This is a genomic window from Nocardia sp. XZ_19_231 (assembly GCF_015355705.1).
Lineage (GTDB): Bacteria > Actinomycetota > Actinomycetes > Mycobacteriales > Mycobacteriaceae > Nocardia > Nocardia salmonicida.
Genome location: NZ_JACUZI010000003.1, coordinates 741,207 through 856,549, shown reverse-complemented (window position 1 = coordinate 856,549; position 115,343 = coordinate 741,207). Strand labels below are relative to the sequence as shown.

Annotated in this window: 96 protein-coding genes and 4 tRNA genes (2 of these 100 cut by a window edge); 61 read left to right on the top strand and 39 right to left on the bottom strand. The window is 67.0% G+C overall.

What is annotated here, in order from left to right; all coding sequences use genetic code 11:
- Positions 1 to 53 carry the start of a 1,4-dihydroxy-2-naphthoyl-CoA synthase gene (locus IBJ82_RS17045; RefSeq protein WP_194826848.1) on the bottom strand. It extends 841 nt beyond the left edge of the window, so the window shows 53 of its 894 coding nt (coding positions 1–53); its start codon is at positions 51 to 53; its stop codon lies beyond the left edge, outside the window.
- A 141-nt stretch (positions 54 to 194) separates the two neighbouring features.
- On the opposite strand from IBJ82_RS17045, the gene IBJ82_RS17040 reads away from it, so the two are divergent.
- The 3 genes from IBJ82_RS17040 to menD all read left to right on the top strand — a co-directional run bounded on the left by IBJ82_RS17040 (position 195) and on the right by menD (position 3,171).
- Positions 195 to 641 carry a hypothetical protein gene (locus tag IBJ82_RS17040; protein ID WP_194826847.1) on the top strand — a complete coding sequence of 149 codons (447 nt, stop codon included), beginning with the start codon at positions 195 to 197 and terminating at the stop codon, positions 639 to 641.
- Positions 642 to 1,010: 369 nt separating this feature from the next.
- Positions 1,011 to 1,271 (top strand): hypothetical protein, encoded by a 261-nt coding sequence (locus IBJ82_RS17035; RefSeq protein ID WP_194826846.1) that lies wholly within the window; start codon positions 1,011 to 1,013, stop codon positions 1,269 to 1,271.
- A gap of 268 nt (positions 1,272 to 1,539) precedes the next feature.
- On the top strand, positions 1,540 to 3,171 hold the full coding sequence (menD, locus tag IBJ82_RS17030) for a 2-succinyl-5-enolpyruvyl-6-hydroxy-3-cyclohexene-1-carboxylic-acid synthase (RefSeq protein ID WP_194826845.1): 1,632 nt from the start codon (positions 1,540 to 1,542) through the stop codon (positions 3,169 to 3,171).
- Here menD and IBJ82_RS17025 read toward each other — a convergent pair.
- Positions 3,168 to 3,401, bottom strand: a complete 234-nt coding sequence (locus IBJ82_RS17025; RefSeq protein WP_194826844.1) for a hypothetical protein — start codon at positions 3,399 to 3,401, stop codon at positions 3,168 to 3,170. The genes menD and IBJ82_RS17025 overlap by 4 nt on opposite strands.
- 180 nt (positions 3,402 to 3,581) lie before the next feature.
- Here IBJ82_RS17025 and IBJ82_RS17020 point away from each other — a divergent pair, with 180 nt between their 5' ends.
- Positions 3,582 to 4,172: a TIGR03086 family metal-binding protein gene (locus IBJ82_RS17020; RefSeq protein ID WP_194826843.1), complete on the top strand. Its 591-nt coding sequence runs from the start codon at positions 3,582 to 3,584 to the stop codon at positions 4,170 to 4,172.
- A gap of 48 nt (positions 4,173 to 4,220) precedes the next feature.
- Here the strand turns inward: IBJ82_RS17020 and IBJ82_RS17015 are convergent, their stop codons facing one another.
- Positions 4,221 to 4,853: a TetR/AcrR family transcriptional regulator gene (locus tag IBJ82_RS17015; protein ID WP_194826842.1), complete on the bottom strand. Its 633-nt coding sequence runs from the start codon at positions 4,851 to 4,853 to the stop codon at positions 4,221 to 4,223.
- Positions 4,854 to 4,935: 82 nt separating this feature from the next.
- On the opposite strand from IBJ82_RS17015, the gene IBJ82_RS17010 reads away from it, so the two are divergent.
- A complete protein-coding gene (locus IBJ82_RS17010) occupies positions 4,936 to 5,979 on the top strand; it encodes an aldo/keto reductase (protein ID WP_194826841.1) in 1,044 nt (347 codons plus the stop codon).
- Here the strand turns inward: IBJ82_RS17010 and IBJ82_RS17005 are convergent, their stop codons facing one another.
- The 4 genes from IBJ82_RS17005 to IBJ82_RS16990 all read right to left on the bottom strand — a co-directional run bounded on the left by IBJ82_RS17005 (position 5,980) and on the right by IBJ82_RS16990 (position 12,858).
- Positions 5,980 to 10,239 (bottom strand): bifunctional nitrate reductase/sulfite reductase flavoprotein subunit alpha, encoded by a 4,260-nt coding sequence (locus IBJ82_RS17005; protein ID WP_194826840.1) that lies wholly within the window; start codon positions 10,237 to 10,239, stop codon positions 5,980 to 5,982.
- Between the two features lie 198 nt (positions 10,240 to 10,437).
- On the bottom strand, positions 10,438 to 11,151 hold the full coding sequence (locus tag IBJ82_RS17000; RefSeq protein WP_194826839.1) for a demethylmenaquinone methyltransferase: 714 nt from the start codon (positions 11,149 to 11,151) through the stop codon (positions 10,438 to 10,440).
- A 51-nt stretch (positions 11,152 to 11,202) separates the two neighbouring features.
- On the bottom strand, positions 11,203 to 12,345 hold the full coding sequence (locus tag IBJ82_RS16995) for a glycosyltransferase family 4 protein (protein WP_370585345.1): 1,143 nt from the start codon (positions 12,343 to 12,345) through the stop codon (positions 11,203 to 11,205).
- Between the two features lie 72 nt (positions 12,346 to 12,417).
- Positions 12,418 to 12,858 carry a DUF3592 domain-containing protein gene (locus tag IBJ82_RS16990; RefSeq protein ID WP_370585344.1) on the bottom strand — a complete coding sequence of 147 codons (441 nt, stop codon included), beginning with the start codon at positions 12,856 to 12,858 and terminating at the stop codon, positions 12,418 to 12,420.
- 113 nt (positions 12,859 to 12,971) lie between these two features.
- Here IBJ82_RS16990 and IBJ82_RS16985 point away from each other — a divergent pair, with 113 nt between their 5' ends.
- Positions 12,972 to 13,469: a DUF2505 domain-containing protein gene (locus IBJ82_RS16985; RefSeq protein WP_194826837.1), complete on the top strand. Its 498-nt coding sequence runs from the start codon at positions 12,972 to 12,974 to the stop codon at positions 13,467 to 13,469.
- A gap of 42 nt (positions 13,470 to 13,511) precedes the next feature.
- On the opposite strand, the gene IBJ82_RS16980 is transcribed toward IBJ82_RS16985, so the two are convergent.
- From IBJ82_RS16980 to IBJ82_RS16970, 3 genes are read right to left on the bottom strand one after another with little or no spacing between them, the layout of a single operon-like run.
- Positions 13,512 to 13,928, bottom strand: a complete 417-nt coding sequence (locus tag IBJ82_RS16980; RefSeq protein WP_056814369.1) for a VOC family protein — start codon at positions 13,926 to 13,928, stop codon at positions 13,512 to 13,514.
- A gap of 9 nt (positions 13,929 to 13,937) precedes the next feature.
- Entirely contained in the window at positions 13,938 to 14,399 is a 462-nt protein-coding gene (locus IBJ82_RS16975) for a helix-turn-helix transcriptional regulator (RefSeq protein WP_370585343.1), read from the bottom strand.
- Between the two features lie 28 nt (positions 14,400 to 14,427).
- Positions 14,428 to 15,693, bottom strand: a complete 1,266-nt coding sequence (locus IBJ82_RS16970) for a geranylgeranyl reductase family protein (RefSeq protein ID WP_194826836.1) — start codon at positions 15,691 to 15,693, stop codon at positions 14,428 to 14,430.
- A 145-nt stretch (positions 15,694 to 15,838) separates the two neighbouring features.
- On the opposite strand from IBJ82_RS16970, the gene IBJ82_RS16965 reads away from it, so the two are divergent.
- Positions 15,839 to 16,861 (top strand): polyprenyl synthetase family protein, encoded by a 1,023-nt coding sequence (locus tag IBJ82_RS16965; protein WP_228537163.1) that lies wholly within the window; start codon positions 15,839 to 15,841, stop codon positions 16,859 to 16,861.
- Between the two features lie 61 nt (positions 16,862 to 16,922).
- Positions 16,923 to 17,789: a zinc metalloprotease HtpX gene (gene htpX, locus IBJ82_RS16960; RefSeq protein ID WP_194826835.1), complete on the top strand. Its 867-nt coding sequence runs from the start codon at positions 16,923 to 16,925 to the stop codon at positions 17,787 to 17,789.
- A gap of 119 nt (positions 17,790 to 17,908) precedes the next feature.
- Here htpX and IBJ82_RS16955 read toward each other — a convergent pair whose 3' ends face one another.
- Positions 17,909 to 18,400, bottom strand: a complete 492-nt coding sequence (locus IBJ82_RS16955; protein ID WP_056814350.1) for a YajQ family cyclic di-GMP-binding protein — start codon at positions 18,398 to 18,400, stop codon at positions 17,909 to 17,911.
- Between the two features lie 175 nt (positions 18,401 to 18,575).
- On the opposite strand from IBJ82_RS16955, the gene IBJ82_RS16950 reads away from it, so the two are divergent.
- The 10 genes from IBJ82_RS16950 (at position 18,576) to rplA (ending at position 23,599) form a co-directional block, all read left to right on the top strand.
- Positions 18,576 to 18,658: transfer RNA gene (locus IBJ82_RS16950), tRNA-Tyr, on the top strand.
- Positions 18,659 to 18,898: 240 nt separating this feature from the next.
- Positions 18,899 to 18,971 (top strand) — tRNA-Thr (locus tag IBJ82_RS16945).
- Between the two features lie 59 nt (positions 18,972 to 19,030).
- Positions 19,031 to 19,106, top strand: a tRNA-Met gene (locus IBJ82_RS16940).
- A gap of 36 nt (positions 19,107 to 19,142) precedes the next feature.
- Entirely contained in the window at positions 19,143 to 19,313 is a 171-nt protein-coding gene (gene rpmG / locus IBJ82_RS16935; RefSeq protein ID WP_056814348.1) for a 50S ribosomal protein L33, read from the top strand.
- 163 nt (positions 19,314 to 19,476) lie between these two features.
- A complete protein-coding gene (locus IBJ82_RS16930) occupies positions 19,477 to 20,547 on the top strand; it encodes a fused (3R)-hydroxyacyl-ACP dehydratase subunits HadA/HadB (RefSeq protein ID WP_370585369.1) in 1,071 nt (356 codons plus the stop codon).
- A 194-nt stretch (positions 20,548 to 20,741) separates the two neighbouring features.
- Positions 20,742 to 20,814 (top strand) — tRNA-Trp (locus tag IBJ82_RS16925).
- Between the two features lie 31 nt (positions 20,815 to 20,845).
- Positions 20,846 to 21,217: a preprotein translocase subunit SecE gene (gene secE, locus IBJ82_RS16920; protein WP_194826833.1), complete on the top strand. Its 372-nt coding sequence runs from the start codon at positions 20,846 to 20,848 to the stop codon at positions 21,215 to 21,217.
- A gap of 117 nt (positions 21,218 to 21,334) precedes the next feature.
- Positions 21,335 to 22,156, top strand: coding sequence for a transcription termination/antitermination protein NusG (gene nusG / locus IBJ82_RS16915; RefSeq protein ID WP_194827198.1), 822 nt, complete (start codon positions 21,335 to 21,337; stop codon positions 22,154 to 22,156).
- Positions 22,157 to 22,372: 216 nt separating this feature from the next.
- Positions 22,373 to 22,807: a 50S ribosomal protein L11 gene (gene rplK, locus IBJ82_RS16910; RefSeq protein WP_056814343.1), complete on the top strand. Its 435-nt coding sequence runs from the start codon at positions 22,373 to 22,375 to the stop codon at positions 22,805 to 22,807.
- Positions 22,808 to 22,885: 78 nt separating this feature from the next.
- The gene (gene rplA, locus IBJ82_RS16905) at positions 22,886 to 23,599 is read left to right on the top strand and encodes a 50S ribosomal protein L1 (RefSeq protein WP_194826832.1); all 714 of its coding nucleotides are present in this window, start codon (positions 22,886 to 22,888) and stop codon (positions 23,597 to 23,599) included.
- 74 nt (positions 23,600 to 23,673) lie between these two features.
- Here the strand turns inward: rplA and IBJ82_RS16900 are convergent, their stop codons facing one another.
- Positions 23,674 to 25,284 (bottom strand): MFS transporter, encoded by a 1,611-nt coding sequence (locus tag IBJ82_RS16900; RefSeq protein ID WP_194826831.1) that lies wholly within the window; start codon positions 25,282 to 25,284, stop codon positions 23,674 to 23,676.
- 416 nt (positions 25,285 to 25,700) lie between these two features.
- Between IBJ82_RS16900 and rplJ the strand changes: the two genes are divergently transcribed.
- The 5 genes from rplJ to IBJ82_RS16875 all read left to right on the top strand — a co-directional run bounded on the left by rplJ (position 25,701) and on the right by IBJ82_RS16875 (position 36,138).
- Complete coding sequence (gene rplJ / locus IBJ82_RS16895; protein WP_062988862.1) at positions 25,701 to 26,264, top strand: 50S ribosomal protein L10; 564 nt, start codon at positions 25,701 to 25,703, stop codon at positions 26,262 to 26,264.
- Positions 26,265 to 26,326: 62 nt separating this feature from the next.
- Positions 26,327 to 26,710: a 50S ribosomal protein L7/L12 gene (gene rplL, locus IBJ82_RS16890; RefSeq protein WP_194826830.1), complete on the top strand. Its 384-nt coding sequence runs from the start codon at positions 26,327 to 26,329 to the stop codon at positions 26,708 to 26,710.
- A gap of 231 nt (positions 26,711 to 26,941) precedes the next feature.
- Complete coding sequence (locus tag IBJ82_RS16885) at positions 26,942 to 28,021, top strand: ABC transporter ATP-binding protein (protein WP_228537162.1); 1,080 nt, start codon at positions 26,942 to 26,944, stop codon at positions 28,019 to 28,021.
- Positions 28,022 to 28,578: 557 nt separating this feature from the next.
- Positions 28,579 to 32,079, top strand: coding sequence for a DNA-directed RNA polymerase subunit beta (locus tag IBJ82_RS16880; RefSeq protein ID WP_194826829.1), 3,501 nt, complete (start codon positions 28,579 to 28,581; stop codon positions 32,077 to 32,079).
- A gap of 105 nt (positions 32,080 to 32,184) precedes the next feature.
- Positions 32,185 to 36,138, top strand: a complete 3,954-nt coding sequence (locus IBJ82_RS16875; RefSeq protein WP_194826828.1) for a DNA-directed RNA polymerase subunit beta' — start codon at positions 32,185 to 32,187, stop codon at positions 36,136 to 36,138.
- 185 nt (positions 36,139 to 36,323) lie between these two features.
- Here the strand turns inward: IBJ82_RS16875 and IBJ82_RS16870 are convergent, their stop codons facing one another.
- A complete protein-coding gene (locus IBJ82_RS16870; RefSeq protein ID WP_194826827.1) occupies positions 36,324 to 37,163 on the bottom strand; it encodes a formate/nitrite transporter family protein in 840 nt (279 codons plus the stop codon).
- A 159-nt stretch (positions 37,164 to 37,322) separates the two neighbouring features.
- Between IBJ82_RS16870 and cynS the strand changes: the two genes are divergently transcribed.
- Positions 37,323 to 37,772, top strand: a complete 450-nt coding sequence (gene cynS, locus IBJ82_RS16865; RefSeq protein WP_194826826.1) for a cyanase — start codon at positions 37,323 to 37,325, stop codon at positions 37,770 to 37,772.
- 18 nt (positions 37,773 to 37,790) lie between these two features.
- Here the strand turns inward: cynS and IBJ82_RS16860 are convergent, their stop codons facing one another.
- On the bottom strand, positions 37,791 to 38,792 hold the full coding sequence (locus tag IBJ82_RS16860; protein ID WP_194826825.1) for a DMT family transporter: 1,002 nt from the start codon (positions 38,790 to 38,792) through the stop codon (positions 37,791 to 37,793).
- Positions 38,793 to 38,830: 38 nt separating this feature from the next.
- On the opposite strand from IBJ82_RS16860, the gene IBJ82_RS16855 reads away from it, so the two are divergent.
- Positions 38,831 to 39,361, top strand: coding sequence for a CGNR zinc finger domain-containing protein (locus IBJ82_RS16855; protein ID WP_194826824.1), 531 nt, complete (start codon positions 38,831 to 38,833; stop codon positions 39,359 to 39,361).
- Between the two features lie 10 nt (positions 39,362 to 39,371).
- Here the strand turns inward: IBJ82_RS16855 and IBJ82_RS16850 are convergent, their stop codons facing one another.
- The 3 genes from IBJ82_RS16850 to IBJ82_RS16840 form a co-directional block, all read right to left on the bottom strand.
- Entirely contained in the window at positions 39,372 to 40,061 is a 690-nt protein-coding gene (locus tag IBJ82_RS16850; protein ID WP_194826823.1) for a hypothetical protein, read from the bottom strand.
- 97 nt (positions 40,062 to 40,158) lie between these two features.
- Positions 40,159 to 40,728 carry a TetR family transcriptional regulator gene (locus IBJ82_RS16845; protein ID WP_228537160.1) on the bottom strand — a complete coding sequence of 190 codons (570 nt, stop codon included), beginning with the start codon at positions 40,726 to 40,728 and terminating at the stop codon, positions 40,159 to 40,161.
- Positions 40,725 to 41,234 carry a hypothetical protein gene (locus IBJ82_RS16840; protein WP_194826822.1) on the bottom strand — a complete coding sequence of 170 codons (510 nt, stop codon included), beginning with the start codon at positions 41,232 to 41,234 and terminating at the stop codon, positions 40,725 to 40,727. The genes IBJ82_RS16845 and IBJ82_RS16840 overlap by 4 nt, the downstream gene beginning before the upstream one ends.
- A gap of 85 nt (positions 41,235 to 41,319) precedes the next feature.
- Here IBJ82_RS16840 and IBJ82_RS16835 point away from each other — a divergent pair, with 85 nt between their 5' ends.
- On the top strand, positions 41,320 to 41,712 hold the full coding sequence (locus IBJ82_RS16835; RefSeq protein WP_194826821.1) for a PPOX class F420-dependent oxidoreductase: 393 nt from the start codon (positions 41,320 to 41,322) through the stop codon (positions 41,710 to 41,712).
- 206 nt (positions 41,713 to 41,918) lie between these two features.
- Here the strand turns inward: IBJ82_RS16835 and IBJ82_RS16830 are convergent, their stop codons facing one another.
- Positions 41,919 to 43,175 (bottom strand): FAD-dependent oxidoreductase, encoded by a 1,257-nt coding sequence (locus IBJ82_RS16830; RefSeq protein ID WP_194826820.1) that lies wholly within the window; start codon positions 43,173 to 43,175, stop codon positions 41,919 to 41,921.
- A gap of 124 nt (positions 43,176 to 43,299) precedes the next feature.
- Between IBJ82_RS16830 and IBJ82_RS16825 the strand changes: the two genes are divergently transcribed.
- Both IBJ82_RS16825 and IBJ82_RS16820 read left to right on the top strand, forming a co-directional pair.
- A complete protein-coding gene (locus IBJ82_RS16825; protein WP_194826819.1) occupies positions 43,300 to 43,632 on the top strand; it encodes a metalloregulator ArsR/SmtB family transcription factor in 333 nt (110 codons plus the stop codon).
- Positions 43,629 to 44,117 (top strand): SRPBCC family protein, encoded by a 489-nt coding sequence (locus tag IBJ82_RS16820; RefSeq protein WP_194826818.1) that lies wholly within the window; start codon positions 43,629 to 43,631, stop codon positions 44,115 to 44,117. The genes IBJ82_RS16825 and IBJ82_RS16820 overlap by 4 nt, the downstream gene beginning before the upstream one ends.
- 130 nt (positions 44,118 to 44,247) lie before the next feature.
- On the opposite strand, the gene IBJ82_RS16815 is transcribed toward IBJ82_RS16820, so the two are convergent.
- From IBJ82_RS16815 to IBJ82_RS16795, 5 genes are all read right to left on the bottom strand, one after another.
- On the bottom strand, positions 44,248 to 45,237 hold the full coding sequence (locus tag IBJ82_RS16815; RefSeq protein ID WP_194826817.1) for a pirin family protein: 990 nt from the start codon (positions 45,235 to 45,237) through the stop codon (positions 44,248 to 44,250).
- A complete protein-coding gene (locus tag IBJ82_RS16810) occupies positions 45,234 to 45,551 on the bottom strand; it encodes a GNAT family N-acetyltransferase (protein WP_194826816.1) in 318 nt (105 codons plus the stop codon). Before IBJ82_RS16810 ends, IBJ82_RS16815 begins: the two co-directional genes overlap by 4 nt.
- A gap of 10 nt (positions 45,552 to 45,561) precedes the next feature.
- On the bottom strand, positions 45,562 to 46,578 hold the full coding sequence (locus IBJ82_RS16805) for an aldo/keto reductase (RefSeq protein WP_194826815.1): 1,017 nt from the start codon (positions 46,576 to 46,578) through the stop codon (positions 45,562 to 45,564).
- On the bottom strand, positions 46,575 to 47,039 hold the full coding sequence (locus tag IBJ82_RS16800; RefSeq protein WP_194826814.1) for a MerR family transcriptional regulator: 465 nt from the start codon (positions 47,037 to 47,039) through the stop codon (positions 46,575 to 46,577). The genes IBJ82_RS16805 and IBJ82_RS16800 overlap by 4 nt, the downstream gene beginning before the upstream one ends.
- An 87-nt stretch (positions 47,040 to 47,126) precedes the next feature.
- Positions 47,127 to 47,495: a VOC family protein gene (locus IBJ82_RS16795; protein ID WP_056814268.1), complete on the bottom strand. Its 369-nt coding sequence runs from the start codon at positions 47,493 to 47,495 to the stop codon at positions 47,127 to 47,129.
- 105 nt (positions 47,496 to 47,600) lie between these two features.
- Between IBJ82_RS16795 and IBJ82_RS16790 the strand changes: the two genes are divergently transcribed.
- Entirely contained in the window at positions 47,601 to 47,804 is a 204-nt protein-coding gene (locus tag IBJ82_RS16790) for a hypothetical protein (protein ID WP_062988972.1), read from the top strand.
- A gap of 16 nt (positions 47,805 to 47,820) precedes the next feature.
- Here IBJ82_RS16790 and IBJ82_RS16785 read toward each other — a convergent pair whose 3' ends face one another.
- Complete coding sequence (locus IBJ82_RS16785; RefSeq protein ID WP_194826813.1) at positions 47,821 to 48,312, bottom strand: histidine phosphatase family protein; 492 nt, start codon at positions 48,310 to 48,312, stop codon at positions 47,821 to 47,823.
- A gap of 155 nt (positions 48,313 to 48,467) precedes the next feature.
- On the opposite strand from IBJ82_RS16785, the gene IBJ82_RS16780 reads away from it, so the two are divergent.
- Positions 48,468 to 50,135: an FAD-dependent oxidoreductase gene (locus tag IBJ82_RS16780; protein WP_194826812.1), complete on the top strand. Its 1,668-nt coding sequence runs from the start codon at positions 48,468 to 48,470 to the stop codon at positions 50,133 to 50,135.
- A 183-nt stretch (positions 50,136 to 50,318) separates the two neighbouring features.
- Here IBJ82_RS16780 and IBJ82_RS16775 read toward each other — a convergent pair whose 3' ends face one another.
- On the bottom strand, positions 50,319 to 51,089 hold the full coding sequence (locus IBJ82_RS16775) for an acyl-ACP thioesterase domain-containing protein (protein ID WP_194826811.1): 771 nt from the start codon (positions 51,087 to 51,089) through the stop codon (positions 50,319 to 50,321).
- A 187-nt stretch (positions 51,090 to 51,276) separates the two neighbouring features.
- Between IBJ82_RS16775 and IBJ82_RS16770 the strand changes: the two genes are divergently transcribed.
- The 9 genes from IBJ82_RS16770 to IBJ82_RS16730 all read left to right on the top strand — a co-directional run bounded on the left by IBJ82_RS16770 (position 51,277) and on the right by IBJ82_RS16730 (position 61,441).
- Entirely contained in the window at positions 51,277 to 53,175 is a 1,899-nt protein-coding gene (locus IBJ82_RS16770) for a serine/threonine-protein kinase (RefSeq protein ID WP_194826810.1), read from the top strand.
- Positions 53,176 to 53,229: 54 nt separating this feature from the next.
- A complete protein-coding gene (locus IBJ82_RS16765) occupies positions 53,230 to 54,204 on the top strand; it encodes an NADPH:quinone oxidoreductase family protein (protein ID WP_194826809.1) in 975 nt (324 codons plus the stop codon).
- An 86-nt stretch (positions 54,205 to 54,290) separates the two neighbouring features.
- Positions 54,291 to 55,403: a winged helix DNA-binding domain-containing protein gene (locus IBJ82_RS16760; protein WP_194826808.1), complete on the top strand. Its 1,113-nt coding sequence runs from the start codon at positions 54,291 to 54,293 to the stop codon at positions 55,401 to 55,403.
- A 127-nt stretch (positions 55,404 to 55,530) separates the two neighbouring features.
- Positions 55,531 to 56,844, top strand: coding sequence for an amidohydrolase family protein (locus IBJ82_RS16755; RefSeq protein WP_194826807.1), 1,314 nt, complete (start codon positions 55,531 to 55,533; stop codon positions 56,842 to 56,844).
- 112 nt (positions 56,845 to 56,956) lie between these two features.
- Positions 56,957 to 57,742: an ABC transporter ATP-binding protein gene (locus IBJ82_RS16750; RefSeq protein WP_194827195.1), complete on the top strand. Its 786-nt coding sequence runs from the start codon at positions 56,957 to 56,959 to the stop codon at positions 57,740 to 57,742.
- Entirely contained in the window at positions 57,742 to 58,584 is an 843-nt protein-coding gene (locus IBJ82_RS16745) for an ABC transporter permease (protein WP_194826806.1), read from the top strand. Before IBJ82_RS16750 ends, IBJ82_RS16745 begins: the two co-directional genes overlap by 1 nt.
- 15 nt (positions 58,585 to 58,599) lie before the next feature.
- Positions 58,600 to 59,769: a nitrate ABC transporter substrate-binding protein gene (locus IBJ82_RS16740; RefSeq protein ID WP_194826805.1), complete on the top strand. Its 1,170-nt coding sequence runs from the start codon at positions 58,600 to 58,602 to the stop codon at positions 59,767 to 59,769.
- Positions 59,770 to 59,780: 11 nt separating this feature from the next.
- Complete coding sequence (locus IBJ82_RS16735; RefSeq protein ID WP_194826804.1) at positions 59,781 to 60,773, top strand: isopenicillin N synthase family oxygenase; 993 nt, start codon at positions 59,781 to 59,783, stop codon at positions 60,771 to 60,773.
- Positions 60,774 to 60,802: 29 nt separating this feature from the next.
- Complete coding sequence (locus IBJ82_RS16730) at positions 60,803 to 61,441, top strand: GntR family transcriptional regulator (protein ID WP_062988910.1); 639 nt, start codon at positions 60,803 to 60,805, stop codon at positions 61,439 to 61,441.
- A gap of 32 nt (positions 61,442 to 61,473) precedes the next feature.
- Here the strand turns inward: IBJ82_RS16730 and IBJ82_RS16725 are convergent, their stop codons facing one another.
- Entirely contained in the window at positions 61,474 to 61,989 is a 516-nt protein-coding gene (locus IBJ82_RS16725) for an Lrp/AsnC family transcriptional regulator (RefSeq protein WP_194826803.1), read from the bottom strand.
- A gap of 132 nt (positions 61,990 to 62,121) precedes the next feature.
- Here IBJ82_RS16725 and hppD point away from each other — a divergent pair, with 132 nt between their 5' ends.
- From hppD to tuf, 7 genes are all read left to right on the top strand, one after another.
- Positions 62,122 to 63,264: a 4-hydroxyphenylpyruvate dioxygenase gene (gene hppD / locus IBJ82_RS16720; RefSeq protein ID WP_194826802.1), complete on the top strand. Its 1,143-nt coding sequence runs from the start codon at positions 62,122 to 62,124 to the stop codon at positions 63,262 to 63,264.
- Between the two features lie 31 nt (positions 63,265 to 63,295).
- Positions 63,296 to 63,823, top strand: coding sequence for a DUF3558 domain-containing protein (locus IBJ82_RS16715; protein ID WP_194826801.1), 528 nt, complete (start codon positions 63,296 to 63,298; stop codon positions 63,821 to 63,823).
- On the top strand, positions 63,820 to 64,365 hold the full coding sequence (locus tag IBJ82_RS16710) for a DUF3558 domain-containing protein (RefSeq protein ID WP_370585342.1): 546 nt from the start codon (positions 63,820 to 63,822) through the stop codon (positions 64,363 to 64,365). The genes IBJ82_RS16715 and IBJ82_RS16710 overlap by 4 nt, the downstream gene beginning before the upstream one ends.
- 272 nt (positions 64,366 to 64,637) lie before the next feature.
- The gene (rpsL, locus tag IBJ82_RS16705) at positions 64,638 to 65,012 is read left to right on the top strand and encodes a 30S ribosomal protein S12 (protein WP_194826800.1); all 375 of its coding nucleotides are present in this window, start codon (positions 64,638 to 64,640) and stop codon (positions 65,010 to 65,012) included.
- Position 65,013: 1 nt separating this feature from the next.
- Complete coding sequence (gene rpsG, locus IBJ82_RS16700; protein WP_056814216.1) at positions 65,014 to 65,484, top strand: 30S ribosomal protein S7; 471 nt, start codon at positions 65,014 to 65,016, stop codon at positions 65,482 to 65,484.
- Positions 65,485 to 65,517: 33 nt separating this feature from the next.
- Entirely contained in the window at positions 65,518 to 67,620 is a 2,103-nt protein-coding gene (gene fusA, locus IBJ82_RS16695) for an elongation factor G (RefSeq protein WP_194826799.1), read from the top strand.
- 134 nt (positions 67,621 to 67,754) lie between these two features.
- Positions 67,755 to 68,945 carry an elongation factor Tu gene (tuf, locus tag IBJ82_RS16690; RefSeq protein WP_194826798.1) on the top strand — a complete coding sequence of 397 codons (1,191 nt, stop codon included), beginning with the start codon at positions 67,755 to 67,757 and terminating at the stop codon, positions 68,943 to 68,945.
- 105 nt (positions 68,946 to 69,050) lie between these two features.
- On the opposite strand, the gene IBJ82_RS16685 is transcribed toward tuf, so the two are convergent.
- Positions 69,051 to 69,398, bottom strand: coding sequence for a nitroreductase/quinone reductase family protein (locus tag IBJ82_RS16685; protein ID WP_194826797.1), 348 nt, complete (start codon positions 69,396 to 69,398; stop codon positions 69,051 to 69,053).
- A gap of 125 nt (positions 69,399 to 69,523) precedes the next feature.
- Here IBJ82_RS16685 and IBJ82_RS16680 point away from each other — a divergent pair, with 125 nt between their 5' ends.
- Positions 69,524 to 70,342 (top strand): alpha/beta fold hydrolase, encoded by an 819-nt coding sequence (locus tag IBJ82_RS16680; protein WP_194826796.1) that lies wholly within the window; start codon positions 69,524 to 69,526, stop codon positions 70,340 to 70,342.
- 1 nt (position 70,343) lies between these two features.
- On the opposite strand, the gene IBJ82_RS16675 is transcribed toward IBJ82_RS16680, so the two are convergent.
- Complete coding sequence (locus tag IBJ82_RS16675) at positions 70,344 to 70,775, bottom strand: PPOX class F420-dependent oxidoreductase (RefSeq protein WP_056814202.1); 432 nt, start codon at positions 70,773 to 70,775, stop codon at positions 70,344 to 70,346.
- Between the two features lie 270 nt (positions 70,776 to 71,045).
- On the opposite strand from IBJ82_RS16675, the gene fusA (IBJ82_RS16670) reads away from it, so the two are divergent.
- Entirely contained in the window at positions 71,046 to 73,124 is a 2,079-nt protein-coding gene (fusA, locus tag IBJ82_RS16670; RefSeq protein WP_194826795.1) for an elongation factor G, read from the top strand.
- 45 nt (positions 73,125 to 73,169) lie between these two features.
- Here the strand turns inward: fusA (IBJ82_RS16670) and IBJ82_RS16665 are convergent, their stop codons facing one another.
- On the bottom strand, positions 73,170 to 74,072 hold the full coding sequence (locus IBJ82_RS16665) for a helix-turn-helix transcriptional regulator (RefSeq protein ID WP_194826794.1): 903 nt from the start codon (positions 74,070 to 74,072) through the stop codon (positions 73,170 to 73,172).
- 103 nt (positions 74,073 to 74,175) lie between these two features.
- Between IBJ82_RS16665 and IBJ82_RS16660 the strand changes: the two genes are divergently transcribed.
- Positions 74,176 to 75,726, top strand: a complete 1,551-nt coding sequence (locus tag IBJ82_RS16660; protein WP_194826793.1) for an MFS transporter — start codon at positions 74,176 to 74,178, stop codon at positions 75,724 to 75,726.
- Here IBJ82_RS16660 and IBJ82_RS16655 read toward each other — a convergent pair.
- A complete protein-coding gene (locus IBJ82_RS16655) occupies positions 75,652 to 76,269 on the bottom strand; it encodes a TetR/AcrR family transcriptional regulator (protein ID WP_056814194.1) in 618 nt (205 codons plus the stop codon). The two genes, IBJ82_RS16660 and IBJ82_RS16655, sit on opposite strands and share 75 nt — an antisense overlap.
- Entirely contained in the window at positions 76,269 to 76,625 is a 357-nt protein-coding gene (locus tag IBJ82_RS16650; RefSeq protein ID WP_194826792.1) for an SPW repeat protein, read from the bottom strand. The genes IBJ82_RS16655 and IBJ82_RS16650 overlap by 1 nt, the downstream gene beginning before the upstream one ends.
- A gap of 218 nt (positions 76,626 to 76,843) precedes the next feature.
- Between IBJ82_RS16650 and IBJ82_RS16645 the strand changes: the two genes are divergently transcribed.
- The 3 genes from IBJ82_RS16645 to IBJ82_RS16635 all read left to right on the top strand — a co-directional run bounded on the left by IBJ82_RS16645 (position 76,844) and on the right by IBJ82_RS16635 (position 79,686).
- Complete coding sequence (locus IBJ82_RS16645; protein ID WP_194826791.1) at positions 76,844 to 78,043, top strand: NAD(P)/FAD-dependent oxidoreductase; 1,200 nt, start codon at positions 76,844 to 76,846, stop codon at positions 78,041 to 78,043.
- A gap of 82 nt (positions 78,044 to 78,125) precedes the next feature.
- Positions 78,126 to 78,890, top strand: coding sequence for an aspartate/glutamate racemase family protein (locus tag IBJ82_RS16640; protein ID WP_194826790.1), 765 nt, complete (start codon positions 78,126 to 78,128; stop codon positions 78,888 to 78,890).
- 55 nt (positions 78,891 to 78,945) lie between these two features.
- Positions 78,946 to 79,686 (top strand): DNA alkylation repair protein, encoded by a 741-nt coding sequence (locus tag IBJ82_RS16635; RefSeq protein ID WP_194826789.1) that lies wholly within the window; start codon positions 78,946 to 78,948, stop codon positions 79,684 to 79,686.
- On the opposite strand, the gene IBJ82_RS16630 is transcribed toward IBJ82_RS16635, so the two are convergent.
- Both IBJ82_RS16630 and mftR2 read right to left on the bottom strand, forming a co-directional pair.
- Positions 79,683 to 80,738, bottom strand: a complete 1,056-nt coding sequence (locus tag IBJ82_RS16630) for a ferredoxin--NADP reductase (RefSeq protein ID WP_194826788.1) — start codon at positions 80,736 to 80,738, stop codon at positions 79,683 to 79,685. The genes IBJ82_RS16635 and IBJ82_RS16630 overlap by 4 nt on opposite strands.
- A gap of 37 nt (positions 80,739 to 80,775) precedes the next feature.
- Positions 80,776 to 81,408, bottom strand: coding sequence for a mycofactocin system transcriptional regulator MftR2 (gene mftR2, locus IBJ82_RS16625; RefSeq protein WP_194826787.1), 633 nt, complete (start codon positions 81,406 to 81,408; stop codon positions 80,776 to 80,778).
- Between the two features lie 184 nt (positions 81,409 to 81,592).
- Here mftR2 and mftA point away from each other — a divergent pair, with 184 nt between their 5' ends.
- The 9 genes from mftA (at position 81,593) to IBJ82_RS16580 (ending at position 109,100) form a co-directional block, all read left to right on the top strand.
- A complete protein-coding gene (mftA, locus tag IBJ82_RS16620; RefSeq protein ID WP_101468422.1) occupies positions 81,593 to 81,697 on the top strand; it encodes a mycofactocin precursor MftA in 105 nt (34 codons plus the stop codon).
- Between the two features lie 2 nt (positions 81,698 to 81,699).
- Positions 81,700 to 83,175: a mycofactocin radical SAM maturase gene (gene mftC, locus IBJ82_RS16615; RefSeq protein ID WP_194827193.1), complete on the top strand. Its 1,476-nt coding sequence runs from the start codon at positions 81,700 to 81,702 to the stop codon at positions 83,173 to 83,175.
- A 205-nt stretch (positions 83,176 to 83,380) separates the two neighbouring features.
- Positions 83,381 to 84,778, top strand: a complete 1,398-nt coding sequence (mftF, locus tag IBJ82_RS16610) for a mycofactocin biosynthesis glycosyltransferase MftF (protein WP_062987066.1) — start codon at positions 83,381 to 83,383, stop codon at positions 84,776 to 84,778.
- 10 nt (positions 84,779 to 84,788) lie between these two features.
- Positions 84,789 to 86,171, top strand: a complete 1,383-nt coding sequence (mftG, locus tag IBJ82_RS16605; RefSeq protein WP_194826786.1) for a mycofactocin system GMC family oxidoreductase MftG — start codon at positions 84,789 to 84,791, stop codon at positions 86,169 to 86,171.
- A gap of 105 nt (positions 86,172 to 86,276) precedes the next feature.
- Entirely contained in the window at positions 86,277 to 87,641 is a 1,365-nt protein-coding gene (locus IBJ82_RS16600; RefSeq protein WP_194826785.1) for a GAF domain-containing protein, read from the top strand.
- A gap of 422 nt (positions 87,642 to 88,063) precedes the next feature.
- Positions 88,064 to 106,072 carry a non-ribosomal peptide synthase/polyketide synthase gene (locus IBJ82_RS16595; RefSeq protein ID WP_370585341.1) on the top strand — a complete coding sequence of 6,003 codons (18,009 nt, stop codon included), beginning with the start codon at positions 88,064 to 88,066 and terminating at the stop codon, positions 106,070 to 106,072.
- Entirely contained in the window at positions 106,072 to 108,198 is a 2,127-nt protein-coding gene (locus IBJ82_RS16590; protein ID WP_194826784.1) for an AMP-binding protein, read from the top strand. The genes IBJ82_RS16595 and IBJ82_RS16590 overlap by 1 nt, the downstream gene beginning before the upstream one ends.
- Positions 108,195 to 108,410 carry an MbtH family protein gene (locus IBJ82_RS16585; protein ID WP_056814159.1) on the top strand — a complete coding sequence of 72 codons (216 nt, stop codon included), beginning with the start codon at positions 108,195 to 108,197 and terminating at the stop codon, positions 108,408 to 108,410. Before IBJ82_RS16590 ends, IBJ82_RS16585 begins: the two co-directional genes overlap by 4 nt.
- 69 nt (positions 108,411 to 108,479) lie before the next feature.
- A complete protein-coding gene (locus IBJ82_RS16580) occupies positions 108,480 to 109,100 on the top strand; it encodes a hypothetical protein (RefSeq protein ID WP_194826783.1) in 621 nt (206 codons plus the stop codon).
- Between the two features lie 13 nt (positions 109,101 to 109,113).
- Here the strand turns inward: IBJ82_RS16580 and IBJ82_RS16575 are convergent, their stop codons facing one another.
- From IBJ82_RS16575 to IBJ82_RS16550, 6 genes are all read right to left on the bottom strand, one after another.
- Positions 109,114 to 110,532, bottom strand: a complete 1,419-nt coding sequence (locus tag IBJ82_RS16575) for a DUF1254 domain-containing protein (RefSeq protein WP_194826782.1) — start codon at positions 110,530 to 110,532, stop codon at positions 109,114 to 109,116.
- 82 nt (positions 110,533 to 110,614) lie between these two features.
- On the bottom strand, positions 110,615 to 111,829 hold the full coding sequence (locus tag IBJ82_RS16570; protein ID WP_194826781.1) for a TetR/AcrR family transcriptional regulator: 1,215 nt from the start codon (positions 111,827 to 111,829) through the stop codon (positions 110,615 to 110,617).
- 12 nt (positions 111,830 to 111,841) lie between these two features.
- On the bottom strand, positions 111,842 to 113,785 hold the full coding sequence (locus IBJ82_RS16565) for an acetoacetate--CoA ligase (RefSeq protein ID WP_194826780.1): 1,944 nt from the start codon (positions 113,783 to 113,785) through the stop codon (positions 111,842 to 111,844).
- Between the two features lie 56 nt (positions 113,786 to 113,841).
- Positions 113,842 to 114,657, bottom strand: coding sequence for a CoA ester lyase (locus IBJ82_RS16560; protein WP_194826779.1), 816 nt, complete (start codon positions 114,655 to 114,657; stop codon positions 113,842 to 113,844).
- Positions 114,658 to 114,697: 40 nt separating this feature from the next.
- Positions 114,698 to 115,180, bottom strand: a complete 483-nt coding sequence (locus tag IBJ82_RS16555) for a MaoC family dehydratase (protein ID WP_194826778.1) — start codon at positions 115,178 to 115,180, stop codon at positions 114,698 to 114,700.
- Positions 115,177 to 115,343 carry the 3' end of an acyl-CoA dehydrogenase family protein gene (locus IBJ82_RS16550; RefSeq protein ID WP_194826777.1) on the bottom strand. It continues 994 nt past the right edge of the window, so the window shows 167 of its 1,161 coding nt (coding positions 995–1,161); its start codon lies off the right edge, out of view — the gene reads right to left on this strand; its stop codon occupies positions 115,177 to 115,179. The genes IBJ82_RS16555 and IBJ82_RS16550 overlap by 4 nt, the downstream gene beginning before the upstream one ends.

Here is a 115,343-nt window from a genome sequence, read left to right as displayed (position 1 = left end):
GTCAGGTCCTCGAACCCGGGGACGGGCTGCCACAGCTTCGGATCGAAAGTCACGACCACGATTATTGCCCTACTGTCCGACCGCGCGGTACAAGGTCGTAACACCGCAGCTCGAGCGGTCGGCGCGTGCTCTGAGCACCCGATGCGTATAGTTGCGCCTGCTCGTACATCGAACCGATCCGGAGGAACCTGAAAGTGGTTGCAGCACTGTCTGAATCCCTGCTCGACGACGCCAAGCGTCCGGCTTTCCTTGCTGACGCCGTCGAGGTGCTCGACGCCGAGGTCTCGGACAAAGGTGGTGCGTCCGGCCTGGCCGTGAAGGGTGGCTACGCGGCGGTCAAGAAGATCAGCCCGACCATCGTTCCCGACGGCCTCGCGTCGCTGGCGCCGAAACTGCTCGATCAGCTCCAGCCGTACTGGGCCGAATTCACCACCACCGGCACCGGCACCTTCGCCGATCTGCTGGCCGCGAAGTCCGATCAGGTAGCCGAGTCGCTGCTGGCCGTCACCGACGCCCGCGCCGAATCGTCCACCCGGCCCGCACTGAAGAAGGTGTACTCGTCGATGCGTGGTTCTGCCAAGAAGCACGTCATCGAGGCACTGCCGCGCGTTGGCGATCTGGTGCAGAAGCACGCAGGCTGAGCGCTCCAGCGGGGGTAGCCCCCGCTGTGATCGTGTGAACGAGGGGCCGGTGCGAGTTCGGGTAACCGAACCGCACCGGCCTTTTCGCGTTCGCGGGTGACCACCCTCACGTAACGGGGGTATGCGGTGGCCTCGGACACATCGATTCCCGGTCGGCGGTAAATTCCGTGACAGCCGGTGTGAGCAATATTACCGCCACGGTGAACGCCAGGATAATTGCGGGTTGCCACGAATTCGACGAGAGCGCGCCAGTCATCGGCGCGATTGACAACCACCCTGCCTTATCGGATACGTTGCCAATCAAGCGATCCGGAAATCGAATTGCTTTCAGATGACTGTATTGCAAAGGTCGAAAGGAAGTTTGCTCACATGATCTCTCGTAAGACCCTCGCCGCCACCGGTGCTGCCGCTGCCGCCGCTGTCATGTTCTTCGGTCCCGCCGTCGCGAGTGCCGACGCCACCGGTTCCGCCGATGCAGCCACGGGCTCGGCTGACGTGCTGACCGGCTCTTCCGCTGGTTCGGGTGTGCTGGAGTCGGGCAGCGCCGCGGTCGACAGCGCTACCTCCGCCGTCCTCAACATCATCGAGTCCGTCACGGGCATCCAGGATCTCACCGCGCCCGCGGAGTGAGCTGAATATTCGTTCGACCAACCATTTGTCGGGTTGGCGGAAATTCCGGCGGCGGGCAGGTAGCCCGCCGTCGGATTTCTTTCTTCCGTTGTTCTCTTTGCGATTTCATGAATATCGATTGCCTCGGTATATGAATATCGGTTCATCCCATCCTGGCATCCCGGTAATTGATCGCAGGGCCGAATACTGGTGCGCTGCTCGCACTCGGTGACGCAGGCAACGCGGGCCGGGGGCAGACGAGTGCGCGCCGGTCTGACAGGCTGTGATTGTGAATCCGTCTACTGCGCAGGCACGAGTGGTCGTCGACGAGCTCGTCCGCGGCGGCGTCGGTGAAGTGGTGCTGTGCCCCGGATCGCGCAACGCGCCACTGGCCTTCGCGCTGCAGGCCGCGGACGCGGCCGGGGAGCTTCGGCTGCATATGCGCGTCGACGAGCGCACCGCGGGATTTCTGGCGATCGGTCTCGCGGTGTCCTCGGGGCGACCGGTTCCGGTCGTGATGACCTCCGGCACCGCGGTGGCGAACCTGGGTCCAGCGGTGCTCGAGGCCAACTACGCGCGGGTGCCGCTGATCGTCGTCAGCGCGAACCGGCCCTACGAGATGCTCGGCACCGGCGCCAATCAGACGGTGGAGCAGCTCGGCTTGTTCGGTTCGCAGGTGCGCGCCACGATCAGCCTCGGGCTGGCCGAAGCCGAGGCGGGAGAGTCGGCCTACCCGCGACAGAACAGCGTGTGGCGCTCGTCGGTATGCCGGGTGCTCGCCGCCGCGCGCGGAACCCGTTCCGGCAACGCGGGTCCGGTGCAGTTCGACATCCCGCTGCGTGAACCGCTGGTCCCCGAGCTGTCCGACGATCCGCTGCCCGTCGGTCGCGAGGGTGAACGGCCGTGGACGACAACCCAATACGCCACCCTCGACGTGCCGCTCGATATCGACCTGACGCCCGACACCGTCGTCATCTCCGGCCACGGCGCGCGGCTGTTGCCCGAACTCGCGGCGCTGCCGACGGTGGCCGAGCCGACCGCGCCGATGCACGGCCCCGCCCTGCACCCGCTCGCGCTGTCGCTGCTGAAGCCGACCCAGGCGATCATCACCGGACGTCCGACCCTGCACCGGCAGGTCTCACGGGTGCTCGCCGATCCGGACGTCACCGTGTTCGCGCTCACCACCGGTCCGCGCTGGCCCGACGTCTCCGGCAATGTCGTCGGCACCGGCACCCGCGCGGTGACCACCGGCACACCCGATCCCGCCTGGTTGACGCGCTGCTCGGAACTGAACCAGCAGGCCGAGTCGGTGGTGCGGGCCGAGTTGGCCGCGCATCCGAAGGCGACCGGTCTGCACGTGGCGGCCGTGGTCATGGACGGCTTGCGAGAAGGCGATCAACTGCTGCTCGGCGCGTCGAACCCGGTGCGCGACGCCGCCCTGGTCTCGTATCCGCGCCCGGGCATCCGAGTGCTGTCCAACCGCGGTGTCGCCGGTATCGACGGCACGGTCTCCGGTGCCGTCGGTGCCGCCTTGGCGCATCCCGGCCGCACCGTGGCGCTGATGGGTGACCTCACTTTTCTCCACGATGCGTCCGGCCTGCTGATCGGGCGCGGCGAACCGCGCCCGGACAATCTCACGATCGTTGTCGCCAACGACGACGGCGGCGGCATCTTCGAGCTGCTCGAACAGGGCGATCCGCAGTACGCGGGTGTGTTCGAGCGGGTATTCGGCACGCCCCACGGCATGGATCTGGCCGCCCTGTGCGCCGCCTACCGCATCCCGCACCGTCAGGTCGATCCCGCCGAATTGGCCGTGGAACTGGCCGCCGACACGCACGGCCTGCGGGTGCTCGAGGTCGCGACCGAGCGTTCCAGCCTGCGTGAACTGCACGCGGGCCTGCGGGCCAAGATCGCCGGTTAGGTGCCGGTGAACCCCTCGTCGGCCTCGTCGAAGGGGACGGGGATGGTCTGTTCGATCACGTCCGCCGGGTTCGCGGTGTCGGCCTCGCGGACGATATCGGCCGCCATCTCGTCGGCGTCGGAGTAGGCCGGATCGTCGGGGTCGTCATCGCGGAAGGCGGACTGTTCCTGCTCGATGCGATCGGCCTCGGGGACCTCGTCCAGTGGGCGAGCGGGTTCGTCATCGATCATCGGTGCTCCTCGTTCGTCGGCCTGCTCGATCGGTTGAGCCTCGGACGTGATGTGCGCTGATCGGTCCTGCGCTGTCCAGGGTGCGCCGATCCGGTGCGCGCGGCAAGCCGCACCGATGACTTCGGGGCGATGGGTTCGTCTGCATGTGTGCAGCCACGACGTCATCGACGAGGAGTACTCATGGAACCGCAGTTCGATTTCGAACCCGCCGCTCGGTCGCTCGCCGCGGTCGTCGACGGCATCACCGACGACCAGCTCGCCGACCCGACGCCGTGTGCCGAGTCGACGGTGCGCGACCTGCTCGCCCACGTGGTCGGGCTCACCGAGGCTTTCCGACAGGCCGCGACCAAGGAATCGGTCGGCCGGTCCGCGCCGCCGCCTGCCGGTTCCGACAGCCCGCTGCCCGATGACTGGCGCACCCGCATCGCCGCGCAGCTCGAGACGCTGACGTCGGTGTGGCGGGTGGCGCAGGCGTGGGACGGTGATACCGAAGCCGGTGGGGTCGAGCTGCCCGCCTCGGTGATGGCGATCGTCGCGCTCGACGAGATCACCATCCACGCGTGGGATCTCGCCGTCGCGACGGGGCAGGAGTTGACCGTTACCCCCGTGGACCTGGCGATCCTGCACGAGTTCCTGCGCGAAACCGACCCCGCGGGCACACCCGGCTTGTTCGGCCCGGTCGTCGAGATCCCGGCCGACGCACCGGCATTCGATCGACTGCTCGGCCTCACCGGCCGTGATCCCGCGTGGCGCTCCGCCGTCGCATCGTGAACCGGACGCCCGATACTGAACCTGCTCTGTGGGGAAACTTGTCGGTAGTCAGGCGCTGACGTCGTCGGGTGTGATGACGAACGTTCCCGCGGCGGTGGCGATGGTGGCGGCTCTGGCGGATCGGTCGGCGATGTCGTCGTCGATGGGATCGCCGCTGGCCAGTAATCGGTAGTAGAGCGGCGCGGAGACGGCGGAGAGCACGGCGCGCGGGTCGGTGCCCGCGGGTGCTTCGCCACGGAGGACGGCGGCTTCCACACACGGCGCCCACTCGTTGAGCCGGGTGTCGTAGAAGGCGTGCAGCGCGGCGGCGGTGGCATCGTCGCAGGTGGCGGCCGCGATAACGGCGCGGAAGAGGTTGCTCTGGCGGCCGTCGGCGAGGGTTTTCGCGACCAGGCGGGCGTTGGCTGTCAGGTCGTCGAGCAGTGAGCCGGTATCGGCGCGCGGCAACGACTGCTCTGCCATATCGACGAGCAGGTCGGCGACCAAGCCCGCGGGGGTGCGCCAGCGCCGGTAGACGGTGGTTTTGCCGACCCCGGCGCCGGTGGCGACCTCGGTCAGATCGAGATGCGCGAATCCGCGGTCCGCGAGCAGGTCGCCGGCCACTTCCAGGACGGACTCGCGCACGCGAGCAGTGCGTCCACCAGGCCGAACAGAGCCCGGCCAAGCGATGTCGTGATCCATAACGGAACTCCTGTTTCATTTAGCGCGAATCGGGTGTACTGTCGATTCTGTTAACGAAACAATAGACCCTTTAGGAGCTCTCATGGAATACCGGCGGCTCGGCGCATCTGGTCTTCTCGTTCCGGCACTCGGCTTCGGCGCAGGCACCTTCGGCGGTCGCGGTGCGCTGTTCAGCGCATGGGGCGATACCGATGCCGCGCAGGCCAGGCGCTTGATCGACATCAGCCTGGAGGCCGGTGTCACCCTGTTCGACACGGCCGATGTGTATTCCGACGGCGCGTCGGAGGAAGTGCTCGGCGCGGCGATCAAGGGCAGGCGCGAGCAGGTGCTGCTGTCGACGAAATCGGCGCTGCCCACCGGTCCGGGCCCGCACGAGGCGGGTTCGAGCCGCGCCAGGCTGATCCGTGCCGTCGACGCCTCGCTGCGCCGCCTCGGCACCGATTACCTCGATCTGTTCCAGCTGCACGCCTTCGATGCGGGCACCCCGCTGGCGGAAACCCTCACGGCCCTCAACGATCTCGTGCGGGCGGGCAAGATCCGCTACCTCGGCGTCTCCAACTTCGCCGGCTGGGAGTTGATGAAAACGCTCGCCACTGCGGAGGCGCTCGGCCTGGAAAAGCCGGTGGCGCACCAGGTCTACTACTCGCTGGTGGGTCGCGATTACGAATGGGAACTGATGCCGCTCGGTGCCGACCAGGGCGTCGGCTCCATCATCTGGAGCCCGCTCGGCTGGGGCAGGCTCACCGGCAAAGTTCGTCGTGGACAACCGCTTCCGGCAGGCAGTCGACTGCACGAGACGGCCCAGGCTGGCCCGCCCGTCGACGATGAACGACTCTACGACGTCGTCGATGTGCTCGATCGCATCGCCGCTGAAACAGGTCGCAGCGTCCCGCAGATCTCTCTGAACTGGCTGCTCACCCGGCCCACCGTCGCCTCCGTGTTGATCGGCGCCCGCAACGAGGAACAGTTACGTCAGAACCTCGGTGCGGTCGGCTGGCAGCTCGATCCCGAACACCTGGCCGCCCTCGACGCCGCGAGCGCGACCACGCCGCCGTACCCCTACTACCCGTACCACCGGCTGCCCGACTTCACCCGGCTCAACCCGCCCGCGATCCGCGCGGCCTGATCAGTACACGTCGCGCACGTACCGCTTCTCGGCCACGAGCTGCTTCTTGAAGGCCAGCGCACCCGCCTCGTCCAACTTTCCGTGGATCTGGGCGATCCGCAGCAAGGTGTCGTCGACATCCTTGGCCATCCGGGCGGCGTCACCGCAGACGTAGAAGTGGCCGCCGTCGCGCAGCCACGACCACAGCTCGGCGCCGTGCTCGATCATCCGATGCTGGACATAGACCCGCTCGCGCTGATCGCGAGAGAAGGCCAGGTCCAGGCGGGTGAGGAAGCCGGAGCGGAACATGTCCTCGAGCTCGGCGCGGTAGTAGAAGTTCTGGGCGGCGTGCTGGTCGCCGAAGAACAACCAGTTGCGGCCGGTCGCGCCGATGGCCCGCCGCTCGTGCAGGAATCCGCGGAAAGGAGCGATACCGGTACCCGGCCCCACCATGATCATCGGGGCATTCGGATCCAGCGGCGGACGGAAATGCGGTGCCCGCTGCAGAAAGATCGGGATCTCGGTGGTCCCCCGGTCAGCCAGGAACGTCGAGCACACCCCACCGCGCCGCGCCGAGGTGCCCACCGGATCGCCGTAGCGGACCACGCCTACTGTCAGCTGCACCTCGTCTGGGGTCGTCAATGGGCTCGAGGAGATCGAATACTGGCGGGGTTGCAGCTTTTTCAGAGCTCCCAGCCAGTCGACGAGATCGGTCCGTACCGGGAAGTCGCGCAGCACATCGACGGCCTGGCGGTCCCACAGGTAAGAGGCGAGCTCATTGCGGTTGTCGCGGCGCAACAGCTTGGACAGCTGCGGGTGTGGGTTGCGCTCGCCGATGAAGCCGAGCAGATCCTGACTCACCTTGGTGATGTCGTAGTGCGTGCGCAGGGCATCGGTGAGCGTGAGTTCGCGGTCGTCGACTTCGATCGTGCGCCGACCATCGAGCCCGGTGCAGGCGAGCCATTCGTCGACCAGGTCGGGGCAGTTGGCGGGCAGCACGCCCAGCGAATCGCCCACTTCGTACCCGGCATCGAGGTCGTGGAGGTCGAAACCGAAGCGCCGCACCTCTTTCGGCGAACCGGGCGCGCTCAGGATCTCATTGCGCATCAGGGTGGCGCGGACCGGGGACTGGCGGGTGAACGGAGCGGCGGTGGTGCGCTGCGTCCGGGAGGGAGCCGGCGCGAGCTGCCGGTCGAGCACGGTCGTGCCGCCGCGCCCAGCTGGTGACGGCATCATGTGGGACGAATTCGCTTGGGGAGCAACACCGTTGGTGCCGTGTGAATCTCGGCTAATCGACGCACCAACGAGCGAACCGTCGCGACCTCGTGGAGTGCCGCCGGTCGGACCGCCGTCGTCGGGTGAACCACTGATGATCGCGACCAGGACGTCATCGAGCCACTGATCGGCGACGTCGGCGAAATCGGGTTCGCTGTCCACCCTCGGCAGGAGTCGCTTCGCGCCACGTTCGGCGAACAGCGTGTCGAGCTTGCGACCATGGCCACAGAAATCGTCGTAGGAGGAGTCGCCGAGCGCGAACACCGCGTAGCGAACGCCGTTGAGGCGAATGATGCTGTCTTCGAGCCTGGTCCAGAAGTCGGCGCCGTTGTCCGGCGGCCCACCGTCACCGAACGTGCTGGTGATGATGAGGACGTCACCGGTGATCGAGGTCAGCTCGCACGAATCCATATCGAGCAACGACGGCGTGAGGTCGGCTTCCGAGAGGCGGGCCGCGACGGTGGCGGCCAGTTCTTCGGCATTGCCGGTCTGGGAGGCCCACAGCACGGTGACCGGGTGGGGGGCAGGGCTGTCGATCGCTTCGGCGGCAGCGCCGACATTGCGGGAGTACATGCCGGCCAGCAGACCGTCGACCCACAGGCGTGACTGTGTCGACAACGGTGCGCTCACCGGCAGCACCGGCTGCCCGGTCACCGGTAGCGACTGCAGGGCGGCGAGGTAACCGCCGAGGTAGATGCGCTCGGTCTCGCTGAGCGTGGGCGAGGTACCGGCGTCGAGGCCGAGAATCCCGGCCAGTGGATGCGTGGCCGGTTGGGCGGGCAGCTGTGCGGGCTGGGCGGGCGCGTGCTCGGGAGTGGCGGCGGGGCCGACCCGGCGCAGCGACACCGCGCACGCCTTGAACTCCGGCTGCAACGAGGTCGGATCCACCGCGTCATTGGTCACCGCGTTGATCGTCAGATATTCGCCCTGTTCGTCATTCCAGTGGAAGGGAGCAAAACAATCACCAGGTCGCACCCGGTCGCTGATGCGCACCGGCAGCACAGCCCGGCCCCGGCGCGACGCGATCTCGAGCTGATCTCCCGCCTTCAGATCGAGTCGCTCGGCATCGGTGGGATGCACTTCGACGAACGGTCCCCCTGTCAGCTTGGTCAGCTTGGTCACCTTGCCCGTCTTGGTCATCGTGTGCCACTGATGTTGCAGCCGACCGGTATTCAGCAGGAACGGGTAGTCGTCGTCGGGCAGCTCGGCGGCGGGCAGATGCGGACGAGGGAAGAACACCGCGCGCCTGCTCGGGGTGGCGAACGCGAGCCGCGGGGTGGTGCCGTCGGCCGCCACGTGCAACGGCTGATGGGTGCCGTCGTTGACATAGCGGATCGGGTTGCGCGGTGTGTCGGCGTCCTTGCACGGCCACTGCATCGGGCCTTGCGCCAGACGCTCGTAGCTCATACCGCTCAGGTCGTAGCCGGTGGCCGGATTGGTGAACTGCCGCAGCTCGGCGAACACCTGGGCACTGGAGGTGAAGTCGAAGCCGGGGAAACCCATGGCCGTGGCGACCTGGGCGATCAGCAGCCAGTCCGGTCTCGCGTCGCCGATCGGGTCGACCGACTGTTGCAGCAGGGTGACGTTGCGCTCCGAATTCACCATCACCGCATCGGCTTCGGCCCACAGCGCGGCGGGCAGCAACAGATCGGCGTAGGCATTGGTCGCGGTCTCGGCGTAGGCATCCTGCACGACGACCAACTCGGCCGCTTCGAGACCCGCGATCACGGTTTTGCGATTGGCCACGGTGGCAACGGGATTGGTACAGATGATCCACGCGGCCTTGATCTCGCCGTCGGCCAGTCCGCGGAACATGTCGATGGTGCCGGGGCCCGACTCGGTACGCAGGGTGCCCTCGGGCAGGTCCCAGGCGGTTTCGACGAAGGTGCGGTCGGCGGGGGAGAGCAGGCTGCGCTGGCCCGGCAGGCCGGGGCCCATGTAGCCCATCTCGCGGCCACCCATGGCGTTGGGCTGGCCGGTGAGCGAGAAGGGTCCACTGCCCGGCCTGCAGATGGTGCCGGTCGCCAGGTGCAGGTTGACCAGGGCGTTGGTGTTCCAGGTGCCGTGCGTGGACTGATTGAGCCCCATCGTCCACAGCGACATCCACTCGCCCGCCTCGGCGATCATCGTGGCCGCGGTGCGGATATCGGCCTCGGCCAGGCCGGTCAACTCGGCGACGCGGGCCGGGGGATAGTCGGCGAGGAACTCGGGCATCGCCTCCCAGCCCTCGGTGTGCTCGGCGATGAACGCGGTGTCGATCGCGCCGTCGGCGACCAGCAGGTGCAGCAGTCCGTTGAGCAGGGCGAGGTCGGTACCCGGTGCGATCTGCAGGAACAGGTCCGCGCGGGCGGCGGTATCGGTGCGGCGTGGGTCGACCACGATCAGCTTGGCGCCTGCCTTGAGTCGGTCGGCCATGCGCAGATACAGGATCGGGTGGCAGTCGGCCATGTTCGCGCCGGTGACCAGGAACAGGTCGGCGTGTTCGAAATCGTCGTAGGAACCGGGCGGACCGTCCGCGCCGAGCGACTGCTTGTAGCCGGTGCCCGCGCTGGCCATGCACAGGCGCGAGTTGGCTTCGATGTGCTGTGTCCGCAGGTAGCCCTTGGCCAGTTTGGTGGCCAGGTACTGGGCTTCCAGCGACATCTGTCCGGAGACGTAGAGGGCGATCGCGTCGGGGCCGTGCTCGTCGAGGATCGCGCGCAAGCGGGTGGCGGTTTCGTGCACAGCCTCGTCGACCGGCAGCGGAACCGGGACCTGGCCGCGTTCGGGGCGCCGGTAGGCGGTGTCCATCCGGCCGGGCGCGGCCATCATCTCCGCGTGGGTGGCGCCCTTGGTGCACAGTCTGCCCGCGTTCGCCGGATGCAGCTTGTCGCCGCTGACCTTCGCGATCAACCGCGCGCCAGACTGATCAGTCTTTGTCTGGACGTTTATGCCGCAGCCGACGCCGCAATACGAGCACTGTGTACGCACAGTGTCCGTGCCGCGGCCGTCCGCTTGCCCTGTCATGACTCGATCATCCGCATCGGTCGTTGCGCTCGATTTACCGAACGTTATGTCCAGGTGACAATCGACCTCACAAGTCAAAATCCCGACTGTGAGGAACTGGCCCGGATATCACCCCTGATCAGGGCGCATTCCGGGCAGCGGGCAGGTAATCGCGCACGAACCGGGGTGACGGGACTCACCCCGGTTGTCGAGGGCGTTTCAGCTCAATTTGTAGCCGCGGTGCAGTGCCACCACGCCACCGGTGAGGTCACGCCACTGCACCGAGTCCCAGCCGGCGTCCGAGATCCGGCGGGCCAGCCTGCGCTGGTTCGGCCACGCGCGGATCGACTCGGCCAAATACACGTACGCGTCCGGGTTGGAACTCACCGCGCGCGCCACCCGAGGCAGCGCCCTCATCAGGTACTCCATGTACACGGTGCGGAACGGCCCGAACACCGGCGTGGAGAACTCGCAGACCACCACCCGTCCGCCCGGTTTGGTCACCCGCAGCATCTCGCGCAGCGCCACGTCGATGTCGGCGACATTGCGCAGCCCGAACGAGATGGTCACCGCGTCGAACGAATCGTCGGCGAACGGCAGGGCCATCGCATCGCCCGCCACCATCGGGACCTGCCGGAACCGACCCGCCGAGAGCATGCCCTGGGAGAAGTCGGCGGCCACGCACCAGGCGCCGGACTTGCCGAGCTCCACCGTCGAGACGCCCGTGCCCGCGGCCAGGTCGAGGACCCGCTCGCCGGGCCGCAGCCCGAGAGCACGTCGCGTCGCCCACCGCCAGTACCGATCCTGGCCACCGGAGATGACCGTGTTGGTGAGGTCGTAGCGCTTCGCCACACCGTCGAACATCGACGCGACCTCGTGGGGTTGCTTGTCCAGCGAAGCCCGAATCGGTTCTCGCTGCTCTGTTGTCGCCACGAACCGAGCTTAGAGTTTTTTCGCCGCGATAGCGCGGGTGGGTTTCACCACTCAGGCCGAGCGTGGCAATCGCTCGCGCGTCCCGGTGACATCGGCGTAGTGGCCCATCAGCTCGGTGCAGACCGCGGGCCAGGTGCGGTGCAGCACCGACTTGCGGGCCGCCGCCGCGAACAACCCGCGCTGCCCGGCATCACGCAGGGCGGACACCGCGCTCGGCAGCAATTCCGTAAACCGGTCGACCGGCAGCAGGTATCCGTTGCGGCAAGGGGAGATGAGGTCACGTGGCCCACCGGCGTCGGGCCCGATCACCGGCACGCCAGCGGACAGCGCTTCCTGCACGCCCTGGCAGAACGTCTCGTACTCGCCGGGATGCACCATCACGTCCAGGCTGGCGTAGTGCGTCGCCAGCTCGCTGCCACCCAGCTCGCCGGTGAACACCGCGTCCGGCATCAACCTGCGCAGTCGTGCCCGTTCCGGTCCGTCGCCCACCACGACGAGCTGGATCGACGGATCACCGGCCAGCGCGGACAGCCGCTCCACGTGCTTTTCCGGCGCGAGCCTGCCCACGAACCCCACGACGAGCCGCTCACTCGACCCCAGCCAGCTCGCCCGCAACTCGGCACTGCGCGCGGCCGGGTTGAAGCGGGCGATATCCACGCCACGGCCCCACCGATGCACTCGCGGGATGCCGTGCTCGGCGAGGTCGTGCGCGGCCGCCGACGACGGCGCCAGCGTGCGGGTAGCGCCCTCGTGAATCCGGCGCGTCCATGCCCACGCGGCCCGCGCGGCCAACCCGAGCCCGTAGCTCTTGGCGAACCCGGCCACATCGGTCTGATACACCGCGACGGTCGGCAGGTCCAACCGCGTCGCCGCGGCGAGCCCGCCTGCGCCGAGCAGGAACGGCGAGGCCAGGTGCACCACATCGGGATCGAAATCGGCGATCGCCGCGGTGATTCCCGGTTGCGGCAGACCCACCGGCAGGGAACTCACCTTCGGCACCATCATCGCGGGCACGCGGTGCACCGGGAAGCGGCCGTGAAAACGTGGTGCCGGTGGGGCGCCGCGCAGGGTATCGGGCGCCACGATCATCGCGTCGTGCCCGTGCTGGTCCAGGTGGTCCAACACCCGAAGCACGGAGTTGACGACGCCGTTCATGTTCGGCAGGAAAGACTCCGAGACGATGGCTACGCGCACTCTCTCAGGGTGACCGCCACACCGCGCGACACACCCACACCGACGTGAAGCCGGGACGAACAGCAAGCGAAGTTACAACTCGCGCTGCCTGCGGCGCACGATCCACAGCACCGGAAGCGCCATCGCCCACGCCACGAAGATCACCGACGCCGCCGGGATGATCGCCACCCGCGCATCGCGCCCGGCCACCCGGACCATGTCGGGATCGCGCGTGCTGTACTCCACGTTGATCCGTTGACCAGCGGTCAGGTTCGTCGGATACAGGATGCCGACCTTCGGATTGTGGGTCACGCTGTCGGGCGTCACGTAGGTCACCGCCGAGCGCAACCGGCCCGCGGAGAGCACTTCGCCGGAGGTCACGCCGCGATGGCGCTCGATCTCGAAATCGTTGCGCCAGGCCGCGAGTACCAGCAAAACCATCAGCACGCTGATCACGGCAGCCGCACCGACCACCCACGCCCGAACCCGTCGCAGGCGCTTGTTCCGCCGCTGCGACAGGCTGGTTTCCGACACCCGCCACACAGTACCGGCTGTCATCCCGGCGGCTGGTGCCGCTCCGGAACGAGGCGGCCGAGAACCACGGACTGCCGCAGCCGGGCACAGCGAATACGCCTAGCATTTCCGGCATGTCCCGCAAATTCAGCTTCACCGTGCCCTATACCGTCCCGGTCGAAGAGCTTCACCGGGCACTTGTCGACGATGCTGTCTGGCAGGCGCGTTTCGCCGCCGCCGAGACCGCGACCATCGAACTATCCCATCCCGACGGCCCCGACTCGATCACCATCCATATGACCGAAACGCCAGGTAAGGACAAGGTTCCCGCCCTCGTGCGCAAGGTGCTCAAGAGCGATCTCGTGCTGGTGCGCACCGACAACTGGCAGCCGCTGCACGGCGAGATCGCCAAGGGCAGTTTCACCGGCAACACCAGCGGCATCAGCACCGAGATGTCGGGCACCTACGAACTGCGCCCCACCGCCGAAGGCAGCGAAATCGAGGTCGTCGGCACCGTGAAGGTCAAGGTTCCCCTGGTCGGCGGCGCCATCGAGCCCTTGGCCGAGCAGTTGCACCAGCGCGTCCTGCACAGCGAACGCAAGTTCATCGAGAGCTGGTTCGCCAAGCTCTGAGCCGGTGCGACGGGTGCCGCTCCGGCGAGCGGCACCCTCGCCTCAGCCGCGATTCTCGACCAGAACCAGCCAGTTGCCCGAGTTGTCGCGGATGATCGCCTCGGTGCCGTACGGGCGTTCGGACGGGGGCTGGATGAACTCGACCCCTTTGGCCGTGAGTTCTTCGTAGGTCTTCTGACAGTCGGCGGTGCGCAGCCCGAGGGCGCCGTGGGTGCCGTCGGCCAGCGCCCGCCGGATCGCGTCGGCGAGGTCGTCGGTGAGCGGCGGCCCCGGCACCATCAGCGTCACCTCGAGCTCGCGATGATCGGGGTGGGCGATGGTGACCCAGCGGAACCCGTTGTCGCCCATGCTCACATCCGCGGATTCGACGAAGCCGAGCTTGTCGATGTACCACTGCTTGGCGGCATCCTGATCGGTGACGTACACGGTGACCAGGGAAACGTTCGTGATCGTTGTCATGGTTGCAGGCTATGGCCGCGCGATGTCATCCGGCTTCTCCGAAATTGCGGTGTCGCGGCGGACGCGGTCGGAGAGCCCGTGCATGAAGACGTAGCAGCCCGGAATGTGCGGCGCCCCGTCGGCGAATTTCGCCTGATACTCGCTCGGCGTGACCCCGACGAGCTGACGGAACTTGGCGCTGAACGAGCCGAGGCTCGAATAGCCGACCAGCATGCACACCTCGGTGACGGTCAGGTTGGTCGACCGCAACAGATCCTGCGCCCGCTCGATCCGCCGCTCGGCCAGATACACCGCCGGTGTGCGCCCGTACACAGCGGCGAACGCGCGCAGGAAGTGAAACTTGGAAACACCCGCGGCGCAGGCGAGTTCGTCCAGGTCGAGCGGTTCTGCGTACTGCCGGTCGACCAGGTCACGAGCCTTGCGCAGGTGCGGCAGCAGGGCGAGCACCGGACGACGCGCAGCCCCGCTCACGACTGCTCCGCTCGCCCGCGCTCGGTCATCAGCTGAACGGCGGGAGTTCGTCGGCGCGAAGCGACGCTCGTCCCGCCGCACGCCAGGCGCGGGCGGTGAGGTCGAGGTCCTCGTCGGTCACCAGATTGCCCATCACGCGAACCGCCGTGCGCTGCAGATACTTCGAGCGCATCACCGGCGGCCCACCGAGCGGGACCATCCTCGGCTGGGTGGCCAGGCCCGCGAGCCTGCGCGCCACCGAGAAGGTGCGTCCGTAGTGGTCACGCAGCAACTGCGGCCACGCCCGGCTCAGATCGGCCTCGTCGAGCAGGTCGGCGAGCATGTGCCCGCCTTCCAAGCCGTAGTCGATGCCTTCGCCGTTGAGGGGGTTCACGCAGCCGGCGGCGTCACCGACCAGTACCCAGTTCGGGCCCGCCACGTTCGAGACCGCACCGCCCATCGGCAACAGCGCCGAGGCCACCGCGCGCAGTTCGCCCTCGAGTTCCCATTCCTCGCGGCGTAGCCGGGTGTAGTGCTCGAGCAGCGGCTTGAGCGCGACGTGCGAGGGCCGCGCCTCGGTGGCCAGCGAGCCGACGCCGATGTTCACCTCGCCGTTGCCGAGCGGGAAGATCCAGCCGTAGCCGGGAACCAGTTCGTCGGCGGCGTTGCGCAGTTCCAGGTGCGAGGAAATCCACTGGTCGTCGCTACGGCCGGACTTGATGTAGGCGCGGGCCGCCGTGCCGTAGGCGTAGCGGCGATGCCAGGTGCGGCCCAACTGCTTTCCGATGGGGGAGCGCACGCCGTCGGCCACCACCAGCACCCGGCAGCGCACCGTGTGGGTGTTCTCGCCGATACGCACCGTCACCCCGGTGACCTGTTCGCCTTCGCGCAGGACCTCGGTGACCTTCGCGCCGTCGACCATCCGCGCACCGGATTTGATCGCGGTCTCGCGCAGCTTGTCGTCGAGTTCGGTTCGTGGAACGGCACTTCCGTAGGTCGGGAACGACCCGCCCGGCCACGGCAGCAGCGATTCCTTGCCGAAACCCGCCATCCGCAGGCCGTGGTTCACCGTGTGCGCGCGCAACCATTCGCCCAGACCCAGATGCTCCAGTTCGGCGGTGGCGCGCGGCGTCAGCCCGTCGCCGCAGGTCTTGTCGCGCGGGAAAACCGCCGAATCGAGCAGCAGTACATCGCGTCCGGCGCGCGCGGCCCAGGCCGCCGACGCGGAACCGGCGGGCCCTGCCCCGACCACCAGTACCTCGACGGTGGCAGGCAGGGGAGCGCGGTCGACAGGGGTGAGATCCGGTGAACCCATGGCTCAATACTGGCACTGTCGGCCGCTGTGCGAGAGTGTCGGGTACACCGGGAAATGTCACTGTGTGACGGGGTTCATCGGCCATAGTGCCGGAACACGCTAGGTTGCTACCCGTCGGGGTCGGACGCATCGCTGGGAGAAGATAATGAGCACATCGGCTGTGAGCGACGAGAGCACCGTGGTTGCCGGGGTAGATCTTGTCGATCCCGAACTCGCCCTCATCGTGCGCGACGGACTGGCCGCGGTCGAGAAACTGCTCGTCGACGAACTCTCCGACGGCGCGGAATTCCTGCAGGAAGCCGCCCTGCACCTGGCCAGGGCAGGCGGCAAGCGGTTCCGGCCGCTGTTCACCGTGCTCACCGGCCAGCTCGGCCCCAATCCCACCGATCCGGCGCTGGTCACCGCGGGCACGGTCGTGGAACTGGTGCACCTCGCGACGCTCTATCACGACGACGTCATGGACGAGGCGTCTCAGCGCCGCGGTGCGGAGAGCGTCAACTCGCGGTGGGGTAACAGCATCGCGATCCTGGCAGGCGACTACCTGTTCGCCCACGCCTCGCGCCTGACTTCCACCCTCGGCCCCGACGCGGTGCGCATCATCGCCGAGACCTTCGCCGAGCTGGTCACCGGCCAGATGCGGGAAACGATGGGCGCCAAGCAGACCCAGGATCCCGTCGAGCACTACCTGCGCGTGGTGTGGGAGAAGACCGGCTCGCTCATCGCCGCCGCGGGCCGCTTCGGCGGCACTTTCTCCGGTGCGGGCCTGGAGCATGTCGAACGCCTGGCCCGCCTCGGCGACGCCGTCGGCACCGCCTTCCAGATCTCCGACGACATCATCGACATCTCGTCCTCGGCCGAGCAGTCGGGCAAGACGCCGGGCACCGACCTGCGCGAAGGCGTGCACACCCTGCCGGTGCTCTACGCCCTGCGCGAGAACAGCGCCGACGGCGACCGCCTGCGCACCCTGCTGGCCCGCCCACTGGAAACCGATGCCGAGGTCGACGAGGCATTGGAACTGCTGCGCCGCTCACCCGGCATGGCGCTGGCGAAGGAAAAGCTCGCTGAATACGCCGACCTCGCCGACACCGAACTCGCGGCCCTGCCGGCAGGTCCCGCCAACGACGCCCTCACCCGCCTGGTCCGCTACACCATCGAACGCGTGGGCTGAGACGGAAGATCGACGCGCCTTCTACCCGGAACTTTCGGCCCGCGATTCGCGTTGCTCATTCATGCCCAATGGGATCAAAACCTTCGGTTTGATGGTTGGGATGTCGGCGCTGATCGTCGCCATCGGGGCGATGTTCCGCAGCCCGACGATCCTCATCATCTCGATCGTGTTGGCCGTCGGCATGAACGCCTACGCCTACTTCAACAGCGACAAGCTGGCGTTGAAGGCGATGCACGCGCAACCGGTGAGCGAACTCGAGGCGCCGGTCATGTACCGGATCGTGCGTGAACTCGCCACGACGGCGCGCCAGCCGATGCCCCGGCTCTACATCAGCCCGACCAGCGCCCCCAACGCGTTCGCGACCGGCCGCAATCCGCGGCACGCCGCGGTCTGCTGCACCAGCGGCATTCTGCAACTGCTCGATGGACGGGAACTGCGGGCGGTGCTCGGGCACGAGCTGTCTCACGTCTACAACCGCGACATCCTGATCTCGTCGGTGGCGGGCGCGATGGCCTCGGTCATCACCGGCTTGGCGAACATGGCGTTCTTCGCGAGCTCGTTCGGCAGCAGAGACGGAAACGGCCCGAACATCATCGCTGTGCTGCTGGTCTCGTTGCTCGGCCCGATCGCGGCGGGCCTGATCAGGATGGCGGTCTCGCGATCGCGGGAGTACCAGGCCGATCAGTCCGGGGCCGAACTCACCGGCGACCCGCTGGCCCTGGCCTCGGCCCTGCGCAAGATCGAACGCGGTGTGCAGGCGGCCCCGCTTCCGCCGGACCCGAAGATCACCAGCGAATCGCACTTGATGATCGCCAACCCGTTCCGCACGGGCGACCGCGTCGCCCGCTGGTACTCCACCCACCCCCCGATGGACGAACGAATCAAGCGCCTCGAAGACCTGGCCAGGGGCGATACACATCAGCACTGACCGCCACGGTTCGCGGCCCGCCTCGCGGTCGAGGGCCGAGACGGAACGCCGCAGGCGCAGTATCGGTCCTCGACCGCGAGGCACACGGGGGCCGCGAACCCGCGGCACCAGCCGCTGAGTTATCGGTAGTTGACGAACTGCAGGGCGATGCCGAAATCCTCGCCCTTGAGCAGCGAGATCACTTCCTGCAGATCGTCACGCTTCTTGCTGCTCACCCGCAGCTCCTCGCCTTGGATCTGCGCTTTCACGCCCTTGGGGCCCTCGTCGCGGATCTTCTTCGAGATCTTCTTGGCCTTCTCGGTGTCGATGCCCTGCACCAGGGTGCCGGTGATCTTGAACACCTTGCCCGAGGGCTGCGCCTCGCCGGCGTCGAACGCCTTGAGCGAGATATCGCGACGGATCAGCTTCTCCTTGAAGACGTCGAGCGCCGCCTGCACCCGCTCCTCGGCATTGGCGGTCAGCACGATGGCTTCCTCGCCCGACCACGCGATGGACGCATCGGTGCCTTTGAAGTCATAGCGCGAGTTCAGCTCCTTCTCCGCCTGATGCAGAGCGTTGTCGACCTCCTGGCGATCGACCTTGCTCACGACGTCGAATGACGAATCAGCCACACTGCGCTCCTGTCCTGTGAAGGTCCGGCGAACTCCGGCCGGGGTTCTACCGGCCACCGAGACAGTTGTACCCGCATAGGCGGCCAACCTGTGCTCGCAGGGGGTCTGTGCAGGCGTTTTGATAGTCCGGGTGGGTACGTTGTAAGCTGCTCAGCGCACCGGAAACGGCGCACACGGCAGATTGCCCGAGCGGCCAATGGGAGCGGACTGTAAATCCGTCGGCTTATGCCTACGTAGGTTCGAATCCTACATCTGCCACCTCGAACCCCGTCGATCATGAAGATCGGCGGGGTTCTTTGGTTCTAGGGGTCGCCCCAGCGCGCAGTCGAGGTAGCCTCGATAGGTACCTCGTGCCGGACCGGTTCCGATGCCGTGAAAACGGGCCTTGAGCTGCCGATTTGGTGGTGTCGGGTGCGAGTGTGTAATCTCGTTCAGGACGCCGGAGCACGGGGTCACGCTGATCGGCTTGCCGATACAGACTCTGTGCCACGTTGTCATGCCCCCTTAGCTCAGTCGGTAGAGCGTTTCCATGGTAAGGAAAAGGTCAACGGTTCGATTCCGTTAGGGGGCTCGCCGGATTGCCGGTGGTGAGCGGCTAACCGCGGCATCATCGGGATATTAGTCCGCCGTGGCGGTGTAGCTCAGTTGGTAGAGCAAACGACTCATAATCGTTGTGTCGCCGGTTCAAGTCCGGCCATCGCTACCAATTTCAACTCAGCCCAGACCGGAAAGAAGGCAAATCGTGGCCGCGAAGTCCACCGATGTCCGGCCAAAGATCACCTTGGCCTGCGACGAGTGCAAGCACCGCAACTACATCACCAAGAAGAACCGGCGTAACGACCCGGATCGCCTCGAGCTCAAGAAGTTCTGCCCGAACTGCGGAACCCACCGGGCGCACCGCGAGTCGCGCTAGTTTTCAACAGCATCTGCCAAAGGCCGGACGAGAGTCCGGCCTTTGTGCTTTTCCCGGTAAGTTCATGCGAAGTTCGGGGCCGATACACTACTCGGACAGGTCACGTTTTACACCGGTCGACTTCGGTGCTGTCTTACAGGTGAGTAAGGTCCACGTTGTGACAGTGAACACCGGAACTCCCGAAGCGGTCCCTGCCGCAGCCGCCGAATTCGACCCCGCCGCCCACGCGGCGTCGATGGTCGGCCACCACTATCGCGTCGACGACTACTACGAGGTCGGCCGCGAGAAGGTGCGCGAATACGCCCGCGCGGTGCAGGACTACCACCCGGTGCACTGGGAAGAGGACATCGCGCGCGAGTACGGCCACCAGGGCCTGGTCGCCCCGCTCACCTTCATCTCCCTGGTCGGCATCCTCGCCCAGCGCAAACTGTTCGAACAGATCGTGACCGGGTACGACCTGAGTCAGATCATGCAGACCGACCAGATCCTGGAGTTCCACCGCCCGATCCGGGTCGGCGACCAGTTGACCTGTGATGTGTATCTGCATTCTTTCCGCCAGGCTTTCGGCGGCGACATCATCGTGACCAAGAACATCGTCACCGCCCAGGACGACGAGTTGGTGCTCACCACTTACACCACTCTGATCGGCCGCAGCGGCGGTGACATCGACCCACGGATGTCGGACGCGGTGCGCAACGTGCTCATGCACGGCCTCGGCGAAGAGGAACCCGCCCACCATGCACCGTCCGAGATTTCCGTCGGGAGCACCCTCGACCCGATCACCAAGCAGCCGGAGCCGACGGTCAGCGTGCACGCCCTGTCCTTCGACAGCGTGTCGGTCGGTGACGAGCTGCCGGCGCGCGTGGCCCGACTCACCCGTGGCGACCTCGTCAACTACGCCGGCGTGTCCGGCGACGCCAACCCGATCCACTGGAGCGACGAGGTCGTGAAGCTCGTCGGCCTGGACAACGTGGTCGCGCACGGGATGCTCACGATGGGTCTCGGCGGCGGTTTCGTCACCTCGTGGCTGGGCGATCCCGGTGCGGTGAAGGAATACAACGTCCGCTTCACGAGCCCGGTCTACGTCGGTTCCGACGTCCCGGCCGAGGTCGAATACACCGGCAAGGTGAAATCGGTCGACCCGCAGACCCGCACCGCCGTGGTCGCCATCACGGCGAAGTCGGCGGGCAAAAAGATCTTCGGTCGCGCCACGGCAACCGTTCAGCTGTCCTGACCTGGTCGAGTGTCCCGGATTGGCGATAACCGCGCGCGGTGACGTATAGTCGGGTCTCTGGGGTCATGAGGTGCTGCGCGCTGATCTTCCCGAGGGGTTATCTCCTCATGGAAGCGGCGCGCGTGTTGTGTGACACTGGGGACAACCGAATATCGAATGTGGTTGGGCACTACAGCTCAGGCTGGTCCAACCGAAGGGGCGTAGCTCAATTGGCAGAGCAGCGGTCTCCAAAACCGCAGGTTGCAGGTTCAAGTCCTGTCGCCCCTGCCCTGAATGCCAGCGACGAGAGAGGATCGACGTGAGCGACGAGCGGGATACTCGCGGCGAAGACGGCGAGGACACCGCCGCTGCCACTCGACCGAGTGGCAAGCGGTCTGCTCGTCGTGTGCGCGCGTCGGATGCTCCGGCAGACAACGGATCGGTGGCCACGCTCGATCGGCCGTCGGCTTCGCGTAAGGCAGACAAGTCTGCCGGCACGGGCAACCCGTTCAAGCGGCTGCTCAAGTTCCTGCGAGAGGTCATCGCGGAACTGCGCAAGGTTATCTGGCCCAACCGGAAGCAGATGGTCACCTATACGGCCGTCGTTCTGGTGTTCGTGGTCTTCATGGTCGCGTTCATCTACGGGATCGACATCGCGTTCATCAAGAGTGTCGACTGGCTGTTCGGCTGATCGCCGACACCCGCGCCGGCCGCCGATCCCGGGCCCGAACGACGTAGTGCGCTCACCGACGCGCAGCTGGCCCGGTCCATCAGGATGTACGTGACGACACAGGAAGCGAGTGCCTCAGTGAGCACCCCGGAGAACGACACCAACGACGAGTTCCCGGTTGACGACACTGTCGTGGCGGAAACCGCCACCGACGAGGTCGAGGCCGCCGAGCTCGCCGATACCGACGAAGCCGCTGCCGAAGAGGCTGTCGTCGACGAAGCCGTGATCGACGAAGTCGCCACCGAGGACGACCCCGAGGCCGACCCGATCGAGTCGATGAAGACCAAGCTGCGCCGCGTGCCCGGCGACTGGTACGTCGTGCACTCCTACGCGGGCTACGAGAACAAGGTCAAGACCAACCTCGAGACCCGTGTGCAGAACCTCGGCCTCGAGGACTACATCTTCCAGGTCGAGGTTCCGACCGAAGAGGTCACCGAGATCAAGAACGGCCAGAAGAAGAACGTCAACCGCAAGGTGCTGCCGGGCTACATCCTGGTCCGGATGGAACTGAACAACGAGTCGTGGGGCGCGGTCCGCAACACCCCCGGCGTCACCGGTTTCGTCGGCATGACCGGCGGTGGCCCCGGCGCCAAGCCGACCCCGCTGACCATCAACGAGGTCGTGAAGTTCCTGGTCCCGGCCGGTGCGCAGGCGCAGAAGAAGGCCGCCGCGGCCGCCGCCGGTGGTTCGGATGCCGGTAGCTCGGCTTCGGGCAAGCCCACCATCGAGGTCGACTTCGAGGTCGGCGAGTCGGTCACCGTCATGGACGGCCCGTTCGCGACGCTGCCCGCGTCGATCTCCGAGGTCAACGCCGAGCAGCAGAAGCTGAAGGTGCTGGTGTCGATCTTCGGTCGCGAGACCCCGGTCGAGCTGAACTTCACCCAGGTTTCCAAGATCTGAGTTTTCACCGCTTTCGCAAACGGCACCGCTCACCGGCGGTGCCGTTTCGCGTTTGTGCTGGTCGCCACCCGATTGCTGGGTCGCGAGTCAAGTCGAGTAGAGTGTGATGGTTCGTGTTCTGACTTCCCCGCAGTACCTGTCGGGGCCTAGTCGTGCGCGGATACGAGGCTTACGGCAACCGTAAGGAACCGAACCCCAGAAAGCCAAGGAAGAAAGATGCCCCCCAAGAAGAAGAAGCTCGCCGGGATCATCAAGCTGCAGATCCAGGCCGGCGCAGCCAACCCGGCACCGCCGGTCGGCCCCGCGCTCGGTCAGCACGGCGTCAACATCATGGAGTTCTGCAAGGCGTACAACGCCGCGACCGAGTCGCAGCGTGGCAACGTCATTCCGGTCGAGATCTCGGTGTACGAGGACCGGTCGTTCGACTTCAAGCTGAAGACCCCGCCTGCCGCTCGTCTGCTGCTCAAGGCCGCCGGTGTGCAGAAGGGCTCCGCTGAGCCGCACAAGACCAAGGTCGCCAAGGTCACCATGGACCAGGTCCGGGAGATCGCCAAGACCAAGGCCGAGGATCTCAACGCCACTGACATCGATCAGGCCGCGAAGATCATCGCCGGTACCGCGCGTTCGATGGGTATCACCGTCGAAGGCTGAGCGAATCTCGCTCCATGTGGGAGGGCCGGCCAGGCCCGACAACCACATCTGAACTCGAAACACTAAGGACAGAAAATCATGGCAAAACGAAGCAAGGCGTACCTCGCCGCTGCTGAGAAGGTCGATCGCGACGCCCTGTACTCCCCGCTGGCCGCCACGCGCCTGGCAAAGGAGACCGCGACCACCAAGACCGACGCGACCGTCGAGGTCGCCGTCCGTCTCGGCGTGGATCCCCGCAAGGCCGACCAGATGGTCCGTGGCACCGTCAACCTGCCGCACGGCACCGGTAAGACTGCCCGCGTCATCGTGTTCGCCGCGGGCGAGAAGGCTTCCGAGGCCGAGGCCGCAGGCGCCGACGCCGTGGGCGCCGAGGACCTGATCGAGCGGATCCAGGGCGGCTGGCTCGACTTCGACGCCGCGATCGCCACCCCGGATCAGATGGCCAAGGTCGGCCGCATCGCGCGTGTCCTCGGCCCGCGTGGTCTGATGCCGAACCCGAAGACGGGCACCGTCACCAACGATGTGACCAAGGCCGTCAACGAGATCAAGGGCGGCAAGATCAACTTCCGCGTCGACAAGCAGGCCAACCTGCACTTCGTCATCGGCAAGGCGTCGTTCGACGACTCCAAGCTGGTGGAGAACTACGGCGCCGCGCTGGACGAGATCCTGCGTGTGAAGCCGTCGACCGCCAAGGGTCGCTACGTCAAGAAGATCACGGTTTCGACGAACACCGGACCGGGCATCCCGGTGGACCCGAACCGCACCCGCAACCTCCTCGACGAGGATGCGTGAGCTTCGGCTGACCGCTAGCTCCTAGAGCAACCACGAGGGTGGGAACGCACTGCGTTCCCACCCTCGCGGCGTTGTCAGGACTGTTCGGGAGTCTTGTCCCGCCAGCCGAGCAGCACCGATTCACCGCTCTGCGGCTTCCACGGCAGGAAGACGGCCACGATCACCGCGCACACCAGCACCGCGCCGGTGGCGACCAGCGAGGCCGCATGTGCGCCCTGCAGCGTCGCGGCCTTCATGGCGACGATCAAGTTCTCGCGTTGAGTCTCGAAGAACGGCGCGAGCTCGCGTTTACGCAGTTCCAGCACGCTGAGTGGACTGGCCTTGACCAGGCTCTTCTCGTTGTCGTTCATGATGCCCATCGGGATCGCGTCGATTCGGGCGCCGATCCGGCTGGTGTAGTACGAGGCTACGATCGACCCGAGCACCGCGACGCCGAGGGTGCCGCCGATCTCGCGGGTCGTGTCGTTGACGGCCGAGCCCGCGCCCGCCTCGTCCAGTGGCAGCGAGGACATGATCGATTCGGTGGCCGGTCCCTGCACGATGCCGAGACCCAACGCCATCAACACCATCGAGGGCAGCACGCCGATCAGGTAGCTACTGTCGACGGTCACCTGTCCGCCCAGGTAGAGACCCGCGCCGATGAGCAGCAGGCCGATCACCAGTACCGCGGTGGTGCCGACCCGTTGCGCGAGCAGCGTCGCGACCGGTGCGCCGATCGCGACCGAGAAGGCGAACGGCAGTGAGGCGATACCGAATTCGAGTGGGGTGTATTCGCGCACGCCCTGGAAATACTGGGTGATCAGGAACAGGAACCCGAACATCGAGAAGTAGCCGATCGCGATAGCCAAGGCGGGCAACGAGAATCGGCGATTGCGGAACAGTCGCATGTTGAGAATCGGTGCGGCGGTACGCAATTCCCACGTGACGAAGCCGGCGAGCATAGTGGCGCCGAGGGTGGCGGTGCCGAGCGTGGTGAGGGAGAGCCAGCCGTTGTGCGGCGCCTCGATGATCGCCCACACCACCAGCGTGATGCCCGCGATCGAGAGGCCGATGCCGACCAGGTCGATCTTGCCGACCTGCGCCGCGCGCGATTCCGGCACCCAGATCAGGGTCGCGATCAGGGCGATCAGTGCCACCGGCACGTTGATCCAGAACACCGAATGCCAGCTGAAGTGTTCGAGCAGCCAGCCGCCGGAGATGGGCCCGATCGCGATGGCGAAGCCCGCCATCGCTGTCCAGGCCGCGATGGCGAGTGCGCGTTCGCGCCGGTCGGTGAAGATGTTGATGATCAGGGCGAGGGTGGCGGGGAAGACGGCCGCGGCGAAGATGCCCATCGCGGCGCGGGCGGCGATGACCTGGGTCATCGAATCGGCGAGCGCGCCGCCGACCGACATCACCGCGATGCCGACGAGGCCGACGATCATGATGCGACGGCGCCCGTAGCGGTCGCCGAGGTTGCCCGCGGCGAGTAGTAGTCCGGCGAAGGTCAGGGTGTAGGCGTCGACGATCCATTGCAGACCGGAGACGCCGGTGGCGAGTTGGACGCCGATGGACGGCAGCGCCACGTTGACGATGGTGTTGTCGAGTACGACCAGCAGTTCTGCCAGGCAGATGACGGCTAGCGCGATGAATCGCTGCGGGCGTCGGCCCAGCAGCACTGGTGGAGCGACTATGGAGGTTGCCATAGCATTGGAGTGAACCAGGTTACTGTCACCGTGCGTAACACCTTTCCCCTGGGATTCCGGCCACATTCGACCACCAAATGTGATCTGGGGCACATAAATTCGGCCCGAGTGGAGGGTTTTCGACCCGTTTTGGCAGATAGGGGTAGGTGCAGGTACAGTGGTCAACGGTCATGCGGGATGTGCATACATCCTCGAAGACCACACCCATTCGTTCTACCGAAGACCGTTGGTCGTTGACGCCGAATTTCACGGTGTCGATCGAAGGTCCGGCGACATTGCCGGCGACCCACGCAGGGAGAGCTGAGGCCGAAGTTATTTTGCGCCCCGGTACGCCTTGCGTCCGGGGCGTTCGTTTTGTCGCCGGCCCCTGATTCGGTAGTGCACCAACGAAACCGACATCAGAGAGGAGGCGAAGTATGGCGAAACCTGAAAAGGTCACCGCTGTCGCGGAGATCGCGGAGCAGTTCAAGAACTCCACGGCCACTGTTGTCACGGAATACCGTGGCCTGTCGGTCGGCAAGCTCACCGAGCTGCGTCGTGCGCTCGGCGCCGACGCCACGTACTCCGTCGCCAAGAACACCCTGGTCAAGATCGCTGCCGGCGAAGCCGGTGTGGCGGGTCTCGACGAGCTGTTCGTCGGCCCGACCGCTATCACCTTCATCCAGGGTGAGCCGGTCGATGCCGCCAAGGCGCTCAAGCAGTTCGCCAAGGACAACAAGTCCCTGGTCATCAAGGGCGGATACATGGACGGCCGCGCGCTGTCCGTGTCCGAGGTCGAGCGCATCGCTGACCTCGATTCGCGCGAGGTGCTGCTGGCCAAGCTGGCCGGTGCGTTCAAGGCCAAGCCTTCGCAGGCTGCCGCCCTGTTCGCCGCTCCCGCTTCGCAGGTCGCCCGGCTCGCCCAGGCGCTGCTCGAGAAGCGCACGAGTGCCGAAGGCGCTCCTGCTGCCGAAGAAGCACCCGCGGCTGACGCCGAATAAGACATCTATTACCCGCCTCGGGGTGCGTATGCGCTGCGAGGTACACCACGAAAGGAACCACCATGGCAAAGCTGAGCACCGAAGAACTGATTGGCGCCTTCAAGGAGCTGACCCTGCTCGAGCTCGCTGAGTTCGTCAAGGTCTTCGAAGAGACCTTCGACGTCACCGCCGCTGCCCCCGTCGCCGTCGCGGCCGCCGGTGGCGCTGCTCCGGCCGAGGCTGCCGAAGAGCAGGACGAGTTCGACGTCATCCTCGAGGGTGCCGGCGACAAGAAGATCCAGGTCATCAAGGTGGTCCGTGAGATCGTCTCGGGCCTGGGCCTGAAGGAAGCCAAGGACCTGGTCGAGGGCGCCCCGAAGCCGATCCTGGAGAAGGTCGCCAAGGATGCCGCCGAGGCCGCCAAGGCGAAGCTCGAAGAGGCCGGCGCCAAGGTTTCCGTCAAGTAATTCGGAACCAGTGCTGTTGTGAACGGGCGGTCCTTCGCGGGCCGCCCGTTTGCTATTTGTCCGGACATGCGAAAGTGATCCGGGTCGTAGGAGCCGCGCCAGGTTACTCTGCAGTCATGTAGGGGTGTGCCCCGTCTCACTGATGGGTTACAGTGACCGGACCCACAGAGTCGTAGCGCACCGCCGTGATGTGAGCGCGCGGGAACGCCGGTGGGGTGCTCGCAGGGATCAATGGAGGTAGCAGTGGGCGTCGAGGTCAGGACCGAGGGTGTAACCAAATCCTTCGGTTCACAGCGAATTTGGCAGGACGTGTCGATCACGCTCCCTTCGGGTGAGGTCAGTGCGTTGCTCGGACCTTCAGGTACGGGTAAGTCGGTGTTCCTGAAGTCGCTCATCGGTCTGCTGCGACCCGAGCGCGGGTCCATCTTCATCGATGGCACCGATATCATGACCTGCTCCAACAAGGAGCTCTACGAGATCCGTAAACTGTTCGGCGTCCTTTTCCAGGACGGCGCGCTGTTCGGCTCGATGAATTTGTACGACAACATCGCCTTCCCGCTTCGTGAGCACACGAAGAAGTCGGAATCCGAGATCCGCCGTGTCGTCATGGAGAAGCTCGAGCTGACCGGTCTGCTCGGCGCCGAGGGCAAGCTCCCCGGTGAGATCTCCGGTGGTATGCGCAAGCGCGCCGGTCTGGCCCGCGCGCTGGTCCTCGACCCGCAGATCATCCTCGTCGACGAGCCCGACTCGGGTCTTGACCCGGTGCGTACCTCGTACCTGGCGCAGCTGCTGCTCAACATCAACGCGCAGATCGACGCCACGATCCTGATCGTGACCCACAACATCAACCTGGCCCGTACCGTGCCGGACAACATCGGCATGCTCTTCCGCCGCAACCTGGTGATGTTCGGCCCCCGCGAGGTGCTGCTCACCAGCGAGGAGCCGGTGGTCAAGCAGTTCCTCAACGGCCGCATGATCGGTCCGATCGGCATGTCGGAGGAGAAGGACGAGGCACAGATGGCGCGCGAGCAGGCGCTCGTCGACGCCGGTCACCACCACGGTGGCGCCGAGGAGATCGACGGCATCATCCCGCAGATGAAGGCCGAGCCCGGTATGCCCGCCCGCCAGGCCGTGTTCCGTCGGCAGGCGCGCGTGCGCGAGATCATCCACACCCTGCCGCACGCGGCGCAGGTGGCGATCCGCGAGTCGCTGGATTCCTCCGATGACACTCAGGTGATGGCGGCCTACGGCGGCAGCGACCAGCCCACCGAAACGTTCAAGACCGTTCCGCACGGCCAGGTCAACAGCTGAGCGACTTTTACGGCCTGAATGAGCCCCGACCCTACGGTCGGGGCTCATTTGCGTTACAGGCCGGAAAACAGCTGCTGACCGGCCGTCCTGCAGGTTGGCGCGCACGGCGTGTCGCGGGTAAAATAGCCGCGGTTCGAGGCCGGGGAAGTCCAGCGGCCCAGGCGATCTCACTTCGCGAACAGACCGTCCCGCGGCACTTGACGAGGCGCGCGGGAACCGTCACCCTATCTACAGCAGTACAAGCTGTTAAGGGGCACCAGCGGCCAGCTGATAGTTGGCCCGGCGCCGAGGGAACCCGACGCGGCCAGCGTTCCGGGGCTTCGGCGCGTTATCCGTGCGAGCGGTCACACGGATGGTATGTTGACACTCCCTTGTCTAGGGGTGTAAGTTTGGACGTTGCGCTGGCTGCCTCCTGTCCACACCTTGATTCGCACTCGAAAGTTCCACCCTTCCGGTGTTACTTCCGCTGCTGCTTGTTCTGGTTTCGTTCGGGCTGTAACCAGCGGAATTCGTAGCAGACAAGCGACGGTCGCGGACCACCACGCGACGCGCGTGAGGTGCTGGAAGGACGCATCTTGGCAGTCTCCACCCAGACCAAGGCTGGTATCCCCGGAGCCCCGTTGAGGGTTTCGTTCGCGAAGATCCGAGAGCCCTTGGAGGTGCCCGGACTTCTCGACCTACAAACGGACTCGTTCGCCTGGTTGGTCGGTACACCCGACTGGCGCGAGAAGGCAGCCGCTCGCGGCGACGTCGGTCTCGCAGGCGGCCTCGAGGAGGTGCTCGAAGAGCTCTCTCCGATCGAGGACTTCTCCGGGTCCATGTCCCTGTCGTTCTCTGATCCGCGCTTCGAAGAGGTCAAGGCCTCCATCGATGAGTGCAAAGAGAAGGACATGACCTACGCGGCGCCGTTGTTCGTCACCGCGGAGTTCATCAACAACAACACCGGCGAGATCAAGAGCCAGACGGTGTTCATGGGCGATTTCCCCATGATGACCAATAAGGGCACCTTCATCATCAACGGCACCGAGCGTGTCGTCGTCTCGCAGCTGGTCCGTTCCCCGGGCGTCTACTTCGATCACAACATCGACAAGACCACCGAGAAGGACCTGCACAGTGTGCGCGTGATTCCGTCGCGCGGCGCGTGGCTGGAGTTCGACGTCGACAAGCGCGACACCGTCGGTGTCCGTATCGACCGCAAGCGTCGGCAGCCGGTTACCGTGCTGCTCAAGGCGCTGGGTTGGACGACCGAGGAGATCGTCGAGCGTTTCGGCTTCTCCGAGATCATGATGTCCACCCTGGAGAAGGACAGCACCCCCGGCCAGGACGAGGCGCTGCTCGATATCTACCGCAAGCTGCGTCCGGGCGAGCCGCCGACCAAGGAGTCCGCGCAGACTCTGCTGGAGAACCTGTTCTTCAAGGAGAAGCGCTACGACCTGGCTCGCGTTGGTCGCTACAAGATCAACAAGAAGCTCGGCATCAACCTCGACAAGCCGGTCACTTCCTCGGTTCTCACCAAGGAAGACATCGTCGACACCATCGAGTACCTGGTGCGTCTGCACGCCGGTGACCGCACGATGACCGCCCCCGGCGGTGAAGAGGTTCCCGTCGGCGTCGACGACATCGACCACTTCGGTAACCGTCGTCTGCGCACCGTCGGTGAGCTCATCCAGAACCAGATCCGTGTCGGTCTGTCCCGCATGGAGCGTGTCGTTCGTGAGCGGATGACGACTCAGGACGTCGAGGCGATCACGCCGCAGACCCTGATCAACATCCGTCCGGTCGTCGCGGCGATCAAGGAGTTCTTCGGAACTTCGCAGCTGTCGCAGTTCATGGACCAGAACAATCCGCTCTCGGGCCTTACCCACAAGCGACGCCTGTCGGCGCTCGGCCCCGGTGGTCTGTCCCGTGAGCGTGCCGGTCTGGAAGTTCGTGACGTCCACCCGTCGCACTACGGCCGCATGTGCCCGATCGAGACCCCGGAAGGCCCGAACATCGGCCTGATCGGTTCGCTGTCGGTGTATGCGCGGGTCAACCCGTTCGGCTTCATCGAGACCCCGTACCGCAAGGTCGTCGATGGCAAGGTCACCGACGAGGTCAAGTACCTGACCGCCGACGAGGAAGACCGGTACGTTCGCGCACAGGCCAACTCGCCGGTCGACAACGAGGGCCACTTCCTGGAGGAAAAGGTCCTGGTTCGCCGTCTCGGTGAAGAGGTCGAGTTCGTCACGCCGGCTCAGGTCGACTACATGGACATCTCGCCGCGCCAGATGGTGTCGGTCGCGACGGCCATGATCCCGTTCCTCGAGCACGACGATGCCAACCGTGCCCTCATGGGTGCGAACATGCAGCGTCAGGCCGTGCCGCTGATCCGTTCCGAGTCCCCGATCGTGGGCACCGGTATGGAGCTGCGCGCAGCCGTCGACGCCGGCGACGTTGTCATCAACGAGAAGCCCGGTGTGGTCGAAGAGGTCTCGGCCGATTACGTCACCGTGATGGCCGACGACGGCAGCCGCAAGTCCTACCGGATGCGCAAGTTCAACCGGTCGAACCAGGGCACCTGCTCGAACCAGCGTCCGATCGTGGACGAGGGCGATCGGGTGGAGAAGGGGCAGGTCCTCGCGGACGGCCCCTGCACCGAGAACGGTGAGATGGCGCTGGGCAAGAACTTGCTCGTCGCGATCATGCCGTGGGAAGGCCACAACTACGAGGACGCGATCATCCTGTCGCAGCGCCTCGTGGAAGAGGACGTTCTCACCTCGATCCACATCGAAGAGCACGAGATCGATGCCCGCGACACCAAGCTCGGTGCCGAGGAGATCACTCGGGATATCCCGAACGTCTCCGACGAGGTCCTCGCTGACCTCGACGAGCGCGGCATCATCCGCATCGGTGCCGAGGTTCGCGACGGCGACATCCTGGTCGGCAAGGTCACGCCCAAGGGCGAGACCGAGCTCACCCCGGAAGAGCGTCTGCTGCGTGCCATCTTCGGTGAGAAGGCTCGCGAAGTGCGCGACACCTCGCTGAAGGTGCCCCACGGTGAGTCCGGCAAGGTCATCGGCATTCGCGTGTTCTCGCGCGAGGACGACGACGATCTGCCTCCCGGTGTCAACGAGCTGGTCCGCGTCTACGTGGCCCAGAAGCGCAAGATCCAGGACGGCGACAAGCTCGCCGGTCGCCACGGCAACAAGGGCGTCATCGGCAAGATCCTCCCCATCGAGGACATGCCGTTCATGCCCGACGGCACGCCGGTCGACATCATCCTGAACACCCACGGTGTGCCCCGTCGTATGAACATCGGCCAGATCCTGGAAACCCATCTCGGGTGGATCGGTAAGGCCGGCTGGAATATCGACGTGGCCACGGACGGCACTCGTCCCGATTGGGCAGCCACGCTGCCCGAGGAGATGCTGGCCGCGCCTGCCGACTCGAACATCGCCACGCCCGTCTTCGACGGTGCCAAGGATGACGAGCTGACCGGTCTGCTCGCGTCGACGCTGCCCAACCGTGACGGCGAGCGCATGGTCAACTCCGACGGCAAGTCGACGCTGTTCGACGGTCGTTCGGGTGAGCCGTTCCCGTACCCGGTCGCGGTCGGTTACATGTACATCCTGAAGCTGCACCACCTGGTCGACGACAAGATCCACGCCCGTTCGACCGGTCCGTACTCGATGATCACGCAGCAGCCGCTGGGTGGTAAGGCGCAGTTCGGTGGTCAGCGATTCGGTGAGATGGAGTGCTGGGCCATGCAGGCCTACGGCGCGGCGTACACGCTGCAGGAACTCCTGACCATCAAGTCCGACGACGTGGTCGGTCGCGTGAAGGTCTACGAGGCCATCGTCAAGGGCGAGAACATTCCGGAGCCGGGCATTCCGGAGTCGTTCAAGGTGCTCCTCAAGGAACTCCAGTCGCTGTGCCTCAACGTCGAGGTGCTGTCTTCGGACGGCGCCGCGATCGAGATGGGTGGCGGCGAGGACGAGGATCTGGAGCGCGCTGCGGCGAACCTGGGCATCAACCTGTCCAGGAACGAAGCAGCAACCATCGACGATCTGGCGAACTAGGTGGTTAGCGGTGCGGTCGCTGTGGAAGCGACCGCACCGCGCACCGCGCTCGACAACTAGTGAACTTTTGCTCGAATTCGACCCGAATAGGGGAAAGGAAGTTACGTGCTAGACGTCAACTTCTTCGATGAACTCCGGATCGGCCTTGCCTCCGCCGATGACATCCGCCAGTGGTCTTTCGGCGAGGTGAAGAAGCCGGAGACCATCAACTACCGCACGCTCAAGCCGGAGAAGGACGGGCTCTTCTGCGAGAAGATCTTCGGTCCCACCCGGGACTGGGAGTGCTACTGCGGCAAGTACAAGCGCGTCCGCTTCAAGGGCATCATCTGTGAGCGCTGTGGCGTCGAGGTAACTCGTGCCAAGGTGCGTCGTGAGCGGATGGGCCACATCGAGCTGGCTGCTCCCGTTACTCATATCTGGTACTTCAAGGGCGTTCCGTCGCGCTTGGGTTACCTGCTCGACCTGGCGCCGAAGGATCTCGAGAAGATCATCTACTTCGCCGCCTACGTCATCGTCGGTGTCGACGAGGAGCTGCGTCACAACGAGCTCTCCACGCTCGAAGCCGAGATGGAGGTCGAGAAGAAGTCGGTCGCCGATCAGCGCGACGCCGACCTGGAGGCCCGCGCGCAGAAGCTCGAGGCCGACCTGGCCGAGCTGGAAGCCGAGGGCGCCAAGTCCGACGTGCGTCGCAAGGTCAAGGACGGCGGCGAGCGCGAGATGCGTCAGCTGCGCGACCGCTCGCAGCGTGAGCTGGATCGTCTCGACGAGATCTGGACCACCTTCACCAAGCTGTCGGTTCAGCAGCTCATCGTCGACGAGGTGCTCTACCGCGAGCTCGTCGACCGCTACGGCGAGTACTTCACCGGCGCCATGGGTGCGGAGTCCATCCAGAAGCTGATGGAGAACTTCGACATCCACGCCGAGGCCGAGAAGCTGCGCGAGACCATTCGCAGCGGCAAGGGCCAGAAGAAGCTGCGTGCGCTCAAGCGTCTGAAGGTCGTCGCGGCCTTCCAGACCAACGGCAACTCGCCCATGGGCATGGTGCTCGACGCTGTTCCGGTGATCCCGCCGGAGCTGCGTCCGATGGTTCAGCTCGACGGTGGCCGTTTCGCCACCTCCGACCTGAACGACCTGTACCGCCGCGTGATCAACCGCAACAACCGCCTCAAGCGACTGATCGATCTGGGTGCGCCCGAGATCATCGTCAACAACGAGAAGCGGATGCTGCAGGAGTCGGTCGACGCACTGTTCGACAACGGCCGTCGTGGCCGTCCGGTCACCGGACCGGGTAACCGCCCGCTGAAGTCGCTGAGCGATCTGCTCAAGGGCAAGCAGGGTCGTTTCCGTCAGAACCTGCTCGGCAAGCGCGTCGACTACTCGGGCCGTTCGGTCATCGTCGTCGGTCCTCAGCTGAAGCTGCACCAGTGTGGTCTGCCGAAGCTGATGGCGCTCGAGCTGTTCAAGCCGTTCGTGATGAAGCGTCTGGTCGATCTCAACCACGCGCAGAACATCAAGTCCGCCAAGCGGATGGTCGAGCGTCAGCGTGCCCAGGTGTGGGATGTCCTCGAAGAGGTCATCGCCGAGCACCCGGTGATGCTGAACCGCGCGCCCACCCTGCACCGCCTCGGCATCCAGGCCTTCGAGCCCCAGCTGGTCGAAGGCAAGGCCATCCAGCTGCACCCGCTCGTCTGTGAGGCGTTCAACGCCGACTTCGACGGTGACCAGATGGCCGTGCACCTTCCGCTGTCCGCGGAGGCGCAGGCCGAGGCACGCATCCTGATGCTGTCGTCGAACAACATCCTGTCCCCGGCGTCGGGTCGCCCACTGGCGATGCCGCGTCTGGACATGGTGACGGGCCTGTTCTACCTGACCCGTCTCGACGAGAACGGTGCGGGCACCTACCGCGCCGCGGCCACCGACGAGCCGGAGTACGGCGTGTACTCCTCGCCCGCCGAGGCACAGATGGCCGTCGATCGTGGCGAGCTGACCGTGCGGTCCACCATCAAGGTGCGGCTGACCGAGCAGCGCCCGCCGCGCGATATCGAGACCGAGCGGTTCCCGGACGGCTGGAAGCGCGGCGAGGCCTGGCTGGCCGAGACCACGCTGGGTCGCGTGATCTTCAACGAGCTGCTCCCGGCGGACTACGCGTTCATCAACGAGCCGATGCCGAAGAAGCGTCAGGCCACGATCATCAACGATCTGGCCGAGCGCTACCCGATGATCGTCGTCGCGCAGACCGTCGACAAGCTCAAGGACGCCGGCTTCTACTGGGCCACGCGTTCGGGTGTCACGGTCTCCATGACGGACGTGCTCGTTCCGCCGGAGAAGCCCGAGATCATGGAACGCTATGAGGCCATGGCGGACCTGATCGAGAAGAAGTACCAGCGTGGTGCGCTCGATCACGCCGAGCGCAACAACGCTCTGGTCAAGATCTGGCAGGAAGCCACCGAGGAAGTGGGCGCCGCGCTGCGGACCCACTACCCGCCGGACAACCCGATCATCACGATCGTCGACTCCGGCGCCACGGGTAACTTCACCCAGACTCGTACCCTCGCGGGTATGAAGGGCCTGGTGACGAACCCGAAGGGTGAGTTCATCCCGCGCCCGATCAAGTCCTCGTTCCGTGAGGGCCTGACCGTGCTCGAGTACTTCATCAACACCCACGGTGCTCGTAAGGGTCTGGCCGACACGGCGCTTCGTACCGCCGACTCGGGTTACCTGACCCGTCGTCTGGTCGATGTGTCGCAGGACGTCATCGTCCGCGAAGAGGACTGTGGCACCGAGCGCGGCATCCTGGTGCCGATCGCGGAGAAGCTGGCCGACGGCACGATCATCCGTGACGCGCACGTCGAGACCTCGACCTTCGCTCGGACCCTGGCGTCCGACGCGGTCGATGCCAAGGGCAACGTCATCGTGGCGAAGGGCGCCGACCTCGGCGACCCCGCGCTGGAGGCGCTGCTCGAGGCCGGTATCACCGAGGTGAAGGTCCGCTCCGTGCTGACCTGCACCACCGGCACCGGCGTCTGCGCCACCTGCTACGGCCGTTCGATGGCCACCGGCAAGCTGGTCGATATCGGCGAGGCCGTCGGCATCGTCGCGGCCCAGTCCATCGGTGAGCCCGGTACCCAGCTGACCATGCGTACCTTCCACCAGGGTGGCGTCGCGGGCGACGACATCACCGGTGGTCTGCCGCGTGTTCAGGAGCTCTTCGAGGCCCGTGTCCCCAAGGGCAAGGCGCCGATCGCGGAGGTCTCGGGTCGGGTGCGTCTCGAGGACGACGACCGCTTCTACAAGATCACGATCATCCCTGATGACGGGTCTGAGGAAGTCGTCTACGACAAGCTCTCGAAGCGTCAGCGTCTGCGGGTGTTCAAGCACGACGACGGCTCCGAGCGTCTGTTGGCCGACGGTGACCACGTGGAGGTGGGTCAGCAGCTGCTCGAGGGCGCTGCCGATCCGCACGAGGTGCTGCGCGTGATGGGTCCCCGTCAGGTGCAGGTCCACCTGGTCCACGAGGTCCAGGAGGTCTACCGCTCGCAGGGTGTGTCGATCCACGACAAGCACATCGAGGTCATCGTTCGTCAGATGCTGCGTCGTGTGACGATCATCGATTCGGGTGCGACCGAGTTCCTGCCCGGCTCGCTCACCGAGCGCGCCGAGTTCGAGAACTCGAACCGTCGTGTGGTGGCCGAAGGCCGCGAGCCGGCTTCGGGCCGTCCCGTGCTGATGGGTATCACCAAGGCGTCGCTGGCCACCGATTCGTGGCTGTCGGCGGCTTCCTTCCAGGAGACCACCCGAGTGCTGACGGATGCGGCCATCAACTGCCGCTCCGACAAGCTGATCGGCCTGAAGGAGAACGTGATCATCGGTAAGCTCATCCCGGCCGGTACCGGTATCAACCGGTACCGCAACATCACGGTGCAGCCGACCGAAGAAGCCCGTGCCGCGGCGTACGCGGTGCCGTCCTACGACGACACCTACTACTCCCCGGACAGCTTCGGCTCCTCCACCGGCGCAGCAGTGCCGCTGGACGACTACGGCTTCAGCGACTACCGCTAGTCCGTAGGTAGGCAACAGATTTCGGCCCCCGCCCTTTCGAGAGCGGGGGCCGTTTCTGCGAATGAGTACGCGATCATCGTCGGGATCTCACCCAATCGTGGCTTGTTCTACCGGATCCCCTACGGAGCTGAAGATCGCAGAAGCGGAGTATCGCGACCGGTAGCCTGTCGCCTTCTCCGCGAACTTCATTCCTTCACAACGGATTCTGTGGGTTCGGACTGCCGGCGGGACGGGCCGGTGCGGGCGTGGGTGGCGTAGAGGGTGAGGCCTACGAAGGTGAGGCCGCCGACGAGATTGCCTATGACGGTGGGGATTTCGTTCCAGATCAGGTAGTCGCCGATCGAGAAGTCGCCACCGAGGAGCAGGCCGGAGGGGAAGAGGAACATGTTCACGATGGAGTGTTCGAAGCCCATGTAGAAGAACAGCATGATGGGCATCCACATGGCGATCACCTTGCCCGACACCGAGGTCGACATCATCGCGGCGACCACGCCGGTGGAGACCATCCAGTTGCACAGCACGGCGCGGATGAACAAGGTGAGCATGCCCGCGGCGCCGTGTTCGGCGTAGCCGAGGGTTCTGGATTCGCCGATCTCGCCGAGCTTTTCGCCGACAACGCTGGGGTCGACAGAGAAGCCCATGGTGAGGATGATCGCCATCATCACTGCCACGGTGAACGCGCCGGCGAAGTTGCCGACGAACACCAGCCCCCAGTTTCGCAACATCGAGCCCACGGTGACGCCGCGTCGTTTGTCGATCAAGGCCAGCGGCACCAGCGTGAAAACGCCGGTGAGCAAATCGAATCCGAGCAGGTAGAGCATGCAGAACCCGACGGGGAAGAGCACGGCTCCGAGCAGTGGTTCGCCGGTGTTCACGGTGATCGTCACCGCGAAGGCGGCGGCGAGCGCGAGGATCGCGCCTGCCATGTAGGCGCGGATCACGGTGTCGCGGGTGGACATGAACGCTTTGGCTTCGCCGGCGTCGATCATCTTCTCGACGAAGTCCGCCGGTTTGAGATAGGACATGAAAACCCCTTCGTAGTGGTTCTAGCGCAGGAGTTTTCGCTGTCGACATTGCCTCGTGATCACTCGAGGTTGCGCCCGCGTAAATAGTGGTATTCCACTATGGCGAGTAAGCGGCTCCGAATGGCAGGCTAGCGGCGACCCGCCGACCAAGGAGCCCGTATGGAACCGATCCTGAGCAAGTCCGCCGCCGCCGACCTCATCGTCGCCGCCCGTATCCGCAAAGGCCTCACGTGGGCAGGCATCGCGGAATCGATCGGCGCGCCACTGGTCTGGACGACAGCCGCCCTGCTCGGCCAGCATCCGATGACCGAGGAACAGGCCGCCGCCGTCTGCGCCCTGCTCGACCTGGACGACACCGTCGCCGAAAGCCTGCGCCTACAGCCCTCCCGCGGCGCCGACCCGGCACAACTGGCCGACCCCACCGTCTACCGCCTCGTCGAAGCCGTCTCGGTCTACGGCCCCGCCCTCAAAGAACTCATCCACGAGGAATTCGGCGACGGCATCATGAGCGCCATCAACTTCAACATCGACATAGCCCGCCGCCCCCACCCCGACGGCGACCGCGTCGTCATCACCCTGGACGGCAAATTCCTCGACTACCGCTGGTGAGTCGCATCCTGTCGTCGGTCAGGATCCTTGCTCGAACCGAGCCGCTGGGATCTCCGTCGGGGTGTCTGCCGGTGTCTCGGGGTCGCCGAGTGCGGAGGTCGTCGGTTCGCCGAGGCGGACGGTGACGACTCCGATGAGAATCAGTGCGCCGCCGAGCAATTGGATCGGGCGGGGGGCTTCGCCGAGGAGGGCCCAGGCGAAGATCAGGGCGGCGAGGACTTCGGTGAGGGCTACGAAGGAGGCCAGGCGGGAGCCGAGGCGACGGGTGGCGGCGATGCCGGTGACGTAGGCGATGGCGGCGGTGACTATGCCGATGAGGAGGATGGGGATCCACCAGGGGGTGGTGAAGTCGGCGAAGACGACCTGGTGGGTGGTGGCGTGCAGGGGGACGATGCCGATGGCGCCCGCCAGGATCAGGGTGAGGCCGCCGATCAGGAGACCGCCGCAGGCCAGGACGGTGCCGGGGAGGTCGCCGCCCTGGGCGGAGAGGACGAAATAGGCCGCGGCGCCGACCATCGCGGCTAGCGCCCAGACGATGCCGATCGGGTCGGTCGACAGGCCGGATGTCACATCGAGGACGAGTAGTAATCCGGTGATGCCGAGAACCGCGCCGGCGATCGTGGCCGCGCCGGGCTGTTGCCGGTGGCGCACCCACAACCAGCCCACCACCGCGATCGGTGCGGTGTATTCGATCAGCAGTGCGGCGCCGACTTCCATGTGCGCGACGGCGTTGAAGTAGGCGAGCTGAGTGCCCGCCACGGCGACCAGCCCGTACGCGCCGATGAGACTCGCGTTGGCGCGCAGTAGCTTCCAGTTTCCGCGCAGCTGAGGCAATGCGAGCGGCAACAGAACCACCCCGGCCAGCAGAACGCGCGCGGCGACTACGGCGGCGGCACTCCACCCCGCGTTCATCAATCCACGGGCGAGCGGACCGGACAGCCCGAACGAGGTGGCCGATGCCAGCGCGAGCAGTAGCCCGGATCGCATCCGGATCGCGCTGTCATGAGTCAAGGTCGCCATGACTAATGACGGTAAGCAGCCTGCGGTAATATGTCAATGTGGTTTTTGCTCATGACACAGAGGCGGCCCTGCTGGCGGCGGTCGAACTGGTCAATTCCGCCGAAGATCCCGACACGTTGACCGAGACAGCCCAGCTCGCCGAGTTCTTCGACCGACACGTCTACACGGGCGTGCACACCGGCGACCCCGCCGAACTGGCCGCCGTCCGGGCCCTGCGCGCGCCGCTACGCGCGATGCTCACCAGCGACCGTGATGCCGCCGTCGCACTTGTGAACGAGACCCTCGCCGAGCACCGCGCGATGCCGCAGCTGGTCCGCCACGGCGACGTCGACTACCATGTGCACGCCGTCCCGGCGCAGGCTCCGCTCCCGGTTCGCGTCGCCGTGGAAACCGCGATGGCGATGATCGACCTGATCCGCGCAGACGACCTCAGCCGCCTCTCGATCTGCGCCGACGCGGACTGCGCCGGGCTGGTGCTAGACCTGTCCCGCAATCGTTCCCGTCGCTATTGCAGTACGGCATGCGGTAATCGCAACGCCGTCGCGGCCTATCGCGCGCGTCAACGCTGAGGGCCGCCTGTCAGCCCAGCGTGCGCACCTTCGGGCACTTCTTGCCCGCCAGATGGCACTTGTCCTCGAATCCGGCGGGCAGCCAAGTCCCGGTCTTCAGCAGCGGATGATGCGGAAAATGCCGCAAGGCGGCCGTGACGAAAAGTAATGCTGCCCAAGGAGTCTGGACCTGTATCTGCTGTAACTTCCCGTCCCGGTCGGGGAATCGGCAGCCGACGCGATCCGGTGCCGTGAGGTCGATGGACTCGAGCGCGGACCAGTACAGCGAGAACGACAGATCGGGGTTGGTGAGGTGCAGCCGCCGGTCCGAGATCATCACCGACCCTGCCCGTTCCGACACCCAGCGCGGTTGCGCGGCGGCCGCTGCCTGTGTGCGTCGGGTCCGGTTCACGACGGCATTGCCCAACTGCGCGGCCGCGACGATCGGGGTCGGGCCCGCGATGGGGCCCCGGCTGCGAGCCCGGCTGCCGTCGCCCGTAGCCCGCCACGTGTACCAGTTGACCGACCCCTCGGCCAGACCGACCTCACCGGGCTCGATCCGCACTCGCGTCGCGGTGTGCGGGATCAGCGCCACCTCGCCACGCGCAAGTAGATCGGCCACCCCGCACGTGTACAGCAGGTAGTCGTCGAACCACGTCCACCCGGCCTGTTCGGCCAGGGCGCGTTCGATATCGGCCAGCGGGTCGAACACCACTCTCATCACCACCCACCCGTGCGGACTTACTGCCGTCAACGGTAGCGGAGACCGGCGGCAACGCACTGCCCGTGACCCCACAATCGCGGGCGCCCCGAGCCGCTCACAGGAGGCGACGCACGGCTTCGACGATCGCGCGGCGGTGATCAGTGGTGGCCTCGGCCTCGGACGAGGAGGCGGGCACGCTGGTGACGTTGCTCGGGCTCCAGGCAAGCGCCATGCTCAGGACGAGGGTCAGCAGCGTCGTGGGTGAGAACTCGGAGCCGATGCCGTCCTTCTTCTGGGCTGCGGCGAGTGCGTCCAGTTTGGCGTCGCGCGCAGGCGCCGCGCCGACCAGGTCCCGGTCGCCACGCTCCAGGCGGTGCCAGGTGGCCAGCCGGATGACTTCGGGGTTCCGGCGGCAGTAGTCGAACAGCCGCCCCGCGTACTCGGGGAGGTCGTCGGGGGTGAAGGGAACCGAATTCAGGCCGTGGGTGACGTGGGCGTCGATGACCGCGTCGAAGAGTTGATCCTTGCCGCCGAAGTAGATGTAGATGAGGTTCTTGTTGGCCCCCGCCGTCTTGGCGATCCGGTCCACCCGGGCGCCGGCGATGCCGTAGGTGGCGAACTCATCGGTGGCGGCCTGGAGAATGCGGGCCTTGGTGGCATCGGCTCGGGACATGGCCTGCGTCATCCGATTCCGAAGACGGCAAAGGCCGCGTCCGATGCGACGAGTAGCACCGTGCACCACAGGGCGGTCCCGGCCATCAGCCAGCGGATCAGCCGCCAGTTGGGGATGCCGAGCGCCGCACCGAGTAGGGCCGAGCCCCAGGTGCCGAAGAGGGCAGGCCCGACGATGCCGAAGCCGACAACCCCGTATCTGTCGAGGACCCGTCGGGCCCGTCGCCCCGCGGCGCCGGCGAGCCGGGCGTCTTCGGCAGGCGGTGCACCGATGGCGGATGCACCGCCGACTTCCGTCACCGAATCGGCCAGTTGTGTGGCCGACTTCCGGCGAACGCGGCGGGACTGCCAGAGGAGCCGGGCGCGTTCCATGGCGAATACCGCGAAGACCACGCAGCAGGCCGAGCCCAGCAGCACCGCGAACAGTGTGACCGGGCCGGGGAGCGACAGTGAGAGGCCGACAGGGATCGCTGGGGTCCCCAAGACGAAGCCCGCGAGCAAGGTTCCAATGAATCGCACCGAGCAGATTCCTTTCCGCCGCGTCGTGCGGTTCGCAGGACGGTTCCAACGACCACAAAACTAACTAACTGGTTAGTATTGTGCCATGAAGGACACCGAGGCTGCGCTTGGCGAGTTGGCGGCCGGCAAATATCTGCTTCTCACCACGTTCCGCCGAGACGGCACGGCGGTCCCCACACCGGTCTGGGTGATGCGAGACGGCGAAACGCTGGCGGTGTGGAGCGCGGCAGACGCGGGCAAGGTGAAGCGGGTTCGCAACGGGAGCCGGGTGACGGTCGCTCCGTGCGACTGGCGCGGTAAGTCGATCGGTGCCTCGCTTCCCGGCTTCGCCGAGGTGCTGGCGCCGGACGCGAGTGCACACTTCACCGCTCTGATGAAGCGCAAGTACGGGCTGGTCGCCCGGATCGGACTGCTGGGCAGCAGACTGCGCGGCGGCACCGAGCGCATGGTGGGCATCCGGGTCCGGCTGGACGGTTGAGCGGGGCGCTTCGATCACGCTGTTCCCCGAATCGAATCGGTTCCGAATGAGCCGCGGTCACGTGGCCGATCGCCGCGCAACCGTGGCGTATTCCTCAGTCCCACAACGTGATCAGGGTGCCCCGGTGACGTAGGCCGGCGCGGTGTCGATCGCGGGCTGACCACCCGACCCATTTCGAAAAATGCCGACTGGAGCGGTAGGGCGGATCAGCGCGTCGCGTTCGATGGTTCGACGCCGGACGGTGGACGTCGCGCGAACTCCGGTGCGTGCTCGGGGCGCAGGCCGATGCCGCCGAGATAGGCGGTGAGGCCGGCCAGCGCGGGCACGGCGTCGACGACGCGAAGTGGCAGGGGCGCGGTGTGCAGGGTTCCCCGCAGCGCGGGCGCGATGAGCATGTCGTGCTCGCCACGCTGGGACCGCTGGGTGAAGCTGGCCGGCAGCATCCGCCTGCGCTGCACCTTTTCCAGATCGGCGGTCCGCACGGTGCCGTCGAGCAGTGGCTGCGCCAGGATGCGCGCGGCAGCCACGGCATCCTGCACCGCGAGGTTGACCCCGACCCCGCCGACCGGCGACATCGTGTGCGCGGCATCGCCGATGCACAGCAGGCCGGGCACATACCACCGGTCGAGCATGCCCACCGTGACCTCCAGCAGCTCGACGTCGTCCCAGGTCTGGATCGCCGCCGTGGCCTCGGTGGACCAGCCGAAGAGTTCGGCGACGCGATCACGTAGCCACGCCACGTCGTGGGCGGCGCGAAGCTCTGCGTCGCAGCCCTTCTCGATGATGTAGCCGGTCTGGTAATAGTCGCCGCGGTCGATGGCCACCGCGGAATTTCCGCTGGTGAAGCGGGCCTGCACGGCTCCGCCGTCGATGTCGTCGCGCGCTTTGGGGATGCGGAAGAACCACATGTCCATCGGCACGTCCTCCATCCGCTGGTGCAGGCCCGCAGCCTCGCGCGCCACGGAATCACGTCCGTCGCAAGCGATCACGAGATCGGCTCGCAACGCGTGTTCGACGCCGTCGGCATCGAGGTAGCGCACGCCGGCCACCTGGCCCGCCTCGTCGATCAGCCCGATCGCGGTCGAGCGCATCCGCAACGTGAAGGACGGTTCCTCGGCCGCGGCGCTGGTCAGCAGGTCGAGGAAGTCCCATTGCGGCACCATGGCGATGTGCCGGTACCCGCCGGGAATGCGGGTGAGATCGGCGGCGACCACCATGCGGTCGCCCGCGTACATGCACATCCGAGTCAGCTCGCAGGACGGCAACTCGGCGAACTCGGCGCCGAGCCCCAGTTCGTCGATCAGCCGCACCGTCGACGGGTGCACCGTGTCGCCACGGAAATCCCGGAGGAAGTCGGCATGTTTTTCCAGCACGGTGACGTCGACACCGGCCCTGGCGAGTAGTAGACCGGCCATCGCGCCCGCGGGGCCACCGCCGACGATGCAACACGTGGTCTTGTCCATGAGTGTTCCCCCTCGATGATTCCCGCCAAGTTCTACGACAAAGCGTAGTAGTGAATCCGTTGGCCAGTCCAGGGTTTTCCGAAAGGGGTTGACCGGAGAGGGTCGGCGCGCAATACTGAACTAGATGGTTCAGTATGACTTCCTAGACGCCTCGTTCGGGGCGCTCGCGGACCCCACACGGCGGGGCATCCTCGAGCAACTCGGGCGTGGGCCCGCGAGTATCAGCGAGTTGGCCGAGCGGTTCGAGATGACCTTGACCGGCATCAAGAAGCACATCGGCCTGCTCGAGGACGCGGGCATGGTGGTCACCGAGAAGCGTGGGCGGGTGCGGTACTGCCGGATCTCCGAACACGTCTTCGATCGTGAGGTGGCCTGGATGCAGGGTTATCGGCAGATGCTCGAAGCCCGGATGGACCGTCTCGGTGAATTCCTGCAACGAACGGAGCCAGAGCAATGAGCACAACCACCAAGTCCACCGACAACGCCGTCATCACCTCCACCTCGGACCGCGAAGTCCACATCGAACGCGATTTCGACGCGCCGCTGGACCGGGTGTGGGACGCCTACACCCGCATCGAGCAGCTCTCGCGCTGGTGGGGTCGCGGCCATGTGCTCGACGTCGAGCGCTGGGAGTTCCGCAAGGGCGGGCACTGGCGTTTCGTCGAACGCGACGGCGACGAGTCCTACGGGTTCGAAGGCCGCTTCCGCGAGATCACCCCGAAGGAGCGCATCGTGCAGTCCTTCGAATGGGACGGCATGCCCGCCCACATCTCCATCGACGACACCACCTTCGTCGACCTCGGCGACGGCCGCACCAGGGTTGTCGTCGACAGCGTCTTCCACACGGCCGAGGAATGCGCGGGCATGCTCGCCTCCGGCATGGAGGGCGGTCTCAACGACAGCTACCGCGCCCTCGACGCCCTGCTCGCCGACGGTCGCTGATCGCGCACACCCGGTGCGGCGCAGGCGAACCCGCATCGGGTGCAGGCGCGGACTGATCCGATTCGGTGCGGTCGGCCGATTCGGCTCGCGCGCAAGCTGATTCGGTACTCCGTTCGACCTCGATGCCGAGTCAGCGGTGACTGCAGCCGGTCGCTCGTTTGCGCGGTTTCAAGCGCAGCGGCGGCAGCGGCGGGGCGGGTATCCGCTCGTCGGGGATGTGGCCGACGACCGTAGGAAAGCGGCTGGTGTCGCGGGCTTCCCACGCCTCACGGGCATCGACGATCTCGTCGTGACTGCGGGCGACGAAGTTCCACCACATCACCAACTCCTCGGCGAAGGGTTCGCCGCCGACCAGCGCGAAATGCGCACCCTCGGTACTGGACAGCCGCAGTTCGTCGCGGTCGGTACCCAGGTACAACAGCGGTCCAGGGGTGAGATCGGTGCCGTCGACGGTCACCGTGCCCGCGATCACGAGCACCGCGTGCTCGAACGCGCGCTCCAGCGGCAGCCGCACCTCGGCGCCGGGATCGAGCAGGATGTCGGCCCCGACGATCGGCGTGTAAGCCTTCGCCGGCGAGGTGACTCCACCCAGCGCACCGATCAGCACGGTGGCGCGCAGGCCCGGTGCCGCGTAGATCGGCAGTTCACGATGCTGCTCGAAATGTGGATCGACGCCCGTCGCAGTGCCGGGCAACGCGATCCACAGCTGGAGGCCGTTGGCAGACTCGGCGCCGGACACACCGAACTCCGAGTGCGCGATGCCGCGACCGGAGGTCATCAGGTTCAGCTGACCCGGTTCGATCACCACATCGGAGCCGACCGAATCGCGATGCCGGATGTAGCCGTCGAGCGGCCAGGTCACCGTCTGCAAGCCGATGTGCGGGTGCGGCAGGATATCGGGGGAGGCGCCGGCCTCGGTCGCCGACGCCGAACCGAACCGGTCGAGGAAACACCACGCGCCCACGGTCGGCAGATCCCGTTGCGGCAGTGTGCGTTCCACGTACACCCCGCGCACGCCGCCGAGCGGCACCTCCCTGGCCGGGTACAACTCGGTGATCGGACCCGGCCGGGGCGAGGGCTCACACAGCGCCTCGCCCGGGTCGATCTCCAAGTCGCTCATTGCGCGATGCCCTTGCCCACCACATGCGCGTCGTACTCGGGGTGCTTGTCCAGCCAGCCGCGAATGAACGGGCAGTGCGCGGTGACGGTGCGTCCGCGCGCGATCACGTCCTCGACGGCCTGGCGGGCGAGTACCCCGCCGAGCCCTTTGCCCGCGAACGCGTCGTCGATTTCGGTGTGGATGAAGTCGGTGTCGTTGTCGCGCTCGATGTACTCGGTGAAACCGGCGAGTTCATCGTCGAAGAACACGTCGTAGCGGTTCTTCTCGACATTGCGCACGACGCGGCGCTGCGGATCGGCGGGGGCATCGGTCATGGTCGCGATCCTATTCGCGACCCGCCGAGGTGAACGACATATCCGCGTACCGGCTGCCCGCCACCTGCCCGGCGATCGGTTCCAGGGTCGCCAATTCGTCCGAGGACAGACGCACCGACGCCGCGGCGACGTTATCGGCCAGCCTGGTCCGCTTGCGGGTACCGGGGATCGGCACCACCGACAGGTTGTGCACACCCGCCCTCGCATGCACCCACGCGAGCGCGGCTTGGGCCTGGGTGATGTCGTGCGCCGCGGCGATCGCGGCCAACGGCGCGAGCAATTCGGCGTTGTGCTGGGCATTGTCGCCGGTGAAGCGAGGCTGGAACCGACGGAAGTCCTTGTCGCTCAGATCTTTCGCCGAGGTGAACGCGCCGGTCAGGAAACCGCGACCCAACGGCGAGTACGGCACGAACGCCACACCCAGTTCGGCCGCGGCGGGCACCGCGGTGCGCTCCACGTCGCGCGAGAACAGCGACCACTCCGACTGCAGCGCCGCGATCGGGTGTACCGCGTGCGCGGCGCGCAACTCGTCGCCGGTCACCTCGGACAGCCCGAGCGCCCGCACCTTGCCCGCCGCGACGAGCTCGGCCATCGTGGCGACGGACTCCTCGATCGGCACCGCGGGATCGCGCCGGTGCATGTAGTACAGGTCGATCGTGTCGACGCCGAGTCTGCGCAGGCTGGCATCGACCGACGCGCGGATGTAGGCGGGGGAGTTGTCGAGCCCACGGAAGGACAGGTCGTCGGCCTTGCGCACGATGCCGAACTTCGTGGCGATCAGCAGGTTCTCGCGGTTGGCCCGGACGAAATCGGCCAGGAATTCCTCGTTGTGGCCGGAGCCGTACACATCGGCGGTGTCGAACAGGGTGACCCCGAGTTCGAGCGCGTGGTCGAGAGTGGCCAGCGATTCGGCCGCATCGGTGTCACCGTAGAACTCGCTGATGCCCATGCAGCCGAGGCCCTGTGTGCCGACCAGCGGTCCGTCGGCGCCGAGAGTAGTAGTCGGCAGTGTCGCGGTGTTGCTCATGTTTCGCTTCCTTCGCTCGTGTGCACGGTGATCGTGGCGGGACGGACCACATCGGATCGGCCTTCGTAGACGCCGATCTTGTAGTCGAGAACGGCCACGGTCTGCTGCAGCTCCGCGATCTTGTCGAGCACATCGGATCTGGTCTGCCGGAACATCTCCAGCCGATCCGGGTAGGTCTGTTCACCCGCCCGGACCAGCTCGGCGTAGCGGATCATGTCGGCCACCGGCATGCCGGTGAGCCGCAGCCGCCCGATCAGCGCCAGCCACTCCAGGTCGCGGTCGCTGAACCGGCGGTTGCCGGTGTGATCGCGACCGATGTAGCCCATCAGCCCGATCCGCTCGTACCAGCGCAGAGTGTCGCGGCTCAGCCCCGATCGTTGCGCCACCTGGCCGATCGAATACCTCGGGCGCCCGTGCTCGTCGTCGCCGCTGTCGTCGCGTAGCGCCGCGTCCTGATCCATCGTGCTCGTCCCTTCCCGTGGAACTTCCTAGAAGCTATCCACCTGGAGTGCGCTCCAAGCAAGACTTATTCTCACGGGCGGGCGAATTCAGCTGTAGTTCGGCAGCTCCTGGATAGCCCATTTGTTGCCGTCGGGGTCGGCGAAGAAGGTGAACCGGCCCCAACCCATGTCCTCGACGGGGGTGGCCGCCACGCCTGCGGCGATCAGTTGTTCATAGGCCTTGTCGGCGCTGGCCACAACCATCTGCATGCCCTCGACGCTGCCCGGCGCGGCACTGGTGAGCCCGCGTCCGATACAGATCGAACACCCCGAACCCGGCGGAGTGAGCTGCACGAAACGGATCTCCGGGGTCGGTGTGTGGTCGTGATCGGCGTTGAAGCCGATGCTGGTGTAGAAATCCTTGGCCCGGTCGACATCGGTGACCGGAATGGCAACGAGTTCGATTTTCCAATCCATGCGGTCAAGCATCGTTGCGAGGTCCGACAGAAACAAGATGTGGATCACATGTGGGTGCGTGCGAGCCTGTGTACCGGGGTCCCGCGGAAACGTAGTGTGGATCACATGGCTGGTAAGGACATCGACCGCGTCAGGGCCCGCTCGGCTTGGGAAACGGTCAAGGAGAGCCCGGTGATCACCGCTATCGCGGTGGCGCCGGTGGTACTCGTGCTAGGCGTGGTCTGGGCGCTGACGAACGGATTCGTCGCGTTCGTGCTCCTCGCGCTGCTGGGGGTGGGCATCGTCGTCGGCGGCAAGTTGCTCAAGTGAGCCGCACCGAGTGAACTCAGCGCGGGACGTGGAACGTCGTGAGCTCGCCCGTGCCGGGGCCGAGTTGTGCCCACGGCCGGTCGAATTCGAGCACCGCCAGGGCCGAGGTGGGGAATTTGCGGCTGAGTTCGGTCGCCTGATCGGATTCACGGTTGCTCGCCAGTTCCCACGCGGTCCACGGGATCCCTGGCACATGGCCGACGACGAGCAGGGTCGAGATCGTGTCGTCGGTGAGCCCGATCAGCTCCAACAGAGTGTGCGGGTTCGCGTCGTAGATGTCGTCGGTGTACTCCACCGGCGCCGTGATGCCGGTGGCGGCCAACGTCTGTCTGGTGCGCTCGGCCGTCGAGCAGCGCACGGCGTCGATCGGCGGCTGGGCGGCGCGCAGCCAGTCACCGGCCAGGGCCGCTTCGCGTTCGCCACGCGGTGCGAGCGGGCGCGCGTGGTCGTCGACATTGTCGGGGTAGGCCGATTTTCCGTGCCGCATCAGGATCAGGGTCGCCACCATGAGACCACCGTAATGCTGGGCAGCGGGGAGGTAGCAGTCACACTCGAGGCACACTGAAAGCTGCGTCACCATCGATGGGTTCGTGGTTCACCCGCCACGGGCCCTGATAGGGGGCGTCTCGAGCCACCGACCACACATTTCGAGGATCTGCACCTATGGCCTACGTCATCACGCAGCGTTGTTGCAACGACGCCAGCTGCGTCACCGAATGCCCGGTCGACTGCATCCGCCCGACTCCGGATCAACCGGAGTTCGCCACGGCGGAGATGCTGTACATCGACCCTGACACCTGCATCGACTGCGGTGCCTGCGTCGACGCGTGCCCGGTGGACGCGATCTTCTCCGAGGACGACCTGCTCGCCTCGCTGGCCAGGTATCGCGAGATCAACGCCGCCTACTTCCAGCGCCACCCGCTCGAGTCGAACTTCGACCCGTTGAGCACCCCGACCCGCCCGCCCAAGACTTTGGGCACGTTGCGCGTCGCGATCGTCGGCGCGGGCCCTGCGGCCTGCTACGCCGCCGACGAGCTACTGCGGCGCAGCGATGTCGAGATCGAGATGTTCGACCGGCTGCCGACCCCATGGGGGCTGGTACGCGCGGGCGTGGCCCCCGATCACGCGGGCACCAAGGGCGTCGCCGAGATGTTCGAGTCGGCGTTCCGTCGCGACACGCTGCAGTACTACCTCAATGTCGAGGTCGGCGAGCACATCAGTCACCAGGAGCTCCTCGACCACCACCACGCGGTGATCTACGCCGTCGGTGCCTCGAGCGACCGCTCGCTAGACATCCCCGGCGAGGACCTGCCCGGCAGCCACTCGGCCACCGAGTTCGTGGCCTGGTACAACGGCCATCCCGACTTCGCCGACCGTGAGTTCGATCTGTCCGGCGAGCGCGCGGTGATCGTCGGCAACGGCAATGTCGCCCTCGACGTGGCGCGCGTGCTCACCGCCGACCCGGACGAGCTCGCCAAGACCGATATCGCCGATCACACGCTCGACGCCCTGCGCCGTAGCAACATTCGCGAGGTCGTGATCCTCGGACGGCGCGGTCCGCTCCAGGCCGCCTACTCCTCACCGGAGTTCCTGGCCCTCACCCATCGCAACGGCGTCGATGTGATCATCGACCCCGCCGATATCGAACTCGACCCGCACAGCCGCGCGGTGCTCGACGATCCGAACATCGAACCCTCGTTGCGCCTGAAGTACGAACTCGCGCAGGAGTATTCGACGGCGCAGCCGGACCTGTCGAACAAGCGGATCGTCTTCCGCTATCTCGCCACGCCGACCGCCGTGCACGGCACCGACGCGGTCACCGCGATCGAGGTCGCGCACAACGAATTGACCGAGGAGAACGGGCAATTGGTGGCCACCGCCACCGACCGCACCGAGACCATCGACACCGGCCTGGTGCTGCGCGCGATCGGCTACCGCGGCGAACCCATCGCGGGTCTGCCGTTCGACGAGCGCCGCGGCACCGTGCCGAGCGAGCAAGGCCGCGTCATCGACGCCGCCGAGCCCGTTCCCGGCGTCTACGTTTCCGGCTGGATCAAGCGCGGCCCGCGCGGGGTGATCGGCTCCAACCGGGTCGACGCGGAGGAAACCGTCGAAGCGGTGATCGCCGACTTCATCGCGGGCAAACTCACCACGCCGACCGGCGATCGGGCCGCACTGCGCGCGCTGCTCGCACAGCGCCAGCCCGAGCTGGTCGACCGCAAGGGCTGGAAGACCATCGACCAGGCCGAGAAGACCGCGGGCAAGGCGGCAGGCAGGCCACGGGTCAAGTTCACCACCCGCGCCGACCTGCTCAAGGCCGCAAAGGGCTAGACGTAGAGCCAACACGGGGACCCCCGGCGCCGGGTTCCCGTGTCGGCTGCCAGAGGAACGGCCGAAGGCCGGTTCTCGGCGCGCCTCCGCCGATGGACTGACCGAAGGGTGCGACGAAGGAGTGCCCGTAGGGAGGGAAGAGGTGGAGTCAAGCGCCGAGAACACGCGGCGCCAGCCGCCAAATCACGGCAGGGGCATGATTCGGACGACGGTGGTGGTGACGCCGCCGACCACGAACCACAGTCGCAGCACCATCTGCCCGGTCCGGTCACCCGGTTCGTGGCGGGCGCGCACGGTGATGTGCTCGCGGGCCAGCACCGGCGCCACGTACTCGATCACGGCGCGGTGCGGTCCGGCGACCAGCTTGGGGAAGTCGACGAGGAACTGTTCGACGGCCTGCCAGTAGCAAGCGTTGTTGACGTGGTTGTACTGGTCGATATCGGTCGCCCGCACCGGGAACGGTAGGTCGTTGTCGGACTCGCGCGGCGCCGGATCGGTGAGATAGGGCCGCCAGCGCAGGCGATGCTCGTCGGTGGAACGAGCCAGGTAGGCGAGGCCGTCGTCGCTGATCCGGGCGGGCAGATTGCTCGATTCGCTGAGGTTGATCCAGAAACCCTCGGTCTCGATCAGCCCGCCGCGCTCGCTGGTGATGCGCGTGCGCATATTCGTCCACCGGGTGGACATCGACGAACACCAGCGCTCGAGATGCACGTGATCGGGCCACACGACCGGACGGACCACGTCGATGACGGTGCGGCGCACGATCCAGGTGGGATCGGTGAGATGCAGAGCCGTCTGATGCAGCTCGTCCCAGGCGATGTCTGACAGATAGCGCGCCACGGCATCGAGGCGCAGGCGTTGATAAGGATCCACGTCGCCGGCCCGGACGGGCCACGCCGTGGCGAAACCCGTGCCCTCCTCGGGAAGCGGGGCCAGTGGCTGATCGAGTGACACGTGTGCTCCTTGCACGACACACCAGTGCGTCGCGACTTCTTGCGTAGTTCTGTAGACGACTTTACGGGTCGCAGATCACACCCTCACGCCGAGTCGGGACTAGCAGTACCAGGTGTCGGTCACCAAGGGGGTAGCGGCGCGGTTGTCCTACATGACAGACCTATCCGCGCCCAGGTAGCCTGCTGTAATGGCCGGCGGAGCAATGGCGGGCTCGATGTTCGGGCGCTATGAAATTCGCAGACTTCTCGGAGTCGGCGGCATGGGGGAGGTCTACGAGGCCTACGACACCTCCAAGAATCGTGTTGTCGCGCTCAAGATGCTCAATCGCGAACTCGCCACCGACCCCACCTTCGTGCAACGCTTCCGCCGCGAATCGCACGCGATGGCGAGCGTGCAGGAACCGCACGTCATCCCGGTGCACGACTGGGGCGAGGTCGACGGTGTCCTCTACATCGACATGCGCCTGGTCAAGGGCGTCGATCTCAAGGAGCGGCTGCAGAAGTACGGCAGGCTCACGCCCGTCGAGACGGTGCAGGTGGTCGAGCAGATCGCGTTCGCGCTCGACGCCGCGCACGAGATCGGCCTGGTCCACCGCGATGTGAAACCGGCCAATATCCTGCTCACCGGCAACCTGTTCGCCTATCTGGTCGATTTCGGCATCGCCCACACCGCCACCGACCCGCAGCTCACCAGCGCGGGCAGCGCGGTCGGCTCGATGGCCTACATGGCGCCGGAGCGGTTCGAGAGTGTGCCGATGTCGCCGTCGGTGGACACCTACGCGCTCACCTGTGTGCTCTACGAATGCCTGGTCGGCCGAGTGCCGTATCCGGTGAACAGCCTCGCGGGCGCGATCGGCTCGCATCAGATGGCGCCCGCCCCGCGCCCCAGCGCCGCCGACTCCACGCTGGCTACCTTCGACCCGGTCGTCGAGCGGGGCATGGCCAAGCGTCCCGATCAGCGTTACGCCACCCCCGTCGACTTGGCCCGCGCGGCCAGAGCCGCCTTGATTCAAGCCGAACGATCTACTCCCGCAACGGTATCCGGCCCTCGAATCGAGATCACCGGCCCGCAGGCACCGCCGAACCGGTCCGACGCTCTTCCTTCCCCGCCGACAACCCGTGGCTCGGCTGTGGTCCCGGCCGACTCGCAACCCCCACCGGCTCGGGACTCCGCGGCCTTCTCGCCCGACTCGCACTCACCCCCGACTCGGGCTTCCGCGGCGCTGTCGCCCGACTCTCGTTCCCCCGCTACTCGGGATTCCGCTGCGCTGTCGCGTGATTCGCAGTCGCCCCCGACGGTCCGCGGCTCGGTTGCCTATTCCGCCGAACAACATTCGACGCGCCGCGTGACAGGCCCACAATCCGCCGGACCGCAGCCGACGCGCCGCGTGACCGGACCCCAACCCACCGGCGCGTATCGGGCAGCGGCGCACGAGCCCACGGTCCTGCGCGCGTCACCCAGCGTGGGCGGCCCCGGTCATGCAAGTGGTTATACCCATCCGTCGGCGCCGATACCGATTCCCCCGCAGCGTAATTCGGCGACTCCGATCCTGGCCGGTGCGCTGGGTTCGCTGATCGTGTTGGCGGCGATCGGTATCGGGGTGTGGTTCATGATGAACGTCGACGACCGCCGCAACGTGGCCGTCCCGCCGCCGCCCGCGTCCGGCGTCGTCGATCCCTCCGTGATCGAGACCGGCAGCCAGACGGGCTACACCACAGCGCCGTCGCCGGCCACGACCACCGTCCCTCCGCTGCAATCGAGTGTCTCCGGCGCCGACGGCCAGGGCTTCCTCACCGCGGGCCCGCGGTGCAATGACAACGACGCCGCGATGTCCATCGCCCGCACCACCAGATCGCGCGTCGTCATCTGCCACACCGGCGACCAGCGCTACTACTACAAGGGCTTACGGGCCAGCGACGGCGCCGGGATCGAACTCGACGATCCGGTACCGAACGGCGGTGGCGCGTACACCGTGACCAACCCGACCGACGGCACCCAGTACCAGCTCAACGCATCCGGTCTGACGATCATCAAGGCCGGTTCGGTGCTCGCCAGCGAGCCGGTGATCGAGTTCGCCCATCGTTGATCCCGTCGCCGGGTTATGTTCGCGGGTGAATGTCATCGAGAGAGGTGTCGAAAAATGCGCGCAGCCCAGGTCGGGAAGTTGGACGGACCGTCGGCGATCGAGATCGTCGATCTGCCCGAGCCGGTGGCCTATCCGGGTGGTGTGCTGATCGACGTGCACGCTGCGGGCATCGCCTTCCCCGATGTGCTGATGACGCGCGGTCTCTACCAGATGAAGCCTGGCCTGCCGTTCGTCGTCGGCGGCGAGGTGGCCGGTATAGTGCGCGAGGCGCCGGAGGGTTCGTCGCTGCGCCCCGGTGACCGGGTCGCGGCGCTGACCATGCTCGGCAACGGTGTCGCCGAGGTGGCGGTGTCACCCGAGCACGCTGTGTTCACGCTGCCCGACAACATCTCCCTCGAAGCGGGAGCGGGCGTGCTGTTCAACGACCTCACCGTCCATTTCTGCCTGACCAAGCGCGGCAGGCTGGTCGAGGGCGAGACGGTCTTGGTGCACGGCGCGGCAGGCGGCATCGGCACCTCCACGCTGCGCATGGCCAAGGCGCTCGGCGCGGGCCGGGTGATCGCCGTGGTCAGCACCGACGAGAAAGCCCAAGTGGCCAAGGCCAACGGCGCCACCGATGTGGTGCTCACCGATGGCTGGCTCGCCGCGGTGAAGGACCTGACCGAAGGTCGCGGCGTCGATATCGTCCTCGACCCGGTCGGCGGCGACCGCTTCACCGACAGCGTCCGCTCCCTGGCGGGCGGCGGCCGACTGCTGGTCGTCGGCTTCACGGCGGGCGAGATCCCGACGGTGAAGGTGAACCGCCTGCTGCTCAAGAACGTCGAGGTCATCGGCGCGGCCTGGGGCGAATGGGTGATGTCGCACCCCACCTACCTCGCCGAACAGTGGGCCGAGATCGCGCCGCTGCTGGCCTCCGGTGCGATTTCCGCTCCCGATCCGGTGCTCTACCCGCTGGAGAGCACCGCCGAAGCTGTTGCAGCACTGGACAACCGGACTGCCACCGGCAAGGTGGTCGTGCAGCTGCGCTGACCCGGCGCATCCGTGTGGTCACGGTCTGGCTGTCATAGGCCGGCGGTAATGTCGGCGGATCGTAGCGGGCCGACGGAGGAACTCGAATGCAGTTGTCGAATCGAACGCTCAACCGGACCTTGCTGGCCCGGCAGCATCTGCTGGAGCGCTCAACGCTGACCGTCGCCCAGATGTGTGACCATCTGATCGGTTTGCAGGCTCAAGACGTCCCGCCACCGTTCGTCGGATTATGGAGTCGGATAGCCGATTTCGATCCGGCGACGGTGGCGGCAGGTCTCGAGGACCGCTCTCTGGTGCGAATCACCTTGATGCGCGGCACGATTCACCTGGTCACTCCGCCCGACGCCTTACGTATCGCGCCCCACATCCAGCCGGAACTGGAAAAGGCCCCGTTTCGCAAGGGCTTCAATTTCGGCGCGATGGTCGGTCTGGATCCGGAGGAGGTGCGGGCCAACGGGGAAGCGGTTCTCGGCGACGAGCCGATGTCGGCGGCGGACATGCGTGCCGAGGCCGCGCGCCTGTACCCGGACCGGGACGCCGGTGCCGTCCTGCAAACCTGGCTGTACCAACTCCCCGTCCTGCAAACACCCCCGCGCGGCCGCTGGCGTGACAACAGCCGCCCGGTCTGGTCGAGAGTCGAGCCCTGGCTGAGCGCACCGCTGGACCCGAGCTACCCGGTGTCGGAACTGATCCTGCGTTACCTGCGCGCCTTCGGTCCGGCCAGTACGATGGACATGCAGGCCTGGTCACGCCTGCCGGCCATGAAGAAGGCCGTCACCGAACTCGGCGACCGGGTTCGCACCTACACCGACGACCGCGGCCGCACCCTCTACGACGCCGCCGAACTCGAACTCGCCGACCCCGACCTGCCCGCTCCCGTCCGCCTGCTCGGCTGGTACGACAATGCGCTGCTCTCGCACAAGGACCGCTCCCGCGTCATCGGCGACGCCTCCGCCACGTCGTTCCGCACCTTCGCCACCATCGTCTCCTCGGTCCTGATCGACGGTTTCCTCGCCGGGGTCTACAAGATCTTCGTCAAGTCCGGCACCGCACATTTGCGGATCAGTCCGAACCGCGCCTGGACGAAAACCGAAGCGGCGCAAGTAGAACAAGAAGCAGCAGCGCTGCTGGCCTTCCTCGAACCCGAATCCGAGCCCGCGGTGGAGATCCTGGCTCCCGGCGCGGACCTCCGCCTGTGACACAGCTTTAACGTCGAGGCAACAACTGGTTCCTAGGGTCGTCCCCACGACGTTCATGGCTGCAACGGACGACGTGCGGCGCTGAATCCGGCGCGCTAACCAGCCGCATCCCGAAAGAGGTGCGCGCATGGAATCTGTCGCGTCCGTCGTCATCACCGACGTCACCGCCTACACCGAGCAGGGCTGGACTTCCGGCGAAGTCGTGGTCCACGACGGTGTTGTCATCGCTCTGCGCGCCGGGCCCGAACACGCGGACCTGCCCCGTTTCGACGGCGGTGGCGGCTACCTGCTCCCCGGCTTCGTCAACACTCACACGCACCTGCAGCAGGCGGTCCTGCGGGGAGTCGGCGAGGGCCTGCCGCTGCTGGAATGGCTGCGCTGCGTCGGCGAACACACCGTGGCCGCCACCCCGGAACAGACCTACCTCTCGGCGCTGGCGGGCGGTCTGGAACTGCTGCGCAGCGGCGTCACCACGGTCGTCGAACACATGTGGCCCAGCCCGTCCGACGAGGTCCATCAGGCGATGATCCGCGCGCTGCGGGAACTCGGCATCCGTGTGGTCCTCGGTCGCGGCATCGCCGACCGCGCCGACATCACCCGCAAATGGGGCCTCGACCCGCGCCTCATGCAACCACTCGACGCCGCCCTCGCCCACGTCGACGAACTCGACAAGCAACTGGTCGGCACCCGCATCACCACCGCGCTCGCCGTGCCCAACCCGCGCTGCCTCACCCCTGACGGCATGGCAGCCACGCGCGAGTACGCCCAGGCCACCGGCAAAACGGTGTCGATACATGTTCTCGAGACCATCACCGACGACGATATGTGCCGATTGCATGCAGGTGTCTCGGCCGTCGACTACCTCGACGCTAGCGGCTTCCTCTGGGATCGCACTCTCGCCGTGCACTGCGTCAACCTCGACGACCACGGCCGCAGGGTCTTCGCCGAGCGCGGTGTCGCCGTGTCCTACAACCCGGTCTCGAACATGCGGCTCGGCAGCGGCGTCGCCCCGGTTCCGCAGATGCTGGCCGCGGGCATCGATGTCACCCTCGGCGTCGACGGCGCCGCGAGCAACGACACCCAGGACATGTTGCTGGCCCTGCGTATCGGCGCGTATCTGCAGCGTGCGGCCCACAAGAAGGCCGACCTCCTCGGCTTCGACGAGATGGTGCGGATGGCGACCGGCGCCGCGGGCCGCGTACTCGGCCGCCCGTCGCACACCGGCATCGCGATCGGCGACCGCGCCGACCTCACTCTCGTGCGCTTCGACCGCGACTTCGCTTGCCTGCCGGTTCTCGACCCCGGCGCCACCCTGCTCACCGCCGCGTCGCCGCGCGTGATCGACACCGTGTGGGTCGACGGTGAGGCCGTGATCCGCGACGGCGCCAGCACCCGCGTCGACCATCGCGATCTCGCGCGTCGTCTGATCCGCATGCGATGACTGTTAATAATTCAGAAACGAACGACACATTGCATGTAATTCAGTTGGTTCAAACTGAATGCACCCACAAGTTGCACGCAACACCGATATACCGCAGGAGAAGGTGATCACGGTGACGCTCTACGACACGGTGAATGACGCCGACGCGAGGACGCTGCTGTCCGGCATGGAGGTTTCCTTCGCCGACGTGAGCAAGCGCTTCGGCGGCGAAGAGGGCACGCTCGCCCTGACCGACATCGACCTCGACATCCGCGAAGGCGAATTCGTGGCGGTGGTCGGCCCGTCCGGCTGCGGCAAGTCCACGCTGCTGCGCCTGGCCGCCGGTCTCGAGCCGGTGAGCTCGGGAGCCGTTGCGGTGCGCACGAATTCGATCGGCTTCATCTTCCAGGAAGCCACGCTGCTGCCGTGGCGCAAGGTGCGCCGCAATGTCGAACTCTCGGCCGAACTGGCCGGTGTAGACCGCAAGACGCGCCGCGTTCGGGTCGAGCGGGCGATCGAAGCCGTCGGCCTCGCGGACTTCGCGAACAAGCTGCCCAGCCAGCTCTCCGGCGGCATGCGCATGCGCGTGTCGCTGGCCAGGGCGCTGACGCTGGAACCGCGCCTGATGCTGCTGGACGAACCGTTCGGCGCGCTCGACGAGATGACCAGGCTGAACATGCAGGAAGAGCTGCTGCGCCTCTACCGCGACAACGCCTTCACCGCCCTGTTCATCACCCACTCGGTCTCCGAGGCCGTGTTCCTCGCTTCGCGCGTGGTGGTGATGTCGGCCAGACCGGGCCGCATCCACGAGGTGATCGACGTCGACCTGCCCTACCCGCGGGAACGCGAACTGCGCTTCGAACCCGCCTTCACCGAACTCGTTTCGCGCATCTCGCGCTCGTTGAAAGAGGCTGCCTGATGGTGAGTATCGCGGCCCGTGTCCCTGCCACGGCGAAGGTGCGACTGCCGACGGTGCGACTGCGCAGATTCGGCAGTGCCCTTGTGGCACCCATTGTTTCGATCACCTTGGCGCTGGCCGCCTGGTACGCGGTGTCGATGCTGATCCTCAGCGAGGGCCGCCGCTTCCTGCTGCCTGCGCCGCATGTGGTGTTCAGTGAATCGCTCGCCGACCCGAAGAAGCTCGAGGTGATGCTCGAGGCGCTGGCCGTGACCGCCAGGGTCGCGATCACCGGCCTGCTGATCTCGGCGGTACTCGGGGTGGCGATCGCGGTGCTGATGAGCCAGGCCAAGCCGATCGAGAACGTCGTCTACCCGTACGCGGTGGTCTTGCAGGCGATTCCGGTGCTCGCCGTGGTCCCGCTGATCGGCTTGTGGCTCGGCTACGGCTTCGCCGCCCGCACCACCGTGTGCGTGCTCATCGCGATCCACCCGATCATCGCGATGACTCTGTTCGGCATCAAATCCGTGGACGGCAATCTCCAGGAACTGTTCACCCTCGGCCGAGCGGGTCGCCTGCGTCGCCTCTGGTCGCTGCAGTTGCCCGCCGCCCTGCCCTCGACGCTGACCGGATTGCGCACCGCCGCGGGTCTTTCGGTCACCGGCGCCATCATCGGCGACATGTTCTTCGCCCAGGGCAAACCCGGGATCGGCACCCTGCTCGACACCTACCGCGCCCGCCTGCAATCCGAGGACCTGATCGGTGCGTTGCTGCTGGCCGCCCTGTTCGGCGTGCTCGTGTTCACCGTGTTCACGGTCATCCAGAAGGTCAGCGTCGGCCGCTGGCACAACTCCGCCCAATAGCTACTGAGGACAACCATGAAGACATTTCCGCTGCGTCGCCTAGGTTTCGCCGCGCTGGCCGTGCTGCTGGCCGGCACCGCGTCCGCATGTTCCGACGACACCACCGACGCACCCGCCGTCGCGCTCGAACCCGCACCGGCCGAACAGCAACTCGCCGGTGCCTGCCCGGCCACCGTGGTCGTCCAGCTCCAGTGGGCGCCCGAAACCGACTCCGGCCCGATCTTCGGTCTGCTCGGCCCCGGGTACCAGGTCGACGCCGACAACAACAAGATCACCGGCCCGCTGGTCGCCGACGGCAAGGACACCGGCGTGAAGCTGGAGATCCGCGCGGGCGGACCGGCCATCGGCTTCCAGACCGTGCCGTCGCAGATGTATGTCGACCAGAGCATCACCCTCGGCCTCGCCCACTCCGAGCACGCCATCGCCGCCGCCGGTCAGCAGCCGATCGTCGCCGTCACCACGCTGCTGCGGAACAGCCCGCAGATGCTGATGTGGGACCCGAAGACCAATCCGGACTGGAAGGGCATCGCCGATATCGGCAGGTCCGGCAAGCCGGTTGTGGTGTCCAAGGGGCAGCTCTACCCGGACTGGCTCGTCGCCCGCGGACTGGTGAAGAAGGAGCAGATCGACGCCTCCTACGACAATTCGCCCTCGCGCTTCGTCACCGATCCGTCCTTCGCCCAGCAGGGCTTCGCCAACGCCGAACCCTTCACCTACGAGCACGAAGTGCGGGCCTGGAACAAGCCGGTGGGCTACCAGCTGCTCAAGGACGTCGGCTACGAAGGTTATGCCCGCACCGTGAACGTGCGCGCCGACAAGCTCGCCGAGTTGCGTCCGTGCCTGCAGAAGCTGGTGCCGATGATCCAGCAGGCCACCGCGTCGTTCAAAGCTGATCCCGGTCACGTCAACGAGGTTGTCGTCGACGTGGTCGAACAGAATCCCAAGCTCAGCCCCTACAGCGCCGAACTTGCCGAATTCGGCTCCGCGGCCCTCATCGACGGCGGCCTGATCGGCAACGACACCGACGGCGTGCTCGGCAGTTTCGACGAGGCCCGTGTGCAGCGCATCATCGACGAATTCGGACCCATCCTGCGAGCCGGCGGCGCGAACGTACCCACCGGCCTGACCGCGAAGGACCTGGTCACCAAGGAATTCCTCGACCCCGCCATTTCCGTCACCGGCTAAGGAGACACCCCATGACCACCAGCTACGACCTGTCCGAAGTCTCGCGCGAGAAGCAGATGGGCGGCCTCGGCAAGGAGACCACCGACCGCGAGATCCGCGTCATCGACCTCGCCGACTTCGAGAACCGTCGCGCCGAGATCACCGAGGAACTGTGGGCCGCCGCCACCGAGATCGGCTTCTTCCAGCTTTCCGGCCACGGCATCCCGCAGGACCTGATCGACGAAATGTTCGGCACCACAGCCGATTTCTTTGCCCTCCCCGAGGAAGTCAAGGGTCAGTACCCCTTGGTCAAGAAGAACAACGCGGGCTGGGAGAGCTTGAGTCAGGTGCGCCCGTCCATCGGCGTGCCCGATCAGAAGGAGTCCTACCAGATCACCCGGCCGCACATGGACGAGCTGTGGCCCAGTGAGACCGAACTGGCCGGATTCCGTTCCCGTGTGCTCGATTTCGAGAGCCGGGCCTGGGAAGTGGCGATGCGGGTGCTTTCGTGCTTCGCCGACCGCCTCGGCCTCGAACGGGAACACTTCACCGCCGCACACGATCCCAGCTCCGAGAGCTACCAGAGCGCCCTGCGGTTGCTGCACTATTTCGCCGTCCCCGCGGAACTGCGCGGCGTTCCCGGGCGCTGGCGGGCCGGTGCCCATACCGACTTCGACTGCCTCACACTGCTTTTCCAGCGCGACGGTCAGGGCGGGCTGCAGGTGTGCCCAGGCAAGGAGATGGAGGAACAGGAGTGGACCTCCATCACCCCGTCGTCGAGCCTGATCACCTGCAATATCGGTGACATGCTCACCCGCTGGAGCGACGACCTGCTGCCGTCGAACTTCCACCGCGTGCGCAGCCCCGGCGAGGGCGAGTACCAGGGCGAGCGCTACAGCATCGCCTACTTCGCCCAGGCCGACCGCGACGCCGTCATCCAGGGGCCCGCGGGCAAGTACCCGCCCGTCACCGCGGCGGACTTCCTGACTCAGCGGGTGCAGGCGAACTACCGGCCCCAGGGATAATTGCCGCAATCAACGGAAAGGGCACTGCGATGACCGAAGCCTCGCTGCTCGGCCAGTCTGTTCATCGGCAGATCAGGCAGATGGTCCTCTCCGGCGAGCTGACCCCGGGCCAATCGCTCAGCGTGCCGGCGCTGGCGACCGAACTCGGGGTCAGCCGCAGCCCTGTTCGCGAAGCGGTGCAGCAGCTGATCTACGAGGGTCTCGCCGTGAGCGCGCCGCACGCGGGCGCGAAGGTGGCCGCCGTTGACGACGACCGCATCCGCGATGTGCTCGCGGTCCGCGCCGCCCTCGACGGCCTCGCCGCGGCCGCGGCCGCCACCCGCCTCACCGAGGCCGACCTCGACAAGCTCACCGGCATCATCAGTGCCCAGCAGGCGCACCTCGACGACCCGACCGACCCCGCGCGCGACGCTCAGCTCGACCTGGAATTCCACACCTTCATCCGCGACGCCTCCGGCAACGCGTGCGTCGTCGACGAACTGGCCCGCCTGGAGGCCCAGGCCCACCTCTACCGCGGCGACCTGTGGTGCTCGGCCCGCAACCGCCGTGTCGCCCTGCGCGAACACCGCCGCATCGTCGAAGCCCTCGAGTCCGGTCATCCCGAGTCCGCCCGCGCCGCCGCGGAGGCGCACGTACAGGGCCTACTGACCCGCCTCGCCAGGCAATAACAGCTCGGGCAGGAAAACTCGGCGCGCAATCCTCAGCGTTGATCCCGGTACGCGGGCGCCTTCGCGGTGCCCGCCGGGGTCAGTGTGTGCAGCAGCGGCATCGTGCGGTGCGCGACCACCGTCGACAGCACGACCACGCTGTGCGACCGCACCACCGAACCGGTCCGGTCGATGCTCAACAACACCGCTTGCAATCCCGCATGTGAATCGGCTCCGATCCGGCACAACACATCGCCGGAGCCCGTCGTCGCGTACGCCTCGACCACCCCCGGAATCGCGGTGAGCTCTGAGCTCACCTGGTCGAGCGCCCCCTGCGCGATCTCCAAGGTCACGAACGCCTGCACGTCGAAACCCGCTGCGGTGACATCGATCTGCGGATCGTAGGACGCGATTACCCCGGATTCCTCCATCCGGTTGATCCGCGCCTGCACCGTCGCCCGCGCGACCTTCGTCCGCCGCGACAGCTCGAGAATTCCGGCCCTCTGGAATTCGTGCATCGCGGTGAGGATCGCCAGATCGAGCTCATCCAATTTCGCGGGCGTGCGCATGCGAAGACCTCCCTGTCCGGTTACTATTCAAATTGTCCACCATTTGTGCGCATTCGGTGGCTTCTCGAGCCAGCCTGTTCAGGCAAATATGGAGTAGTTGCTCACCTGCGGCGTGACGCGATTTCCTAGGTCATGACCATTGAGCAGCAGCTCGTCGGGCTGATCGAGCACGACGACAGTGTCGATCCGTTTCCGGTGATCGGGTGGGACGCCCTCGTCTGGGTTGTCGGCAACGCGACCCAGAGCGCCCACTTCCTGCAGTCCGCGTTCGGCATGCGACTGGAGGCGTACTCGGGCCCGGAGACCGGCAATCGCGAGCGCAAGTCGTTCGTGTTGCGCAGCGGGGGAGCGCGGTTCGTGATCACCGGCGCGGTCGACCCCGACAGCCCCCTCGTCGCCCACCACGACCGCCACGGCGACGGCATCGTCGACATCGCCCTCGAGGTCGCCGATGTGGACCGCTGCATCGCCAGGGCCCGCGAACACGGCGCGACGATCCTCACCGAACCCCACGACGAGACCGACGAATTCGGCACCGTCCGCTCCGCCGCACTGGCCACCTATGGCGACACCAGACACACCCTCGTCGACCGCTCCGGCTACGTCGGCCCCTATCTTCCCGGCTACATCGCAGGTACTTCCGCCCGCGCGCCGGGCAAGCGCGTGTTCCAGGCGATCGACCACGTAGTGGGCAATGTCGAGCTGGGCATGATGGACCGCTGGGTCGACTTCTACCGCGACGTCATGGGATTCACGAACATGGCCGAATTCGTCGGCGGCGACATCGCCACCGAGTACTCGGCGCTGATGAGCAAGGTCGTCGCCAACGGCAACCACCGGGTGAAGTTTCCCCTCAACGAACCGGCCCTGGGCCGCAAGCGTTCTCAGATCGATGAGTACCTGGAGTTCTATCGCGGCCCCGGCGTACAACACATCGCGCTGGCCACCGGCGACATCCTCGAAACCGTCGATGCCCTACGCGCCGAGGGCATCGAGTTCCTCGCCACCCCCGACACCTATTACGAGGACCCGGAATTGCGCGCCCGCATCGGGGCCGTGCGCGTACCGGTCGATGAACTCCAGCGCCGAGGCATCCTGGTCGACCGCGACGAGGACGGCTACCTCCTGCAGATCTTCACCCGTCCCCTCACCGATCGCCCCACCGTCTTCTTCGAACTCATCGAGCGACACGGCTCACTCGGTTTCGGAAAAGGCAACTTCAAGGCTCTTTTTCAGGCCATCGAACGCGAACAGGAGGCTCGCGGCAACCTGTGACCGGGTCCGCGGACCTACTACAGTTCATGCCATGCGGATCCCCTCGGCGATCATCACCGGCATGACCTTGGTCGTCATGCTGACGTCGTGCGGATCGGGGGGCGACTCCGATGCGCCGACAGGGCCCAACCGACCACCACCGAAGGTCGCCTCCCTCGGCCCCTTCGTGGGCGAGTGCGGCAACGTCACCGACGATGAAGTGCGCACCCTCGCCGGCCTCGGCCAGATCGCGCGGGTCTATAAGAACGCGACCGGCTGCAATTGGCAATCGGCCGGATTATCCTCGCCCAGCGTCACTTTCGCCTCGTACCGGGGCAGTCCGATCGAACGTGAGAAGGCGTGGGTGTCCAACGTGGGGCGTGCACCGGAGACCATCGACGTGGGCGGGCATTCCGGCTTCATGGCGCTCGACCCGCAGGGCACTGTCTGCGACCTCGCCGTGCAACTCGACGACGACTTCTTCGAGTGGTCGATGTCCACCGGCATGTTCGCCACCGGCGGCAACCCGTGCGACCGCACCAGGAAACTGGCCGAGTTGACCGTGGGACGGCTGCGGTGAGCGCCGGCAAGGTCGCCGCCGCGGCGCTGATGCTCACCCTCGCGTTGGCAGGCTGCGGCCAGAAGATCGAGGGCAGTGCCCAGCCGCTGGGGAAGGGTGGCGGCGGTGAGTCGATCAACACCGACTTCGACAAGCTGTTGCGCGAGTGCGAGGTGGTGGCCGCGGACAAGATCGGCGAGATCATCGGTAACGCCAAGTACGTGAGCGCCTCGTTCAGCGGTGCCGTCTGCATGTGGGACGTCGAGGACGCACCTGGTGGGGGAGCCATGGTCAGCCTCAACTGGTACGAGATGGGTACGCTGAACAACGAGAAGACCACCAACGACAAGTTGGGCTACCTCACCGGCGACATCACCGTGCAGGGCCGCAGGGCGCTGCAGGTGCGCCGACCGGGCGACAACGACTCCTGCGGCGTCACCGCACCGGCCGCCGATGTCGGCGTCGTCGGCTGGTGGATCAACTACCGGCCCGGCTCGGCTCACCCCGATCCGTGCGCGGGCGCCCAGAAATTGGTCGAGCTCACCTTGGATCTCGCCCGGTAGAAGGCTTGACGCGGCCCCCCGCTTTGACCCCCGATCGGGCACGCGGGTATCGTAGATCCCTGTGCCCGGATTGCTACGGGCAAGTTCGTGTGTGAACGTAGGCCAGCGAAAGCGGCCGACACGTTCCAGCGTGCCTTGAAAAGGGCACTGAGCGCCACGGCGACACGCCCGACCTCGGGTTAATGGAAACGAGGTCTGACGTGCGAGTGAAAGCTCGATGAACTGCAAGACACTGCACACCAAGCGCAATTACCAATAAGGAAAGCCGGTCTATGCCAACCATCAACCAGCTGGTCCGTAAGGGTCGCCGCGACAAGGTCACCAAGACCAAGACCGCGGCCCTCAAGGAGAGCCCGCAGCGTCGTGGCGTGTGCACTCGCGTGTACACCACTACCCCGAAGAAGCCGAACTCCGCGCTTCGTAAGGTCGCGCGTGTTCGCCTGACCACTGCGATCGAGGTCACGGCGTACATCCCCGGTGAAGGCCACAACCTGCAGGAGCACTCCATGGTGCTCGTTCGCGGCGGTCGTGTGAAGGACCTCCCGGGTGTGCGCTACAAGATCATCCGCGGTTCGCTCGATACCCAGGGCGTGAAGAACCGCAAGCAGGCTCGCAGCAAGTACGGCGCCAAGAAGGAGAAGAGCTGATATGCCACGCAAGGGCCCCGCACCCAAGCGTCCGCTGATCAACGACCCGGTCTACGGGTCGCCGCTGGTCACTCAGCTGGTCAACAAGATCCTCATGGACGGCAAGAAGTCCACCGCCGAGCGCATCGTCTACGGCGCACTCGAGCAGGCGCGTGAGAAGACCGGCACCGATCCGGTCGTCACCCTCAAGCGCGCGCTGGACAACGTCAAGCCCGCCCTCGAGGTGAAGCCCCGTCGTGTCGGTGGCGCCACCTACCAGGTGCCGGTCGAGGTCCGTCCGGGCCGCGCCAACACCCTCGCGCTGCGCTGGCTTGTCAGCTACTCCCGCGCCCGTCGCGAGAAGACCATGGTCGAGCGTCTCGCCAACGAGCTCCTCGATGCCAGCAACGGCCTCGGTGCCGCTGTGAAGCGTCGCGAAGACACCCACAAGATGGCCGAGTCGAACCGGGCCTTCGCGCACTACCGCTGGTGATTGCCCGGCCCGTCACTTAAAAGGGAGAATTTCGTGGCACAGGACGTGCTCACCGACCTGAACAAGGTCCGCAACATCGGCATCATGGCCCACATCGATGCGGGCAAGACCACCACGACCGAACGCATCCTGTTCTACACCGGTATCACGTACAAGATCGGTGAAGTTCACGATGGCGCGGCCACGATGGACTGGATGGAGCAGGAGCAGGAGCGTGGTATCACCATCACCTCCGCGGCTACCACTTGCTTCTGGAAAGACAACCAGATCAACATCATCGACACCCCCGGGCACGTCGACTTCACGGTCGAGGTGGAGCGTTCGCTCCGCGTGCTCGACGGTGCGGTCGCGGTGTTCGACGGCAAAGAGGGTGTCGAGCCCCAGTCCGAGCAGGTGTGGCGTCAGGCCGACAAGTACGACGTGCCGCGTATCTGCTTCGTGAACAAGATGGACAAGCTCGGTGCGGATTTCTACTTCACCGTGCAGACCATCAAGGACCGTCTCGGCGCTCGTCCGCTCGTGATCCAGCTGCCGATCGGCGCTGAGAACGACTTCGAGGGCATCGTCGACCTGGTCGAGAACAATGCCAAGGTCTGGAAGGGCGAGACCAAGCTCGGCGAAGAGTACGAAGTCGTCGAGATTCCGGCCGACCTCAAGGAGAAGGCCGAGCAGTACCGTCAGGAACTGCTCGAGACCGTCGCCGAGTCCGACGAGGCACTGCTCGAGAAGTTCTTCGGTGGCGACGAGCTCACCATCGAGGAGATCAAGGGCGCCATCCGCAAGATGACGGTCAACTCCGAGCTGTACCCGGTGCTGTGTGGTTCCGCGTTCAAGAACAAGGGCGTTCAGCCCATGCTCGACGCGGTCATCGATTACCTTCCTTCCCCGCTGGACGTGGAGGCCACCACCGGCCACCTGCCCAACAAGGAAGAAGAGCTGGTCACCCGCAAGCCCAACGTCGACGAGCCGTTCTCGGCGCTGGCGTTCAAGATCGCGGTGCACCCGTTCTTCGGTGAACTCACCTACGTGCGCGTGTACTCGGGTCAGGTTGCCTCCGGCGCCCAGGTCGTGAACTCGACCAAGGGCAAGAAGGAGCGTCTGGGCAAGCTGTTCCAGATGCACTCCAACAAGGAGATGCCGGTCGCCACGGCGTCGGCAGGCCACATCTACGCGGTCATCGGCCTGAAGGACACCACCACCGGTGACACCCTGTCCGACGCGCAGAACCAGGTCGTCCTCGAGTCGATGACCTTCCCGGATCCGGTCATCGAGGTCTCGATCGAGCCCAAGACCAAGTCCGACCAGGAGAAGCTCGGCACCGCGATCCAGAAGCTGGCGCGCGAAGACCCGACGTTCTCGGTCAAGCTCGACCAGGAGACCGGCCAGACCGTCATCGGCGGCATGGGCGAGCTCCACCTCGACATCCTCGTCGACCGTATGCGTCGCGAGTTCAAGGTCGAGGCCAACGTCGGCAAGCCGCAGGTGGCCTACCGCGAGACCATCACCAAGAAGGTCGAAAAGCACGAGTTCACCCACAAGAAGCAGACGGGTGGCTCCGGCCAGTTCGCGAAGGTCATCATCGCCCTCGAGCCGTTCGTCGGCGAAGACGGCGCGACCTACGAGTTCGAGAACAAGGTCTCCGGCGGTCGCGTTCCCCGTGAGTACATCCCGTCGGTCGACGCGGGCGCCCAGGATGCCATGCAGTACGGCGTGCTCGCCGGCTACCCGCTGGTGAACCTGAAGGTCAGCCTGCTCGACGGCGCGTACCACGACGTCGACTCCTCGGAAATGGCGTTCAAGATCGCGGGTTCGCAGGCCCTCAAGGAAGCGGCCCGTAAGGCCGGTCCGGTGATCCTCGAGCCGCTCATGGCGGTCGAGGTCATCACGCCCGAGGAATACATGGGCGACGTGATCGGCGACCTCAACTCCCGCCGTGGCCAGATTCAGGCCATGGAGGAACGCAGTGGTGCCCGTGTCGTCAAGGCGCTGGTTCCGCTCTCGGAGATGTTCGGCTACATCGGTGACCTGCGGTCCAAGACCCAGGGTCGCGCGAACTACTCCATGGTGTTCGCCCAGTACGCGGAGGTTCCGGCCAACGTGTCCAAGGAGATCATCGCTAAGGCGACCGGCGAATAAAACCCTCTTGCGGTCCAGTGACACACTGGACCGCAAGTGCTGGACGTCAAGAAAAAACCCGATCCCCACCCCCAGTGGGGATGACACACGCACTGCTGCAAATGCACGCACCAACAAGTCCAGGAGGACCCACAGTGGCGAAGGCGAAGTTCGAGCGGACGAAGCCGCACGTCAACATCGGCACCATCGGTCACGTCGACCACGGCAAGACCACGCTGACTGCAGCGATCACCAAGGTGCTGGCTGACAAGTTCCCGAATCTGAACGACGCGTTCGCGTTCGATCAGATCGACAAGGCGCCGGAGGAGAAGGCTCGTGGTATCACGATCAACATCTCCCACGTCGAGTACCAGACGGAGAAGCGCCACTACGCGCACGTCGACGCCCCGGGCCACGCTGACTACATCAAGAACATGATCACCGGTGCGGCGCAGATGGACGGCGCCATCCTCGTGGTCGCGGCCACCGATGGCCCGATGCCCCAGACTCGCGAGCACGTGCTGCTCGCCCGTCAGGTCGGCGTTCCTTACATCCTGGTCGCGCTGAACAAGTCCGACATGGTCGACGACGAGGAAATCCTCGAGCTCGTCGAGATGGAGGTCCGCGAACTGCTGGCTTCGCAGGAATTCGACGAGGACGCGCCGGTCGTGCGTGTCTCCGGTCTGAAGGCCCTCGAAGGCGACGAGAAGTGGGCTGAGTCCATCGTCGAGCTCATGCAGGCCGTCGACGACTCGATCCCGGAGCCGGTCCGCGAGACCGAACTCCCGTTCCTGATGCCGGTCGAGGACGTCTTCACGATCACCGGTCGTGGCACCGTCGTCACCGGTCGTATCGAGCGCGGCATCGTCAACGTGAACGAGGAGGTGGAAATCGTCGGCATCAAGGAGAAGTCGACCAAGACCACCGTCACGGGCATCGAGATGTTCCGCAAGCTGCTCGACCAGGGCCAGGCGGGCGACAACGTCGGCCTGCTGGTTCGTGGCATCAAGCGCGAAGATGTCGAGCGTGGCCAGGTTGTCGTCAAGCCGGGCACCACGACTCCCCACACGGAGTTCGAGGGCCAGGCCTACATCCTGTCGAAGGATGAGGGCGGCCGCCACACCCCGTTCTTCAACAACTACCGCCCGCAGTTCTACTTCCGTACCACGGACGTGACCGGCGTCGTTACCCTCCCCGAGGGCACCGAGATGGTCATGCCCGGCGACAACACCGAGATGACTGTCAAGCTCATCCAGCCGGTCGCCATGGACGAAGGCCTGCGCTTCGCGATCCGCGAAGGTGGCCGCACCGTCGGTGCCGGTCGCGTCACGAAGATCATCAAGTGAGTCTGTAAGACCCACTGCACAACCTGAACGGCGTCGCTCCTCCGGGAGCGGCGCCGTTCGGCGTTTCCGGGGAGGTCGTCCGGTTCACCGACGCGGACGGATCCACTACTCCGGTCGGACGCGGACGGTCACTCGGCCTCGGTCGTCCCGGGCCGCTATGGCGTGGCCGGGGTGGTCGATGCCGTCGATGCGGAGGGTGGCGGGGGCTCCTTCGCCCAGGAAGTTGCGCCACCACGTCTTCTTGTCCGGCATCGCCACGCCGATGAGGTATTCGTTGCCGGCGCGGCGGTAGTTGACGGGGGTGCTGAAGGTGCGGCCTGAGCGGCGGCCGGTGTAGGTGATCTGGGCGAAGGCTTTGCCCAGTAGTTTGCCGATGACGGGGGCATTGGTCAGGGCGACCACGCCGGTGTTGAATGCGCCGACACCGCGGCGCAACAGCGATTCTTGTCCCATCGGATTCTCCTGTAGTCGATGAACCGCCAGCCTACTGATGGTGGATGACCTCGCAGGTCATCGTGGTTGTCGGTGGTGCTCGGTAGCGTTGAGGCGCCAACGCATTCGAGAGGATCGGAGACGCAATGGGTAGGGCACTCGAGCGGGAACTGGATGTCAGCGAAGGGGTGCTCGAACACGGGATGCCCTATCTCGCGTTCGGGTCGGGGCGTCCATTGGTGTTCTTGCGGTGGTTCATGCCCGACCACGCCAATCCGAGTGGCTGGCTGCGGTCCAGCGAGATCAAGACGATGGCGCCGTTGGCCAGGAACTTTCGGGTGTACGCGGTCAATCGCGCGCCGGGGATGGCGGCGGGTACCTCGATGGCCGATATCGCACGGGCGCACGCGGAAGCCCTGCACGCCGAATTCGGCGCTCCCGTAGACGTTCTCGGCATTTCCTCGGGAGGCTCGGTAGCCCTGCAACTCGCCGCCGACCATCCCTCGGCCGTGCGCCGATTGGTGATCGCTTCCTCCGCCTACCGTCTCGACCAGTCCGCGCGCGTGTCGCAGATGAACTACGCGGAGGCCGCCGCCGCGGGAAAACGGTCTCTGCACCACATGGTGACCCAGGGCATCGAATCGCCGCTGAAGGCCCGCCTCATCGGCGCCGCGGCCTGGTTGGCGGACCCACTGCTTCGCCCGAAGAACCCAGCCGACACCCTCGCCTTCGTCCGTGCCGAAGATGCCTTCGACCTCACCGACCGCCTAGCCGACATCACGACCCCCACTCTGGTCGTCGCAGGCGAACGCGACGAGTTCTACGACCAATCCTCCTTCCGCTACACCGCCGACGGCATTCCCGATTCCCGCCTGATCATCTACCCCGCGACAAGCCATCTCGGTGCGATCAAACATGCCCGGTTCGCCCCGGATGTCACCGAATTCCTGTCGGCGACAGAATGACTCAGCGAATCTTGGCCCCGTAAACGTGCTCGACGGACAACGCCATGAGTACGCGCCGGTCCGAGACCATGACTTCGCGGTACTCGTTCCAGTCGGGATGCTCGCCCGCGGCCGCGCGGTAGTAGTCGACCAGCGCCTCGACTTCCGGCCCGTTCGGATCGGTTCCGGGACCGGTCAATGTCGCGGTGCCCTCGGCGGTGGCCCACGACCATCCGTCAGCGCTGGTGACCTCCAGGGCAGCCCGGGGATCGCGTCGAAGGTTGACCGTTTTGGCGCGACCCTCGGTCATGGAGACATAGATGATGCCCGCCGCGCGGTCGTAATACGGGGTGACGGGGGAGAGTTGGGGGCGGCCGTCGGACTTGATGGTGGCCAGGATGCCGATGCGAGAGTCGGCGATGAGAGCGTGCAGGTCGAGTGGGGTTTCGGGCATCGGTCGGCTCCTAGGGGTGGCGGGGCTGTTCGTTGTGACGAACCGTCGTGCTCGCCCGTTTATGCCCGGGCGGCGGAAATCCCGTCGACAGCGCGCGATCGGGCGCGTAGAACTTGTCGCATGGTTACAGCACGTCCGCAGTCGCGGTTCTAGCTCGCATCGGGTCTTTCGGCGCCGGTGCGGCGCCGCGTGATCCGACGCCCGTGCCGTCCCAGGAACGCACAACTGGCGAGCGTCGATTCATCGACCGAACCAGCCTGGGGGATTCTCATGACCAGATTCGATCTCGCCCGAATACGCAATATCGGCATCGCCGCCCACATCGACGCCGGTAAGACCACGACCACCGAGCGGGTGCTGTTCTACACCGGCGTCACCCGGACGCTCGGCGAGGTGCACGACGGTACCGCAGTGATGGATCGCATGGTCCAAGAGCGCGAACACGGCATCACTATCGCGGCGGCGGCGACCACCTGCTGGTGGAACGAGCACCAGATCACCATCCTCGACACCCCTGGCCACGTCGACTTCACCGTCGAGGTGGAGCGCTCCCTGCGGGTACTCGACGGTGCGATCGCGGTGTTCGATGCCAAGGAGGGCGTGGAGCCACAGTCCGAGCAGGTGTGGCGCCAAGCCGACAAGTACGGCGTTCCACGGATCTGCTTCGTGAACAAGATGGACAAGCTCGGCGCCGATTTCGCGTTCACCGTGCGGACCATCGCGGAGCGACTGGGCGTGCGTCCTTTGGCGATCCAGCTGCCGATCGGCGCGGAGCGCGAGTTCGACGGGATCATCGACCTGGTCGAGATGACCGCGAAGGTGTGGCGTGGCGACACCGATCGCGGCACCCACTTCGAGACGATCGAGATCCCGGAAGATTTGCGCACCAAAGCCTTCCAGCATCGTGACGCGCTGGAGGCGGCGGTCGCCGAAGCCGATGAGGAAGTGCTCGAGCGCTACCTCGCCGGTCGGCCGATCACCGTCGACCTCATGAAAGCCGCCATCCGGCGGATGACGATCGACGCACAGGCCTACCCGGTCCTGTGTGGTTCGGCGCTGGCGAACATCGGTGTGCAACCGCTCTTGGACGCCGTCGTCGACTACCTGCCGTCGCCGCTGGATGTTGTCGCTGTGCACGGATTCTCGCCGGAAGGCGAACACATCCACCGCGCGCCCGATGTCGCCGAGCCGTTCGCGGCCCTGGCGTTCAAGGTCGCGCTGCACCCGTTCTTCGGCAAGCTCGTGTACCTGCGGGTGTACTCCGGTACCGCCGAACCCGGTGCGACCGTACTGAATTCGACCAACGGACGAAAGGAGCGCCTCGGCAAACTGTTCCAGATGCATTCGAGCACCGAGATCGCCGTCGAGCGGGTGCAGGCCGGTCAGATCTGTGCCGTGATCGGCCTGAAGGCAACGGGAACCGGCGACACCCTGTGCGATCGGCAAGCCCCCGTCGTCCTGGAGTCGATGACCTTCCCCGACCCGGTACTCGCCGTCTCGATCGAACCGAGGACCCGCGCCGACCAGGACAAGCTGGGCACCGCCCTGGCTCGCCTGGCCGACGAGGACCCGACGTTCACCGTGCACGTCGACGCCGAAACCGGCCAGACGGTCATCGGCGGCATGGGCGAACTGCACCTGGAGATCCTGGCCGACCGGATGAAGCGGGAGTTCCGAGTCGACGCCGACATCGGCGCCCCACGTGTGGCCTACCGCGAAACCATCACCGCCGCAGTCGATCTGTTCGAATACACCCACCGCAAGCAACAGGGTGGGCACGGACAGTTCGCCAAGGTGGTGATCGCGCTGGAACCACATGTGGCCGATGACGACGCGATCTACGAATTCGACAGCCGGGTCACCGGCGGGCGGGTACCGCGGGAGTACATCCCCGCGGTCGACGCGGGCGCGCAGGACGCGCTGCGCGTCGGCACACTCGCCGGCTTCCCCCTGGTGAACGTGAAGGTGACGCTGCTCGACGGCGCCGCGCACGTGCAGGATTCGTCGGAGCTGGCGTTCCGCCTCGCGGGCGCGGCCGCGGTGCGTGCCGCGCTCGCGAGGGCCGAGCCGGTACTGCTCGAACCGGTGATGGCCGTCGAGGTCGTGACTCCGGAGGAGTACGTCGGCGAGGTGATCGGTGACCTCAACGCCCGCCGCGGCCGGGTCACCGAACTAACGGAACGGGGCGGCGCGCATATCATCCGCGCGCTGACCCCGCTCCAGGAGATGTTCGGCTACATCGGGGACCTCCGCTCGAAAACCCGTGGCCGAGCGAACTACTCGATGGTGTTCGACTCCTACGCCCCGGTCCCACCGGGCGCAGCGGCGTCGATCATCGCGGGCAGTTGATCGACACCGGTGGCGTCGCAAGTGCGGCGTCACCGGTTCGTCGGCCTAGGTGGGGGTTCCGTCCGATGCCTCGGAGTCGACCATCGCCGGAAGCTGACGTGTCCCGGCGGATCCGGCAGTCAGCAGGCGCAGCGCATCGGCCGAACCCTCATCGCGCGCGGTGTAGATCTCGAGTCGGTGGTCGGGACTGTCGGGCTGCAACCACACCTGATAGTCGACATCGACGCGCCCGACCGTCGGATGACGCAGATCCATCGGCCCCACGGTGCAATCGGCGACCTCCGCCGCTGCCCACAGCGTCGCGAAAGTCGCACTGCGCATGGCGAGTTCGCCGATCAGTTCGGCCAGGGCAGCGTCGGTGGGATGGCGTCCCGCGGTCAACCGCAGGTAGCCGACGTGGATGCGGGCGAGTTCGTCCCAGTTTCGGTACAGGTCCCTGGCGAGGGGATCGAGGAAGAACAGCCGTGGAATCGACGGGCGTCGCGCGGGGTCGTCGGGGGCGGTGATATCGAGGTGCTCGCCGACGAGCGCGTGCCCGGCACGATTCCAGGCGAGTACATCGCCACGGCGCCCGAGGACGATGGCGGGCATGGTGTCGCCGAGTGAGGTGAGCAGCGCGAGCACCCGAGGGTGAGGTTGCTCCGGTTCGTCTCTGACCAGGCGCGGGACGGTCGGTTGGCCTGCGAGATTGTGCAGGTGGGCCGTTTCGGCGGGGTCGAGCTGGAGCACCCGGGCGATGGCGGCGATGACCTGCGCGGAGACGGTCCCCGCCTGGTCCTGTTCGAGGCGGGTGTAGTACCCGGTACTGACCCCGGCGAGCTGAGCGAGCTCCTCGCGGCGCAGGCCGGGCACGCGGCGGGTGACGCCGAAGGTCCGTAGGCCGATCCGTTCAGGGGTGGTTCGGTCGCGGCGGGACTTGAGGAACGTTCCGAGGCTTTCCAACTCCATCGTTCCGATCGTAGGCACCTGGGTGCTGTCCTGCCTATCCCGGCTGGGTGTACCCACGTCAGGGGCCTGGTTGTCACCCGCACGCGCTCGCAGGGTGAGTGACATGAATCGAACCCATGACACCGACGTGCGGTCCTGGCTTGGCCTGCTGGTGGTACTCGGTCCCGTCCTGCTCGTCGCGATGGACGGCTCGGTGCTGTTCCTGGCGATGCCCGCCATCACCGACGCGCTCTCACCTTCGGCCGACGAAGCCCTGTGGATCCTGGACAGCTACGGCTTCGCGGTCGGCTCACTGCTGATCGCGTTCGGCACCATCGGCGACCGCTACGGCCGCAAGCGCCTGTTGATGATCGGCGTCGCGATGTTCGGCCTCGGCTCGGTGGGGGCGGCCTTCGCCACGAGTCCCGAACTGTTGATCGCCTTCCGTGTCCTGATGGGTGTGGCCGGTGCGACGCTGTTGCCGTCGGCGCTCGCCGTGCTCGGCACCCTGTTCACCGACCCACGCCGTCGCGCACAGGCCATCGGCATCTTCGCCGCCACCTTCGCGGCGGGTTTCGCGATCGGCCCGATCGTCGCCGGTCAGCTGCTGACGCGGTTCTGGTGGGGCTCGGTGCTGCTGATCAATGTGCCCGTGGTGCTGGTGTTCCTGGTGCTGGCGCCGGTCCTGCTCGGTGAGGTGCGCGCGACCGGGCACGGCCGTATCGATGTGGCGAGCGTGCTCACCTCGGCGACCGGGCTCTTGCTCACCATGTTCGCGGTGAAACACGTGGCCGCCCAGGGTGTCTCGATCTCGACGGTGATGGTCGGGCTGGCCGGAGTGGCTCTGCTCGGATCGTTCGGCCGCAGGCAGGGGCGCATCGACAATCCGCTCGTCGACTTCACCCTGTTCCGCAACCGGGTCTTCACCATCGCGATCATCACCGGGTTCCTGCCCCTGGCGGCCTGGTCGGCGACCGCTTACCTGGCCGCGACCTACCTGCAATCCGTGCTCGGGATGTCCATCGCCGACGCCGCGCTGCTGGCGGTCCCCGGCGCACTCGTGCTCACCGTGGCCGCCGTCCTCACCCCGGCCGTCGTCGCCCGCGTCGGGCACTCGGCAGCCCTGATCACCGCCCACTTCACGATCGCGGTCGGCCTGTTGCTGCTGTTGGCGACCGGTTCCGGCGGCGGTGTGGGCTGGTACATCGCCGCGACCGTGGTCGCAGGCGTCGGCTACGGCATCTCGTTCAGTGTGGTCGCCGACATCGCCGTCGCCGCGGTCCCGGTCGAACGGGCAGGGGCAGCCGCCGCCCTGGCCGAAACCGGCAACGAACTCGGCAACGCCCTCGGTATCGCCCTGTTCGGCTCCCTGGCCGCCGTCCTCTTCCGCATCCAGGGCCCCGACCTCGCTCCCACCCTCGGCGAAACCCTGCGCCTTTCGGCCCTCGCGCCCGCCGTGCTGGACGACGCCCGCAGCGCCTTCGTCAGCGGATTGCATGTTGTCGCCGCTACGGCGGCCGGCCTGCACGTCGTCCTCGGGCTGGCGGCCATCCGCGTCCTCGGCGGCGGTTCGCGGGCGAGTCGACCGAGCGCGCCGGGATCAGCCGAGTTGGGTCATCCCCGCCGCGACCACCTGGGCGACATTCACCAGGTCGTCGGCCGTCGGCACGGGTAGACCGTCGAGGGCGTGGAGGCGGTCGGTGCTGGCGATCGCGAACATGGCGGACACCCAGGCGGCCGCGCACGCGTGCAGGGTGCCGGGCCGAACCGGGACCGGGGTGCTGGCTTGCAGTACACGGGCGGTGACGTCGAGGAGCTGGTCGCGCAGGACGCGCAGGGTGCGGCGGACGTCGGGGTGGGTGTCGGCCTCGCGCCACATGATCACCCGCAGGACCGAGGAATGGTGGTCGCGCAGGTTGATCGCGGTGTCGAGGTTGATGAGGCTGGCGGCCGGATCGCCGGGGCTCACCACGGCGGCGAGGTCGTCGATCGGGTGTGCCGGGACGCGTTCGCGCATGAGCGCGGACAGGATCGCGTTCTTGGTGGGGAAGTAGTAGAAGACCAGTCCTTTCGGCACATCGGCGGCCGCGGCGACGGCTGCGGTCGGTGTGGCATCGAATCCCTGTGTGGCGAACAGGGTTTCGGCGGCATCCAGGATGAGTTGCCGGGCGTCGCCATCGCGTTTCGCGTTGCGGCGCCCGACTCGTCGGCCCGGCATCAGTGATGTGGAGCCATGTTGTGCAGGCGCTGGTTCATCGCGGGTAGCGCGGCGACCGCCACCACCGCCGTCACCACTCCGACCACCCATGCGGTCCAGGATGCGCCGCTGAAGGCGGTGAAGTCCATGGCCCACGGCGAGATGAACAGCAGCACGCCGAACACGCCCATCGCGTAGTCCGCGACGGACAGATCGTCCCTGGCCATCTGGATCAGACCGGTCGCGGCGATGAGTACGCCGAGCACGATGAGAGTCCAGCGGGCATTGTCGTTGGTGTCGAGCCACAGGGGCGACAATGCGGTGAATGCGCCGAGCACGACGGCGAGAAAATCCTGTGCGCGACTGTTGGTGAACATGGGGAATGCCTCCTCGTTGAGACGAAAATACCTCTGACCTCGGTCTACTCCTGATTGACCGCCCGGTCGATATCGGAAGCGGCACGGTTGGGTTGCGACGTGGGTGTCACAGGCGGCCCGGCGCACTGGTACAAACATCTGGGGGCCGTAGTGGTCCGCGACACAGCAGAACATGGCATGGGTGCGGTCGGTGACCGAGCATGCCGAGAGGACACAACATGAGCGCGCCCATCGTGATCGTCGGAGCGGGTCTGGCAGGCCTGCGAACGGCCGAGGAACTGCGTCGGGCCGGGTACGAAGGCGGTGTGCTGCTGCTCGGTGACGAGTCGCGCCCGCCGTACGACCGTCCGCCGCTGTCGAAGCAGTTCGTGCGTGGCGAGACCGACGACACCACCCTTCGCCCACCGGAGTTCTTCGCGGACAAGAACATCGAGCTGCGCCTCGGCACCGCTGTCACCGGCGTCGACACCGCCGCGCGCACCGTCGCCTTGGCCGACGGCAGCACCATCGCCTACGACCAGCTGATCATCGCGACCGGTCTGCGCCCCCGCAAGCTCCCCGGCCTGCCCCAGGTCGCGGGCGTACACGTGCTGCGCGCCCACGAGGACGCCGCGACTCTGCGCGCCGAACTCGAGGGCGCGACCCGCGCCCTGATCATCGGCGCCGGTTTCATCGGCTGTGAGCTCGCCGCCAGCTTCCGCGCCGCCGGAGTCGAGGTCACCCTCGTCGAACCCCAGCCCACTCCGCTCGCGTCGATCCTCGGCGAGCAGATCGGTGGCCTGGTGGCGCGCATGCACCTCGACGAAGGCGTGGACCTGCGCTGCGGCACCGGCGTCGACACCCTGCGTGCCGACGACGCCGGCCGGGTGTGCGGCGCCGTCTGCACCGACGGCACCGAGATCGACGCCGACCTGGTCGTGGTCGGTGTGGGCTCGGTGCCCGTCACCGACTGGCTGGCCGACTCCGGCATCGAACTGGCCGACAGGTCCGCGGGCGGTGGCGTGCTCGCCGACGAGGTCGGCCGCACCTCCGCCGACGCGGTCTGGGCGGTCGGCGACGTTGCCGCCTGGCAGCACGACACCGGCGTCCGCAAGCGTGTAGAACACTGGACCAGCGCGGGCGAACAGGCAAAACTGCTGGTCACCGCTCTCCTCGGCGGCGCACCCCTCACCATGGCCCGCGTCCCGTACTTCTGGAGCGATCAGTACGACGTCAAGATCCAGGCCCTCGGCACCCCATCACCCGACGACGACCTCACCATCGTCACCGACGACGGCCGCAAGTTCCTCGCCTACTACTCCCGCGACGGCATCCTCACCGCCGTCCTCGGTGCGGGCCTGACCGGCCAGGTGATGAAACTGCGCGCGAAGCTGGCCACCCCCACCCCGGTGGCCGACCTCCTCGCCGCAGCGGGCTGAGGGTCACCCGAGGTCTCGGGCGCCACGGCGGCGCGCACACGGTCGCGATCGGCCGATCTCACCGCTGTAATACGGTGTAGCGGTGATCGTCGCGCTCATCGATTCCGGCCTCGGCCTCTTGCCTACGGCTTCGTGGTTGCGCAAACTGCGGCCCGATGTCGACCTGTTGCTGTTGCTCGACCCCGACGGCGCGCCGTGGGGGCCCAAGCCCGAGCAGTGGGTGGTCGAGCGGGTCGTCGGCGCGGCGCGCCAGGCGGTCGAGTCGGGGGCCGAGGTGATCGTGCTGCCGTGCAATACCGCCAGCGTCACCGCGTTGGACCATGTGCGGGCCGAGGTGGGGGATTCGGTGCCGGTGATCGGCACCGTTCCCGCGATCAAACCCGCTGCCGCGCAATGTAATTCGGTGGCGGTATGGGCGACCGCGGCGACCACCGCCAGTCGTTACCAAGCCGACCTGATCGCCCGGTTCGGCGGTGACGCGAAGGTGGTCGGGGTCGCCTGCCACGGACTGGCCGACGCGATCGACCGCGGCGACATCAAGGCCATCCGCGAGTCGATCGCCGACTCCGCCGCCCGCACCCCGGCCGACGTCGAGGGCGTGGTCCTCGGCTGTACCCACTATCCGCTGGTCATCGACGCCATCGTCGCCGCCCTGCCCGACGGCGTGCGCCTGTTCGACAGCGCCCAAGCCGTCGCCGCCCAAACTGTCCGCAAGATGGACGCACTCGGACGCCCCACCACCGGCACCGGCACGGTCACCGTTCGCACCAGCGGGCGACCGGGCGAATTGCCTTCCGGTGCGGCGACATTCGAGTCGGGTCGCCTACTCGGTGCGCTTCCTGCGTGAACATGTCACCGCACCAGTGTTGAATGCGGGGAGAATCCCCGACCCGGAGGTGCGTGTGTCCGAGCTCCCCACCGCTGCACAGGTGCGCAAGGCCCTCGCCGACCTGGCGAACCCCACCGACGCGCATCACCTGCAACGTTTCTTCAAAACCGGCCCCGGCGAATACGGCGAGGGCGACATCTTCCTCGGCATCCGAGTTCCCGCCACCAGGAAGGTGGCGAAACAGTTCGCCACACTTCCCCTTTCGCAGATCGACGAACTCCTCGACAGCCCCCTCCACGAGGAACGCCTGGCCGCCCTGTTCATCCTCAACGCCCGCTTCGCCGAGGTATCGAAACCGCGCGTCCGCGACGACAAGGCCCGCGAGGAGATGGTCGACCTCTATCTGGCAGCCGTCCGGAGGGGACGAGTCAACAACTGGGACCTGGTCGACGCCTCCGCCGAGAACATCATCGGCCCGTGGCTGCTCGACAGAGAACGCACTCTACTTTTCGAACTGGCCGACCAGGATTCACTCTGGGAGCGTCGAGTAGCGCTGCTGTCCACCTTCGCCTTCATCAAGGCGGGTGACCCGAGCACCACCCTGGAACTCGCCGAGATTCTCCGGTCGGACCGCCGAGACCTGATCCAGAAAGCGCTCGGCTGGATGCTGCGCGAAGTAGGCAAACGCGTCGACCAGGCCGCGCTCACTGACTTTCTCGACAAGAACGCACCCGAATTGGGCCGCACCGCGTTGAGTTACGCGACCGAACACCTCGAGCCCGAGCAACGTGCCGCCTACCGCGCCCTGCGTTAGAACTGGATCCGCAACCGATCGGTCACCGGCCGCGCCTGGCAGCCGAGGATGTACCCGTTCTCGATGTCCTCGGGATCCAGGATCTCCGAATTGGCCATCTCCACTTTGCCTTCCAGCACGGTGCAGGCACACGACCCACACTCGCCCTCCTGGCAGGAGTAGGGCACGTCGAGGCCCTTGTCGAGCATGATGTCGACCAGCGTCTGCTTACGCGGCCACGACATTTCGTGCACCTCGCCGTCGAGCTCCACCTCGACCGTCGCCGCGTCGGCAGCCTCGGCCTCGGAGACCTCGGCGGGTGCGTGGGCGGCGAACGGATCGCCCGCGAGGGAATTGAACACCTCGGCATGGGTCCGGTTCCGTGGCACCTCGAGCGAGGCCAACGCGTCGTGCACCAGGTCCATGAACGGCTTCGGCCCGCACATGAACGCTTCATAGCTGGTGTAGGGCGAGACCAGGGTGGCCATCATGTCGGCGGTCGGCAGGCCGAGCAGCGGCTCGAGCCAGTGGATGACGGTGAGTCGCTGGGGATGCTTGCCGACGAGATCGCGCAGTTCGTCGGCGAAGATCACCGAATTCGCGTCGCGATTGGCGTAGACCAGCACGACCTTGCCCGAACCCTGCGACAGCGCCGACTTCAGGATCGACATCACCGGCGTGATCCCGCTACCCGCTCCGAACAGCAGCAGGTCTTCGTCGAGATCTTTCGGCGTGAACACACCAGAGGGCGGCAGCACCTCGACCTCGTCGCCGACGGCGAGGTTGTCGCAGAGCCAGTTCGAGCCGTACCCGCCCTCGGTGCGTTTGACCGTCACCTTCGGCTGATCATCGGTGAACGGCGAGCTGGCCAGCGAATAGCAGCGGGCGACCGATCCGGTCTGCTCGCTCGGGATACGCAGCGTCAGGAACTGGCCGGGGGTGTAGGCGAAGCGCTCGCGCAGTTCGGCGGGCACCTCGAAGACCACGGAGTGCGTATCGGCCGTTTCGGCGATCACCGCTGCTACCCGCAGCACCACCGAGCGCGAGCCGTGCGGAACCTCGACTGTGGTCATGTCGTCCTCTCGGGCAAAACTAGAACGTGTTTCAGTTTCATGCTAGGCCGGAACGCGCCTGCAGGGCAAGCTGTGCCTCGAGTCCGGCGACCAGCACCTCCATCCCGAAGTCGTAGGAGTACTTGCCGCGCAGGTCGGACATGTACTTCGTGGCTCGGGCCACCGCCTCGGGCAGCAGCACATCCGCCGGCGCGGAACGGTCGCGCGGGTTCACTCTGCTGCGGCCGAACAGGTAGGTGTGGATGGTCGCGTAGGCGGCCAGCACGTTGCGGTCGCTGAAGCCCGCGTCGAACAGGATCTCCATCACCGCTTCGATCAGGTCGAGCTGCTTGCCGAGCATCTGCTCGAGCAAGATGTCGCCGAGGCCGGGATGCGTGCGGAGTTTATCGTCTATCTGATCGATCAGATCGCGCAGGCGCTGCTGCCACGGACCGGACTCGCGCGGCGGCTTGCGCACCCCGAGCAGTGCGGCGCTGGCGACGAGATCGAGCAACTCGCGCTTGTCGGCCACGTAGTAGTACGGCGCCATCGGCGACACCCCGAGCTCGCGCGAGAGCCGTCGCATCGAAAGTTTTTCGACCCCGTCCTCACGCACCACCTTCAGTGCCGCGTCGACGATCTCTGCCTCGGACAGTGTCGAACTAGCGCCCGCCCCACCATGGTTACGCAAGCCTCTGCCTCACCTCTGCTGCCACCGGGCCATCAGCCCTTTTCCCATCCTGCCCCCGGAAGTCTAGAGGGGTTCGCAGCTGATGGGGGCGGGGTGTGCTCAGAGAAAGATTTTCCGATTCCGCCCTTTATGGCAGTCACTGACGTTAAGGTTCGAGGTGACCGGCAACACAATGGAGGTAGTCATGCCTGAGAACACCACGCCTGCGACCGTCGAATCCGACGAGGACCTGGTCACCGAGACGCTGATCGAAGAGGTCAGCATCGACGGCATGTGCGGCGTGTACTGACCATGCTCGATCTCGACACCCGTTGGACGCTGCACCCGCGGGTCTCGTTGCGCCCGGAATCCTTCGGCGCGCTGCTGTACCACTTCGGGACCCGCAAGCTCTCGTTCCTCAAGAGCCGCGATCTCGTCGACGTGGTCCGGTCGCTGCCCGCGCACTCTTCCGTGCGCGAGGCGCTGCGCGCCAAGGGCATCGACGCCTCCGACGCGCACCTGGCCGCGCTCGGGCAGCTGGCCGACACCGACATGATCGTGGCATCGCCCGGCCCGGTCACCGCCGCACCGAAAGCCTTGCCCGCGGGTGACGCACCCCAGGGCGGCAGGCTGATCGACCGCTTCGAATCGGGCCTCGGCGCACCGATCTGCCTCACCTGGGAACTCACCTACGCCTGCAACCTGTCCTGCGTGCACTGTCTGTCCTCGTCGGGCCGCCGCGACCCGGACGAACTGAGCACCGAGCAGTGCAAGGCACTGATCGACGAGTTCGAGCGCATGCAGATCTTCTACGTCAACATCGGCGGCGGTGAACCGACCGTGCGCCCGGACTTCTGGGAACTGGTCGACTACGCCACCGCGCACAATGTGGGGGTCAAGTTCTCCACCAACGGCGTTCGCATCAACGAAGAGGTCGCCGCGCGCTTGGCGGCCAGCGACTACGTCGACGTGCAGATCTCTCTCGACGGCGCCGATGCCGCGGTCAACGACGCCGTGCGCGGTCCCGGCTCCTACGACACCGCGATCAAGGCGCTGTCGAACCTCGCCGCGGCGGGTTTCAAGGACGCGAAGCTCTCGGTCGTGGCCACCCGTCACAACATCTCCCAGCTCGACGAGTTCAAGGCCATCGCCGACAAGTACGGCGCCACCTTGCGACTCACTCGGCTGCGCCCCTCGGGTCGCGGCGCCGACGTGTGGGACGAACTGCACCCGCTGCCCGAGCAGCAACGCGAGCTCTACGACTGGCTCGTCCGCAACGGCGAGGGCGTGCTCACCGGCGACTCGTTCTTCCACCTGTCCGCATTCGGCTCAGCGCTACCGGGTTTGAACATGTGCGGCGCGGGTCGCGTGGTCTGCCTGGTCGACCCGCTCGGCGACGTCTATGCCTGCCCCTTCGCCATCCACGACCGCTTCAAGGCCGGAAACATCGTCGCCGACGGTGGTTTCGAGGCGGTCTGGACCGATTCGGCGCTCTTCGCCGAACTGCGCGAACCGGTCGACGGTGGCGCGTGCACGAAGTGCTCGCACTACGACTCCTGCCGCGGCGGCTGCATGGCGGCGAAGTTCTTCACCGGCCTGCCCGCCAACGGACCCGATCCGGAATGCGTGCAGGGCTACGGTGAAGCGGCATTGACAGCGCCGGGTCGCACCATTCCGCGCCCTGCTGTCGACCACTCACGCCCGGTTCGTAGCCGTGCCAGAGTGTCGCTGCCGCTGACCGTGAAGCGCCCACCGGCCAAGGCGTGCAACGAGAGTCCGCTCGGCTAGGCGTACCTCCGCCTGCGCTCCGGCCGTGCGCAGCTGAGGAACGCTGACGCGTCCGAACCCTTTACTCCAGTCCGGTTGCCGGAAATGCGCTGCCGATCTTGTTGACACGTCCGGCAACCGGTCAGGGCGGCATTTCAGGCAGACTTTCCTCCTTTTTTGTGGGGTGATGATGTCTGAGAGCCCAACTGCGCATAGCATGCGAGGAATGCGCCATGATCGTCTGCCCGACGGCTTCGGGGTACGGATCGATCCACGGGTACGCGCATTTTCCGGGGGTCGGATCCTGATCGGAGGATCGCCCGCACGGATGCTGCGCTTGGCCCCGGAGGCCGCCGAGTTGATCGGCGACGGATACCTGGAGGTGACCGACACCAAGTCCGCGATCGTCGCCCGCCGACTGCTCGATTCCGGCGTGGCCAACCCGCGTCCGCGGCTCGAGCCGTCACTCGATGACGTCACCGTGGTCATCCCGCTCTACAACAATGCCGACGGGCTGTTACGTCTGCTCGCTGTGCTGCGCGGGCACAACGTGATCGTCGTCGACGACGGTTCCGACGAACCGGTCCGCATTCCGCCGCGATCGGGCCGTGGTCAGGTGACGGTGCTGCGGCACGAGAGTCCGCTCGGCCCCGCGGCTGCCCGAAATGCCGGATTGCAAGCGGCGACAACGGGCTTCGTGGCGTTCCTGGACTCCGACGTGGTGCCTCGCAGCGGGTGGCTGGAGGTCATGCTCGGGCATTTCAGCGATCCGCAGGTCGCGCTCGTCGCGCCGCGCATCGTCGCCCTCGACTCCGAATCCAACGCGCTCGCCCGCTACGAACACACCCGCTCCTCACTCGACCTCGGCCGCCGCGAGTCGGCGGTGCACGCGCGCGGCATCGTGTCGTATGTGCCGAGCGCGGCGCTGCTGGCGCGGCGCGCGGCGCTGCTCGGCGAGGGCGGATTCGACGAATCGATGCAGGTCGCAGAGGATGTCGACCTGTGCTGGCGGCTCGAACGCGCCGGCTGGCGGTTGCGCTACGAGCCCGCCGCGCACGTCGCCCACGATCACCGTGTCGCCTTCCGTGCCTGGTTCGGGCGAAAGCTGTTCTACGGCACCGGCGCCGCACCGCTCGGCAAACGGCACTCGGGCCTGGTCTCGCCGCTGTCGGTGCCGACCTGGACCGTGCTGGCGAGTCTGCTGTTCGCGACACTGTCGAAGTGGGGTCTGCTCGGCGGACTCGTCACCCTCGCCACGGCCCTTGTTCGTCTGCGCCGGGTCTTCACCGAACTCGACAACCCGACCAGGATCGCCGCGGTCTACCTGGCCCGCGGCTACTTCGCCGGTATGTGGCGACTGGCTTCGGCGATGTGTCGGGACTATTGGCCGGTGACGCTACTCGCCGTCATCGCGTCGAGCCGGATCCGCAGGATCGCCATCACCATGGCGCTCGCCGACGGTCTGGCCGACTGGTTCACCCATCGCGACTCCGGCGGCCTCGACCCACTGCGCTATGTGGCCTACAAGCGTCTCGACGACGTGGCCTACGGCACCGGCCTGTGGCTCGGCGTCATCCGGGCGCGCAGTTTCGAAGCGCTCAAGCCGAGCGTGCCACCCCGCTGAATACGCCTGCGTGACGAGCACTCTCATCGTCGGAGCCGGGTCGGCGGGGTGTGTGCTCGCGGCCCGGCTCAGTGCCGATCCGGCGCGCTCGGTGCGAGTGTTCGAAGCTGGACCGGCACACCGAGCAACGGGGGAACTGCTCGACCCGGCTCATCTACCGGTCGGCCCCGAATCCGGTGTGCTCTGGCGCTACCCGGGAAACCTGGTGCGCGGCAAGCTGATCGGTGGATCCGGTGCGATCAACGGCAGCTACTTCATTCGCCCACCCGCCACCGACTTCGCGGCATGGAGTGCGGTGGCAGGTCCGCGCTGGTCGTTCGAAGCGGTCCTGCCTGTTTTCCGCGACCTGGAACACGACATGGATTTCGGCAGCGCCCCCGGCCACGGCGTCGGCGGCCCGATCCCGATCTCGCGAACCAGCGATCCCACGGAGTTCAGTGCCGAGTTCGCGCGACAGTGCGCGGCGGCGGGGTTCACCGAAATCCCCGACCTCAATGCCTCGGCCGGATCTGCCGATCGGGGATTCGGCCGGGTGCCGTTGGCGGTGTCGCGAGGTCGTCGAGCAGGGCCGGCCGTCACTCATCTCTATCCAGCAATGGGGCGACAGAACCTGACGGTCACCAGCGACACCATGGTGACCCGGCTACTACTACGCGGCACGACGGTGATCGGTGTGGAGTGGGCGCGCGGTCGTGAGCGCGGGCGAAGCTATGCCGATCAGACGGTGTTGTGCGCGGGCGCGGTCGAGTCGGCCGCGCTGCTGATCAGATCCGGAATCGGCCCCGAACCGCTGCTGCGCTCGCTCGGTGTCGCGATCGTGCGGCCCGCCGCGGTCGGCGCGTGGTGCACCGATCACCCCGAGATCGGCGTCGAGTTCGGTGTCGCCGAGCCCGCCGAGTCCGCCGTCCCGCTCGAATACGTCCTCGAAATCGACGACCTGGAACTACGCCCGTACACCCCGATGTTCACGCCGGGTCTTCGCAGGATCGGGGTCGCCCTGATGCATCCCGAGTCGACCGGCGAGCTGACGCTCGTCTCGACAGATCCCACCGTCCCCGCCCACGTCGACCAGCGCTATCTCCGCAGTGCGCGAGACCGCGCCCGCCTGCGCGACGGAGCAGCGCTCACCGCGGATCTGCTCGGTCGACCGATCAGTCGCATCGACGACGAGTGGCTGTACGCCAACCTCGGCACCTCGCAACACCTGTCCGGTACCTGCCGCATGGGCCCCGCGCACGACGAGCGTGCGGTGGTCGACGAACGGGGCCGCGTCCACGGCATCGACGCCCTGACGGTCGCTGATCTGTCGGTTGTCCCGGTCCCGCTGCGCCGTGGTCCACAGGCCACGACAGTGATGCTCGCCGCAGCCATAGCCGACCACATGGTCGTGTGACGAAGTGACGGTTGATACCACGATGTGACCTGCGGGACAAACCCAGACTTCTGGCGTTTTGCCCGATAACTGCCCGGTACAGTTTGTAGCGGGAAAGAAAGGCAAATGGTCAGCAATCTTACAGGTGGGAGGCCCCCACGGCAGGCATCGGAGTCGGGCGCACAGCTCGGTGCTCTGGAAGCCTATGCCGCACAGGCCCATGGATATCTCAGTGCCGGTGGTGAACAGCTTACCCAGCTGGCCGGTCTTCTACGTCCGCTCGTTCTCGAATCATGGCTGCGCAGTGTTCGCGGTGGTGTCGATCCGACGGACGTCATCGACGGTCGCGGGCTGCGCGGCGCCGATCTCGAGCGGTATCGCGATGCCCATCCCATCGCCGCGCTCATGCCGCTGATCGACAAATTGCTGGTCCAGGACGCGTCGCAGGCCGGATTGATCGTGACAGTGGCCGACCAGTTCGGTCGCGTGCTCTCGGTGCACGGTCATCCCGAGCAGGTCGCCGCCGCCGCCGAGATCGGCGTGCGCGAAGGCGACGATCTCAGCGAACGCCGGATCGGCACCAACGCCGTCGGCCTCGTGGTGCGCACCGGCCGCGCCACCTGGATCCACGGACCCGAACATTTCCTGCATCGCATGCATCAGATCACCGGCGCCGCGGCCCCCGTGCACGAGCCGGACGGCCGTCTGATCGGCGTTCTGATGATTGCCGGCGGGATGCGGGTGGCCAAGCCGGAAATCCTCGCTCTGGTCAAAGCCGCCGCGACCGCCGCCGAAATGGACCTGGTGCTGCGCGCGATGCGCGCGAGCCACGGCATCGCGGCGCCGGCGGCGGCCAACCGCGACGACACCGAACAGGCCAACCTCGGTCTCGACGTATTGGGCCTCGGTCAACCTCAGTTGAGTATCGCGGGGGAGCGGGTGCCGCTCTCACAACGTCATGCCGAGATCCTGCTCCTGCTCACCGAACATCCCGAAGGGCTCGGCGCCGACCATCTGGCGCTGCTGCTCGACGACACCGATCTGGACAACGGCACGATCCGCGCGGCGATGTCGCGGCTGCGGTCGGTGATCGGCGCCTCGGTGGTCGGTTCGCGTCCATACCGTCTGCGCGTGCATGTCGCAACCGATGTGGAGGCCCTTCGGGCCGCCCTCGACTCCGGTGATATCGAATCCGCATTGCGCTTGTACGCGGGCCCGGTGCTGCCGCGCTCCTCGGCTCCCGGCATCTGCGACATCCGTGACGAGCTCCGGGTCCGGTTGCGAAGCGCCGTGCTCGCCGCCCCCGAAGTCGGCGTACTGCGCCGTTGGACCTCGGGCCCGGAGGGGCGCGACGACGCCGCAGCGTGGGCCGCCTACCGATCGACGGTCGATCGTGATTCGCCGCTGTATGCGCAGATAGAAGCCAAGATTCGGGTACTCGATCGGCGCATCGGCGCGGATGCAACGCAGATGCAACGTTTCGGCTCATAGTGTCCGGGTCTGAAGGTGTGGTGGCTCACATATCGATGTTCGATGTGTTGGAGCCCACACTCATGCCCTGGTCGTGAGTACCCACTGGTACAGACTGGACAATCGACCGGTTTTTTTACCGGAATAAGTTCCCTTTTATTAAATGAGCGCCTACTGTCGGCTTTGCATGGACAGGCACCATGTGACGTAACTGACACAGCCGTTGGAGGAACGATCATCAGCTAGGCACCCGCGACGGACACAACATCCGTTTGCTTCGGCGACCCGTGGTCGCCGATCTCATCCACATGATCTGTCGGGGATCTTGCGCGAGTGTGGCGTCACGCCCACCGCGTTCATATCGAATCTTCGGTTCACGAGGTGTATTCGTGCTGCCCGAAAACATTCGATCTGCTGTTCTTTCGTGATACGAGGAGGCTCTGGTGCACGGTACGGAGTTGGGTGGGTTCAGTGCGCGACCACAGGAAGCGCAGGTCATCGGCCCGCCGTTTCCGCTGACCCCGGCCCAGCTGGGTGTCTGGTACGCGCAGCTGCTCGACCCCGATGTCCCGATCACCATCGCCCAGTACGTCGATATCGACGGCGAGCTCGATGTCACTGTGCTGCAGCAGGTTTCGGCAGAGGCCGCGCACGCCTACGGCTCGCCGCTGGTGCGCATCGGCGAATTCGACGGTGTCCCGCACCAGTACGTCGACCACACCATCGCGGTCGAGCAGGAGCTGCCGCTGATCGATCTCCGCCACCACGACGACCCCGTGGCCGCCGCGCAGGAATGGATGCGCGCCGAGTTCGGTGCCCCCATCGACCTGCTCACCGACCGGCTGGTGGCGGGTGCGGTGCTGCGGGTCGGCGAAGCGCGCTGGTTCTGGTACCTGCGCGGCCATCACATCGTGCTCGACGGGTTCGGCGCGTTCACCAACTCCCAGCGCATCGCCGAGCTCTACACCGCGCGGATGCTCGACACCCCGGCCCGCGAGGTGGTGCCGGGCGAGCTGTCGGCGCTGGTCGAGGGCGAACAGCGGTACCGCGAAAGCACCCGTTTCATCGGCGACCGTGAGCACTGGGCCCAGCGCATCGCGGGCCTGGACAGTCCTACCGCGCTCGACGGCCGCACCGCGCCGCGGTCGGCGATCAACCTGGTGACCGGAGGACGCCTGTCCGAAAACTTGGTCGACCGGCTGGAAACCATTGCCGCCAGCGATGATTCGGCGATCTCCGCGGTACTCCTCGCCGCGTTCGCCGCCTATCTGGGCCGCCTCACCGACCGCCCGGACGCGGTGCTGAGCCTGCCCGTCACCGCCCGCACCACCGCGGTCATGCGCCGCTCGGCGGGGATGCTGTCCAATATCGTGCCGCTGCGACTCCCCACGGGCGCGGCGGGTTCGGCCGCTACCTGGGGTGAGCTGCTGCGCGCGGCGCGGGTGGAGGTGGCGGGAGCGCTGCGCCATCAGCGCTACCGTGCCGAGGACATCCGCCGCGACGCCGAGGACGACGGCCGCCCCGCGCGGCGTGCGCTGTTCGGCCCGCTCGCCAACTTCATGCTCTTCCGCAGTGACCTCACACTCGGTACCACCACCGGCCGTTATCGGGTGCTGTCCACCGGTCCGATCGAGGACCTGAGCCTCAACGTCTACTACGGCGACCGCGATCGGGTGCACGTCGATTTCGAGGCCAACCCGCACCTCTACGACGCCGACACCCTGGCCAGGCATCACGCCCGCTTCCTCGGTTTCCTCGAGCGCTTGGCCGCCGCCGACCTCGACACCGCGCTGAGCGCGATCGAGGTGGCGACCGAACTGGAACTCCAGGTCAGCACGCGGATCTGGAACTCCACCCGGTTCGATGTCGATGCCGCGCTGGCCGAACGTTCGGTGCCGGTGGCCACCCTGCCCGCCCTGTTCGAAGCCCAGGTCGCGCGTACCCCCGACGATGTGGCCGTGCGCATGGCGACGTCTTCGGGCGCCGAGGACGCGACGCTGACCTATCGCGAGCTGGCCCAGCGGGTCAACCGGCTGGCCCGGCGCCTGCGGGCGGACGGCATCGGCCCGGAATCGCTGGTGGCGCTGAGTATTCGGCGGTCGCCCGAACTGGTCGTGGCGATGTACGCGGTGCTCGCCACGGGCGCGGCTTACGTGCCGATCGACCCGGATCATCCGGCCGAGCGGATCACGCACATCCTTGTCACCGCCGCCCCGGCCGCGGTGCTCACGACCACCCGCGACCGCGCGCCCGTCGACGGGCTGCCGGTGCTGACCGTGGACGCCCTCGATCTGAGCGACTACGACGACGCCCCGCTGACCGATGCCGACCGCACGGTGCCGCTGCGCCCCGGCCACCCCGCGTATGTCATCTTCACTTCCGGCTCCACCGGTCTTCCCAAGGGCGTCGCCGTCGAGCACGCCGCGATCGTGAACCGGCTGGTGTGGATGCAGCAGACCTACCGGCTGCACGGCGTCGACGTGGTGTTGCAGAAGACCCCGATCACATTCGATGTGTCGGTGTGGGAGTTCTTCTGGCCCTTGCAGATCGGCGCCACGCTGCTGCTGGCCGAGCCGGACGGCCACCGCGATCCCGGTTACCTCCGCCGAGTGATCGCCGAATACGGCGTCACCGTGGCACATTTCGTGCCATCGATGCTGGAAGTCTTTCTGTCCCAACAGGAAATCGCCGAGCGCACCTCGCTGCGGCTGGTCTTCGCCTCCGGTGAGGCTCTGCCCGCCGCGCCCGCCCAACGGCTGCGGCTGCTGACCGGTGCCCGGCTCCACAATCTCTACGGCCCGACCGAGGCCGCCGTCGACGTCACCTTCCACGAGGTGAACGACAGCGACCGGGTCACGGTGCCGATCGGCGCGCCGGTGTTCAACACCCGGCTCCATGTTCTCGACTCACGGCTGCGGCCTGTTCCAGTCGGGGCTCCGGGTGAGCTGTATCTGTCGGGGGTACAGCTCGCCCGGGGTTATGTAGGACGTCCCGAGCTCACCGCCGGACGTTTCGTCGCCGCGCCCGCGGTGGTCTCCGCCGACTCCGGGCGCACGGTCGCCGAGGGCGGATCCGGTGCCACGGTCGTGCACCCGCTGCCGGGTGAACGGATGTACCGCACCGGTGACCTGGTCCGCTGGACCACCAATGGTGAGCTGGAATACCTGGGGCGCACCGATTTTCAGGTGAAGCTGCGTGGTCTGCGGATCGAGCTCGGCGAGATCGAGGCCGTCTTGGAGAGTGTCGACTCCGCGGCGCGCGCCGTGGTCATGGTCCGTGACGACGCGGGCGTCGGCGAGCAGTTGGTCGCCTATGTCGTGGAAGCCGAGCCGGGCGCGGTCACGATCGATGATCTGCGCGAGTCCGCGCTGCGCGCGCTGCCCGCCTACATGGTGCCCGCCGCGTTCGTGCTGCTCGATACCCTTCCGGTGAACGCGTCGGGCAAGCTCGATCGCAAGGCCCTGCCCGCACCCGTCCGCACCGTCGTCACCTACGCCGAACCCGTCGGCCCGGTGGAGCAGACGGTGGCCAGGGTGTTCGGCGAGGTACTCGGCCTCGACCGCATCGGTCGCGACGACGACTTCTTCGCCCTCGGCGGCAACAGCCTGGTGGCCACCCAGGTCGCGGCCCGCCTCGGCGCCGACCTCGGCTGCCGCCTCGGCGTGCGCGATCTGTTCGGCGCGACCACTGTCGCCCGCCTCGCCGCCGCCATCGCCGAACGTGACGACACCGGTGTCTCGGCTCAGCTCCCCGTGCTCACCGCTCGCCCCCGCCCGGCACTGATTCCGCTTTCCCCCGCGCAGCAACGAATCTGGTTCCTCAACCGCTTCGACCCCTCGGCCCCCGGCTACAACATGCCGTTCGTCATCCGCCTGCGTGGCACCGCCGATCTCCCCGCCCTGGTCGCCGCGCTGCACGCGGTCGTCGACCGCCACGAGGCCCTGCGCACCGTGTTCCCCGCGGTCGACGCCCCTGGTGGTGAGGTTGCCGAGCAGGTCATCCGCGATGCCGGGTCGGTCCGCATCGGCGATCCCGTCGCAGTGTCGGCCGCAGACCTCGACGCCGAGCTGACTCGGTTCGCTCGCGCCGGGTTCGATCTCGAACGCGAAGCTCCCTTCCGCGCGGGCATTTTCGTTGTCCCGGAGGCTGTCGACAGCGCTGTGGACAACTCCGCCTCGCGGCTCGCCGAGCCCATCGCGGGCGACAGTGTGGCGGATGCTCCGGCGGGGGAGTGCGTCCTCGCTGTCGTGCTGCATCACATCGCGGCAGACGGTGTTTCGCTGCAGGTGCTCGTCCGCGACGTACTCACCGCCTACCGCGTCGCGGCCGACGGCGTCGACCCGGGTTGGTCGCCGCTGAGTGTGCAGTACGCCGACTATGCCCTCTGGCAGCGCGAGCTCCTCGGCGCCGAAGCTGATCCGCAGTCGCTCGCCTCGCGCGAAATCTCTTTCTGGGAGCGGACTCTCGCGGGACTGCCCGATCAGCTCGAGCTGCCCTCGGCCCGGCAGCGGCCGATCGAGCCGAGCATGCGCGGCGCACGCACCGCCTTCACCATCGACGCCGACCTGCATCGGCGGCTCGCCGATCTGGCCCAGCAGGCAGGCGCCTCGCTGTTCATGGTCCTGCACACCGCGCTGGCTGTGCTCCTCGCACGCTTGTCCGGGACCACCGACATCGCCATCGGTACCGGCGTCGCGGGCCGTGGTGACCGCGCCATCGACGACCTGATCGGCATGTTCGTCAACACCCTGGTGCTGCGCACCGAGGTCGATCCGGCGGCGAGCTTCACTGCCGCGCTCGAAGACACCCGGGAAACCGACCTGGCCGCCTTCGCCCATGCCACCGTTCCCTTCGATCGTCTGGTCGACGTCGTCAACCCGGCTCGCTCGCAGTCGCGTCACCCGCTGTTCCAGGTGGCGCTCAACTTCCAGGCCGTGCTCGACACCACCTTCGAACTGGCAGGCTCGCCGGTCACGGTGCGTGAGATCGAACTCGACATCACCAAGTTCGACCTACAGATCACCCTCGCCGAACGACGCGGTGCCGCAGGCGAACCCGACGGCATCGAGGCCGTCACCCTGTATGCCACCGACCTCTTCGACGAGCCCGAGATGCACACTCTCGGTGCGCGTTTCGTGCGACTACTGGCCGCGGCGGTCACCGCCCCCGACACTGCGGTCGGTGACCTCGCGCTGCTGTCGGCGCCCGAACATGCCCAGCTCGTCGGCATGCGCGGAGCACCGGTGACAGCCACCGGCCTGCTGCCCGACCTCCTGGCCACGGCCGTCGCGGCCGATGCGGATCGCGATGCCGTGACCGACGGCGACCGCACCCTCACCTACCGTGAACTGGACCGGGCGTCGTCACGCCTGGCCAGGGTCCTCATCGACAGTGGCGTCGGTCCCGACGACGTCATCGCCGTCGGCATCCCCCGCTCCATCGAGTCGGTCCTCGCGGTATGGGCCGTTGCCAAGTCGGGTGCCGCCTGGCTGCCGGTCGACCCGAGCTACCCGCTCGATCGGATCACCCATATGGTGACCGATTCCGGTGCGCGACTGGGTCTTACAGTGTCCGAGTCGCAGCCGGCGCTGCCCGGCTCGATCGACTGGCTGGTCCTCGACGAACTGAAGCTGATGGCCGAATGCGCCGGGCGTTCGAGCGCTCCCGTCGCCGACGTCGAGCGCGTTCGCCCCCTGCGCACCGAGCACCTCGCCTACGTCATCTACACCTCCGGCTCCACCGGCCTGCCCAAGGGCGTGCTGGTGACCCAGGCCGGCATCGCCGGTTTCGCCGCCGAGGAAACCGCCCGCATGTTCGGCTCCGCCGACGCCCGCGTCCTACAGGTCGGCTCGCCGTCCTTCGACATCTCGGTGATGGAATTCCTGCTCGCCGTGAACTCCGCCGCGACGCTGGTGATCGCCCCGCTGGGTCGCCATGTGGGAGACGAACTGGCCCAACTGCTCTCGGAGCAGCGAGTCACCCATGCGCTGATGACTCCGTCCGGACTGGCCGTCCTCGACCCCGCTCGACTCGACGCCCTTCGCATGGTGATGGTCGGCGGCGAAGCCTGCCCGCCCGATCTGATCGCCCGCTGGACCACCGGACCCGTCCCGCGCGCGTTCGTGAACGCCTACGGCCCCTCCGAGACCACGGTCGCCACCAATATCAGTGCCCCCCTCACCGCGGATTCCCCGCTGACCCTCGGGGCCCCACTGCGCGGCATCACCCAGTGGGTACTCGACGCGCGGCTGCGACCGGTCCCCGCCGGTGTCGCGGGCGAGCTGTACGTCGCGGGAGCCCAGGTGGCCCGTGGCTACCGCTCCCGCGCGGCCCTCACCGCGGCGCGCTTCGTCGCCTGCCCGTGGGCACCGTCCGAGCGCATGTACCGCACCGGCGACCTGGTTCGGTGGACCACCGAGGGCACCCTCGAGTACCTGGGTCGCAACGATGACCAGGTCAAACTCCGCGGCTTCCGGATCGAACTCGGTGAAGTCGAAACCGCCCTGCTCGCCCTGCCGTCGATCCGCCAGGCCGTCGTGCTCGTCCGTGCCGACGCCCACCGTGGCGACCAACTCGTCGCTTACCTGGTGCCCGCTGCCATCGAGGACCGAGCCGTCGGTGCGGCGGCAACGGCCACCGAGGTCGACGCGATCACCGCTGCCCTGCGTGGCACCCTCGCCCCGCACATGGTGCCGTCCGCGTTCGTCGTGATCGATGCGCTGCCGCTCACCCCCAACGGCAAGCTCGACCGCAAGGCGCTGCCGGAGCCGGTGTTCACCGCGCGCGCCTTCCGTGCGCCCGCCGCGGGCACCGAGTCCGTGGTGGCTCAGGTGTTCGGCGAGGTGCTCGGGGTCGAGCAGGTCGGCGCCGACGATGACTTCTTCGCGCTCGGGGGCAACTCCCTCGTCGCCACCCAGGTGGTGTCTCGCCTCGGCACCACGCTCGGTCGCGTGGTGTCGCTGAAGGTGCTGTTCGAGGCGCCGACTGTGGCCGCACTCGCCGCGGTGCTCGGCTCCGCGGAAGCGGTCGCGCCGAGGCCCGCGCTGGTGGCAGGCGAACGGCCGCACCGGGTTCCGCTGTCGTATGCCCAGCAGCGCATGTGGTTCCTGAACCAGTTCGACGCCGAATCGGTCGCCGACAATATCGCCGCCGCCATCCGCCTGACCGGCGCCATCGACTACGCCGCGATGAACGCGGCCGTCGCCGCGGTCTTCGCCAGGCACGAAGCGCTGCGGACCCGCTACCCCGCCGTCGACGGCATCCCGTTCCAGCAGGTGCTCGACGCCGACCAGCTGACGATCACCCTCGAACCGCACGCGATCGCCCTGGTCGACCTCGACAGCCGGATCCGCGCGCTGGCCGCCGTCCCTTTCACGGTCGACGAGGAACCCCCGGTCCGCCTGCATCTGCTGCACACCGACGCCGACGAGCACGTCCTCGTCCTCGTGCTGCACCACATCGCCGCCGACGGCTGGTCGGTCGCGCCACTGACCCGCGACGTGATGGTCGCCTACGCCGCTCACCGGGCGGGCATCGCACCCCAGTGGACGCCACTGCCGGTGCAGTACGCCGACTTCGCCCTCTGGCAGCGCGATGCCCTCGGTGCCGAGGACGACGCCGATTCCGCCATGTCGCGACAGATCGCCTTCTGGACGACCGAACTGGCGGATCTGCCCGACCTGCTCTCACTGCCGAGTGACCGTCCGCGCCCGGCGGTGGCCTCGGGTCGCGGTGCGCGCCAAACCTTCACGGTGCCCGCCGCGATCACCGAACGACTACGCGGCATCGGCGCGGATGCCGGCGCCTCGCTGTTCATGGCGCTGCACACCGTCTTCGCCGCCACCCTCACCAAACTGTCCGGCCAACAAGACATCTCGATCGGCACTCCGGTCGCAGGGCGCGGTGACCAGGCGCTCGACGACCTGGTCGGGATGTTCGTCAACACGCTCGTGCTGCGGGCCCGGATCCGGCCCGACGCCACCTTCACCGAACTCCTCGGCACGGTCCGCGACAGCGACCTACGCGCCCTTGCCAACACCGACGTCACCTTCGACCGTCTCGTCGAGGCGCTCAATCCCGAGCGCTCGACGGCGCGGCACCCGTTGTTCCAGGTGATGCTCGACTTCCAGAACAACTCCCGCACCGAACTCGAACTCGCGGGCTTGACCGCCACGGAAATCGAGATCGACACCCACACAGCCAAATTCGACCTGCACCTCACCCTGCGCGAGACCTCCGACGGCCTTTTCGGCCGCTTCGAGTACGCGACGGACCTCTTCGACGCGCAGACCATCACAGATCTCGGCACCCGCTTCCTGCGGATGCTGGAGACGGTGACCACCGATCCCACCGTCGTGATCGGCGACATCGACCTGCTCGACACCGCGGAGCGCACCCACCTGCTCGACACCTGGAACGCCACCGCGTACCCGGTCGACGAGCGCATGACGCTGGTCTCGCTGTTCACCGCGCAGGCCCAGCGCACCCCGGATGCGACCGCCGTGAGCTTCGAAGGCGAGTCGTTGAGCTACGCCGAGCTCGCCGCCCAGGTGAATCGCCTTGCTCGCCTGTTGATCTCGATCGGTGTTCGCCCCGATCGCACCGTGGCTCTCGGTATGCGTCGCTCGACCGACCTGGTCGTCGCCATGTACGCGGTCCTCGCCGCGGGCGGCGCCTATGTGCCGCTCGACCCGGACCACCCGGCCGAGCGCATCGCCCAGGTGATCGCCGCCGCCGATCCGGTCTGCGTCCTGACCCGTGCGATCGACGACATCGACCTGTCCGCGCAGGATCGCGATGACGCGCCCACCGCTCGTCCCGCGATTCTCGATCTCGAGCAACTCGACACCACCGACTACTCGTCCGAGCCGATCACCGACGCCGACCGCCTCGCCACCCTGACCCCCGGCAACGCCGCCTACCTGATCTTCACCTCCGGCTCCACCGGTCAGCCCAAGGGCGTCGTCGTCTCCCACACCGCCATCGTCAACCGCCTGGTGTGGATGCAGGACGCCTACCGCCTCACCCCCGCCGACGTCGTCCTGCAGAAGACCCCCGCCACCTTCGACGTGTCGGTGTGGGAGTTCTTCTGGCCCTTGCAGATCGGTGCCCGTCTCGTGCTGGCCCGCCCCGACGGCCACCGCGACCCGGCCTACCTGGCCCAGCTGATCGACACCGAGCAGATCACCGTCGCCCACTTCGTCCCCTCGATGCTGGCGGTCTTCGTCGCCGCGCTCGACGAAGCGAATGCCCGCGCCGACGCGGCGAGCGATGCGACCACGACCACCGCGAGCTGCGCTTCGCTGCGCCTGGTGTTCGCATCGGGCGAGGCACTGCCGCCCACGCCTGCTCAACTACTGCGTCGGCGCACCGGTACGGCTGTGCACAACTTGTACGGCCCCACCGAGGCCGCGGTCGACGTCACCTTCCACGAGGTGATCGACGCCGACACCGTCGCTGTCCCGATCGGCGCACCTGTGCACAACACCCAGGTGTACGTCCTCGACGGTCGGCTGCATCCGGTCCCTGTCGGCGTCCCCGGCGAGCTCTACCTGGCAGGTGCTCAACTGGCGCGAGGCTACGCGGGCCGTGCCGACCTCACCGCGGACCGCTTCGTCGCCAACCCGTTCACCCTCGCCGAGCGCATGTACCGCACCGGCGACCTCGTCACGTGGACCACCGACGGTGAGCTGGAGTACCTGGGCCGCACCGACTTCCAAGTGAAGCTGCGCGGTCTGCGGATCGAACTCGGCGAGATCGAAGCCGTCCTGTCCGGACTTCCCGAGATCACCCAGGCCGCGGTTATCGTCCGCGACGACGCCCTGGTGGCGTATCTCGTCGCACCACAGCACCTCGACGTGGATGCGGTGAAGTCCACGCTGATCCGTACCCTTCCCGCCTACATGGTCCCCGCGGCGTTCGTGGTCCTGGACGAGTTCCCGCTCAACACCTCCGGCAAGCTCGACCGGAAGTCGCTGCCCGCACCGAGTTTCGAGGCCGCGGTGTTCCGTGCGCCGGCCACCGAGGTCGCGCGCATCGTGGCAGCCACGTACGCCGCGGTCCTCGGTTTCCCCGCCGATCGTGAAGTCGGGCTCGACGACGACTTCTTCGCCCTCGGCGGCAACTCCCTCAACGCCACCCAGGTCGCGGCCCGCCTCGGCGCCGCCCTCGACACCCAGATCCCGGTCCGGTTGCTGTTCGACGCCCCGACCGTGGCCGACCTGGCCCACCGGTGCACCGCCCTGCGCGGCACCGGTGGCCGCCTCGAACTCACCACTCGCGAACGACCAGAGCGGATTCCGCTGTCAGCCGCTCAGCGCCGGATGTGGTTTCTCAACCGCTACCTCGCCGACGTCGACGGTATCGGCGATGCCGTCGACAACATCCCGGTCGCGCTGCGGCTCACCGGCGACCTCGATATCACCGCCCTCGAAGCCGCCCTCACCGACGTGGTCACCCGGCACGAGACCCTGCGAACCAGCTACCCCGACGGTGCGGAGGGCGCCGAGCAGTTGATCTCGGACACGGCAGAACTCACCCTGCGGCCCGAGGCGATCACCGAGGCGGAACTGCCCGAACGCCTGTTGTCCTGCGCCGCGGTTCGATTCGACCTCACCACCGAAATCCCGCTGCGTGCGGCCTTGTTCGCGGTGAACGGCGACCACGTGCTCGTCTTGGTGGTCCACCACATCGCCGCGGACGGTTTCTCACTCGGCCCGCTGGCCGCCGACCTGATGGCCGCCTACGCCGCTCGCCGCGAAGGGACCACCCCTACCTGGGCGCCGCTGCCGATCCAGTACGCCGACTACACCCTCTGGCAGCACGAAAACCTCGGTGAAGTGGCAGATTCCGAGTCGCAGGCACACACCCAACTGGCCTTCTGGCGCCACGGCCTGGCCGGCCTGCCCGAGCAGCTCGACCTGCCGACCGACCGTCCCCGCCCCGCCGAATCCACCTACCGTGGCGCCGTCCACCGCTTCCAGATCGACTCCGATCTGCACAGCGAACTGCGCGAACTGGCCCGCAAGCACGAGGCCACCCTGTTCAGCACCGTGCACGCGGCACTGGCCGTCCTGCTGGCCCGCCTCTCCGGCGGCAGCGACATCGCCATCGGCACTCCGGTGGCGGGCCGTGGCGAAGCCGCCCTCGACGGCCTGATCGGTATGTTCGTCAACACCCTGGTCCTGCGCACCCAGATCGACCCGCGCGTCGAATTCGAGACCGCCCTCGACGCCGTCCGCGCGGGCGACCTCGACGCACTCTCGCACGCCGACATCCCGTTCGAGCAGGTCGTGGATGCCGTCGATCCGGCGCGAGCCCGCAACCGCCACCCGCTGTTCCAGGTGGCACTGGTTCTGCAGAACTTCACCGTCCCCGCGCTGGAGGCCGCAGGGCTGCGTATCGACCCTGTCGATTTCGATGCCGCAGTGGCGAAGTTCGACCTGCAGTTCACCGTCGGCGAATCCGACGACATCGATGGACGCGCGAACGGCATGTCGATCGAAATCGCCTACGCCACTGATTTGTTCGACGAGGGCAGCGTCGCGGTACTGGCTCGTCGCTTCACCCAGGTGCTGGCCGCCGTCGTCGCCGACCCGACTGTCGTGGTGGGCGACATCCAACTGCTCAGTGCCGAAGAACAGCAGCGCACCCTGCACGAATGGTCGTCCACCGGCGCTTCGGTGGCCGCCGCCGACACCATGGTGGACCGATTCACCCGCGCCGCCGCCCTCGACCCGAACGCCGTCGCCGTGAAAGCGGGCGATCTCACCCTGAGCTACGGCGAGCTCGACGCCTGGTCCAACCGCCTGGCCCGGCGTCTCGTCGCCGCGGGTGTCGGCCCGGAATCGCTGGTAGCGGTGGCACTTCCGCGTTCGGTGGAGCTGCCCGTCGCCTTGCTCGCCGTGCTGAAGGCGGGCGGCGGTTACCTGCCGATCGACCCCAACTACCCGGCCGATCGCATCGAATACGTGCTGGACGACGCCCGCCCGCACTGCGCCATCACCAACGACGACACCGGCCTGGCGCACGACTGGTTCGGTGGCCCGGTCATCGACCCCGACGCGGGCAACCTGTCCGACTTCGCCGCCGAACCCCTGACCGACGCGGACCGGCGTACGCCCCTGGCCCCCGCCAACACCGCCTACGTCATCTACACCTCCGGTTCGACCGGCCGCCCCAAGGGCGTCGTCGTTCCGCACACGAATGTCGTCGCTTTGCTGGACAACACCGCGGCGCGCTTCGACTTCGGTCCGTCGGATGTGTGGACGATGTTCCACTCCTACGCCTTCGACTTCTCGGTGTGGGAGCTGTGGGGCGCCCTGCTCCACGGCGGCTCGATCGTCCTGGTCGACTACTTCACCTCTCGCTCGCCCGAACAGTTCCGCGAGCTGCTGCGCGCCGAACGCGTCACCGTGCTCAATCAGACGCCGTCAGCGTTCTACGGGCTCGTCGCCGCCGACCTGGCCACGCTCGAACCCGCCGAATACGCTTTGCGCACAGTGATCTTCGGTGGCGAAGCGCTCGAACCCCAACGCCTGGCCGGCTGGTTCGCCCGCTACCCGGACTCGCCCCGCATGGTGAACATGTACGGCATCACCGAGACCACCGTGCACGCCTCCTACCGGGAGATCACCCCGAACACCGGCTCCGCCAGCGTGATCGGCGGCGCCATCGCGGGACTGACAGTGCGCGTGCTGGATTCGCGTCTGCGCCCCGTTCCGGTCGGCGTGCCCGGCGAGATCTACGTCTCCGGACCGCAGCGGGCGCGCGGCTACCTGGGCCGACCCGACCTGACCGCGAGCCGCTTCGTCGCCGACCCCTACGGGCCTGCCGGATCCGTCGCCTACCGCTCGGGCGACCTCGCCCGCTGGACGGTGGCGCCGGACGGTCTCGCGTCGTCGCCTTCGGCAGCCGCCGAACTCGAATACCTGGGCCGTGCCGATCAACAGGTGAACCTGCGTGGCTTCCGCGTCGAGCTCGGTGAGATCGAGGCCGCGCTGCTGCGCAGTTCGGTAGCCCCGCGCGAAGTGGCGGTACTCGTCCGTACCGACCTGGTCGACGAGCCGCGAATCGTGGCCTACCTGGTCGCGGAATCGACCCACATCGACACCGCCGACCTGCGCAAGGAGCTGGCGCGGACCCTGCCCGAGCACATGCTCCCGGCCGCCGTGGTGCTGGTCGACCGCATTCCGCTCACGGTCAACGGCAAGCTCGACCGTGCCGCACTCCCGGCACCCGTCTTCGAGACCACCGCCTACCGCAAGCCCGCCACGATCAGCGAGCAGATCATCGCCGACGTCTACACCGAGGTCCTCGGCCGTACCGACGGGCAGCCGGTCGGCGCCGACGACGACTTCTTCGCGCTCGGCGGCAGCTCCCTGCTGGCAGCCAAAGCCGTCGCCCGCATCGGCGCCGCCCTCGACCGGCGCGTCGGTGTGCGAACCCTGTTCGAGACGCCGCGCGTCGCCGAGTTGGCCGCCGCCGTCGATGCGCAGTCCGAGGTCGCTCGGCCCGCGCTCGTTGGCCGGGCCCGTCCCGACTTCCTTCCGCTGTCCCCGGCTCAGCAGCGGATGTGGTTCCTCAACCGTTTCGACGGCGCGTCGGTGGCCTACAACATCCCGTTCGCGCTGCGCCTGAGCGGTGCGCTCGATACCGGTGCGTTGCAGGCCGCGATGTCCGACGTGGTCGCCCGGCACGAGTCACTGCGCACCATGTACCCGGTGTCGCGGGCCGCGGGGACCGACATCGACGGCACTCCGACGCAGTCGATCGTGGCTGCCGCCGACGCCGTGGTGTCGCTGGAACCGATCGCGGTCGCCGACGCGGACCTGCCCGCGGCGATTCGCGAACTGGCCGAGACGACCTTCGACGTCACCACCGAGATTCCGGTGCGCATGCGCCTGTTCCAGGTGGCCGATACCGAATTCGTGCTGGCCGCCGTCATGCACCACATCGCGGCCGACGGCTCCTCCATCGCGCCCTTCGTGGCCGACCTGATGCGGGCGTACACCGCCCGGCTCGCCGACACCGCACCCAGTTGGGCACCGCCCGCCGTGCAGTTCGCCGACTACGCACTGTGGCAACGCGACCTGCTCGGCGACGAGTCCGATCCGGAATCCGTCGCCGCCCAGCAGGTCAGCTACTGGCAGACCCAGCTCGCCGGACTGCCCGATCAGTTGGCCCTGCCGACCGACCGGCCACGCCCGGCCCGGCAGAGCCTGCGCGGCGACAAGGTGAGCTTCACCGTCGACGCCGATCTGCACGCCGCGCTGATCGCGCTCGGTCGCGGCAATGGCGCCACGCTGTTCATGGTGGTCCACGCGGCCTTCGCGGCCCTGCTGGCCCGGGTCTCCGGCACCGCCGATATCGCCGTCGGCACCCCGAACGCGGGACGCGGCGAAGCCGAACTCGACGAGGTCATCGGCATGTTCGTCAACACCCTCGTCCTGCGCACCCAGGTCCCGGGCGACGCCGCGTTCACCGACTTGCTCGCCGCGGCACGCACTTCCGATATCGCCGCGTTCTCACACGCCGATGTGCCGTTCGAGCGGTTGGTCGAGGTGCTCAACCCGGCCCGTTCCACCGCGCGGCACCCGCTGTTCCAGGTCGGCTATTCGTTCCAGAACCACGAGCGTGGTCAGCTGGAACTACCTGGACTGACCGTCGCGAACATCGAATTCGATTCCGGCGTAGCACAGTTCGATCTGCACCTGTTCGCGCTCGACAACTACACCGTCGAAGGCTCTCCGGCGGGCATCGAGATGGCCCTCGGCTATGCCACCGATCTGTTCGACGCCGGAACCGCCGAACGCTTCGTCGCTCAGCTGCGCCGGGTGCTCGAATCCGTCACCACTACACCGGATGTCGTCGTCGGCGACCTCGACGTGCTCGGCGCCGACCGCACCCTGCTCCTCGAAACGTGGAACGACACCGCTCATCCGGTCGAGTCGACCACCCTCGCCGAACTGGTTGCCCGCCAAGCTGACCGAACCCCGGCCGCGCTCGCGCTGGTGGACGACGCGACCGGCGAATCCCTGGACTACGCCACCTTCGATGCCCAGATCAACCGGGTCGCCCGGCTCCTGATCGCCGAGGGTGTCGGCCCGGAACGCACTGTCGTGCTGGCCATGCGTCGGAGCATCGACCTCGTGATCGCCATGCACGCCGTTGTCCGGGCGGGCGGCGCGTACGTGCCGATCGACCCTGATCACCCGGCTGACCGCATCTCTGACATCGTCGCCACCGCGGCACCGCTGTGCGTGCTCACCACAGCGGCCGACGGTCTACCGATCTCCGTCGACGCCCCCGTCTTCGAGCTGGATCACCGCGCCCTGCAAGATCTCTCGACCGACCCGGTGACCGATGTCGAGCGCATCGCCCCGCTGCGTCCGGAGCACCCCGCATACATCATCTTCACCTCGGGCTCCACCGGTCGCCCCAAGGGCGTAGCCGTCCCGCATGCCGCGATCGTCAACCAGCTCGCCTGGCTGCACGACCGCTTCGCCATGACCACCACCGATCGCGTCCTCCTGAAAACCCCTGCCACCTTCGACCTCTCGGTCTGGGAGTTCTGGTCGCCGTTGAGCTCCGGCGGGGCCCTGATCGTCACCCGCCCCGGTGACGAGCGTGACCCGGATCGGCTGCGCACCATCATGACCCGGCACGGCGTCACCGTCCTGCACGCGGTGCCGTCACTCGTCGGCATGCTCCTGACCGCCGACACCGCCCTCCCGGTGTCACTGCGGGCCGTCCTCGCCATCGGCGAAGCACTGCCCGCCGCCACCGCTACCCAGTTCCGCGCCAGCGGCACCACCGCCGCCCTGCACAACCTGTACGGCCCGACCGAGGCTGCCGTCTCGATCACCGAATACGAAGTAGCCCATGACCCGTCGCACGTTGTGCCGATCGGTGCCCCGGCTTGGAACAGTGCCCTCTACGTCCTCGACGCTCGTCTGCGGCCGGTCCCGATCGGCGTAACAGGCGAGCTCTACCTGGCCGGAGGCCAACTCGCCCGCGGCTATCACGGCCGCCGAGCGCTCACCGCCGACCGCTTCGTCGCCAACCCCTTCGCCACCAGCGCAGGTGCGTCGCTCGGATCGCGGATGTACCGCACCGGCGACATCGTGCGGTGGCGAGCCGACGGCACCCTCGAATACCTCGAACGTGCGGACTTCCAAGTCAAGATCGGTGGCTTCCGCATCGAACTCGGCGAGGTCGAAACAGCCCTGCTGCGCTGCGCCGATGTGCGTGCCGCGGTCGCCGTGGCCAAGACCGACGAGCACGCGGGGGCCCGGCTGATCGCCTACGCGGCGGTCGCCGACCTGACCCCGGGCGACGAACAAGCCGTCGCGGCCCGACTGCGCGGGGAACTCGCCGCGAACCTGCCCGCCTACATGGTTCCCGCCGCGCTGGTGGTGCTCGACGCGTTGCCGCTCAACGCCAACGGCAAGGTCGACCGGGCCACCCTGCCCGAACCCGAGTTCGCCGAGGCGGCCTTCCGCGCCCCGGTCACCGGGGTCGAACAACTTGTCGCCCGGACTTTCGCCGAGGTGATCGGCTGCCCGACCGCCGGGCTCGACGACGACTTCTTCGCCCTCGGCGGCAACTCGCTGATGGCAACCCGGCTGGCCGCGCGCCTCGGCGCCGCGCTGGGCATCCGAGTCCCGGTAGCAGCGGTCTTCGATGCCCCGACGGTGGCCGCACTGGCCGAACACCTCGCCACCGCCGATCGCACCGCCGCCCGCCCTCCGCTGACCAAACGCACCAGCGAAGGTCCCGCGGTCCTCTCGCCCGCGCAGCAACGCATGTGGGTCCTGCACCAACTGTCACCGCAGTCCTCGGCCTATCACATCCCGGCCGCCATCCGCCTCACCGGAAACCTCGACCTGCCCGCCCTGCAAGCGGCGATCGCCGACCTGCTTGCCCGCCACGACACCCTGCGCACCCGCTACCCGGACACCGCAGGCGGCCCCGTGCAGCAGGTGATGCCTGCCTGGTCCGCGGCCGTCGACCTCACCCCCATCCCGGTCGCGCCCGCCGATGTCGAAACCCGAATCGCGGCTCTCGTCGCGCAGCCCTTCGACATCACGGCCGCGCCCCCGATCAGAGTCGCCCTCTACCGCCTCGCCGACAACGATCACGTCCTCGTCGTCGTGGTGCACCACATCGGCGCCGACGGCTACTCGATCGACCCGCTCACCCGAGACCTGGTGCGCGCCTATGTCGATCGCAGCCAAGGGCGCCAACCCGGCTGGGACCCGCTGGAAATCCAGTACGGCGACTTCAGCGTCTGGCAACGCGACCTGCTCGGCACCGACGCCGACCCCGACAGCGTGCTCACCCAACAGCTCACCTACTGGACCCGCGAGCTCGCGGGCGCACCCGAACTGCTGGCGCTGCCGACGGACCGTCCGCGCGCGACCCGGCGCGAAATGCGCGGTGCGACGATCGAATTCGAGATCGACGCCGCGCTCACTCGCAGCCTCGACCAGGTAGCTCGCACCAACGGAACCACCCTGTTCACACTGGTCCACAGCGCTCTGGCCGTCCTGCTCGCCAAACAATCCGGCAGCGCCGACATCACCATCGGCGCCCCGGTCTCCGGTCGCGGCGCTCGCGAACTCGACGATCTCGTCGGCATGTTCGTCAACACCGTCGCCCTGCGCACCGAGATCGACTCACGCGCACCGTTCACCGAACTGCTGGCCCAGGCCAAACGTCGCGACCTGGCCGCCCTCTCCCACGCCGACGTCCCGTTCGAGCAGGTGGTCGATGCCATGGGTCGCACGCGAACCGGCGCCTACACCCCGCTGTTCCAGGTGATGCTGACCTTCCAGAACATGCCGCCGGGCGGTATCGACCTACCCGGCCTACACGTTCGAACGCTGGACCCGGGCCTGACGGAAGCCAAGTTCGACCTGCACCTCACCGCCCTGCAGCGCTACGCGGATGACGGCACCCTGGACGGCCTCGATGTCCACTTCGGCTACGCCACGGACCTGTTCGACGCGTCCACGGTCGAAGCGCTGGCCGAACGGTTCCGCAAGATCCTCGCCGCCGTCGCCGCCGATCCCGCCGTGGCGGTGCGTGCCATCGACATGCGCACCGACGCCGAAAAGACCCCACCACCGAGCACCTACACCATCGCCGATCTTCCGAGCCTCGTCGGCTCGGCAGCTCGGCTCGCGCCGGCGACCGTGGCATTCGCCCACGGCGAGCACGCCATCTCCTACGGAGCACTCGACGCCAAACTCACCGCGGTGAGCAGGGCGATGGGCGCGAAGATGAAACCTGAAGCGTTGGTGAACGTCGCGCTGGCCGGCCTCGTGCCCGGCGTGCTCGCCGCCCTCGGCGCGGCCGGTCTCACTTCCACTCTGCAAACACTGGTGACCGATGCTGCCGCGGTAATCGCCGGGGCGGGGTCGGCTGACGACTCGGAAGGACAACTCTGATGTCGCACACGGATTCGGTCACGACCGCCGCCACCCTCGCCGCGCTCCTGCGTGACCTGGACGGCGATCGGCCGCGTGACCCGGCGACCCTGCTCGCCGCCTTCTCCACCTACGCCGATCGCGAACCCGACATGCTCGCGGTGCGCGACGGCGAAATCGGTCTCACCTACGGCGACTTAGCCGAGCGTGTCGATGCCTTGGCCGCGGCTCTCATCGAGCACGGCGTCGGCCCCGAGACCACCGTCGCGGTGTCGCTACCGCGCTCGGCGGAACTCGTTGTCGCCGTGCACGCGGTACTCGCCGCGGGCGGTGCCTTCGTTCTGCTCGACCCCGCTACCCCCGTGGATGGGCAGAGCCGCACCTTGGCACTGGCCACGCCAACGCTCGTCCTCACGAGCGCCCGAACGCGGCACCCGGCCGGGTTCCCTGTTCTGTATACCGACGCCACCGTCGAGATCACTCCCGACGAGCTACCAGGGCCTACCGCGGACAACCCGGCCTATCTCGTCGTCGACTTCGCCGCCTCGACCGCCGTCGTCGTCGGACACCGTGCGGCACAGGCGAATTCGAGCTGGCGTCAGCGCCTCTGCGGGATCGGCGCCGGTGATTCCGTGCTCTGGCACGCTCCGCTGACCGGACAGGCCGCGGTAGGGGAGATGCTGCTCGCCTTGCAAACCGGTGCCACGCTGGTGGTCTCGCCTTCGGAAGTGCTCGCCGACGCGATTTCCCGAACCGGCGTGACCACAGCATGTCTGGACCACGCCGAGCTGGCCGAACTGGCGGCGCTGCCCGATGCCGAGGAACGCCTCGACTCGCTGCGCGTGGTGCTCGGCTCCGGTGGGTCATTGCTCGCGAAAACCGCTGCCGCCTTGCGCGCGGTGAGCGGAGCGACCCTGTGGCATGTCTACGGCAGGCCCGAAACCGCGGGCGAGTTCGTCGCGCACGAGGTGACCGGGGCCGATCTGGAGGTGGTCCCGTTCGGATCGGCTGCCGACGATGTCGAACTGCTGATCCTCGACGAGCACCTGTGCCCCGTCGCCGACGGTGAAATCGGCGAACTCTATGTCTCCGGTGTGCAATTGGCGCGTGGTTACGTCGGCAGGCAGGCCACCGCCGCGACCTTCCTGGCCAACCCCATCGGCCCGGTGGACGACCGCATGTTCGCCACCGGCGACCTGGTGCGGCGCAGGCCGCCGGGCGATGCCTGGACCGCCGAGATCGAATTCGTCGCCCGCATCGACGACGGGCACTATTCCGGTGCGGTGGGACTGCCGGGCGAGCTTCTACTCGACGAATTCGAAGCGCAGTCCGCCGCAACCCCTTTCGACCCGGCCGTCGTCCATGCGCCGAGCGACGGCCCGACATCGATCATCACCTACGGTGACCTCGACCGGCGCACCAACCAACTGGCCAGGCATCTGACCGCCCTCGGCATCGGCCCCGAATCCGCTGTGCTCGTGGATGTTCCACGTTCCATCGAGTTCGTGGTGGCCACCTACGCGGTTCTCAAGTCCGGTGGCACGGTGGTGCCGATCGACACCGGAAACCCCCTGATCCCACCGGTCGTCAACCCCGCCCTGGCCCTGACCATCGCGGCCCGCGAACACCTCGGGGCCTACGACATCCCGACGGTCACGGTCGACCGGGTCGCGCTGTCGGCCTACTCCAGTGAACCGATCGCCCGTGGCGAACATCGCGCCCCGATCCTGCCGCAGCATTCCGCCTTCGTGCTGTTTCCGCCCGGCGCACCCCACAGCGTCAAAATCAGCCACGCTGCCGCGGTTCATCGGGTAGCCGCCATGCAGGCCCGCCACCATCTCTCCACTCGCGACGTCTACCTGCACCAGGCCCACACCGGCGACGCCACCGCCTGGCACGGCTACCTGCTACCTCTTCGCGTCGGCGCGACCGTAGTCCTCACCGAACCGCCCGACCCCGCCCGGTTAGCCGCCCTCATCACCGCCTACGGCATCACCACCACCGACTTCACCCCGCACTTCGCGCCCGCCCACCCCACCCACGGCGACCGTCTGTTCCGCACCAGCGAGCTCGCTCACCACGACATCGAAGGCACCCCATCAGCATTAGCCCACCTGGGCACTCTCCTCGGAAAGGCCACCCCATGACCAACCCGTTCGACGACGACAACGCCCAGTTCTACGTCCTGGTCAACACCGAAGGTGAACACTCCCTCTGGCCCACCTTCGCCGCCGTCCCCGGCGGGTGGTCGGTAGCCTTCGGCGCCGCCCCCCGAACCTCCTGCCTGCACTACGTGGAATCCCACTGGCTCGACATGCGCCCCAACTCCCTCATCGCCGCCATGTCCAACAAGCCCTGACCTGTCAGACGGTCGGGCTAGCTTCTCCCCATGGGACTTACCGTAGGAACCGGGGGACTGGCCTATGCCGTGGAAGACGGCAGTGACCCGGAAAATCTCGACAGGCTGAGAGATCAGCTGCGTGCGCTCAACGAATTGCTGGTGCAGGAGGGGCTATCTCCGCACGACGAGCCGACGGTTGCGGGCTCAGCAGTGAACCGCGCTCGAATATTGGGCGTGCCCTACTCTTTCGTGCACTATCTGCGACGCGCGTATGCCCTGGCGCGCGAGTACCCCGAGCAACCGCTGACTCCCGTTGCCGAGGGAGAGCGGGCTTCGGATGATCCAGTCATCAATTCGGTCGGATCCACCTTCGACTCCCACCTCGTCTGCCACTCGGATTGCGAAGGGCTCTACGTTCCCGTCGAATTCGATGAAGTTCTCTTCGTCGGCGAAGGGGTCGACATCGCCGGTGGCACGGTCGGGTCGAGCATGGCGCTGATGCGCGAACTTGCTTATGTCGCACCGTATTTGGGTATCGGGTTGGTCGAAGGTGAACTATCCGATGCCGAGCTCGCCCGGATCCGGGCAGTGCTGGACAGCCACAACGACGCGGAGCACCCATTCTACCGGGAGTTGAACACCTGGCTGTTGTTCTTCGAGGCCGCCAGGGTTTCGATCGCGAACAGCACCGTCATCGAATTCGGGTGAATCCCCGGACCTCTCAGTCGACGCGGGTCATCGGTGGTGGCTGCCACTTCCCGTCGAGCGCAGCCTCCTTGGGTGCGTAGAGGCGCAGAGTCAGGGAGAAGATGCCTGTCGAGGGAATGGGGAGCCAGTTGCCCGTGGGGACGGCGGGGCGTGGGTCCTGTTGTTGGACAGTGAGTTCCACGGAGCCGTCGGGGGCGCGGACCACGGCGGGGAAGTGGCCGACCGAGTAGATCTCGTCGGGGTTGGGGACCAGGAAGCCTTGGGTGTCGTAGGCGGTGATCGTGGCGAAGGCGTCGACGGGGGGCCATTGGCCTGGTTCGAAGCGGATTCGGTAGCGCAGGGGTTCGCCTCGGTCGTCGGTGGTGGGCGCGTCCAGGTTCGCGTAGAGGACGTCGCGGATGGGGGCGAGGCCGGGCGAGAGCCTGGTGGTGGCCGCGCGGCGTAAGTAGTCGGTGCCGTAGGTGCCGCCCAGGTCGATGGGAATTTCCCAGCCGTTGACCCGGCGGGCGGTGGGGTCCTTCCAGTCGGCGATGCGGCGCTGGGCCTGGCGGACCGCTTCGTCGAGGACGTCGGCCGGAAGGTTGTCGACAACTCCGCCGGGTTGGATGTCGATCGTGGCCAGCTCGGTCATCAGCGGTGCGTCGTCGGCGGCCGGGGGATCGGCGATCATCAGCCGGCAGGCGCGGTCGAGATAGGTGCGGCCGTCCAGTGCCGCGATCCGTTTCGCCGGGGGTTCCGGCCCACGGTCGATCGGGTGGACGCGGCTGACCGTGCTGTCGAGTTCACCGCGGTTCCAGGCGCTCAGCGGGATCAGTTTCATCCGCTGCTGCCACTGGTTGACCTTCGTCGCGTCCTCGGTGCCGTTGATCTGGATCCGCCCGACGATGGTGCACAGCTCCGACGGCATTCGCAGCCGTGTCATCCGCGCAGGCAGCTCGCCCGTCCACTGCGGGCCGGTGAGGAGATAGGTGAAAGGCGGACCGTCGGCGTTCACTGCGGTCCGCGGGTTCTCACTGGTCAGGTCGTGCACGGTATTGGCCCACCCGTCGAGCAACTGGACCAGCCAGAACCGGTCGGGCTCCGCCCCGGGAATCTGCAACACCATCGGCTCATCGGCCAGGTCCAGCCACGCCTGCGTGTAGACCATGTCGTTGCTGAGTCTGGCCACTCCGCGGTCGTAGGGATCGGGCAGCACGCTGTGATCGAGGCTGTTGGTCGGACCACTGGCCGCCCGCATCATGTCCATCATGATCAACGGATAACCGAAGATGTAGGCGTCGATCGCCAGGGCGAGCACATCCGGGCGACCAGTGGTGCGAACCGGCCAGGACGTCGGGTCGTCGCCACATGCGGGCAACACCGCTCCCACCGCGACTGCGGCACCGAGCCCCAGCAACGATCGCCTGGTCAGCGCGCTCGCGCGAGGATCCATTCACGCTCCGTTCGACGGACCTGATCGCCGAGCGTAGGCCGTATCGAGAACGGTCCGCCTCATACGCGACGGGTGAATTGCCTCAACCGAGCAGCACCCGCCGCATCAGGAATCCCACCCTGGCCCGGCCCGCGATCGGGTCGTCGCCGAACCGCTGACCGAGGTCGATGACCATGGCGAACGCCGCGTGCACCAGGAATCTCGCCTCGGCCGCGGAAAGCTCCGGCCGCATCTCGCGCACCAGTCGCGCCCACTCCTGCACGCTCAACCGCTGGATATTGCGCAGGACGGCACGTTCCTCGGCGGGCACGTGGCCGAACTCGGCGTAATAGACGACGGCGAGCGCTCGCTCGTTGAACGTGTCGGCCACGAACTGATCGACCAGCACGCCCAGCGCCGCGCCACTGTCGGGCGTGCTCGCGACCGCGGGCCCGATCGCCCCGGACACCCGGTCCGCCGCCCGCCGGAACGCGGCGGCGAGGATATCGCTCTTGCCGCGATAGAACCGGTACACCGCCGACGCCGCCGACAATCCCGCCGCCGAGGCGATGTCCTCCACGCTGACATTGGGATAGCCGCGTTTGTGGAAAAGGTCCACCGCTTTACGAAGCAGCAGTTCGTGTTTGAACGAATCCGGAATCTCGGCGCGGGCGCCCTGCTCCGAAACGGTTGCCGCAGGCGGCAATTCCCTGTCGGTCAGTGCCATGCAGGCTGAACCGAGCAATCTGTTCAGCGTGCGAACGGGCAGTGCCGCGTGGTGATCGGCGACGCTGGTGATCACACCGAGAATCGCCGTGGAGATCATGCGCCGCTCAGCCGTGGTCAATTCGGGACGCAGGTCCGCCAACTGTTCGTCGAGCGCGACCAGCACCGACCCCTGCTGCTCCTCGAGCACCACCCGATCCGTCGGTTCCAGGTAGCGGCCCTCCCACCGCACCAGCCGCACCGTCGCCCGATTCTCCACGGTCGCGCCGATCAGCCCGGTCAGCATGTGCCGCAACCGTTGCCCCGCGGGCAGCGTGTCCTCGGCCGACACCACGATCGACGATGTGAACGCCTGCCCGACCCGAAGTAACTCCTCCCGGAACAACGCGTACTTGCTGGGGTAGTGCCGGTACAGCGCGGCCGAGCTGATCCCCAGCCCGGACGCGATGTCCTCCATGCTCACCCCGTGATACCCAGCGGCCCCGAACGCCACCGCCGACGACGCCGCGATTTGCGCCCGACGATTCTTCGGCCTACGCCGCACTTCGGTCCCAGCTACCCCACGCGCCCCACGAGACTCGCTGACATTCATACGTGAAGTGTATTAGGGCTTGTCGGGTGGGGTTATGCGGGCATACCAGTCGAGCAGTGCGGGGTCGTCGACGGCGCTGCGTTCGACTACGCGGGCGGGGTCGGCGCCTTGGAAGAGTTTCTTGATGGGGACTTCCAGTTTCTTGCCGGTTCGGGTGTGCGGGATGCCGGGGGCTTCGCGGATCTCGTCGGGGACGTGGCGGGGGGAGACCTCGGTGCGGATCGCCGTGGCGAGGCGGGTTTTCAGGTCTTCGGTGAGTTCCGCGCCGGGGGCGAGCAGCACGAACAGTGGCATCCAGTAGCCGCCGTCGGGTTGTTCGGCGCCGATCACCAGGGCCTCGGCGATCTCGGGGAACTGTTCGACGACCTGGTAGATGTCGGCGCTGCCCATCCGGATGCCGTGGCGGTTGAGGGTGGAATCGGAGCGGCCGTGCACGACGATGCTGCCGTGTTCGGTCAGGGTGATCCAGTCGCCGTGGCGCCATACGCCGGGGAAGGTGTCGAAATACGCCGCGTGGTAGCGCTTTCCGTCGTCGTCGCGCCAGAAGCTGACCGGCATGGACGGCATGGGCGCGGTGACCACCAGCTCGCCGACCTCGCCGCGCACGGGCAGGCCCTGCTCGTCGAAGGCATCGAGGGCGACGCCGAGATACGGCGCCGACAGCTCACCCGGCCAGACCGGCACGGTCGGCACCCCGCCGACGAACGCCGACACCACGTCGGTACCGCCGCTGATCGAGTTCACCTGAACATGTTCGCCCGCATTCTCGTTCAACCACAGCGCGCTCGACACCGGCAGCGACGAACCGGTGATGCCGACCGAGCGCAGGGCCGACAGGTCGTGATCGGCGCGCGGTACGGAACCCGCCTTGATGCACCCGAGCACATATCCGGGACTCGTGCCGAAAACGGTGGCGCCCACCTGGGCCGCTATGCGCCACAGTGCATCCGGTCCGCCCGCGGTCGGGCTGCCGTCGTAGGTGACGATGGTGGAACCGGTCAGCAGGCCGGCCACCTGGAAGTTCCACATCATCCAACTCGGGCTGGTGTACCAGAAGAACGTATCCTCGGGACCCATGTTCGATTGCAGCGCTACGGCTTTCAGGTGCTCGAGCAGCACGCCGCCGTGCCCGTGGACGATGCCCTTGGGCAATCCGGTGGTGCCGGAGGAGAACACGATCCACAACGGGTGATCGAAATCGACAGGGACAGTCTCGATCACACCGAGCCCGGCGTCGGCGACCGCGTCCGTCCAGGACAGCGTGTCGGAGACTTCGAGTTCGAGCTGTGAGACGACGACGGTGGCGCGCAAGCTGGGCAGCCCGTCGCGCAACGCCGCGATGTCGCCCCGCTTGTCGTGGTCCTTGCCGCCGAAACGGTAGCCGTCGGCGGTGACCAGCACCGTCGGTTCGAGTTGGCCGAGCCGATCGAGCGCGGCCTTGGCGGAGTAGTCCTGACCGCAGGCACTCCACACCGCGCCGATGCTCGCGGTGGCGAGGAACGCGACGATCGCTTCCGGAATATTGGGCAGGTAGCCGATCACCCGATCGCCCGCCTCGACACCCTGCTCACGCAATGTGCGCGCGAACACCGTGACCTGCTCGATCAATTCCGACCAGGAAACCTCCCTCGGCTCGGCGTCCTCGTGCAGGGCGATCACCGCCGGGCGGCCGAACTGGGCCATCCGGATGATCTGGTCGACGTAGTTCAGCCGGGTGCCGGGAAACCACTGCGCGCCCGGCATCTCCCGCGAGCCGAGAACCTCACCGGCGGTCTCGCCGAGTTCGAAATAGTCCCACACCGCCTGCCAGAAACCGGCGATGTCATCCACCGACCATCGCCACAGTGCCTGGTAGTCGGGGTATTGCTCGCCGGTTCGCGCGGTGACGAAGGCGGCGAAGTCGGTGATTCGGGCCGACGCGACGTCGTGTGCGTTCGGTACCCACTGCGGTTGCACCGGATGTCCTCCTCGGACTGGACTACTTCGGGTATCGGGGAGTGGTTACCCGATGTTCAGCCGGGCACGCCCGCGCGCCGGACGATCTGTTCGGCGTGCCGAAGCACCGGAGCGTCGACCATACGACCCTCGAACGCGAAGACGCCACGGTGGTCGGGCACCTCCGCCAGCACCCGGTGCGCCCAGTCGAGCTCGGCGGGGTCGGGCGCGTAGGCCGCGCGGATCACGGCGACCTGACTCGGATGGATGGCGACCTTGACGTCGAAGCCGACGGCGACCGCATCGCTCGTCTCCGCGGCGAGACCATCGAGATCCTTGATGTCCAAGTACACCGAGTCCAGCGCGAAGCGGCCGAATGCCTTGGCCGCCAGCAGGGTTGACGAGCGCACGTGGCGGGCGACCTCCCGGTAGCCACCGTCGGCGTGCCTGCTCGAGTTGCCGCCGAGTCCGGCGACCAGATCCTCGGCACCCCACATCACGCCGATGGCGTTGACGGCCTGCACCGACTCGGTGACTCGCACCGCGCCGAGTGGCGATTCGACCAGCACGATCACCTCGTAGCCCGCGAGGCTTCGAACCTGTTCGGCCGATTCGCATTTGGGCAGCATCACCCGGCGGTAGGCGGTCTGGGCGAGGATCGCCAGATCGGCCGCGTAGTCGTCGGTGTCCGCGGCGTTGACGCGAATCACGGTGTGCTGCGGGTCGAGTGGGGTGTCGATCAGCGCCTGCCTGGCCGCGGCCTTGTCACCCGCCGCGACACCGTCTTCGAGATCGAGGATCACCACATCGGCCACCGCCGCGGCCTTCGCGAAGCGTTCGGGGCGATCGGCGGGGCAGAACAGCCACGCGGGACCACTCGGCTGCCAGCTCATACTGAATCCTCTCGACGGGTGCCATGCGTGGGGCGGTCGCTCATGCTGTCGGCGCCTTGCGGACCAACGTCTTGCGTACCGCCGTTGCCACGATCACGCCGTGCTGGTTACGTGCGGTGTGCGCCAGGCTGACGATGCCCTCGCCGGGGCGGCTCTTGGATTCGCGCTTGTCGGTGACCATCGTCTCGGCGTACATGGTGTCGCCGTGGAACAGCGGAGCGGGCGTGGTCATCTCGGAGAAGCCGAGGTTGCCGACCAGCGTGCCCTGGGTGAGCTGGGCGACGGAGAGCCCGACCAGGGTAGAGAGCGTGAACATCGAGTTCACCAGGCGCTGGTTGAACGGGGGCTGCGCGTCGGCGAAGGCCGCGTCCAGGTGCAGGGCCTGGGTGTTCATGGTGAGCGTGGTGAACAGGACATTGTCGGCCTCGGTGATGGTGCGGCCGGGTCGGTGCTCGTAGATCGTGCCGATCTCGAACTCCTCGAACCACAGGCCACGCTGGACCACCCGGCGTTCCTCGCTCACAGACCCAGCTCCCTTGCGATCAGCATCAGCTGAACCTCCGTGGTGCCCTCGCCGATTTCCAGGATCTTGCTGTCACGGTAGTGCCTCGACACCGGGTATTCGTTCATGAACCCGTTGCCGCCGAAGATCTGGGTGGCGTCGCGGGCGTTGTCCATCGCCGCCT

Coding starts and splice junctions, on each gene's coding strand:
- IBJ82_RS16970 (WP_194826836.1), bottom strand. CDS start 15,693: ATGGGTTCACCGGATCTCACCCCTGTCGACCGCGCTCCCCTGCCTGCC.
- IBJ82_RS16650 (WP_194826792.1), bottom strand. CDS start 76,625: ATGTTCACCAACAGTCGCGCACAGGATTTTCTCGCCGTCGTGCTCGGC.
- IBJ82_RS16900 (WP_194826831.1), bottom strand. CDS start 25,284: ATGGCAACCTCCATAGTCGCTCCACCAGTGCTGCTGGGCCGACGCCCG.
- IBJ82_RS16830 (WP_194826820.1), bottom strand. CDS start 43,175: ATGGACAAGACCACGTGTTGCATCGTCGGCGGTGGCCCCGCGGGCGCG.
- IBJ82_RS16630 (WP_194826788.1), bottom strand. CDS start 80,738: ATGACCACAGTCGAGGTTCCGCACGGCTCGCGCTCGGTGGTGCTGCGG.
- IBJ82_RS16560 (WP_194826779.1), bottom strand. CDS start 114,657: ATGAGCTGGCAGCCGAGTGGTCCCGCGTGGCTGTTCTGCCCCGCCGAT.
- IBJ82_RS17035 (WP_194826846.1), top strand. CDS start 1,011: ATGATCTCTCGTAAGACCCTCGCCGCCACCGGTGCTGCCGCTGCCGCC.
- cynS (WP_194826826.1), top strand. CDS start 37,323: ATGGAACCGATCCTGAGCAAGTCCGCCGCCGCCGACCTCATCGTCGCC.
- IBJ82_RS16600 (WP_194826785.1), top strand. CDS start 86,277: ATGGTCAGCAATCTTACAGGTGGGAGGCCCCCACGGCAGGCATCGGAG.
- rplJ (WP_062988862.1), top strand. CDS start 25,701: ATGGCGAAACCTGAAAAGGTCACCGCTGTCGCGGAGATCGCGGAGCAG.
- IBJ82_RS16660 (WP_194826793.1), top strand. CDS start 74,176: ATGAATCGAACCCATGACACCGACGTGCGGTCCTGGCTTGGCCTGCTG.
- IBJ82_RS16675 (WP_056814202.1), bottom strand. CDS start 70,775: ATGCCCGAAACCCCACTCGACCTGCACGCTCTCATCGCCGACTCTCGC.
- IBJ82_RS16795 (WP_056814268.1), bottom strand. CDS start 47,495: ATGGATTGGAAAATCGAACTCGTTGCCATTCCGGTCACCGATGTCGAC.
- IBJ82_RS16745 (WP_194826806.1), top strand. CDS start 57,742: ATGGTGAGTATCGCGGCCCGTGTCCCTGCCACGGCGAAGGTGCGACTG.
- IBJ82_RS16770 (WP_194826810.1), top strand. CDS start 51,277: ATGGCCGGCGGAGCAATGGCGGGCTCGATGTTCGGGCGCTATGAAATT.
- htpX (WP_194826835.1), top strand. CDS start 16,923: ATGCCCAATGGGATCAAAACCTTCGGTTTGATGGTTGGGATGTCGGCG.
- IBJ82_RS16665 (WP_194826794.1), bottom strand. CDS start 74,072: ATGGAGTTGGAAAGCCTCGGAACGTTCCTCAAGTCCCGCCGCGACCGA.
- IBJ82_RS16810 (WP_194826816.1), bottom strand. CDS start 45,551: ATGACCGATGCCCCCGCCGATCCGCAGCGCCGCGTCGTGCGCAATGTC.
- IBJ82_RS16980 (WP_056814369.1), bottom strand. CDS start 13,928: ATGACAACGATCACGAACGTTTCCCTGGTCACCGTGTACGTCACCGAT.
- mftA (WP_101468422.1), top strand. CDS start 81,593: ATGCCTGAGAACACCACGCCTGCGACCGTCGAATCCGACGAGGACCTG.
- IBJ82_RS17005 (WP_194826840.1), bottom strand. CDS start 10,239: ATGACAGGGCAAGCGGACGGCCGCGGCACGGACACTGTGCGTACACAG.
- IBJ82_RS16740 (WP_194826805.1), top strand. CDS start 58,600: ATGAAGACATTTCCGCTGCGTCGCCTAGGTTTCGCCGCGCTGGCCGTG.
- IBJ82_RS16755 (WP_194826807.1), top strand. CDS start 55,531: ATGGAATCTGTCGCGTCCGTCGTCATCACCGACGTCACCGCCTACACC.
- IBJ82_RS16715 (WP_194826801.1), top strand. CDS start 63,296: ATGCGGATCCCCTCGGCGATCATCACCGGCATGACCTTGGTCGTCATG.
- IBJ82_RS16725 (WP_194826803.1), bottom strand. CDS start 61,989: ATGCGCACGCCCGCGAAATTGGATGAGCTCGATCTGGCGATCCTCACC.
- mftC (WP_194827193.1), top strand. CDS start 81,700: ATGCTCGATCTCGACACCCGTTGGACGCTGCACCCGCGGGTCTCGTTG.
- IBJ82_RS17020 (WP_194826843.1), top strand. CDS start 3,582: ATGGAACCGCAGTTCGATTTCGAACCCGCCGCTCGGTCGCTCGCCGCG.
- fusA (WP_194826795.1), top strand. CDS start 71,046: ATGACCAGATTCGATCTCGCCCGAATACGCAATATCGGCATCGCCGCC.
- IBJ82_RS16760 (WP_194826808.1), top strand. CDS start 54,291: ATGCAGTTGTCGAATCGAACGCTCAACCGGACCTTGCTGGCCCGGCAG.
- rpsL (WP_194826800.1), top strand. CDS start 64,638: ATGCCAACCATCAACCAGCTGGTCCGTAAGGGTCGCCGCGACAAGGTC.
- IBJ82_RS16845 (WP_228537160.1), bottom strand. CDS start 40,728: ATGACGCAGGCCATGTCCCGAGCCGATGCCACCAAGGCCCGCATTCTC.
- IBJ82_RS16885 (WP_228537162.1), top strand. CDS start 26,942: ATGGAGGTAGCAGTGGGCGTCGAGGTCAGGACCGAGGGTGTAACCAAA.
- IBJ82_RS16730 (WP_062988910.1), top strand. CDS start 60,803: ATGACCGAAGCCTCGCTGCTCGGCCAGTCTGTTCATCGGCAGATCAGG.
- IBJ82_RS16645 (WP_194826791.1), top strand. CDS start 76,844: ATGAGCGCGCCCATCGTGATCGTCGGAGCGGGTCTGGCAGGCCTGCGA.
- IBJ82_RS16735 (WP_194826804.1), top strand. CDS start 59,781: ATGACCACCAGCTACGACCTGTCCGAAGTCTCGCGCGAGAAGCAGATG.
- IBJ82_RS16765 (WP_194826809.1), top strand. CDS start 53,230: ATGCGCGCAGCCCAGGTCGGGAAGTTGGACGGACCGTCGGCGATCGAG.
- rpsG (WP_056814216.1), top strand. CDS start 65,014: ATGCCACGCAAGGGCCCCGCACCCAAGCGTCCGCTGATCAACGACCCG.
- IBJ82_RS16570 (WP_194826781.1), bottom strand. CDS start 111,829: ATGAATGTCAGCGAGTCTCGTGGGGCGCGTGGGGTAGCTGGGACCGAA.
- IBJ82_RS16850 (WP_194826823.1), bottom strand. CDS start 40,061: ATGAGAGTGGTGTTCGACCCGCTGGCCGATATCGAACGCGCCCTGGCC.
- IBJ82_RS16805 (WP_194826815.1), bottom strand. CDS start 46,578: ATGAGCAACACCGCGACACTGCCGACTACTACTCTCGGCGCCGACGGA.
- IBJ82_RS16870 (WP_194826827.1), bottom strand. CDS start 37,163: ATGTCCTATCTCAAACCGGCGGACTTCGTCGAGAAGATGATCGACGCC.
- rplL (WP_194826830.1), top strand. CDS start 26,327: ATGGCAAAGCTGAGCACCGAAGAACTGATTGGCGCCTTCAAGGAGCTG.
- IBJ82_RS17025 (WP_194826844.1), bottom strand. CDS start 3,401: ATGATCGATGACGAACCCGCTCGCCCACTGGACGAGGTCCCCGAGGCC.
- IBJ82_RS17010 (WP_194826841.1), top strand. CDS start 4,936: ATGGAATACCGGCGGCTCGGCGCATCTGGTCTTCTCGTTCCGGCACTC.
- hppD (WP_194826802.1), top strand. CDS start 62,122: ATGACCATTGAGCAGCAGCTCGTCGGGCTGATCGAGCACGACGACAGT.
- IBJ82_RS16585 (WP_056814159.1), top strand. CDS start 108,195: ATGACCAACCCGTTCGACGACGACAACGCCCAGTTCTACGTCCTGGTC.
- IBJ82_RS16820 (WP_194826818.1), top strand. CDS start 43,629: ATGAGCACAACCACCAAGTCCACCGACAACGCCGTCATCACCTCCACC.
- IBJ82_RS16965 (WP_228537163.1), top strand. CDS start 15,839: ATGAGCACATCGGCTGTGAGCGACGAGAGCACCGTGGTTGCCGGGGTA.
- IBJ82_RS16835 (WP_194826821.1), top strand. CDS start 41,320: ATGAAGGACACCGAGGCTGCGCTTGGCGAGTTGGCGGCCGGCAAATAT.
- IBJ82_RS16685 (WP_194826797.1), bottom strand. CDS start 69,398: ATGGGACAAGAATCGCTGTTGCGCCGCGGTGTCGGCGCATTCAACACC.
- rplK (WP_056814343.1), top strand. CDS start 22,373: ATGCCCCCCAAGAAGAAGAAGCTCGCCGGGATCATCAAGCTGCAGATC.
- mftF (WP_062987066.1), top strand. CDS start 83,381: ATGCGCCATGATCGTCTGCCCGACGGCTTCGGGGTACGGATCGATCCA.
- IBJ82_RS16655 (WP_056814194.1), bottom strand. CDS start 76,269: ATGCCGGGCCGACGAGTCGGGCGCCGCAACGCGAAACGCGATGGCGAC.
- IBJ82_RS16790 (WP_062988972.1), top strand. CDS start 47,601: ATGGCTGGTAAGGACATCGACCGCGTCAGGGCCCGCTCGGCTTGGGAA.
- IBJ82_RS16785 (WP_194826813.1), bottom strand. CDS start 48,312: ATGGTGGCGACCCTGATCCTGATGCGGCACGGAAAATCGGCCTACCCC.
- IBJ82_RS16590 (WP_194826784.1), top strand. CDS start 106,072: ATGTCGCACACGGATTCGGTCACGACCGCCGCCACCCTCGCCGCGCTC.
- IBJ82_RS16815 (WP_194826817.1), bottom strand. CDS start 45,237: ATGAGCGACTTGGAGATCGACCCGGGCGAGGCGCTGTGTGAGCCCTCG.
- IBJ82_RS16860 (WP_194826825.1), bottom strand. CDS start 38,792: ATGGCGACCTTGACTCATGACAGCGCGATCCGGATGCGATCCGGGCTA.
- rplA (WP_194826832.1), top strand. CDS start 22,886: ATGGCAAAACGAAGCAAGGCGTACCTCGCCGCTGCTGAGAAGGTCGAT.
- IBJ82_RS16780 (WP_194826812.1), top strand. CDS start 48,468: ATGGCCTACGTCATCACGCAGCGTTGTTGCAACGACGCCAGCTGCGTC.
- IBJ82_RS16985 (WP_194826837.1), top strand. CDS start 12,972: ATGTCCCGCAAATTCAGCTTCACCGTGCCCTATACCGTCCCGGTCGAA.
- IBJ82_RS16800 (WP_194826814.1), bottom strand. CDS start 47,039: ATGGATCAGGACGCGGCGCTACGCGACGACAGCGGCGACGACGAGCAC.
- IBJ82_RS16825 (WP_194826819.1), top strand. CDS start 43,300: ATGGTTCAGTATGACTTCCTAGACGCCTCGTTCGGGGCGCTCGCGGAC.
- IBJ82_RS17015 (WP_194826842.1), bottom strand. CDS start 4,853: ATGGATCACGACATCGCTTGGCCGGGCTCTGTTCGGCCTGGTGGACGC.
- IBJ82_RS16680 (WP_194826796.1), top strand. CDS start 69,524: ATGGGTAGGGCACTCGAGCGGGAACTGGATGTCAGCGAAGGGGTGCTC.
- IBJ82_RS16575 (WP_194826782.1), bottom strand. CDS start 110,532: ATGGATCCTCGCGCGAGCGCGCTGACCAGGCGATCGTTGCTGGGGCTC.